Annotated in this window: 91 protein-coding genes and 1 riboswitch (2 of these 92 only partly in view); of the genes, 50 read left to right on the top strand and 41 right to left on the bottom strand. The window is 67.1% G+C overall.

The window, feature by feature from the left end; translation table 11 throughout:
- From ACQ5BL_RS20710 to ACQ5BL_RS20695, 4 genes are all read right to left on the bottom strand, one after another.
- A protein-coding gene (locus ACQ5BL_RS20710; protein ID WP_243806905.1) for a TonB-dependent receptor crosses the window boundary here: on the bottom strand, nucleotides 1–716 show its start. 1,894 nt of this gene lie to the left of the window's left edge; the window shows 716 of its 2,610 coding nt (coding positions 1–716); it begins with the start codon at nucleotides 714–716; its stop codon lies beyond the left edge, outside the window.
- Nucleotides 717–837: 121 nt separating this feature from the next.
- Nucleotides 838–1,779, bottom strand: a complete 942-nt coding sequence (locus ACQ5BL_RS20705) for a FecR family protein (protein ID WP_243806904.1) — start codon at nucleotides 1,777–1,779, stop codon at nucleotides 838–840.
- Nucleotides 1,776–2,297: an RNA polymerase sigma factor gene (locus tag ACQ5BL_RS20700; RefSeq protein ID WP_243806903.1), complete on the bottom strand. Its 522-nt coding sequence runs from the start codon at nucleotides 2,295–2,297 to the stop codon at nucleotides 1,776–1,778. The genes ACQ5BL_RS20705 and ACQ5BL_RS20700 overlap by 4 nt, the downstream gene beginning before the upstream one ends.
- A 182-nt stretch (nucleotides 2,298–2,479) precedes the next feature.
- Nucleotides 2,480–3,844, bottom strand: coding sequence for an MFS transporter (locus ACQ5BL_RS20695; protein ID WP_243806902.1), 1,365 nt, complete (start codon nucleotides 3,842–3,844; stop codon nucleotides 2,480–2,482).
- 322 nt (nucleotides 3,845–4,166) lie between these two features.
- Here ACQ5BL_RS20695 and ACQ5BL_RS20690 point away from each other — a divergent pair, with 322 nt between their 5' ends.
- Complete coding sequence (locus ACQ5BL_RS20690; protein ID WP_207885598.1) at nucleotides 4,167–5,045, top strand: LysR substrate-binding domain-containing protein; 879 nt, start codon at nucleotides 4,167–4,169, stop codon at nucleotides 5,043–5,045.
- Between the two features lie 75 nt (nucleotides 5,046–5,120).
- Here ACQ5BL_RS20690 and ACQ5BL_RS20685 read toward each other — a convergent pair whose 3' ends face one another.
- Entirely contained in the window at nucleotides 5,121–5,981 is an 861-nt protein-coding gene (locus ACQ5BL_RS20685) for a LysR substrate-binding domain-containing protein (protein WP_243806901.1), read from the bottom strand.
- A gap of 148 nt (nucleotides 5,982–6,129) precedes the next feature.
- Here ACQ5BL_RS20685 and ACQ5BL_RS20680 point away from each other — a divergent pair, with 148 nt between their 5' ends.
- Nucleotides 6,130–7,245 (top strand): 2-aminoethylphosphonate--pyruvate transaminase, encoded by a 1,116-nt coding sequence (locus ACQ5BL_RS20680; protein WP_243806900.1) that lies wholly within the window; start codon nucleotides 6,130–6,132, stop codon nucleotides 7,243–7,245.
- Nucleotides 7,246–7,275: 30 nt separating this feature from the next.
- A complete protein-coding gene (gene phnX, locus ACQ5BL_RS20675) occupies nucleotides 7,276–8,103 on the top strand; it encodes a phosphonoacetaldehyde hydrolase (RefSeq protein ID WP_243806899.1) in 828 nt (275 codons plus the stop codon).
- 596 nt (nucleotides 8,104–8,699) lie between these two features.
- On the opposite strand, the gene ACQ5BL_RS20670 is transcribed toward phnX, so the two are convergent.
- Nucleotides 8,700–9,302 (bottom strand): helix-turn-helix domain-containing protein, encoded by a 603-nt coding sequence (locus ACQ5BL_RS20670; protein ID WP_207885594.1) that lies wholly within the window; start codon nucleotides 9,300–9,302, stop codon nucleotides 8,700–8,702.
- A 52-nt stretch (nucleotides 9,303–9,354) separates the two neighbouring features.
- On the opposite strand from ACQ5BL_RS20670, the gene rhtA reads away from it, so the two are divergent.
- Entirely contained in the window at nucleotides 9,355–10,233 is an 879-nt protein-coding gene (gene rhtA, locus ACQ5BL_RS20665) for a threonine/homoserine exporter RhtA (RefSeq protein ID WP_430293229.1), read from the top strand.
- A gap of 81 nt (nucleotides 10,234–10,314) precedes the next feature.
- Here the strand turns inward: rhtA and ACQ5BL_RS20660 are convergent, their stop codons facing one another.
- A complete protein-coding gene (locus ACQ5BL_RS20660) occupies nucleotides 10,315–11,718 on the bottom strand; it encodes an MATE family efflux transporter (protein ID WP_243806898.1) in 1,404 nt (467 codons plus the stop codon).
- 146 nt (nucleotides 11,719–11,864) lie between these two features.
- On the opposite strand from ACQ5BL_RS20660, the gene pdxB reads away from it, so the two are divergent.
- Nucleotides 11,865–13,013, top strand: a complete 1,149-nt coding sequence (pdxB, locus tag ACQ5BL_RS20655) for a 4-phosphoerythronate dehydrogenase PdxB (protein ID WP_243806897.1) — start codon at nucleotides 11,865–11,867, stop codon at nucleotides 13,011–13,013.
- A gap of 22 nt (nucleotides 13,014–13,035) precedes the next feature.
- Here pdxB and ACQ5BL_RS20650 read toward each other — a convergent pair whose 3' ends face one another.
- A complete protein-coding gene (locus ACQ5BL_RS20650) occupies nucleotides 13,036–13,209 on the bottom strand; it encodes a PA1571 family protein (protein WP_243806896.1) in 174 nt (57 codons plus the stop codon).
- A 238-nt stretch (nucleotides 13,210–13,447) separates the two neighbouring features.
- Here ACQ5BL_RS20650 and ACQ5BL_RS20645 point away from each other — a divergent pair, with 238 nt between their 5' ends.
- The 14 genes from ACQ5BL_RS20645 to ACQ5BL_RS20580 all read left to right on the top strand — a co-directional run bounded on the left by ACQ5BL_RS20645 (nucleotide 13,448) and on the right by ACQ5BL_RS20580 (nucleotide 29,737).
- Nucleotides 13,448–14,575: an ATP-NAD kinase family protein gene (locus tag ACQ5BL_RS20645; RefSeq protein WP_243806895.1), complete on the top strand. Its 1,128-nt coding sequence runs from the start codon at nucleotides 13,448–13,450 to the stop codon at nucleotides 14,573–14,575.
- A 171-nt stretch (nucleotides 14,576–14,746) separates the two neighbouring features.
- Nucleotides 14,747–15,877, top strand: coding sequence for a saccharopine dehydrogenase family protein (locus ACQ5BL_RS20640; RefSeq protein ID WP_243806894.1), 1,131 nt, complete (start codon nucleotides 14,747–14,749; stop codon nucleotides 15,875–15,877).
- A gap of 188 nt (nucleotides 15,878–16,065) precedes the next feature.
- On the top strand, nucleotides 16,066–16,623 hold the full coding sequence (gene msuE, locus ACQ5BL_RS20635; protein WP_243806893.1) for an FMN reductase: 558 nt from the start codon (nucleotides 16,066–16,068) through the stop codon (nucleotides 16,621–16,623).
- 10 nt (nucleotides 16,624–16,633) lie between these two features.
- The gene (ssuD, locus tag ACQ5BL_RS20630) at nucleotides 16,634–17,779 is read left to right on the top strand and encodes an FMNH2-dependent alkanesulfonate monooxygenase (protein ID WP_243806892.1); all 1,146 of its coding nucleotides are present in this window, start codon (nucleotides 16,634–16,636) and stop codon (nucleotides 17,777–17,779) included.
- 72 nt (nucleotides 17,780–17,851) lie between these two features.
- Entirely contained in the window at nucleotides 17,852–19,036 is a 1,185-nt protein-coding gene (locus ACQ5BL_RS20625; RefSeq protein WP_243806891.1) for an acyl-CoA dehydrogenase family protein, read from the top strand.
- Entirely contained in the window at nucleotides 19,033–20,151 is a 1,119-nt protein-coding gene (locus ACQ5BL_RS20620) for a sigma-54 interaction domain-containing protein (RefSeq protein WP_430293228.1), read from the top strand. The genes ACQ5BL_RS20625 and ACQ5BL_RS20620 overlap by 4 nt, the downstream gene beginning before the upstream one ends.
- A gap of 272 nt (nucleotides 20,152–20,423) precedes the next feature.
- On the top strand, nucleotides 20,424–21,773 hold the full coding sequence (locus ACQ5BL_RS20615; protein ID WP_243806889.1) for an MFS transporter: 1,350 nt from the start codon (nucleotides 20,424–20,426) through the stop codon (nucleotides 21,771–21,773).
- 378 nt (nucleotides 21,774–22,151) lie between these two features.
- Nucleotides 22,152–23,108 carry an AraC family transcriptional regulator gene (locus ACQ5BL_RS20610; RefSeq protein WP_243806888.1) on the top strand — a complete coding sequence of 319 codons (957 nt, stop codon included), beginning with the start codon at nucleotides 22,152–22,154 and terminating at the stop codon, nucleotides 23,106–23,108.
- 747 nt (nucleotides 23,109–23,855) lie between these two features.
- The gene (locus tag ACQ5BL_RS20605; RefSeq protein WP_243806887.1) at nucleotides 23,856–24,299 is read left to right on the top strand and encodes a cupin domain-containing protein; all 444 of its coding nucleotides are present in this window, start codon (nucleotides 23,856–23,858) and stop codon (nucleotides 24,297–24,299) included.
- Nucleotides 24,300–24,451: 152 nt separating this feature from the next.
- Complete coding sequence (benA, locus tag ACQ5BL_RS20600) at nucleotides 24,452–25,819, top strand: benzoate 1,2-dioxygenase large subunit (protein ID WP_243806886.1); 1,368 nt, start codon at nucleotides 24,452–24,454, stop codon at nucleotides 25,817–25,819.
- A complete protein-coding gene (gene benB, locus ACQ5BL_RS20595) occupies nucleotides 25,819–26,304 on the top strand; it encodes a benzoate 1,2-dioxygenase small subunit (RefSeq protein WP_243434634.1) in 486 nt (161 codons plus the stop codon). The genes benA and benB overlap by 1 nt, the downstream gene beginning before the upstream one ends.
- A gap of 154 nt (nucleotides 26,305–26,458) precedes the next feature.
- Nucleotides 26,459–27,469 (top strand): benzoate 1,2-dioxygenase electron transfer component BenC, encoded by a 1,011-nt coding sequence (gene benC / locus ACQ5BL_RS20590; RefSeq protein WP_243806885.1) that lies wholly within the window; start codon nucleotides 26,459–26,461, stop codon nucleotides 27,467–27,469.
- Nucleotides 27,470–27,622: 153 nt separating this feature from the next.
- Nucleotides 27,623–28,951, top strand: coding sequence for an MFS transporter (locus ACQ5BL_RS20585; RefSeq protein WP_243806884.1), 1,329 nt, complete (start codon nucleotides 27,623–27,625; stop codon nucleotides 28,949–28,951).
- Between the two features lie 12 nt (nucleotides 28,952–28,963).
- Complete coding sequence (locus ACQ5BL_RS20580; protein ID WP_243806883.1) at nucleotides 28,964–29,737, top strand: 1,6-dihydroxycyclohexa-2,4-diene-1-carboxylate dehydrogenase; 774 nt, start codon at nucleotides 28,964–28,966, stop codon at nucleotides 29,735–29,737.
- 18 nt (nucleotides 29,738–29,755) lie between these two features.
- Here the strand turns inward: ACQ5BL_RS20580 and ACQ5BL_RS20575 are convergent, their stop codons facing one another.
- Nucleotides 29,756–30,628, bottom strand: a complete 873-nt coding sequence (locus ACQ5BL_RS20575; protein WP_243806882.1) for a LysR family transcriptional regulator — start codon at nucleotides 30,626–30,628, stop codon at nucleotides 29,756–29,758.
- Nucleotides 30,629–30,768: 140 nt separating this feature from the next.
- Between ACQ5BL_RS20575 and ACQ5BL_RS20570 the strand changes: the two genes are divergently transcribed.
- From ACQ5BL_RS20570 to pcaC, 9 genes are all read left to right on the top strand, one after another.
- Nucleotides 30,769–31,890, top strand: a complete 1,122-nt coding sequence (locus ACQ5BL_RS20570; protein WP_243806881.1) for a muconate cycloisomerase family protein — start codon at nucleotides 30,769–30,771, stop codon at nucleotides 31,888–31,890.
- A gap of 41 nt (nucleotides 31,891–31,931) precedes the next feature.
- Nucleotides 31,932–32,222, top strand: a complete 291-nt coding sequence (catC, locus tag ACQ5BL_RS20565; RefSeq protein ID WP_017519458.1) for a muconolactone Delta-isomerase — start codon at nucleotides 31,932–31,934, stop codon at nucleotides 32,220–32,222.
- 47 nt (nucleotides 32,223–32,269) lie between these two features.
- Nucleotides 32,270–33,202, top strand: a complete 933-nt coding sequence (gene catA, locus ACQ5BL_RS20560) for a catechol 1,2-dioxygenase (protein WP_243806880.1) — start codon at nucleotides 32,270–32,272, stop codon at nucleotides 33,200–33,202.
- A gap of 361 nt (nucleotides 33,203–33,563) precedes the next feature.
- Nucleotides 33,564–34,412, top strand: a complete 849-nt coding sequence (locus tag ACQ5BL_RS20555; RefSeq protein WP_243806879.1) for a CoA transferase subunit A — start codon at nucleotides 33,564–33,566, stop codon at nucleotides 34,410–34,412.
- Nucleotides 34,412–35,194 carry a CoA-transferase subunit beta gene (locus tag ACQ5BL_RS20550; RefSeq protein WP_243806878.1) on the top strand — a complete coding sequence of 261 codons (783 nt, stop codon included), beginning with the start codon at nucleotides 34,412–34,414 and terminating at the stop codon, nucleotides 35,192–35,194. The genes ACQ5BL_RS20555 and ACQ5BL_RS20550 overlap by 1 nt, the downstream gene beginning before the upstream one ends.
- Nucleotides 35,191–36,396: a 3-oxoadipyl-CoA thiolase gene (gene pcaF, locus ACQ5BL_RS20545; protein ID WP_243806870.1), complete on the top strand. Its 1,206-nt coding sequence runs from the start codon at nucleotides 35,191–35,193 to the stop codon at nucleotides 36,394–36,396. Before ACQ5BL_RS20550 ends, pcaF begins: the two co-directional genes overlap by 4 nt.
- A gap of 133 nt (nucleotides 36,397–36,529) precedes the next feature.
- Nucleotides 36,530–37,885, top strand: a complete 1,356-nt coding sequence (locus ACQ5BL_RS20540; protein ID WP_347881015.1) for a 3-carboxy-cis,cis-muconate cycloisomerase — start codon at nucleotides 36,530–36,532, stop codon at nucleotides 37,883–37,885.
- A 9-nt stretch (nucleotides 37,886–37,894) separates the two neighbouring features.
- Nucleotides 37,895–38,683 carry a 3-oxoadipate enol-lactonase gene (gene pcaD, locus ACQ5BL_RS20535; protein WP_243806868.1) on the top strand — a complete coding sequence of 263 codons (789 nt, stop codon included), beginning with the start codon at nucleotides 37,895–37,897 and terminating at the stop codon, nucleotides 38,681–38,683.
- Between the two features lie 80 nt (nucleotides 38,684–38,763).
- A complete protein-coding gene (gene pcaC, locus ACQ5BL_RS20530; protein ID WP_243806866.1) occupies nucleotides 38,764–39,162 on the top strand; it encodes a 4-carboxymuconolactone decarboxylase in 399 nt (132 codons plus the stop codon).
- Between the two features lie 369 nt (nucleotides 39,163–39,531).
- Here the strand turns inward: pcaC and ACQ5BL_RS20525 are convergent, their stop codons facing one another.
- From ACQ5BL_RS20525 to ACQ5BL_RS20475, 11 genes are all read right to left on the bottom strand, one after another.
- Nucleotides 39,532–41,487, bottom strand: a complete 1,956-nt coding sequence (locus ACQ5BL_RS20525) for an acetoacetate--CoA ligase (RefSeq protein WP_243806853.1) — start codon at nucleotides 41,485–41,487, stop codon at nucleotides 39,532–39,534.
- Between the two features lie 77 nt (nucleotides 41,488–41,564).
- The gene (locus ACQ5BL_RS20520) at nucleotides 41,565–42,335 is read right to left on the bottom strand and encodes a 3-hydroxybutyrate dehydrogenase (protein ID WP_207885566.1); all 771 of its coding nucleotides are present in this window, start codon (nucleotides 42,333–42,335) and stop codon (nucleotides 41,565–41,567) included.
- Nucleotides 42,336–42,393: 58 nt separating this feature from the next.
- Nucleotides 42,394–43,785, bottom strand: coding sequence for a GntP family permease (locus ACQ5BL_RS20515; protein WP_243806846.1), 1,392 nt, complete (start codon nucleotides 43,783–43,785; stop codon nucleotides 42,394–42,396).
- Nucleotides 43,786–43,862: 77 nt separating this feature from the next.
- Nucleotides 43,863–45,128: an OprD family porin gene (locus tag ACQ5BL_RS20510; RefSeq protein WP_243806844.1), complete on the bottom strand. Its 1,266-nt coding sequence runs from the start codon at nucleotides 45,126–45,128 to the stop codon at nucleotides 43,863–43,865.
- A gap of 321 nt (nucleotides 45,129–45,449) precedes the next feature.
- Entirely contained in the window at nucleotides 45,450–46,874 is a 1,425-nt protein-coding gene (locus ACQ5BL_RS20505) for a sigma-54 interaction domain-containing protein (protein WP_243806842.1), read from the bottom strand.
- Nucleotides 46,875–47,181: 307 nt separating this feature from the next.
- Nucleotides 47,182–48,084, bottom strand: a complete 903-nt coding sequence (locus ACQ5BL_RS20500; protein ID WP_243806833.1) for a hydroxymethylglutaryl-CoA lyase — start codon at nucleotides 48,082–48,084, stop codon at nucleotides 47,182–47,184.
- 258 nt (nucleotides 48,085–48,342) lie between these two features.
- Nucleotides 48,343–50,304 (bottom strand): acetyl/propionyl/methylcrotonyl-CoA carboxylase subunit alpha, encoded by a 1,962-nt coding sequence (locus ACQ5BL_RS20495; protein ID WP_243806832.1) that lies wholly within the window; start codon nucleotides 50,302–50,304, stop codon nucleotides 48,343–48,345.
- Nucleotides 50,304–51,101, bottom strand: coding sequence for a gamma-carboxygeranoyl-CoA hydratase (locus ACQ5BL_RS20490; protein ID WP_243806830.1), 798 nt, complete (start codon nucleotides 51,099–51,101; stop codon nucleotides 50,304–50,306). Before ACQ5BL_RS20490 ends, ACQ5BL_RS20495 begins: the two co-directional genes overlap by 1 nt.
- Before the next feature lie 10 nt (nucleotides 51,102–51,111).
- Nucleotides 51,112–52,719, bottom strand: coding sequence for a carboxyl transferase domain-containing protein (locus tag ACQ5BL_RS20485; RefSeq protein WP_243806828.1), 1,608 nt, complete (start codon nucleotides 52,717–52,719; stop codon nucleotides 51,112–51,114).
- A 114-nt stretch (nucleotides 52,720–52,833) separates the two neighbouring features.
- Complete coding sequence (locus ACQ5BL_RS20480; RefSeq protein ID WP_243806826.1) at nucleotides 52,834–53,997, bottom strand: isovaleryl-CoA dehydrogenase; 1,164 nt, start codon at nucleotides 53,995–53,997, stop codon at nucleotides 52,834–52,836.
- Nucleotides 53,998–54,219: 222 nt separating this feature from the next.
- Entirely contained in the window at nucleotides 54,220–54,624 is a 405-nt protein-coding gene (locus tag ACQ5BL_RS20475) for a MerR family transcriptional regulator (protein WP_207885557.1), read from the bottom strand.
- A gap of 240 nt (nucleotides 54,625–54,864) precedes the next feature.
- On the opposite strand from ACQ5BL_RS20475, the gene ACQ5BL_RS20470 reads away from it, so the two are divergent.
- The 5 genes from ACQ5BL_RS20470 (at nucleotide 54,865) to ACQ5BL_RS20450 (ending at nucleotide 61,212) form a co-directional block, all read left to right on the top strand.
- Entirely contained in the window at nucleotides 54,865–56,763 is a 1,899-nt protein-coding gene (locus ACQ5BL_RS20470) for a sigma-54-dependent Fis family transcriptional regulator (protein WP_243806824.1), read from the top strand.
- Nucleotides 56,763–58,490, top strand: a complete 1,728-nt coding sequence (locus ACQ5BL_RS20465; RefSeq protein ID WP_243806822.1) for an ABC transporter ATP-binding protein — start codon at nucleotides 56,763–56,765, stop codon at nucleotides 58,488–58,490. Before ACQ5BL_RS20470 ends, ACQ5BL_RS20465 begins: the two co-directional genes overlap by 1 nt.
- Complete coding sequence (qhpE, locus tag ACQ5BL_RS20460; protein ID WP_243806820.1) at nucleotides 58,480–59,151, top strand: subtilisin-like serine protease QhpE; 672 nt, start codon at nucleotides 58,480–58,482, stop codon at nucleotides 59,149–59,151. Before ACQ5BL_RS20465 ends, qhpE begins: the two co-directional genes overlap by 11 nt.
- Before the next feature lie 116 nt (nucleotides 59,152–59,267).
- Nucleotides 59,268–60,584, top strand: a complete 1,317-nt coding sequence (qhpG, locus tag ACQ5BL_RS20455; protein ID WP_243806817.1) for a flavin-dependent monooxygenase QhpG — start codon at nucleotides 59,268–59,270, stop codon at nucleotides 60,582–60,584.
- Nucleotides 60,585–60,681: 97 nt separating this feature from the next.
- Nucleotides 60,682–61,212, top strand: coding sequence for a DUF3828 domain-containing protein (locus ACQ5BL_RS20450; protein ID WP_243806810.1), 531 nt, complete (start codon nucleotides 60,682–60,684; stop codon nucleotides 61,210–61,212).
- Nucleotides 61,213–61,525: 313 nt separating this feature from the next.
- Here the strand turns inward: ACQ5BL_RS20450 and ACQ5BL_RS20445 are convergent, their stop codons facing one another.
- Nucleotides 61,526–62,233 (bottom strand): glutathione binding-like protein, encoded by a 708-nt coding sequence (locus ACQ5BL_RS20445; protein WP_243806808.1) that lies wholly within the window; start codon nucleotides 62,231–62,233, stop codon nucleotides 61,526–61,528.
- A gap of 96 nt (nucleotides 62,234–62,329) precedes the next feature.
- Complete coding sequence (locus tag ACQ5BL_RS20440; RefSeq protein ID WP_243806806.1) at nucleotides 62,330–63,715, bottom strand: NAD-dependent succinate-semialdehyde dehydrogenase; 1,386 nt, start codon at nucleotides 63,713–63,715, stop codon at nucleotides 62,330–62,332.
- Nucleotides 63,716–63,857: 142 nt separating this feature from the next.
- Here ACQ5BL_RS20440 and ptrR point away from each other — a divergent pair, with 142 nt between their 5' ends.
- Together ptrR and ACQ5BL_RS20430 are read left to right on the top strand one after the other, a co-directional pair.
- Nucleotides 63,858–64,736 carry a putrescine utilization regulator PtrR gene (gene ptrR / locus ACQ5BL_RS20435; protein WP_243806804.1) on the top strand — a complete coding sequence of 293 codons (879 nt, stop codon included), beginning with the start codon at nucleotides 63,858–63,860 and terminating at the stop codon, nucleotides 64,734–64,736.
- 194 nt (nucleotides 64,737–64,930) lie between these two features.
- Nucleotides 64,931–65,848, top strand: coding sequence for a hypothetical protein (locus ACQ5BL_RS20430; protein WP_243806795.1), 918 nt, complete (start codon nucleotides 64,931–64,933; stop codon nucleotides 65,846–65,848).
- Between the two features lie 160 nt (nucleotides 65,849–66,008).
- Here ACQ5BL_RS20430 and ACQ5BL_RS20425 read toward each other — a convergent pair whose 3' ends face one another.
- The 3 genes from ACQ5BL_RS20425 to ACQ5BL_RS20415 all read right to left on the bottom strand — a co-directional run bounded on the left by ACQ5BL_RS20425 (nucleotide 66,009) and on the right by ACQ5BL_RS20415 (nucleotide 68,995).
- Nucleotides 66,009–67,550: a nucleobase:cation symporter-2 family protein gene (locus ACQ5BL_RS20425; RefSeq protein ID WP_207885547.1), complete on the bottom strand. Its 1,542-nt coding sequence runs from the start codon at nucleotides 67,548–67,550 to the stop codon at nucleotides 66,009–66,011.
- 714 nt (nucleotides 67,551–68,264) lie between these two features.
- Entirely contained in the window at nucleotides 68,265–68,717 is a 453-nt protein-coding gene (locus ACQ5BL_RS20420; RefSeq protein WP_243806793.1) for a hypothetical protein, read from the bottom strand.
- Nucleotides 68,714–68,995: a hypothetical protein gene (locus ACQ5BL_RS20415; protein WP_243806792.1), complete on the bottom strand. Its 282-nt coding sequence runs from the start codon at nucleotides 68,993–68,995 to the stop codon at nucleotides 68,714–68,716. The genes ACQ5BL_RS20420 and ACQ5BL_RS20415 overlap by 4 nt, the downstream gene beginning before the upstream one ends.
- 607 nt (nucleotides 68,996–69,602) lie before the next feature.
- Here ACQ5BL_RS20415 and ACQ5BL_RS20410 point away from each other — a divergent pair.
- The 3 genes from ACQ5BL_RS20410 to ACQ5BL_RS20400 all read left to right on the top strand — a co-directional run bounded on the left by ACQ5BL_RS20410 (nucleotide 69,603) and on the right by ACQ5BL_RS20400 (nucleotide 73,356).
- Nucleotides 69,603–70,292, top strand: a complete 690-nt coding sequence (locus ACQ5BL_RS20410; protein ID WP_243806781.1) for a B3/B4 domain-containing protein — start codon at nucleotides 69,603–69,605, stop codon at nucleotides 70,290–70,292.
- Between the two features lie 493 nt (nucleotides 70,293–70,785).
- Complete coding sequence (locus tag ACQ5BL_RS20405; RefSeq protein WP_243806778.1) at nucleotides 70,786–71,289, top strand: outer membrane beta-barrel protein; 504 nt, start codon at nucleotides 70,786–70,788, stop codon at nucleotides 71,287–71,289.
- A 372-nt stretch (nucleotides 71,290–71,661) separates the two neighbouring features.
- Entirely contained in the window at nucleotides 71,662–73,356 is a 1,695-nt protein-coding gene (locus ACQ5BL_RS20400; RefSeq protein WP_243806776.1) for an amidase, read from the top strand.
- A gap of 629 nt (nucleotides 73,357–73,985) precedes the next feature.
- On the opposite strand, the gene ACQ5BL_RS20395 is transcribed toward ACQ5BL_RS20400, so the two are convergent.
- From ACQ5BL_RS20395 to ACQ5BL_RS20380, 4 genes are all read right to left on the bottom strand, one after another.
- Nucleotides 73,986–74,984 carry a GlxA family transcriptional regulator gene (locus ACQ5BL_RS20395; RefSeq protein ID WP_207885542.1) on the bottom strand — a complete coding sequence of 333 codons (999 nt, stop codon included), beginning with the start codon at nucleotides 74,982–74,984 and terminating at the stop codon, nucleotides 73,986–73,988.
- A 79-nt stretch (nucleotides 74,985–75,063) separates the two neighbouring features.
- The gene (gene gabP, locus ACQ5BL_RS20390) at nucleotides 75,064–76,491 is read right to left on the bottom strand and encodes a GABA permease (RefSeq protein ID WP_243806774.1); all 1,428 of its coding nucleotides are present in this window, start codon (nucleotides 76,489–76,491) and stop codon (nucleotides 75,064–75,066) included.
- Between the two features lie 405 nt (nucleotides 76,492–76,896).
- Nucleotides 76,897–78,390, bottom strand: coding sequence for an aldehyde dehydrogenase family protein (locus tag ACQ5BL_RS20385; RefSeq protein ID WP_243806772.1), 1,494 nt, complete (start codon nucleotides 78,388–78,390; stop codon nucleotides 76,897–76,899).
- A 441-nt stretch (nucleotides 78,391–78,831) separates the two neighbouring features.
- Entirely contained in the window at nucleotides 78,832–80,508 is a 1,677-nt protein-coding gene (locus tag ACQ5BL_RS20380) for an MFS transporter (protein WP_243806771.1), read from the bottom strand.
- Between the two features lie 489 nt (nucleotides 80,509–80,997).
- On the opposite strand from ACQ5BL_RS20380, the gene ccsA reads away from it, so the two are divergent.
- The 5 genes from ccsA (at nucleotide 80,998) to peaD (ending at nucleotide 87,930) form a co-directional block, all read left to right on the top strand.
- Nucleotides 80,998–83,172: a cytochrome c biogenesis protein CcsA gene (ccsA, locus tag ACQ5BL_RS20375; protein WP_243806769.1), complete on the top strand. Its 2,175-nt coding sequence runs from the start codon at nucleotides 80,998–81,000 to the stop codon at nucleotides 83,170–83,172.
- A 206-nt stretch (nucleotides 83,173–83,378) separates the two neighbouring features.
- Nucleotides 83,379–84,947, top strand: coding sequence for a quinohemoprotein amine dehydrogenase subunit alpha (peaA, locus tag ACQ5BL_RS20370; RefSeq protein WP_430293227.1), 1,569 nt, complete (start codon nucleotides 83,379–83,381; stop codon nucleotides 84,945–84,947).
- A gap of 76 nt (nucleotides 84,948–85,023) precedes the next feature.
- Nucleotides 85,024–86,454, top strand: a complete 1,431-nt coding sequence (peaB, locus tag ACQ5BL_RS20365; RefSeq protein ID WP_243806765.1) for a quinohemoprotein amine dehydrogenase maturation protein — start codon at nucleotides 85,024–85,026, stop codon at nucleotides 86,452–86,454.
- A 1-nt stretch (nucleotide 86,455) separates the two neighbouring features.
- Complete coding sequence (gene qhpC / locus ACQ5BL_RS20360) at nucleotides 86,456–86,779, top strand: quinohemoprotein amine dehydrogenase subunit gamma (RefSeq protein WP_152223974.1); 324 nt, start codon at nucleotides 86,456–86,458, stop codon at nucleotides 86,777–86,779.
- A 29-nt stretch (nucleotides 86,780–86,808) separates the two neighbouring features.
- On the top strand, nucleotides 86,809–87,930 hold the full coding sequence (peaD, locus tag ACQ5BL_RS20355) for a quinohemoprotein amine dehydrogenase subunit beta (RefSeq protein ID WP_243806763.1): 1,122 nt from the start codon (nucleotides 86,809–86,811) through the stop codon (nucleotides 87,928–87,930).
- 67 nt (nucleotides 87,931–87,997) lie between these two features.
- Here peaD and ACQ5BL_RS20350 read toward each other — a convergent pair whose 3' ends face one another.
- A complete protein-coding gene (locus ACQ5BL_RS20350) occupies nucleotides 87,998–88,150 on the bottom strand; it encodes a PSPA7_2676 family Cys-rich small protein (protein ID WP_279381565.1) in 153 nt (50 codons plus the stop codon).
- Nucleotides 88,151–88,523: 373 nt separating this feature from the next.
- Here ACQ5BL_RS20350 and ACQ5BL_RS20345 point away from each other — a divergent pair, with 373 nt between their 5' ends.
- The 4 genes from ACQ5BL_RS20345 to ACQ5BL_RS20330 are packed head-to-tail and all read left to right on the top strand — an operon-like array spanning nucleotide 88,524 to nucleotide 94,411.
- Complete coding sequence (locus tag ACQ5BL_RS20345) at nucleotides 88,524–89,918, top strand: diguanylate cyclase domain-containing protein (RefSeq protein ID WP_243806761.1); 1,395 nt, start codon at nucleotides 88,524–88,526, stop codon at nucleotides 89,916–89,918.
- A 3-nt stretch (nucleotides 89,919–89,921) separates the two neighbouring features.
- Entirely contained in the window at nucleotides 89,922–91,250 is a 1,329-nt protein-coding gene (locus ACQ5BL_RS20340; RefSeq protein ID WP_243806751.1) for a glycosyltransferase family 2 protein, read from the top strand.
- 4 nt (nucleotides 91,251–91,254) lie between these two features.
- Complete coding sequence (locus ACQ5BL_RS20335) at nucleotides 91,255–93,360, top strand: TolC family protein (RefSeq protein ID WP_243806749.1); 2,106 nt, start codon at nucleotides 91,255–91,257, stop codon at nucleotides 93,358–93,360.
- A 7-nt stretch (nucleotides 93,361–93,367) separates the two neighbouring features.
- Nucleotides 93,368–94,411, top strand: coding sequence for an HlyD family secretion protein (locus tag ACQ5BL_RS20330; RefSeq protein ID WP_207885531.1), 1,044 nt, complete (start codon nucleotides 93,368–93,370; stop codon nucleotides 94,409–94,411).
- Nucleotides 94,412–94,499: 88 nt separating this feature from the next.
- Here the strand turns inward: ACQ5BL_RS20330 and atzF are convergent, their stop codons facing one another.
- The 7 genes from atzF to ACQ5BL_RS20295 all read right to left on the bottom strand — a co-directional run bounded on the left by atzF (nucleotide 94,500) and on the right by ACQ5BL_RS20295 (nucleotide 104,887).
- Nucleotides 94,500–96,308: an allophanate hydrolase gene (gene atzF / locus ACQ5BL_RS20325; protein ID WP_243806748.1), complete on the bottom strand. Its 1,809-nt coding sequence runs from the start codon at nucleotides 96,306–96,308 to the stop codon at nucleotides 94,500–94,502.
- Between the two features lie 227 nt (nucleotides 96,309–96,535).
- A complete protein-coding gene (locus ACQ5BL_RS20320) occupies nucleotides 96,536–100,342 on the bottom strand; it encodes a 5-oxoprolinase/urea amidolyase family protein (protein WP_243806746.1) in 3,807 nt (1,268 codons plus the stop codon).
- A gap of 268 nt (nucleotides 100,343–100,610) precedes the next feature.
- Entirely contained in the window at nucleotides 100,611–101,246 is a 636-nt protein-coding gene (locus ACQ5BL_RS20315) for an urea amidolyase associated protein UAAP2 (protein ID WP_243806745.1), read from the bottom strand.
- 11 nt (nucleotides 101,247–101,257) lie between these two features.
- Nucleotides 101,258–101,977, bottom strand: a complete 720-nt coding sequence (locus tag ACQ5BL_RS20310; protein ID WP_243806743.1) for an urea amidolyase associated protein UAAP1 — start codon at nucleotides 101,975–101,977, stop codon at nucleotides 101,258–101,260.
- 10 nt (nucleotides 101,978–101,987) lie between these two features.
- Nucleotides 101,988–102,791 (bottom strand): ABC transporter ATP-binding protein, encoded by an 804-nt coding sequence (locus ACQ5BL_RS20305; RefSeq protein ID WP_243806742.1) that lies wholly within the window; start codon nucleotides 102,789–102,791, stop codon nucleotides 101,988–101,990.
- Nucleotides 102,788–103,603, bottom strand: coding sequence for an ABC transporter permease (locus ACQ5BL_RS20300; protein ID WP_243806740.1), 816 nt, complete (start codon nucleotides 103,601–103,603; stop codon nucleotides 102,788–102,790). Before ACQ5BL_RS20300 ends, ACQ5BL_RS20305 begins: the two co-directional genes overlap by 4 nt.
- A gap of 219 nt (nucleotides 103,604–103,822) precedes the next feature.
- The gene (locus ACQ5BL_RS20295; RefSeq protein ID WP_243806738.1) at nucleotides 103,823–104,887 is read right to left on the bottom strand and encodes a putative urea ABC transporter substrate-binding protein; all 1,065 of its coding nucleotides are present in this window, start codon (nucleotides 104,885–104,887) and stop codon (nucleotides 103,823–103,825) included.
- 60 nt (nucleotides 104,888–104,947) lie between these two features.
- A riboswitch (guanidine-I (ykkC/yxkD leader) is annotated at nucleotides 104,948–105,046 on the bottom strand.
- A gap of 395 nt (nucleotides 105,047–105,441) precedes the next feature.
- Here ACQ5BL_RS20295 and ACQ5BL_RS20290 point away from each other — a divergent pair.
- The gene (locus ACQ5BL_RS20290) at nucleotides 105,442–106,248 is read left to right on the top strand and encodes an SDR family NAD(P)-dependent oxidoreductase (RefSeq protein ID WP_243806736.1); all 807 of its coding nucleotides are present in this window, start codon (nucleotides 105,442–105,444) and stop codon (nucleotides 106,246–106,248) included.
- 453 nt (nucleotides 106,249–106,701) lie between these two features.
- On the opposite strand, the gene ACQ5BL_RS20285 is transcribed toward ACQ5BL_RS20290, so the two are convergent.
- The 4 genes from ACQ5BL_RS20285 to pbpG form a co-directional block, all read right to left on the bottom strand.
- Nucleotides 106,702–107,268 (bottom strand): TetR/AcrR family transcriptional regulator, encoded by a 567-nt coding sequence (locus ACQ5BL_RS20285; RefSeq protein WP_243808983.1) that lies wholly within the window; start codon nucleotides 107,266–107,268, stop codon nucleotides 106,702–106,704.
- Between the two features lie 238 nt (nucleotides 107,269–107,506).
- On the bottom strand, nucleotides 107,507–108,640 hold the full coding sequence (locus tag ACQ5BL_RS20280; protein WP_243808984.1) for a thiolase family protein: 1,134 nt from the start codon (nucleotides 108,638–108,640) through the stop codon (nucleotides 107,507–107,509).
- A 27-nt stretch (nucleotides 108,641–108,667) separates the two neighbouring features.
- Nucleotides 108,668–109,207 (bottom strand): PaaI family thioesterase, encoded by a 540-nt coding sequence (locus ACQ5BL_RS20275; protein ID WP_207885519.1) that lies wholly within the window; start codon nucleotides 109,205–109,207, stop codon nucleotides 108,668–108,670.
- Nucleotides 109,208–109,379: 172 nt separating this feature from the next.
- On the bottom strand, nucleotides 109,380–110,312 hold the full coding sequence (pbpG, locus tag ACQ5BL_RS20270) for a D-alanyl-D-alanine endopeptidase (RefSeq protein ID WP_243808985.1): 933 nt from the start codon (nucleotides 110,310–110,312) through the stop codon (nucleotides 109,380–109,382).
- A 523-nt stretch (nucleotides 110,313–110,835) separates the two neighbouring features.
- Between pbpG and ACQ5BL_RS20265 the strand changes: the two genes are divergently transcribed.
- Together ACQ5BL_RS20265 and ACQ5BL_RS20260 are read left to right on the top strand one after the other, a co-directional pair.
- Entirely contained in the window at nucleotides 110,836–112,515 is a 1,680-nt protein-coding gene (locus ACQ5BL_RS20265) for an AMP-binding protein (protein ID WP_430293226.1), read from the top strand.
- A 39-nt stretch (nucleotides 112,516–112,554) separates the two neighbouring features.
- On the top strand, nucleotides 112,555–113,420 hold the 5' portion of the coding sequence (locus ACQ5BL_RS20260) for an AraC family transcriptional regulator (protein WP_243808987.1). Its footprint extends 151 nt past the window's final position; the window shows 866 of its 1,017 coding nt (coding positions 1–866); its start codon is at nucleotides 112,555–112,557; its stop codon lies beyond the right edge, outside the window.

Raw genomic sequence — 113,420 nt, 5'->3', positions numbered from 1 at the left:
CGCAGCACCTCCACACTTTTCACGATTTCCGGGTCGACGTAGTTGCGCTCGGTCTGGGCGTAGGGGCCGTTGAAGAAGCTGTTGGGCACCTCGACGCCGTCGACCTGCGTCAGGATGCGGTCGCCGTCGATGCCGCGGATGTTGTAGCCGGTGGTGCCGGCGCGGCTGCCGGTGCCGCCGACGGAGACGCCGGGCATGTCGCGCACCAGTTCCTTGATGGTGTTGACGTTGTTGCGGTCCAGCGCGTTGCGGTCCACCACGTCCACTGTGCTCGGCACCAGGGTCACGCTCTGCGCCTGGCGGGTGGCGGTGATGGTGAGCGGCTGCATTTCCGCGATCTTCGACAGGTTGCGCTCCAGCACCACGTTGCGCGGGCCGAGGGTGCGGGCGCCGAGGCCGGTGCCGGCGAGCAGGCCCTTCAGCGCCTGGTCGGCCGGCAGTCGGCCATTGATGCCGGGCGACTCGATGCCCTCGGCCAGTTCGCCGGCAACGCCGACCTGCCAGCCGGTTATCGCGCTGAAGGCGTTCAGCGCCTGGACCAGCGGCTGGCGGGGGATGTCGAAGCGGTAGCCGGCCTGGGCCTGGCTGGCCGACGCATCTGCCGCGCGGGCGGCAGTGGCCGACAGGCTGGCCAGTCCGATGGACAGGGCCAGCAGCGAGATGCCGGCCGGGGCGGACAGGCGGCGCAAGGGGGCACGCGAAGAAGCAAGGGTCATCGAAGGGCTCTCTTAATCAGTCGTTGCTCGCACATGTAAATGCGAATCTATTGCATTAACTTCTGACTAAACGAATGAGCCGGTGCGATCGCGTAAAAATACTTTCCGTTCAGGAGGGCGGTCAGTTGAGAACCAGCAGCTTCGGGTATTCGTGCAGCTGCGCGGAGGCGATCCGCGCCAGCGAGCGCGCCACGCCCAGCGGGTCGTCCAGGCGCCAGTTGCCGGTGACGCTGACGTTGTCCAGGCGCTCGTTGGTGTTCACGATCCAGCCGGGGTAGTAACGCCGCAGCTCGGCCAGCACCTGGCTGAGCGGGCAGTTCTCGAACACCAGGCGGCCCTTGACCCAGGCCAGTTGCGCCTGATCCTCGACGCTGTGCTGGCGCTCGCCAAAGCCCTGCGGGCCGACGCGGATGCTGTCGCCGGCGGTGAGGCTGATGCGGGCATTGTCCAGCGGCGTGCGCAGGTCCACTTCGCCGCGCTGCACGCTGACTTCCGCCTCGTTCCCCAGGTATTTCACGGCGAAGGCGGTGCCGCGCACCGTCACCTGCACTGGCCCGGCTTCCACCTCGAAGGGGCGGCTGCGGTCATGGGCGACGTCGAAGTACGCCTCTCCGCGGTACAGGCGGGCGATGCGTTGTTGTTCGTCGATATGGCTGGAGAGGGCGGTGTCGGTATTGAGCAGGATCCGCGAGCCATCCGCCAGGTCGAGGTTCTGCCGTTCGCCCACGGCGGTCAGGTGGTCGGCGCGCAGGCGCAGCAGCAGGTCGTCCTGCCATGCGGCTCCAACCGCCAGGACCAGCATCGCGGCGGTCGCCAGCGGTTTCCAGCGTGACCGTCGACGGGCAGGCGCTGCGACTCGCTGCTCCAGGCGTGCCGCCGCAGTGGTCAGCAGCGGCGACTGCCAGGCATCGCGCGCCCGGCGGTAGGCCCGCGCGTTGCCTTCGCTGGCGGCGAGCCAGGCGTCGAAGCGCCGGCGCGTCGCGGCGTCCATGTCGTCTTCGAGCATCAGCCAGTCCAGGGCTTCGGCCATCTGCGGGTCGACAGGCGTGGGGGAGTCCGTCATACCGTCGCCTCCAGGCGGCTGACCAGGCCGATGCAGATCGCCATGATCAGCTTCAGCTCCTTCTGCACCGTGCTGGGCGAGACGCCGAGCTGCTCGGCGATCTCCGCGTAGCCGCAGCCATGCAGGCGGCTGAGGATGAAGATGCGCTGCTGGCGCTCGCTGAGCTGGCCGAGGGTTGCGCCCAGGCGTTCCAGCAGCTGCTCCGCGTGCAACTGGTCCTCGGCGCTGGAGCCGGGCGCCGGCACGGCTTGCAGCACATCGGCGGGAATGTCTTCGAGCAGGGTGCGCGACTGCATGCGCAGGTGGCGCAGGTGGTCCAGTGCCAGGTTGCGGCCGGTCTGGAAGAGGAAGGGTTCGAGGTGGTCGATGCGGCGCTCCAGCAGGGTGTGGGCGACGCGCAGGTAGGTTTCCTGTACCAGGTCTTCGGCGATGCTCGGGTTGTTCACCATCCGCACCAGCGTGCGCAGCAGGGGCAGGCGCTGGGCCAGGAAGACCGCGTCGAGGTTGGAAGTGCTCACAGGGGCGTCCAGCAGGAATAATATGTAAATGATAATAATTATTATTTGCTGGTGGCGAGTGCCGCAAGACCCATCCGGTTCCGGTGCCATGCGGCGGGTTCGGGAAAAAGAGGACGAGGCACGCGTTACGCGGCCTCGCCCGTCCCCTCAGCCGGCTTGTGAGGGGGAAGCAGAGGAATTTCTCAGGAACGCACGGGGCGCGGGGTCAGTTGCGGCTCCGGGTGCGTTTCGTTCTGGCGGACATTTTCCGGGCGGCTGTTCCAGTGCGGGATCAGCACGCCGGCGGCGACCAGCGCGGCGACGGTGAAGCCGATGAACACGGTGTAGGTATCGAAGTAGCCCGGCAGCAGGCCACCGAGGATCGCACCCACCGAGCCGCAGCCGTTGACGAAGCCCGCCGCGGTGCCGGCCGCTTCGCCGGTGCCGAAGTCCACGGCGGCGGCGCCGCTGATCATCGAGTCCGGTCCGTACAGGGTCAGGCCCATCATGAACAGCAGGCCGAGCACCATCAGGCTGCTGCCGGTCTGCATCGACGGGACGAACAGCGCCAGGCAGACGGTGAGGCCGATCAGGCTGAGCACGCAGGCCGGCATGCGGCGGGCGCCGAACAGGCGGTCCGAGGCGTAGCCGATCAGGATCGGGCCGAGCAGCCCGGCGACCTCGAAGGCCGACGGCAGGATCGCCGCGCCGACCTTGCCCAGCGCCGGCATGCGTTCGTAGACGATCACCGGGCCCCACAGCAGGATGGCGTAACGCGCCGGCTTGAGCAGGAAGTAGGCCAGGCCCAGGGTCAGCACCGTGCGGTTGCGCAGCACCTTGCCGAGGATGCGCAGCGAGCTGCTGTTCTGCCCCTCCGGCTTGAAACCGGCGTAGCGAACCGCCTCGGGTTGCTGCACATCCGGCTCCACCGGCGGCAGGCCGACGTCCTGGGGACGGTTGCGCTGCAGCAGCAGGAACAGCAGCGCCACGCCACCGACCACCACGGCGCTGGAATAGAAGGCGGCGTGCCAGGTGCCGAATACCTCATAGGCCCACCAGCCGGCGAACGGCGAGGCGACCAGCCCGCCGAAGGCGTAGCAGGTGCTCCACAGGCCGAGTACGCGGCCGCGTTCATGGGTGGCGAAGAAGCTGCCGACGTTCTTGCACAGCCCGGACCAGCCGGTGGACTGCGCCAGACCCTGTACCACCATGCAGGTGGCGAAGATCGGGAAAGTCGCGTAGCTGCCCATCACCAGGGCGGCTGCCGCGGAGATCAGCAGGCCGCCGAGCACCACCACCCGTGGGCCGAAGCGGTCGGCGAAGACGCCCCAGGTGAACTGGCCCACCGCATAGGCGGCGAGGTAGATGGCGTCGAGGTTGGCCATCGCGATCTTGTCGAGATGGAAAGAGGGGTCTTCGGCGATGCCGAGCTTGGCCACCGAAAAAGCCTTGCGGGTGAAGTAGAAGGCCGCGTAGGCCAGCCAGGTGATGGCGAAGATCTGCCAGCGCCAGCGTTTCATCGATGCGAGCGGCGAACGCGGCGAAGCGGTGCCTTGGGGGTTGAGCATGGTCTGACCTCGTTGTTGTTGTGCTGTGCCGGCAGTCAGTGGGGTAACGCCTGTCTTGTTCTTGTTTTGTAAGCACGTCGCACCGTCTTCGCGGTGCGGGTCAGAAGCGCTGAGGCTATCCGGGTACCGTCGCGGGTAGCGGCGGTGGAGGGATGGAAACAATTTCGAATAAATAACTGAAATCGATTTATCAGATTTCAAAAATAAGCTGGGCTTGTATGACCAGGGGCCATGACGGTAGTGTTCCGCGCCAGTGACCCCTCGGTCGCATTGCGTTCGATGCTCTTGATGGTGGTCAGATCCCCGCGCCAGAGGCTTGCCTATGTCCGTTTCCCACGCCCAGCTCAAGGCGTTCCACGCCGTCGCCGTACACGGCAGTTTCACCCGCGCGGCCGAGCGCCTGTTCCTGACCCAGCCGGCGGTTTCCGACCAGGTGCGCAAACTGGAAGAGCGCTACGGCGTGCTGCTGTTCCACCGCAACAAGCGCTCGGTGCGCCTGACCGAGCTGGGCGAGCGCCTGCTGGCGGTGACCCAGCGGCTGTTCGTCATCGAGGCCGAGGCGCAGGAGCTGCTGCAGGAGTCCAGCGCCTTGCAGACCGGCAGCCTTACCCTGGCGGTGGACGCGCCGGTGCACGTGCTGCCGCAGATCGCGCGCTTCTGCCAGCGCCATCCGGGCATCCGGGTGAAACTGGAAACCGGCAACACCGATGAGTCGCTGCAGCGGCTGTTCGACTACCACGCCGATCTCGCCCTGCTGGGGCGGGAGGTGCAGGATGATCGCCTGCTGACCTTCACCCTGCGCAGCGACCCCATCGTCGCCTTCGTCGGGCTCGGTCACCCCTGGGCCGGGCGCGAGTCCATCGAGCTGGCCGACCTCGACGACATGCCGCTGGTGCTACGCGAACAGGGCTCGGTCACCCGACAGATGCTGGAGGAGGAGATGGCCCGCGCCGGCCTGCGCATTCGCCCGGCCATTGAGGTTGAGGGTCGCGAGGCGTCGCTGGAGGCGGTGGCGGTGGGGATCGGCGTGGGCGTGGTGTCCGCCGCCGAGCTGGGCGCGGATGCTCGCGTGCATGCGCTGCCGATCCTCGATTGCCAGTGGCGGATGAGCGAGACCCTGGTGTGCCTGCGCGAGCAGAGCACGCGACGGATCGTGGCGACCTTTCTCGATCTGGTGAAGGAAGAGTTGCCGGCGGACTAGGGGGCGTTGTAGGAGCGGGCCATGCCCGCGATCGCGCGCATGGCGCGCTCCTACAGTCGGCCCGGGCTTTGGTCATCAACCCTCCGCCAACTCCAGAAACGCACTCACCACCCGCAACCCCCGGCGCCGTTCCAGGCAGCCGATGGCATGCCGGTTCAGCAGCCCGTCGCCGCCGAGCGGGATCGCCTTCACCCGTGGGTCCGGGCTGATTTCCAGCGACGACACGATGCCGATTCCCAGTTCCGCCGCCACCGCCTCGGTCACCGCCTCGCGGCTGTCCAGCTCCAGCAGCACGCGGGGTTCGACCATCTGGGCCGAGCAGGCCGCGTCGAAGGTACGGCGGGTGATGGAGTCGGGTTCGCGCAGCACCATGATCTGCTGGTCCAGCTCGGCCAGCGGCAGCTCGCCGTCGTGCTCGCTCCAGGCATGGCTGGCCGGGACCAGGGCGCAGATGCGCGACTGCACCAGCTCGCGCAGGAATAATCCCTGGCGCGGCTCGATTTCGGTCAGCACGGCGATATCGACGTGTTCGTCGAGCAGCGCGGCGAGGGTTTCCTGTGCATTGCCCAGGCGCAGGTTGACGGTGATGCCGGGGTAGCGCGCGCGCAACCGGGCGAGCATCGGCATCACCAGGTGCGGCCCATCGGCGGCCACTTCGATACGCCCGGTCACCAGCTCGCGGCTGGCGTCGAGCATGGCCTCGGCTTCCTCTTCCAGGGCGAACAGGGTGCGGCTGATGGCCGACAGGCGCATACCGTCTTCGGTCAGCTCCACGCCCCGTGCGGTGCGGCGGAACAGGTTGACCTGGTAGTGCTCCTCCAGGGCTTTGACGTGCCCGGTGACGGCGGGCTGGCTGATGAACAGGCGCTCGGCGGCGCGGGTGAAGCTGCGTTCGCGGGCGACGGCGTCGAAGGCTCTGAGCTGGAAGAGGTTCATGAGGTATATGTCCGGCTTATGCGGTGCATCGTGATAAACAATTTGAACGATATCAGGCCGCCCGGCAAGTTATGCCCAGGCCACGGCAATGACGCCGGGCCCAACCGAATTCCGCCCTGACGACGTTCCCACGAAAGAGGAATCGAGCATGAGCACTGCCGAGCGAGCCCCCATCCTGCTGACTCCCGGTCCGCTGACCACGTCCCCCCGCACCCGTCGCGCCATGATGGTCGACTGGGGCTCCTGGGACAGCGACTTCAACGCCCTGACCGCCGATGTCTGCAAGCGCCTGCTGGCGATCATCCACGGCGAGGCGACCCACACCTGCGTGCCCCTGCAGGGCAGCGGCACCTTCTCCGTGGAAGCCGCCGTCGGCACCCTGGTACCGCGCGACGGCAAGGTGCTGGTGCTGATCAACGGCGCCTATGGCAAGCGCCTGGCGAAGATCTGCCAGGTGATCGGCCGCGAGTTCAGCACCTTCGAAACCGAGGAAGACGTGCCGACCACCGCCGCCGACGTCGACCGCCTGCTCAGCGCGGACCCGGCCGTCACCCACGTCGCGCTGATCCATTGCGAGACCAGCACCGGCATCCTCAACCCGCTGCAGGACATCGCCAAGGTCATCGAGTCCCACGGCAAGCGCCTGATCATCGACGCCATGAGCTCCTTCGGCGCGCTGGATATCGACGCCCGCAACGTCCCCTTCGACGCGCTGATCGCCGCCTCCGGCAAGTGCCTGGAAGGTGTGCCGGGCATGGGCTTCGTCTTCGCCCGTACCTCCGCACTCAACGCCAGCGCCGGCAACTGCCATTCGCTGTCCATGGACCTGCAGGACCAGCAGGCCTACATGGCCAAGACCGGCCAGTGGCGCTTCACCCCGCCGACCCACGTGGTCGCCGCGCTGCACGAAGCGCTGAGCCAGTACGAGGAAGAGGGCGGTCTCGCGGCGCGTCATCAGCGTTACGCAAACAACTGCCAGACTCTGCTGGCGGAGATGGGCAAGCTCGGCTTCCGCAGCTTCCTCCCGGCGGAAATCCAGGCGCCGATCATCGTCACCTTCCACGCCCCGCGTGACCCGCGCTACAGCTTCACCGAGTTCTACGGCCGGGTGCGCGAGAAGGGCTACATCCTCTATCCGGGCAAGCTGACCCAGGTGGAAACCTTCCGCGTGGGCTGCATCGGCCAGGTCGATGGCAGTGGCATGCGTGCAGCGGTCGCGGCCATCGCCGAGACCCTGAAAGAGATGGAAGTCTTCGAAATCTGACCCCGGCCGATTGCCACAGGATTGAATCTGATGAACTACGAACAACCCAAGCAACTGCAAGCCGTCATCCTCGATTGGGCCGGCACCGTGGTCGATTTCGGCTCCTTCGCGCCGACCCAGATATTCGTCGAGGCCTTCGCCGAATTCGGCGTCCAGGTCAGCCTGGAAGAAGCCCGCGGGCCGATGGGCATGGGCAAGTGGGACCACATCCGCACCCTCTGCGACATCCCGGCTATCGCCGAGCGCTACAAGGCCAAGTTCGGCCGCGTCCCGACCGACGATGATGTCACCGCCATCTATGAGCGCTTCATGCCGCTGCAGATCGAGAAGATCGCCGAGCATTCGGCACTGATTCCCGGTGCTCTCGATGCCATCGCTGCGGTACGCAAGCAGGGGCTGAAGGTCGGTTCCTGCTCGGGCTACCCGGCTGTCGTCATGGAGAAGGTCGTCGCCCTGGCGAAGACCAACGGCTACGTCGCCGACCATGTGGTCGCCACCGACGAAGTGCCCAACGGCCGTCCGCACCCGGCCCAGGCGCTGGCCAACGTGATCGCCCTCGGCATCAACGACGTGGCGGCCTGCGTGAAGGTCGACGATACCTGGCCGGGCATCCTCGAGGGTCGCAGCGCCGGCATGTGGACCGTGGCGCTGACCTGCTCGGGCAATGCCCTGGGGCTGACTTATGAGCAGTACAAAGCGCTGCCGGAGGAGAAGCTTGCGCAGGAGCGTCGCCGTATCGGCCAGATATTCGAGGGTTCGCGGCCGCACTACCTGATCGACACCATTGCCGATCTGCCGGGGGTGATCGTCGATATCAATGCCCGACTGGCGCGGGGGGAGATGCCGCAGGGCAGCTGATGCCTGGTGTGAATGACGAAGGCCCGCATTGAACGCGGGCCTTTTTCATGGGTGTATATGCGCCGCTGCGGAGTGCGCGGGGACTTCCTGTTTCGCCCCCTCGGGCGAGTCCCTTTTGGCAAACGACCCAAAAGGAACCAAAAGGTCTTGCCCCATCATCCGGCCCCGGCTTCGCCGGGGGTGATTCGCTTCGCTCACCCTTCGGGCCAGCCTGCGGCTGTTACTGCGCTGCGCTCCGTTTCCCTCGCTCCATCGAAGTTTCAGGGGCCCGCGTCGACGGGCCATCCCTGGCCCGACGACGCTCTCGCGGCATCCATGCCGCTCAACCCCTGAAACTTCGATTCCACTCGGCCTCCTGAAGGGGCGTTCGGAGTGCGCGGAGGTTTTTCTGGAAGCCATCAAGAGCCAAAGCCAGAGCAAAGGGCGTGGTGGGATTTCGTAGGAGCGGACCTTGTCCGCGAAATCCACCGCGAATGACTCGGTGCCCTGTGTGAACACTGACGTCATGCGCCTGCGTAGGAGCGGACTCCGTCCGCGATGTCCCGGCATAGATGCGGTCGCGGGCATCGGGCGCTCTTAAAGCGGCGGCGAAACGCTCAGTTCACCACGTTCCGCACAAACCGCAACAGCACATCCCCATGGTTCTGGTAGGAAAACGGCTGGTTGCTCTTGAACACATGGAACCCGCCGGCTTCGACCTCCACCGTTTCTTCGGCGAGCACGATAGTCAGCCGCCCCTCGATCACATAGGCCATGTCGTACCAGCCCTCTGCATCCGGTTCGGCGTTGTAGGTGTCGCCGGGAGCGAGCGTCCAGTGCCAGAGCTCGGCCTGGCGCGAAGCGGGGGTGCTGGCGAGGAGGGTGCCGCGGCTGTCGGGCTGCTGGCCGCCCCAGGCCACTGCATCGACGCGGGACAGGCCGCCGGTGGATGGCGGTCGCACCAGGTCGGCGAAGGTGACCTTCAGGGCGGCGGCGATGCGGTCCAGGGTGGCGAGGCTGACGTTGGTGTCGCCGCTCTCGATGCCGACCAGCATCCGCCGGCTGACGCCGGAAGCCTTGGCCAGCGCGTCCTGGCTCAAGCCGGCGCCACGGCGATGCGCCTTCACGTTGTCGGCGACGTGCACCAGCACGCTGGGTCGTTCGGAATTATTGGGCAATATATTGCTCATTCTGGCCTTTTTGCGCATTATGTTGCGCATAACAGTCAATCAAGAATTCCCAACCGTTGCAACGCCTGTTCAGGTCCGCATCATGCCTCGTTCCCGCTTTATCTCCACTGTCCTGCCCGTTCTGCTGCTGATCGTTTCCATGGCGTCGATCCAGTCCGGCGCCTCCCTGGCCAAGAGCCTGTTCCCGGTGGTCGGCGCCGCAGGCGTGACGGCCATGCGCCTGGTGTTCGCCGCGATCATGCTGCTGGCCATCCTGCGGCCGTGGCGTACCTCGCTCAAGGGCAAGGCGCTGACGCCGCTGATTGCCTACGGCGTGACCCTGGGCGGCATGAACCTGATGTTCTATATGGCCCTGCAGACCGTGCCGCTGGGGATCGCAGTGGCGCTGGAGTTCACCGGCCCGCTGGCGGTGGCGCTGTACTTCTCGCGCAAGCCGATCGACTTCCTGTGGATCGCCATGGCGGTATTCGGCCTCTGGCTGCTGCTGCCGGTGGGTGACCTGGGCCAGGGCGTGGACCCCAAGGGTGCTGCGCTGGCGCTGGCGGCGGGTGTCTGCTGGGGCATGTACATCATCTTCGGCCAGCGCGCGGGCAACGACCTCGGCGCCCAGGGCGCGGCGCTGGGCGTGACCATCGCGGCGATCTGCGTGGCCCCCATCGGCTTCGCCCAGGCCGGCACCGCGCTCCTGAATACCAGCATCCTGCCGGCGCTGCTGGGTGTTGCGGTGCTGTCCAGCGCGCTGCCCTACACCCTGGAAATGATCGCCCTGACGCGCCTGCCGGCACGCACCTTCGGCACCCTGATGAGCATCGAACCGGCGTTCGGCGCGATCTCCGGGCTGGTGTTCCTCGGCGAGCAGCTCACCTCGCTGCAGTGGCTGGCCATCGCCGCGATCATCTTCGCCTCGGTGGGCACCACGCTGAGCAGCCGACCGGAGCAGCCGGCGCTGGTCACGGACTGAATCCTGCAATACCCAACGAAAAAACCGCCCGAGGGCGGTTTTTTGTTGTTGCAGGAATCGCCGGGACCTGGGCGGGCTGGGTCAGGCAGCCGTGCGCATCTCGTTCAGCACGATCTGCCGCCTGGCACTGCGCGCCAGGCGGATGCACAGCATCACCGCCGCGCAGGTCAGGCCGACGATCAGGCCTTCCCACAGGCCGCGCGGCCCGGTGGGTTCCTGCAGCCAGTGGGCCAGGCCCAGGCTGTAGCCCACCGGCAGGCCGATGCCCCAGTAGGCGAACAGGGTCATGATCATGGTCGCGCGGGTGTCCTGGTAGCCGCGCAGGGCGCCAGCAGCGGTGACCTGCACGGCGTCGGAGAACTGGAACAGCGCGGAGAACACCAGCAGCGAGGCGGCCAGCGCCAGTACTTCCGGGTCCTGGGTGTAGAGCGCGGCAATGTGTTCGCGCATCAGCAGCATGCCGCTGGCGGAAATGAACGCGTAGGCGAGCGCCGCGCCTATGCCGACGCCGGCGACGAAGCGCGCATCGCGCGGTGTGCCGGCGCCCAGCGCCTGGCCCACGCGTACCGTGACGGCCATGGCCAGCGAGTAGGGGATCATGAACACCAGCGCGCTGAAGTTCAGCGCCACCTGGTGGCCCGCCACCACCTTCTCGCCCAGCTCGCCGATCAGCAGGGCGATCACCGAGAAGATGCTCGACTCGGCGAAGATCGCGATGCCAATCGGCAGGCCCACCCCCACCAGACCACCGATCACCTCGGGCTTGGGCAACTCCCAGTGGGCGAACAGCTGGCTCGGCTTGTAGACCTTCGCCCAGTTCACCCAGAACAGCATGCCCAGCAGCATGAACCACATCACCGAGGCGGTGGCCCAGCCGCAGCCGGGGCCGCCGAGCGCCGGGAAGCCGAGGTGACCGTAGATCAGCACGTAATTCACCGGGATGTTCAGCATCAGCCCGCAGATGCCCAGCACCATGCTCGGCCGGGTGCGCCCCAGGCCGTCGCTGTAGCAGCGCAGCACGTGGTACAGCGCCACCGCCGGCAGGCCGCAGGCGATGCCGCGCAGGTAGAAGCGGCTGGGTTCGATCAGCGCTTCCTCGACCTTCATCGCCCGCAGCACCGGCTCGGAGAGGAACCACAGGACCGCCGCCGCCAGCGGGCCGACCAGCAGCGCCAGCCATAGCGCCTGGCGCACCAGCGGGCCGGTGCCGGGCTGGTCGCCAGCGCCGTAGCGCTGGGCCACCTTGGCGGTGGTGGCGAGCAGGGTGCCGGTCATCAGCAGGAAGATCGGAATCCAGATCGAGTTGCCCAGCGCCACCGCCGCGAGGTCACGCGGCCCCACGCTGCCGGCCATCACCGCATCGACGAAGCCCATGGCGGTGGTCGCCACCTGGGCGATCATGATCGGCGTGGCGAGGCTGAGCAGTTCCTTGAACTCGACGAGGACGCGCCGTCCACGGGAGACGGGCTGGGCGATGCTGGTCACGGCGATCCTTTTCTGGCAGCAGGAAGCGGAGGGAAGCCGGCCAGTTTACGACTTGTCAGTCTGGTCAGGAAAGCATTGGTGCAAGTTGCGGGACCGCGCGCGGGCGCGCTGGTAAAGTAGCCGGTGCCGATTTCTGGAGTCAGTCCATGCGTATCCTTGCCGATGAAAACATTCCCCTGGTCGAAGCCTTCTTCGGCGGTCACGGTGAAATCCGTCGCCTGCCCGGACGCGGCATCGACCGCGCCGCCCTGGGCGATGCCGAGGTGCTGCTGGTGCGTTCGGTGACCGACGTCAGCCGCGAACTGCTCGAAGGCAGCCAGGTGAAGTTCGTCGGCACCTGCACCATCGGCACCGATCACCTGGACCTCGACTACTTCGCCGAGGCCGGCATCGCCTGGTCCAGCGCGCCGGGCTGCAACGCCCGTGGCGTGGTGGACTGGGTGCTGGGCAGCCTGCTGGCGCTGGCCGAAGTGCACGGCGCCAGGCTTTCCGAGCGTCGCTATGGCGTGATCGGTGCCGGCCAGGTCGGCGGTCGCCTGGTGGATGTGCTGCGTGGGCTGGGGTGGGACGTGCGCGTCTGCGACCCGCCGCGTGCCGCCGCCGAGGGCGGTGACTTCCGCAGCCTGGACGAAGTGCTGCGCGAGTGCGACGTGATCAGCCTGCACACGCCGCTGACCCGCGATGGCGAGTACCCGACGCGCCACCTGATCGACGCACAGCGCCTCAAGGCGCTGCGCCTTGGCACCTGGCTGCTCAACGCCAGCCGTGGCGGCGTGGTGGACAACACGGCGCTGCGCATCCACCTGGAATCCGGCGCGGATATCGACGTGGCGCTGGACGTCTGGGAAGGCGAGCCGGAAGTGAACGTGCAACTGGCCCAGCGCTGCCGCATCGCCACCCCGCACATCGCCGGCTACAGCCTGGACGGCAAGCTGCGCGGCACGGCGCAGATCTACGACGCCTTCTGCGCCTGGCTCGGACGCGCGCCGGAGGTGAGCCTGGACGATCTGCTGCCGGCGCAATGGCTGGCCGAACTGAGCCTGAAGGAAGAGTGCGACCCGGACTGGGCGCTGGCCATGCTGTGCCGCGCGGTGTACGACCCGCGCAGCGATGACGCGGCGTTCCGGCGCAGCCTGGTGGGAGATACGGCAACGCGGCGCAAGGCGTTTGATGCCCTGCGCAAGCACTACCCGCCGCGGCGGGAAATCACCGGGCTGTGGGTGGACATCCAGGGCGAGGCGCCGCGCCTGGAAAGCCTGCTGACGGCGCTGGGCGCCAATCGGGTCGGGGAATAATAGGGCAGGGGCGCCCGCGCACTCATCGGCGCGGCGGCTCGCTGCTCTTGTCCAGCTCGCGGCAGGCGCGCTGGATCATGTCTTCGGTGATCGGAATCTCGCGGCCCTGGGCGTCGATGATAGAGCCGCCCACCGGCTGCTGCGGATCACGGGGGGCCGGGCGGGGGGCGGGGGGCTGATGATGTTGCAAGCTCATGGCCAATCTCCTCTACAACGGTTGAATGCAGTCTAGGCAGATCACATGAAACCTCGGTGACAAAGGCCGTCGCGGACGGCGGCGGAGAATCGTCACCAACAGCGGCAGACGACTGTGCGCTCGCAGGATTGGCAGGTTGCGTGCCAACCACGAGGCCCCGGTCTACTGCATGTCGTTATAGTGAAGGTCGACCCGGCGTTGCACCGGCCGTTCGATCTGGAATCCCTTCGAGGTGAGTATGGACGGCTTTCGCGTAGGCCTGATCATCAATCCGCTGGCCGGTATCGGCGGACCGACCGCGCTCAAGGGCAGCGACGGCGTTGCCGAACTGGCCCTGGCGCGCGGCGCGCAGCCCCGCGCGGCGGAGCGCACGCGGGTGGCCCTGGAGCAACTGCTGCCGGTGCGCGAGCGCCTGGAGTTCCTCACCTTTCCCGGGCCGATGGGCGCCGATCTGCTGGCGGACATGGGCTTTTCCCATCGGCTGGTCGGTGCCTTGGAGCGGGGGCAGAGCAGCGCGGCGGATACCCGTCATGCAGTGCAGGCCCTGCAGGATGCCGGCGTTGCGCTGATCCTTTTCGCCGGCGGCGACGGCACCGCGCGCGATGTTGCCGAAGTGGCGCGCGAGGGCCAGCCGGTGCTGGGGATTCCCGCCGGGGTGAAGATCCACTCCGGGGTCTACGCCATCAGCCCGCGCGCCGCCGGTGCGCTGGCGTTGCGGCTGGTCGAGGGCGGGCTGGTGCGCCTGACCCACGGCGAGGTGCGCGACCTCGACGAAGCCGCCCTGCGTGACGGCCGTGTGGCCGCGCGCTGGTACGCCGAATTGACCGTGCCCGAGGAAGGGCACTTCATGCAGCACGTCAAACAGGCCGGCATGGAGACCGAGGAGCTGGTGCTGGCCGACCTCGCCGCCTGGCTGGAGGACAGCTGGGAGGAGGGCGTGCGCTACGTCTTCGGGCCGGGCTCGACCCTGCACGGGCTGGCCGCCGACCTGCACCTGGAGACCACGCTGCTGGGCGTGGACGTGATCGAGAACGGCGAGGTGATTGCCCGCGACGTCACCGAATCGCAACTGTTCGAACTGGTGGACGGGCATCCTGCCTTCCTGCTGGTCACCGCCATCGGCGGCCAGGGCCACATCCTCGGCCGGGGCAACCAGCAGATCAGCCCGCGCGTGCTGCGTGCCATCGGCATCGAGCGCCTGCGGGTGATCGCCACCAAGCGCAAGCTCGGCACCCTCGAAGGCCGGCCGCTGCTGGTGGACAGCGGCGACGCGGCGCTCGATTCCAGCTTCCCGGCGGCGGTGCGGGTGTGGGCCGGTTACAAGGAAGAGCTGCTCTATCCGCTGGGCTGGGGGCCCGAGGCCTGAGAGCACTTTCGCGCCAGCCACCGGTACGCTGGTGAAGCCTCACTTCCTTGATCTAGACTCCAGCGCCTCGCCGAGGCGGGCAGGGTGCAGGGCAATGATTGACCGAGGCGGCCTGGTGCAAGCTGGGATGAGGGAGGCCGGCATGACGCCGGCGGATGCAAGGGAGTATCGATGTCCGTGTCTGTTGTTGAATCGTCGTTTCGCGTCCTGGTACTGGGCGGCTACGGCAATTTCGGAAGCCTGATCGTTCGCCGCCTGAGCGGGATCGACGGGATTCGCGTGCTGGTCGGCGGGCGCGACCAGAAGCGCGCCAGTGCCCTGGCGCGCGAAGTCGGCGGGGAGGCGGTGTGCCTGGACATGAACCAGCCGACGCTCGCCGGTCGCCTCAATGAACTCAAGGTCAATCTGGTCATTTCCACCGCCGGCCCGTTCCAGGGCCAGGATTACCGTGTCGCCCGTGCCGCCATCGGTGCGCGGGCGCATTACATCGACCTGGCCGACGCGCGCGGCTTCGTCTGCGGTATCGGCGAACTCGACCGCGCCGCTCGCAGCGCCGGCGTGCTGGTGTGCAGTGGCGCCAGCTCGGTGCCGGCGCTGGCCGCCGCCGTCATCGACGAGTTGCGCCCGCGCTTCCAGCGCCTGGACAGCATTCACCATGGCATCAGCTCGTCGGCGAAGATTCCCGGCCAGGCCACGGTGTCGGCGGTGCTGGGCTACTGCGGCAAGCCGCTACGCCAGTGGCGCCAGGGCCGCTGGCAGAACGTGCATGGCTGGCAGGGCCTGAGTCGCCATCGCTTCCCCAGGCCGTTGGGGCGCCGCTGGCTGGCGCATTGCGATGTGCCGGACCTGGAGCTTTTCCCGCAGCGCTACCCCGGCGTGCAGGAGGTGCGCTTCTCCGCCGGGCTGGGCCTGAGCCTTACCCAGTTCGGTACCTGGGGCCTGTCCTGGCTGGTGCGCGCGCGAGTGCTGAGGAATGCCGCCGCGTTGAGCAACAGCCTGCACCGGCTGGCGGTGGCGATGCAGCCACTGGGCGACGGGCGCAGCGGCATGTTCGTCAAGCTGCAGGGCGTGGGTGGCGACGGCAGGCCCCTGGCGCTGTGCTGGGAAATGCTGGGGCAGCAGGACCACGGCCCGAACATCCCCTGCATGGCGGCGGTGGCGCTGGCGCGCAAGCTGGCTGCCGGGCAGTTGCGCCAGCGCGGCGCGATGCCCTGCGTCGGGTTGCTGAGCACCGACGAGTACGTGGCCGAACTGGAGGGCCTGAGCATCTCCCATGGCCTGCGTGAGCTGGGCGCTCATTGAGGCGCAAGTGTTGCTCAGGCAGCAGTCGATCAGCAGCACTGTTGCCTGGATGACATGAGGGCCCGGCGAAACCTCGCCGAACTGCCCTGAAATCGCACATTTTCCTGTTGATACGGCCCCTTGCAGGGGTTGGTACGGCCCTTGCTCAAGGCCTCTGTATCTAGCGCAACAGTCAACAGGGAAAACCCATGACCAGCCCCATCAAAGTGGTCGCCGTCTCCGGCGGCACCTATCGTCCCTCGCGCACCCTGGTGCTCACCAATGCCGTGCTCGACGCCCTCGGCGAGCAGCTTCCGGTGCAAGCCCAAGTGATCGAGCTGGCCGACATCGCCCGCCCGCTGGGCGCCGCGCTGTCGCGCCAGGAACTCTCCGCCGAGCTGGAACAGACCCTGCGCGAGATCGAAACCGCCGACCTGCTGGTGGTGGCCTCGCCGGTCTACCGCGGCTCCTATCCGGGCCTGCTCAAGCACCTGTTCGACCTGGTGGACATGAACGCCCTGATCGACACCCCGGTGCTGCTCGCCGCCACCGGCGGCAGCGAGCGCCACGCGCTGGTCCTCGACCACCAGCTGCGCCCGTTGTTCAGCTTCTTCCAGGCCATCACGCTGCCCATTGGCGTGTATGCCAGCGAAGGAGACTTCGCCAACTACCAGATCACCAGCGACACCCTGCGCGCCCGCATCCAGCTGGCCGCCGAGCGCGCCGCGCCGCTGTTCGCCCGCCCGCAACTGCGCAAGACCGCCTGAGGAGCCATCGATGAACGTATTCTGGTTCCTGCCCACCCACGGCGACGGCCACTTCCTCGGCACCAGCGAGGGCGCACGCCCGGTGTCGCTGCCGTATCTGAAACAGATCGCCCAGGCCGCCGATTCCCTCGGCTACTACGGCGTGCTGATCCCCACCGGCCGCTCCTGCGAGGATTCCTGGGTGGTCGCCTCGGCTCTGGCGCCGCTCACCGAACGCCTGCGCTACCTGGTGGCGATCCGTCCGGGGATCATCTCGCCGACCGTTTCCGCGCGCATGGCCGCGACCCTGGACCGCCTGTCCGGCGGCCGGCTGCTGATCAACGTGGTCACCGGCGGCGACCCGGATGAAAACCGTGGCGACGGCATCCACCTCAGCCACGCTGAGCGCTACGAAGTCACCGACGAATTCCTGCGCATCTGGCGCCGCGTGCTGCAGGGCGAATCCGTGGACTTCGCCGGCAAGCACCTGCAGGTGGAGAACGCCAAGGCGCTCTATCCGCCGATCCAGAAGCCGTACCCGCCGCTGTACTTCGGCGGCTCCTCCGCCGAGGCCCATGACCTGGCCGCCGAGCAGGTGGACGTCTACCTGACCTGGGGCGAGCCGCCGCAGGCCGTCGCGCAGAAGATTGCCGACGTGCGCGAGAGGGCGGCCAAACAAGGCCGCAGCGTGAAGTTCGGCATCCGTCTGCACGTGATCGTCCGCGAGACCGCCGAGGAAGCCTGGAAGGCCGCCGACAAGCTGATCGCCAACATCTCCGACGAGACCATCGCCAACGCGCAGAAATCCTTCGCCCGCTTCGACTCCGAAGGTCAGCGGCGCATGGCCGCGCTGCACGGCGGGCGCCGTGACCAGCTGGAGATCTACCCCAACCTCTGGGCCGGCGTCGGCCTGGTGCGCGGCGGCGCCGGCACCGCGCTGGTGGGCGACCCGCAGCAGGTCGCCGAGCGCATCAAGGAGTACGCCGACCTCGGCATCGACAGCTTCATCTTCTCCGGCTACCCGCATTTGGAAGAAGCCTATCGCTTCGCCGAACTGGTCTTCCCGCTGCTGCCCGAGCCCTATGCGAGCCTGGCCGGGCGCGGCGTGACCAACCTCACCGGGCCGTTCGGCGAAATGATCGCCAACGATGTACTGCCGGCGCGGGCTGCGAGCTGAGGCGCTGTTCATTGGGCCCCCGCGAACGCGGGGGACCCAGAAAGCGATTAACCCATTCAGAAGGAAGCGAGCGTGAACGCCAAGACGCGTCTCGACGCACAGACACCCGGGCAGATCGCCCAGCGCCTGGCCGCCGGTTTCGCCGAAACCGCCGCCGAGCGCGATATCCGTGGCGGCACGCCGAAGGCCGAGCGTGACGCGCTGCGCCAGAGCGGCCTGCTGTCGCTGATCATCCCCAGCGAATACGGCGGCCTGGGCGCCGACTGGAGCACCACGCTGGACATCGTCCGCCAGTTCGCAGTGGTCGACAGCTCCATCGCCCACGTGTTCGGCTTCCAGCACCTGATGCTGGCCACCGTGCGGCTGTTCTCCCGCCCCGAGCAGTGGCAGCCGTGGTTCGAGCTGACGGCGCGCAGCCAATGGTTCTGGGGCAATGCGCTGAACCCGCTGGACACCCGCACGGTGTCGCGCACCTTCTCCGGCTGGCGCGAGTTCTCCGGGCGCAAGAGCTTCTGTTCCGGCGCGCTGGATTCGGAAATGCTCATCGCCTCGGCACTGGACGGCGAGGGCGGCAAGCTGCTGATCGCCGCCATCCCCACGGCGCGCAGCGGCATCAGCCTGGCCCACGACTGGGACAACATGGGCCAGCGCCAGACCGACAGCGGCAGCGCCACCTTCGAGCGCGTGCGGGTGGAGGAGAGCGAGCTGCTGCTCGATCCGGGCCCGCTGAGCACGCCGTTCGCCTGCCTGCGTCCGCTGATCGCCCAGCTGATCTTCACCCACGTGTTCCTCGGCATCGCCGAAGGCGCCTTCGAAGAGGCCCGGCAGTACACGCTCAAGGAAGCCCGCCCGTGGTTCCGTTCCAGCGCCGCGACGGTGGGTGAAGACCCCTACGTGCTCGCGCACTACGGCGAGTTCTGGGTCGGCCTGGAAAGCACCCGCCTGCTGGTGCGTCGTGCCGCGCAATTGCTGGACGAAGCCTGGAGCAAGGGCACGGCGCTGGATGGCGAGGAGCGCGGCCGGCTGGCCGTGGCCATCGCCACTGCCAAGGTCGCGGCCACCCGCAACGGCCTGGAGATCTGCAACCGCCTGTTCGAGGTCACCGGCGCGCGCTCCACCCATGCAGCGCTGCGCATCGACCGCTACTGGCGCAACCTGCGCACCCAGACCCTGCATGACCCGGTGGACTACAAGGTCCGCGAGCTGGGTGACTGGGCGCTGAACCAGCAACTGCCGCAACCGACCTTCTACTCATGAACGCGACCACACCCGAGGGTCTGCTGACCCTGCCCAAGTCCCCCGCGCTGGCCACCTCCATCCGCGCCACCGCCCAGGTCTTCGAGGACCCCAAATCCCAGGCGCTGCTCGATCACCTGCAGCAGGTCGCGCCCAGCGAGGCCAGCGTGCTGATCATCGGCGAGACCGGCACCGGCAAGGAGCTGGTGGCGCGGCACATCCATAACCTCAGCGCGCGGCGCGGCGGGCCGTTCGTGGCGGAGAACTGCGGGGCCTTCTCCGAATCCCTGGTGGAGGCCGAGCTGTTCGGCCACGAGAAGGGCGCCTTCACCGGCGCGCTGGCGGCCAAGGCCGGCTGGTTCGAGGAGGCCGACGGCGGCACGCTGTTCCTCGACGAGATCGGCGACCTGCCGATGCCGATCCAGGTCAAATTGCTGCGCGTGCTGCAGGAGCGCGAAGTGGTGCGCCTGGGCTCGCGCAAGAGCATCCCGATCAACGTGCGGGTGCTGGCGGCGACCAACGTGCAGCTGGAGAAGGCGATCAACGCCGGGCATTTCCGCGAGGACCTGTATTACCGGCTCAACGTGGTCAGCCTGGAGCTGGCGCCGCTGCGCGAGCGGCCCGGCGACATCCTGCCGCTGATCCGCCACTTCATCGCCGAGTACAGCCGGCGCCTGGGCTACGGCCCGAGCCAGCTCAGCGCGGAGGCGGCGCAGAAACTGCGCAGTTACTCCTGGCCGGGGAATATCCGCGAGCTGGAAAACGTCATCCACCACACCCTGCTGATCTGCCGCGACGGCGTGGTGCGCGCGGAAGACCTGCACCTGTCCAACCTGCGCATCGAGCGCAGCGAAGAGCCGCGCCTGGAATCCCTCGGCGCCGAGCAACTGTTGCAGCAGGCCTTCCAGCGGCTGTTCGAGGAGCAGGGCGGCAACCTGCACGCTCGGGTCGAGGATGCGCTGCTGCGGGCGGCCTACCGCTTCTGCCACTGCAACCAGGTACACACGGCGAACCTGCTGGGGCTGACCCGCAACGTCACCCGCACCCGGTTGATCGATATCGGCGAGCTGGTGGTGAACAAGCGGCGCGGCGCTTCCGAAGTCGATCCGGACCGGGTGGTGCGCCTGTCGATCTGAACGCCAGCCCCTGCACTGGCCCCATCGAAGCTGTTCGCTGATCGAACGCATAGGCGGTTATCGAATTGAACCGCCCGGTGACTCTCCGTACTGTTGCCCCAACCCCGCCCAGCCAGGCGGGGTAATAACAACAATGAGCGTCAGCCAGGGCCTTCAGTGCCTGCCATGTTGCCGGTCCGTGCGTCCTCCGGCTTGCGCCTCATTCCTGTCCGTCCAAGGCAGTCTCGGTGACTCGGCACTGCTGCGACGAACCCTTCGCAGGAAGACTTCGCATGACCAGCTCCGCCCACGTGCCCGCTGCCGGCACCCTCGACGTCCAGACCTTCATCAACGCCCAGCCGCTGTCGCTGTACCAGTGCCGCATCGTGCTGCTGTGCTTCCTCATCGTCTTCCTCGACGGCCTCGACACCGCCGCCATGGGCTTCATCGCCCCGGCGCTGACCCAGGACTGGGGCATCGACCGCGCCAGCCTTGGCCCGGTGATGAGCGCCGCGCTGATCGGCATGGTGTTCGGCGCCCTGGGTTCCGGCCCGCTGGCCGACCGCTTCGGGCGCAAGGGCGTGCTGGTGGTCGCGGTGTTCCTGTTCGGCCTGTTCAGCCTGATCTCGGCGTTCAGCGCCAACCTCGACCAGTTGCTGGTCCTGCGCCTGCTGACTGGCATCGGCCTGGGCGCGGCCATGCCCAATGCCACCACGCTGCTCTCCGAGTACACCCCCGAACGCCTCAAGTCGCTGCTGGTGACCAGCATGTTCTGCGGCTTCAACCTCGGCATGGCCTCGGGCGGTTTCGTTTCCGCCAAGCTGATCCCGGCCTACGGCTGGCACAGCCTGCTGCTCCTCGGCGGCGTGCTGCCGCTGGTGCTGGCGGTGGTGCTGCTGGTGTGGCTGCCGGAGTCGGCGCGTTTCCTGGTGGTGCGCAACCGCGGGGCGGATAGGGTGAAGCGCGTGCTGGCGCCCATCGCGCCGGCCGAGGTGGTCGCCGCGCGTGATTTCAGCGTGCCCGAGCAGAAGACGGTGCAGAGCCGCAACGTGTTCAAGGTGATCTTCTCCGGTACCTACAGCGCGGGAACCCTGCTGCTGTGGCTGACCTACTTCATGGGCCTGGTGATCGTCTACCTGCTCACCAGCTGGCTGCCGACCCTGATGCGCGACGCCGGCGCGAGCATGGAACAGGCCGCCTTCATCGGTGCGCTGTTCCAGCTTGGCGGGGTGCTCAGTTCGGTGGCGGTGGGCTGGGCCATGGACCGCTTCAATCCGCACAAGGTGATCGGCATCTTCTACTGCCTGGCCGGTGTGTTCGCCTACTGCGTGGGGCAGAGCCTGGGCACCGTCACCCTGCTGGCGACCCTGGTACTGGCCGCCGGCATGTGCGTGAACGGCGCGCAGTCGGCGATGCCGTCGCTGGCGGCGCGCTTCTACCCGACCCAGGGGCGCGCCACCGGAGTGTCCTGGATGCTCGGCATCGGCCGCTTCGGCGCCATCCTCGGTGCCTGGATCGGCGCGACCCTGCTGGGCCTGGGCTGGAACTTCGAACAGGTGCTGACCGCCCTGATCGTCCCGGCGGCCATCGCGACCGCCGCCATAGTGATCAAGGGAATGGTCAGCCACGCCGACGCCACCTGAGAAGCTGTCTACGATCTGCTGCGCGTCGGCATAACTGCGTTAAAAACAGGCTCGGAAGCCGCTTGCGGCTAACGCACTTCAGTGCGGCCCCGCAGGGGCGAGCGAAGCGAGTACTGCTCATTTACAGCTCGTAAACTCCGCGTCCTCGCCTGTTTGATTCGCTGGCGCTCACCCTTCGGGCCAGCCTTCGGCTGTTACTCCCGTTGGTCGTTGCGCCTTGTTCTGCTCTAGCTCGCGAGATCGTAAACAGCTTCTGAGGGCGCGCAGGGCAGAGTGTTGCCATTCATCTCTGCCCCGTCCGCTCTTGGCGCCACTCGCATAGACTGGAGCGACCGCGGCGCAGATCGCGGCCGCCGACAACAACCCTGAGTGCCTGGTATGCCAAGCCTGCTGAGCGAACGTAGCCGAGTGTTCGAACGCGCCGACCCCTACGCGGTGTCCGGCTACGTCAACCAGCACGTGGGCACCCATGATCTGCGCCTGCCAGCCCACGGCCATCCGCAGGCCAGCCTCAATCACCGGCGCTTCGCCAGCCTCGACCTGTGCCGCATCAGCTACGGTGGCGCCGTGCGCGTCACCTCGCCCGCGCTGGAAAGCATCTTCCACCTGCAGATACTCCTGAGCGGCCACTGCCTGTGGCGCGGCCAGCGCCAGGAGCACTACCTGGCGCCGGGCGAGCTGCTGCTGATCAACCCGGACGACCCGGTCGACCTGACCTACTCGGACGACTGCGAGAAATTCATCCTGAAGGTTCCGGTGACCCTGCTCGAAGCCATCTGCGCCGAGCAGCGCTGGAGTCATCCGCGCGCCGGCGTGCGCTTCACCGAGAACCGCTACCAGCTCGGGGAGCTGGAAGGCTTCGTCAACCTGCTGTCGATGGTCTGCCAGGAGTCCGAGGCCAGCGAGCGCCTGGCGCGGGTGGACGAGCACTACCAGCAGATCGTCGCCAGCAAGCTGCTGACCCTGCTCAAGACCAACGTCAGCCGCGAGCCCATCGCCGGCGCCAGCGTTTCCTTCGAGCGCCTGGAGGCATACATCGAGGGGCACCTGCGCGAGGACATCGATGTCGAGGCCCTGGCCCACCAGGCGTCCATGAGCCTGCGTTCGCTGTACGCGCTGTTCGAGCGCCAGGCGGGCACCACGCCGCGCCAGTACATCCGTCGCCTCAAGCTGGAGCGCATTCGTGCCTGCCTGAGCGATCCGGCGTGCCCGGTGCGCAGTGTTACCGAGCTGGCGCTGGATTATGGCTTTCTGCATCTGGGGCGGTTCTCGGAGAGCTATCGGCAGCAGTTCGGGGAGTTGCCGTCGGAGACGCTCAGGCGCCGGGGTTTATAGCTGTAGGAGCGGGCCATGCCCGCGATCGTGCGCATGGCGCGCTCCTACAGGCTGACTCCGACGTTTTCTTTTACGTAGGAGACGGACTCGGTCTGCGATGCTCTTGCTTCGGGTTGGGTGTTTCAGCGCCGCTTCGGCGTGTGCTGAGAGATTTTGTTTCGCCCCCTCGGGCGAGTTCCTTTTGTCAAACGACACAAAAGGAACCAAAAGGTCTTGCCCCATCATCCGGGTCCCGCTTCGCGGGACTCCCCTCGCTCCATCGAAGTTTCAGGGGCCCGCGTCGACGGGCCATCCCTGGCCCGACAACGCTCTCGCGGCATCCATGCCGCTCAACCCCTGAAACTCCGATTCCACTCGGCCTCCTGAAGGGGCGCTCGGAGTGCGCGGATGTTTCACTGGAAATCTTCAGAGCAAAACCCAAAGCCGGAGATATGGGCTCTTCGTAGGAGCGAGCTTGCTCGCGAACCGCACGGCACGGTATTCCCCCGAAGGAGAGACGGGGGCGCCTAGCCCTTGTCCGCGAAATCCATCGCGGCGGAACAGGGTGCTCAAGGTGACCTCATTGTTGTGCGCGCGGACGTCCCTGGCGCCGGCCCTGCCGGCGCATCGCGGATAGATCCGCTCCTACGAAAGCCCCATGTTCCGGACGGCCCTGCCGTTCTTCCGATTCCCCGCCCGGCCCGCGCCGATGAACTCTACTGAAAAGAGGCGTGCGCACGTTGCGTCGCCCCAGGGGAGGCCACTTCCATGAGTTCCAACCCGTTCATCCTCTCGCCGGGCGAGCGCAGCCCGGCCCTCAACGTCGTCGGCATCCGCATCAACGTCCTGGTGTCCGATATCGATTCGGCGGCGCAACGGATCACCTATCAGGAGGGCGGGGAGGGCGCCGGTCCGCCGCTGCATACCCATGACTGGGACGAGTCCTTCTACGTGCTCAAGGGCGAAGTCGTCTTTACCGTCGCCGGGCGTACCGCCGCCTGCCAGGCCGGCACGCTGATCCATATTCCTGCCGGCACTCTCCACGGCTTCAACTTCGGCCCCGGTGGCGGCGAGATGATCGAAGTCACCGGCGCCGGCAGCCAGGCCATCGAGATGTTCCGCGCCCTGGACCGCGAAGTGCCGCCCGGCCCCGTGGACGTCCCGAAAACCGTGCAGGTCGCCGGCGAATACGGCGTCGTCTTCCACCTCTGAGCCCCTTGCTGGCGGCTCGCAAAAGGGTCGCCAGCCCACCTGCCGTTCGCGCCTGCAGAATCTGGATAGCACTCTGCACAAAGCGGATATTGCCCCCGCCAACCCAGCCATAACCTGAGCCTGCCTGAACAAAAACAACGGAGGCCCCGGCCATGTCCCTGGGTATCGACTACTTGCGTTCGCTGCTCGAAGAAGACCCCGAGAAGGGTGTCTACCGCTGCCGGCGGGAGATGTTCACCGACCCGCGCCTGTTCGACCTGGAGATGAAGCACATCTTCGAAGGCAACTGGGTCTACCTCGCCCATGAAAGCCAGATTCCGGAGAAGAACGACTTCCTGACCACGATGATCGGTCGCCAGTCGGTCTTCATCGCGCGCAACAAGGACGGCGTGCTCAACGCTTTCCTCAATGCCTGCAGCCACAAGGGCGCCATGCTCTGCCGGCACAAGTCCGGCAACCGTTCCAGCTACACCTGCCCGTTCCACGGCTGGACCTTCAACAACTCCGGCAAGCTGCTCAAGGTCAAGGACCCGGCCGAGGCCGGGTACCCGGAAGGCTTCAACTGCGAAGGCTCCCACGACCTGACGAAGGTCGCGCGCTTCGAGTCCTACCGAGGCTTCCTCTTCGGCAGCCTGAAGGCTGAGGTCAAGCCGCTGCTGGAGCACCTGGGCGAGTCGGCGAAGATCATCGACATGATCGTCGACCAGTCCCCCGAAGGCCTGGAAGTGCTGCGCGGATCAAGCAGCTACATCTACGAAGGCAATTGGAAGCTCACCGCCGAGAACGGCGCCGACGGCTATCACGTCAGCTCCGTGCACTGGAACTACGCCGCCACCCAGAGCCAGCGCCAGCAGCGCGAGGCCGGCGAGGCAGTGAAGACCATGAGTGCGGGCGGCTGGGCCAAGCAGGGCGGCGGTTTCTACTCCTTCGACCACGGCCACCTGCTGCTCTGGACCCGCTGGGCCAACCCCGAGGCTCGCCCGGCCTTCGAGCGCCGCGACGAGCTGGCCCGCGACCATGGCCAGGCCCGCGCCGACTGGATGATCGAGAACTCGCGCAACCTCTGCCTGTACCCCAACGTCTACCTGATGGACCAGTTCAGCTCGCAGATCCGCATCGCCCGGCCCATCGACGTCAATCGCACCGAGATCACCATCTACTGCATCGCCCCCAAGGGCGAGAGCAGCGAGGCGCGCGCCCAGCGCATCCGCCAGTACGAGGATTTCTTCAACGTCAGCGGCATGGCTACCCCGGACGACCTGGAGGAGTTCCGCTCCTGCCAGCAGGCCTACCAGGGCAGCGCCGGCGGCTGGAACGACCTGTCGCGCGGGGCGCAGCACTGGATCGAAGGCGCCGACGACGCGGCGCGGGAGATCGGCCTGGCGCCGGCGCTCTCCGGCCTGCGCACCGAGGACGAGGGCCTGTTCGTGCTGCAGCACCAGTTCTGGCAGCAGACCATGATCGACGCGCTGGCCGCCGAGCAGGCCAACCGAATCGCCGTGACAGAGGAGGGTGTGTGATGAGCCGCTACGAGACCGTCCGCGACTTCCTCTACCGCGAAGCCCGCTACCTCGACGACAAGGACTGGGACGCCTGGCTGGAACTGTACGCCGCCGACGCCACCTTCTGGATGCCCGCCTGGGACGACCGCGACCAGCTCACCGAAGACCCGCAGCGGGAAATCTCGCTGATCTGGTACGGCAACCGTGGCGGCCTGGAAGACCGCGTGTTCCGTATCAAGACCGAACGCTCCAGCGCGACCCTGCCGGACACCCGCACCTCGCACAACCTGAGCAACATCGAGGTGCTCGGCGAGGCCGACGGGCAATGCCAGGTGCGCTTCAACTGGCACACCCTGAGCTTCCGCTACAAGACCGTCGACAGCTACTTCGGCACCAGCTTCTACACCCTCGATGTACGTGGCGAGCAGCCGCTGGTGAAGGCGAAGAAGGTCGTGTTGAAGAACGACTACGTCAGGCAAGTCATCGACATCTACCACATCTGAAAAACACGGCGTGAAGCTGCTGCGCTTGCCCGTGCTGCGTTGGAGAACGGTCCGTAATGCTCATTCACTGGAGTGAACTGCGCTTCCGAACCGTCCTCCGCCTTGCCCGGCCTGCGCTCGCGACGCTTCAAGCCGCGTTTTTGAGGCGAATGACATGAACAAGATCGCACTCAACTTCGAAGACGGCGTTACCCGCTTCATCGACGCCAGCCCCAGCGAGACCGTGGCCGACGCGGCCTACCGCCAGGGCATCAACATACCGCTGGATTGCCGCGACGGCGCCTGCGGCACCTGCAAGTGCTTCGCCGAAGCCGGCCGCTACGACCTGGGCCAGGACTACATCGACGACGCCTTGACCGAGGACGAAGCGCAGCAGGGCTACGTGCTCACCTGCCAGATGCGCGCGCAGAGCGATTGCGTGGTGCGCGTGCCGGCTTCCTCGCAAGTCTGCAAGACCGCCCAGGCCAGCTTCGAGGCCAGCATCAGCGCGGTGCGCCAGCTCTCCGAAAGCACTATCGCGCTGTCGATCAAGGGCGAGTCGCTGAGCAGGCTGGCCTTCCTGCCGGGGCAATACGTCAACCTGCAGGTGCCGGGCAGCGAACAGACCCGCGCCTACTCCTTCAGCTCGTTGCAGAAGGACGGCGAAGTCAGCTTCCTGATCCGCAACGTGCCGGGCGGGCTGATGAGCAGCTTCCTCACCGGCCTGGCCAAAGCCGGTGACGCCATGACCCTGGCCGGCCCGCTGGGCAGCTTCTACCTGCGCGAGATCAGGCGGCCGCTGTTGCTGCTGGCCGGCGGCACGGGCCTGGCGCCCTTCACCGCGATGCTGGAACAGATCGCCGAGCGCGGCAGCGAGCATCCGCTGCACCTGATCTACGGCGTCACCCACGACTTCGACCTGGTGGAGATGGACCGCTTGGAAGCCTTCGCCGCGCGCATCCCCCATTTCACCTGGAGCGCCTGCGTGGCCAGCCCGGAGAGCCGCTACCCGCGCAAGGGCTACGTCACCCAGCACATCACGCCTGCGCACCTGAACGACGGCGAAGTGGACATCTACCTCTGCGGCCCGCCACCGATGGTCGAGGCGGTCAGCCAGTACATCCGCGAACAGGGCATCACGCCGGCGAATTTCTATTACGAAAAGTTTGCCGCCAGCGCCGCCTGAGCCCGGAATGCGCCTGTATACCCAGCGGGTATGCAGGCATGCCGACAAAGTATTTTCCCTCGGTGCCACCGCGCCCTAGCCTCCGGGCTGGGCCCCTGGCAGGGCCTGCATAAAAACAATCAGCGAGGCAGTGCCCTCGCAGCGGAGACCCACATGAGCCAGACGTGCAACATACCTGACGTGATAGATCACGCCGCCTTGAGTTCCTTCCAGTGGCGCGTGTTCGCCCTGTGTTTCCTGGTCGCCATCTTCGATGGCTTCGATACTCAGGCTATTGCCTACACCGGCCCTGCGATCATCGAGACCCTCCAGCTTTCTACCGGCGGCCTGGCGCCGATCCTTAGCGCCGGCATCGTCGGCATGGCCCTAGGCGCCATGGCGCTGGGGCTGTTCGGCGATCGCTTTGGCCGCCGTCCCACGGTGATGGGCGCGGTCGCACTGTTTGCCCTTGCCACCTTGGCCACGGCCTTCGCCACCAGCGCCGAGCAGATCCTGGTACTGCGCTTTCTCGCCGGTCTCGGCATGGGCGGCGCCACGCCCGTGCTGCTGGCGCTGGCCTCCGAATACGGTCCGGCGCGCCTGCGTGGGGCCATCGTCACCGGCATCCTGCTGGGCCTGCCGGCGGGTGCAATGCTGGGCGGGTTGCTCGCCGCCCAGGTCATGCCGCTGATCGGCTGGCAGGGCATCTTCCTTGCCGGCGGGCTGCTGCCGTTGGTGCTGCTGGTGGGGCTGTACTTTGCGCTACCGGAGTCGCTGCAATTCCTCGCCACCCGCTCGGGCGAGACGGCGCAGGTACGCCGCATTCTCGCGCGGATCAGTTCGCGGGTGCTCGCTGATGACGTGCGCTTCAGCGTGCCCGAAGCCGCGACCCGCACCAGCGTACGGGCGCTGTTCGGGCCAGGTCTGGCGCGCAATACCCTCGCCGTGTGGCTGACCTACCTGTTCAACTGGGTGGCCTGGTTCATGTTCCTCTCCTGGCTGCCCACCGTGCTGAAAACCGCCGGTCTGCCGGTGGAGCAGGCGCCGCTGGGGACCGTCACGGTCAATGCGGTGTTCATCCTCTGCGCCATCCCGCTGTCGATCCTGCTGCCGCGCCTGAACACCCGCAACGTGCTGCTCGGCCTGTTCGCCCTCGGCGTGCTGGTCAGCCTCGGCCTGTCCCTGAGCGGCGACAACTGGGTGCTGGTGTTCCTGCTGGTCGGCGCCGCGGGCCTGGGTATCGGCGGGCAGCAGATCGCCCTCAACTACCTGGTGGTTTCCGCCTACCCGACCAGCCTGCGCGCCACCGCCACCGGCTGGGCCATTGGCCTGGGCCGGGTGGGCGCCATCATCGGTTCTGCTCTGGGCGGAACCTTCCTCGAATGGGGCGGCGTCGCCGGTTTCTACCTGGCGCTGGCCGTCCCCCTGCTGCTGGCGCTGGTCGCCGTGGCCCTCATCCGCGGCAGCGAGAAGCCTTCGGGCGGGCTCGTGGCCGCGCACTGACAGGAGAACGTCATGTCCCGTTTCGACAACAAGATCGCCCTCGTCACCGGCGCCGCCCAGGGTATCGGCCGGCGTGTCGCCGAACGCTTGGTGGACGAGGGTGCCAGGGTCATCGCCGTGGACCGCTCCGAGATCGTCCACGAACTGCAGGATGCCCTCGGCCAGCACGGCGAGGTGCTTACCCTGACCGCCGACCTGGAGCGTTTCGCCGACTGCCAGGGCGTGGTCGACCAGGCGCTCGCGCGTTTCGGCCGCCTCGACATCCTCATCAACAACGTCGGCGGCACCATCTGGGCCAAGCCCTTCGAGCACTACGCCGAAGAGGAGATCGAGGCCGAGGTGCGCCGCTCATTGTTCCCCACCCTCTGGTGCTGCCGCGCCGCACTGGTGCCGATGCTGGAGCAGGGCGCGGGCGCCATCGTCAACGTGTCTTCCATCGCCACCCGTGGCGTTAACCGCGTGCCCTACGGCGCGGCGAAGGGCGGGGTGAATGCGCTGACCGCCTGCCTGGCCTTCGAGACCGCCGAGCGCGGCGTGCGGGTCAACGCTACCGCGCCCGGCGGAACCGAGGCGCCGCCCCGGCGCATTCCGCGCAACGCCGCGCAGCAGAGCGAACAGGAAAAGCGCTGGTACCAGCAGATCGTCGACCAGACCGTCGACAGCAGCCTGATGAAGCGCTACGGGACCATCGACGAGCAGGTCGGCGCGATCCTCTTCCTCGCCTCCGACGAGGCTAGCTACATCACCGGCGTGACCCTGCCGGTGGGTGGCGGCGACCTGGGTTGAGGCGCCGCGATGATGTGCTCACGGCAACTGCGCGCCGATCAGTCGCAGGCAGTGTTGCAGCGGCGCGCTGACGTCGCCGCGGCGCTGGCTGAGGATGATCGGCGAGACTGCCTCGGCGTCGGTCAGCGTGGCATAGCCGATGTCGGCGCGGTGCTGTTGCTGCACCGACGCCGGCACCAGCGCCACGCCCAGGCCGGCGGCGACCAGGCCGATGGCGGTCTGCAGCTCGTTGGTCCATTGCGTCACGCGCACGCTCAGGCCGTGATTGGCGAACAGCGCCAGCACATGGTCGGCGTAGCTGGGGCGCGGGTTGGCGGGGTAGAGCACGAAGTCCTCGCCGGCCAGTTGCGCCAGGCTCAGCGGCGCGCCAAGCAGGCGATGCCCGGCCGGCAGCACGGCAACCATTGGCTCCTCGCGCAATACCTGCTGGGTAATGGCCGGATCGTCGATGCGGATGCGCCCGAAACCGATGTCGATGCGCCCGCTCTTCAGCGCCTCGACCTGCTGCACCGTAGTCATTTCCTGCAGCCCCAGCTCCAGCCCGGCGTCGCCGCGCAGCTCGCGGATCAGCTCGGGCAAGCCGTCGTACAGCGTCGAGGGTGCGAAGCCGATGCCGAACCACTGGCGCTCGCCGCGGCCGATGCGCCGGGTGCTTTCGCAGATGCTTTCCAGCTGCGCCAGCAGGGTGCCCGTCTGCTCGTGAAAATAGCGCCCGGCGTCGGTCAGGCGCAGCGGGCGACCACGCTCCAGCAGGGGCACGCCGAGCAACTCCTCAAGCTGCTGGATCTGCCGGCTCAGTGGTGGCTGGGCGATGTGCAGACGCTCGGCGGCGCGGGTGAAGTTGAGGGTGCCGGCCACTTCGCGGAAATAGCGCAGGTGTCGCAGCTCCATGATACCTCCAGGGTATGCAACAAGACGGCATCGATATTGGACTGCTCTGTAGGCCAGACGCAATCCTTCGTCATCCGTGAAAAGACCTGTCGGGTATCGAAAGAAACCCGCTCCATGAACCACAGACCGGAACGCCGTCCATGAGTAGCCCCGTCATCGAACGCATCGAGTCGATCATCGTCGACCTGCCGACCATCCGCCCGCACAAGCTGGCCATGCACACCATGCAGCAGCAGACGCTGGTGATCATCCGCCTGCGCTGCTCCGACGGCGTCGAGGGCATCGGCGAAGCCACCACCATCGGCGGCCTGGCCTACGGCAATGAAAGTCCGGAAAGCATCAAGGCCAATATCGACGCGCACTTCGCGCCGCTGCTCAAGGGCCAGGACGCCAGCAACATCAACGCCTGCATGCAGCGCCTGGACAAGTCGATCAAGGGCAACACCTTCGCCCGCTCCGGCATCGAGAGCGCGCTGCTGGACGCCCAGGGCAAGCGCCTCGGCCTGCCGGTCAGCGAACTGCTCGGTGGCCGCGTGCGCGACAGCCTGGAAGTGGCCTGGACCCTCGCCTCCGGCGACACCGCCCGCGACATCGCCGAAGCCGAGCAGATGCTGGACATCCGCCGCCACCGCATCTTCAAGCTGAAGATCGGCGCCAACCCGCTGGAGCAGGACCTCAAGCATGTGGTGGCGATCAAGCAGGCCCTGGGCGAACGCGCCAGCGTGCGCGTGGACGTCAACCAGGGCTGGGATGAGTCCCAGGCCATCCGCGGCTGCCAGGTGCTCGGCGAGAACGGCATCGACCTCATCGAACAACCTATCTCGCGCATCAACCGCAGCGGCCAGGTGCGCCTGAATCAGCGCAGCCCGGCGCCGATCATGGCCGACGAATCCATCGAGAGCGTGGCTGATGCCTTCAGTCTCGCCGCCGATGGGGCCGCCAGCATCTTCGCCCTGAAGATTGCCAAGAACGGTGGCCCGCGCGCCGTGCTGCGCACCGCGCAGATCGCCGAAGCCGCCGGCATCGCGCTGTACGGCGGGACCATGCTCGAAGGCGCGGTCGGCACCCTGGCCTCGGCCCACGCCTTTGCCACTTTGGAGAAGCTGACCTGGGCCACCGAGCTGTTCGGCCCGCTGCTGCTCACCGAGGAAATCGTCACCGAGGCGCCGGTTTACCGCGACTTCCAGCTGCACGTTCCGCGCACCCCCGGCCTGGGCCTGACGCTTGATGAAGAGCGCCTGGCGCGCTTCCGCCGCCACTGATTGGCAACCCTTTCCGACTGCCCGATAGAGGAGAAGACCCGATGCTGTTCCACGTGAAGATGACCGTGAAATTGCCCGTCGACATGGACCCGGCCAAGGCCGCCCAGCTCAAGGCCGACGAGAAGGAACTGGCCCAGCGCCTGCAGCGCGAGGGCAAGTGGCGCCACCTGTGGCGCATCGCCGGGCACTACGCCAACTACAGCGTGTTCGACCTCGCCAGCGTCGAGGAGCTGCACGACACCCTGATGCAGTTGCCGCTGTTTCCCTACATGGACATCGAGGTCGACGGGCTCTGCCGCCATCCGTCCTCGATCCATTCCGACGACCGCTGAATTTCGTTCTGTACGACTCAACAAGAACAAGACTTGAGGATCGCACCATGACCGTGAAGATTTCCCAGACTGCCGACATCCAGAAGTTCTTCGAAGAAGCCAGCGGCGCCCTGAACGATGCGGGTAATCCGCGCGTGAAGCAGTTGATCCTGCGCATTCTGCAGGACACCGCCAGACTGATCGAAGACATGAACGTCACCCCCGACGAGTTCTGGAAGGCGGTGGATTACCTCAACCGCCTCGGCGCCCGCCAGGAAGCCGGCCTGGTCGTCGCCGGCCTGGGCATCGAGCACTACCTCGACCTGCTGCTGGATGCCCAGGACGCGGCGGTCGGTATCGGCGGCGGCACCCCGCGCACCATCGAAGGTCCCCTGTACGTAGCCGGCGCACCGCTGTCCCAAGGCGAAGCGCGGATGGATGACGGTCAGGATGCGGGCACCGTGATGTTCCTCTCCGGTCGCGTGTTCGACCCGCAGGGCAGGCCGCTGGTCGGCGCCGTGGTCGACCTCTGGCACGCCAACACCCAGGGCACCTACTCGTATTTCGACAGCACCCAGTCCGAGTTCAACCTGCGTCGGCGCATCGTCACCGACGCGGAAGGCCGCTACAAGGCGCGCAGCATCGTCCCCAGCGGCTACGGCTGCCCGCCGGATGGCCCGACCCAGGAACTGTTGAACCAGCTCGGCCGCCACGGCCAGCGCCCGGCGCACATCCACTTCTTCATCTCCGCGCCGGGGCATCGCCACCTGACCACGCAGATCAACCTCGCCGGTGACCAATACCTGTGGGACGACTTCGCCTACGCCACCCGCGACGGGCTGATCGGCGAGGTGCGTTTCGTCGAGGATGCGGCCGCCGCCAAGGCGCGCGGAGTGGAAGGGCGCTTTGCCGAGATCGAGTTCGACTTCCAGCTGCAGCAGGCGGTTTCCGCCGACGCCGAAGACCGCAGCAGCCGTCCGCGTGCGTTGCAGGAAGCCTGATTCCCGCGCGGTGCTGACCCTGTAGGAGCGAGCTTGCTCGCGAACAGCGTTACCCGGCCGCTCCGGCGCTGGGCGGGTTCGCGAGCAAGCTCGCTCCTACAAGAGATCCGCCCGCCGATAGCGCCGCACCCATCAGATACACCCGTAGGAGCGGACTCCGTCCGCGATGCTCTTGTGCTCGGGGCTATCGCGGAATGAGTCCGCTCCTACGTTTCCGGGCTACCGCCGAGGGCTGGAATGTCCGTTAGCCCCCTAAGAGAAGTGTTCGATATTCGCACCAATAGTCGATTATCGCATTGTTCGCCCATCCCCCCGACGGTACTGTTTTCCCATCGGCACCCCCTACACAACGAGACCGACCATGGCTGAACTCCTGACTCTCCGCGAAGCGGTCGAGCGCTTCGTCAACGACGGTGACACCGTCGCGCTCGAAGGCTTCACCCACCTGATCCCGACCGCTGCCTCCCATGAGCTGATCCGCCAGGGCAAGAAAGACCTGCACCTGGTGCGCATGACCCCCGATCTGGTCTACGACCTGCTGATCGGCGCCGGCTGCGTGCGCAAGCTGACCTTCTCCTGGGGCGGCAACCCCGGCGTCGGTTCGCTGCATCGCCTGCGTGACGCGGTGGAGAAGGGCTGGCCGCGCGAGCTGGAGATCGACGAGCACAGCCATGCCGACCTCGCCAACTCCTACGTCGCCGGCGCCTCCGGCCTGCCGTTCGCCGTGCTGCGCGCCTATGCCGGTTCCGACCTGCCGAAGGTCAACCCGAACATCAAGTTCATCAACTGCCCGTTCACCGGCGAGCAACTGGCCGCCGTGCCGTCGGTGCGCCCGGACGTCACCGTGATCCACGCGCAGAAGGCCGACCGCAAGGGCAACGTGCTGCTGTGGGGCATCCTCGGCGTGCAGAAGGAAGCCGCCCTGGCCGCCAAGCGCTGCATCGTCACCGTGGAAGAAATCGTCGACGACCTCAACGCGCCGATGAACGCCTGCGTGCTGCCGACCTGGGCGCTGTCCGCCGTCTGCCTGGTGCCCGGCGGTTCGCACCCGTCCTATGCCCACGGCTACTCCGAGCGCGACAACCGCTTCTACCAGGCCTGGGACCCGATCGCCCGCGACCGCGACACCTTCAACGCCTGGATCGATACCTATATCCGCGGCACCAAGGATTTTGCAGAGTTCCGTTCCAAACTCGCGGAGGCCAAGTAATGAGCGCCTACAGCACCAATGAAATGATGACCGTGGCCGCCGCCCGCCGCCTGAAGAACGGCGCCGTCTGCTTCGTCGGCATCGGCCTGCCGTCCAAGGCTGCCAACCTCGCGCGCCTGACCGCCTCCCCGGACGTGGTCCTGATCTACGAATCCGGCCCCATCGGCGCCAAGCCCAGCGTGCTGCCGCTGTCCATCGGCGACGGCGAGCTGGCCGAAACCGCCGACACCGTGGTGCCCACCGGCGAGATCTTCCGCTACTGGCTGCAGGGCGGGCGCATCGACGTCGGCTTCCTCGGCGCGGCCCAGGTCGACCGCTTCGGCAACATCAACACCACCGTTATCGGCGATTACAGCAAGCCGAAAGTGCGCCTGCCCGGCGCCGGCGGCGCGCCGGAGATCGCCGGTTCCGCCAAGGAAGTGCTGATCATCCTCAAGCAGTCCCACCGCACCTTCGTCGACAAGCTGGCCTTCATCACCTCGGTCGGCTTCGGCGAAGGCGGCGACCACCGCCAGCAGCTCGGCCTGCCCGGCAAGGGCCCGGTGGCGATCATCACCGACCTCTGCATCATGGAGCCGGAAGCCGGCAGCAACGAATTCATCGTCACTTCGCTGCACCCGGGCGTGACCCGCGAGCAGGTGGTCGAGAACACCGGCTGGGCGATCCGCTTCGCCGAGCAGGTGGGCGAAACCGTCGCGCCGACCGACGTGGAGCTGGAAGCCCTGCGTGCCCTCGAAGCCCGCACCGCTGCCGCCCACGGCCAGCTGGGAGGTGAGGAATGAGCCGCGAGGTCTTCATCTGCGATGCCGTGCGCACCCCCATCGGCCGCTTCGGCGGTTCGCTCTCCGGCGTGCGCGCCGACGACCTCGCCGCCGTGCCGGTGAAGGCGCTGGTGGATCGCAACCCGCAGGTCGACTGGGCCGCGCTGGACGAGGTGTACCTCGGCTGCGCCAACCAGGCCGGCGAGGACAACCGCAACGTCGCACGCATGGCGCTGCTGCTGGCCGGCCTGCCGGACAGCGTGCCGGGCGTGACCCTCAACCGCCTCTGCGCCTCGGGCCTGGACGCGGTGGGCACCGCCTTCCGCGCCATCGCCAGCGGCGAGGCCGAACTGGTCATCGCCGGCGGCGTGGAATCCATGTCCCGCGCGCCCTACGTGATGGGCAAGGCCGACAGCGCCTTCGGCCGCGGCCAGAAGATCGAGGACACCACCATCGGCTGGCGCTTCATCAACCCGCTGATGAAGGCGCATTACGGCGTGGATGCCATGCCGCAGACCGCCGACAACGTGGCTGACGATTACAAGGTCAATCGCGCCGACCAGGACGCCTTCTCCCTGCGCAGCCAGCAGCGTGCCGGCGTCGCCCAGGCCAGCGGCTACTTCGCCGAGGAAATCGTCCCGGTGGTGATCAAGGGCCGCAAGGGCGACACGGTCGTCGATACCGACGAACACCCGCGCCCGGACACCACCCTGGAAGCGCTGGCCAAACTCAAGCCGGTCAACGGCGAAGGCAAGACCGTCACTGCCGGCAATGCCTCCGGTGTGAACGACGGCGCCGTGGCACTGATCCTCGCCAGCGCCGAAGCGGTGAAGAAACACGGCCTGACGCCGCGTGCGAAGGTGCTCGGCATGGCCAGCGCCGGCGTCGCCCCGCGGGTAATGGGCATCGGCCCGGTGCCGGCGGTGCGCAAGCTGCTGGAGCGGCTGAACCTGTCGGTGGACCAGTTCGACGTCATCGAGCTGAACGAAGCCTTCGCCGCCCAGGGCCTGGCGGTGACCCGTGAACTCGGCATCGCCGATGACGACGCGCGGGTGAACCCCAACGGCGGCGCCATCGCCCTCGGCCACCCGCTGGGCGCCAGCGGCGCTCGTCTGGTGCTGACCGCTGTGCACCAGTTGCAGAAGTCCGGCGGCAAGCTCGGCCTGTGCACCATGTGCGTGGGTGTGGGGCAGGGCGTGGCGCTGGTGGTCGAGCGCGTATAGCTCTTGTAGGAGCGAGCTTGCTCGCGAACCTGAGCCCCGCAGCGGGGTTTGTTCGCGAGCAAGCTCGCTCCTACAGAAAGCAACTCTCCGGTCATACTGTCCGACTACGCCTGCCCGATCTCCGGAGCCACCCGTGAGCACCAACCTTCTGTTCGACGCCTACTTCACCCAGCCCGCCATGCGCGCGATCTTCAGCGACCACGGCCGGGTGCAGGGCATGCTCGACTTCGAGGCCGCATTGGCCCGCGCCGAAGCCCGTGTCGGCGTCATCCCGACGAGCGCAGTGGCGCCCATCGCCGCCGCCTGCCGTGCCGAACTCTATGACTTCGAGGCGCTGGCCCAGGCCATCTGCAGCGCCGGCAATTCCGCGATCCCGCTGGTGAAGGCGCTGGGCAAGCGCATCGCCGCCGAGGACGCCGAAGCCGAGCGCTACGTGCATCTGGGCGCCACCAGCCAGGACGCCATGGACTCCGGTCTGGTCCTGCAACTGCGTGCCGCCATCGAGCTGCTGGAAAACGATCTCGCCCAACTGGCCGACGCGCTGGCTGTTCAGGCACAAGCCCACGCCGGCACGCCCATGGTCGGCCGTACCTGGCTGCAACACGCCACGCCGGTCACCCTCGGCATGAAGATCGCCGGCTGGCTGGGCGCGATCACCCGCCATCGCCAGCGCCTCAACGAACTCAAGCCGCGCCTGCTGTGCCTGCAATTCGGCGGCGCGTCCGGCAGCCTCGCCGCCCTGGGCGAGCAGGGCTTTGCCGTGGCCGAAGCGCTGGCCGAGGAACTCGATCTGCAATTGCCCGAGCAACCCTGGCACACCCAGCGCGACCGCCTGGTGGAATTTGCCAGCCTGCTCGGCCTGATTGCCGGCAGCCTCGGCAAGCTGGGCCGCGACCTCAGCCTGCTGATGCAGACCGAGGCCGGCGAAGTCTTCGAGCCTTCCGCGCCGGGCAAGGGTGGGTCCTCCACCATGCCGCACAAGCGCAACCCGGTGGGCGCCGCCGTGCTGATCGGCGCGGCCACCCGCGCGCCCGGCCTGGTCTCGACCTTGCTCGCCGCCATGCCCCAGGAGCACGAGCGCAGCCTCGGCCTGTGGCACGCCGAATGGGAAAGCCTGCCGGAGCTGTGCTGCCTCGTTTCCGGCGCGCTGCAACAGGCGCTGAGCCTGGTGCCGGGCCTGGAGGTGGATGCCGAGCGGATGCGGGCGAACCTCGACCTGACCCGTGGCCTGGTGCTCGCCGAAGCCGTGAGCATTGCGCTGGCCCAGCGTATCGGCCGCGACGCTGCGCACCACCTGGTGGAGCAATGCTGCAAGCAGGCGGTGAAGGAGGGCGCGCACCTGCGCGCGGTGCTCGGCGCCAATGCCGAGGTCGCCGCTCAACTGAATGCCGAAGAACTGGATCGCCTGCTCGATCCCGCCCATTACCTGGGCCAGGCGCGCCGCTGGGTCGAGCGCGCGCTGGCCGAACATATTCACGTTTCGCGATAGGAGCCTTGCATGCCTGCCGTACGTCTCGCCGATGGCGACCTGAACTATCAACTGGAAGGGCCGGCCGGCGCGCCGGTGCTGGTGCTGTCCAACTCCCTGGGCACCGACCTGCACATGTGGGACGCGCAGATCCCGGCCGTCACCGAGCACTTCCGCGTGCTGCGTTATGACACTCGCGGCCACGGCGCTTCGCTGGTCACTCCCGGCCCCTACAGCATCGAGCAGAACGGCCGCGACGTGCTGGCCCTGCTGGACGCGCTGGACATTCCGCGCGCGCATTTCTGCGGCCTGTCCATGGGCGGCCTGATCGGCCAGTGGCTGGGCATCCATGCGCCGGAGCGCATCGAGCGCCTGGTGCTGTGCAACACCGCCGCCAAGATCGGCACCCCGGAAGTCTGGAACCCGCGCATCGAGACCGTGCTCAGCGGCGGCGCCGAGGCCATGCGCAACCTGCGCGATGCGTCGATCTCGCGCTGGTTCACCGCCGACTTCGCCGAGGCGGAGCCGGGCAAGGTCGAGCCCATCGTCGGCATGCTGGCGCAGACCTCACCCGAAGGTTACGCGGCCAACTGCGCGGCTGTACGCGATGCGGATTTCCGTGGCGAGATCGGTGCGATCAGCGCACCGACTCTGGTGGTCTGTGGCGCCGCCGATCCGGTGACTACGACTGAAGATGGCCGCTTCCTGCAGGCGCGCATTCCCGGCGCCGAGCTGGTGGAGTTCCGCGCCGCGCACCTGTCCAACGTGCAGGCCGCCGATGCCTTCAGCCAGCGCGTGCTGGACTTCCTGCGCGCCTGATTGCTTTTCCGTGTAGGAGCGGGCCATGCCCGCGATTCGCGCGCATGGCGCGCTCCTACAGGCTCACTTCGGAGTTAGAGATGGACGAAAAAGAACGCTACGAAGCCGGCATGCAGGTGCGTCGTGCGGTGCTGGGCGATGCCCACGTCGACCGCAGCCTGCAGAACCGCACGGCCTTCAACGAGGAATTCCAGGAAATGATCACCCGCCACGCCTGGGGTGACATCTGGACCCGCCCGGGCCTGCCGCGCCACACCCGCAGCCTGATCACCATCGCCATGCTGATCGGTATGAACCGCGAGGGTGAGCTCAAGCTGCACCTGCGCGCCGCGCGCAACAACGGCGTGAGCCGCGAGGAGATCAAGGAAGTGCTGCTGCAGAGCGCGATCTACTGCGGCATTCCCGCCGCCAATGCGACGTTCCACCTCGCCGAGGAGGTGTGGAACGAGCTGGGCACCGAGTCGCTGGGCGACGCCTGATCAGCGCCGCCCGGACCACGCATCCGGGCGGTGTCTGATGGGCTGAGGCACGGTCCGCTCTGGTAGGGCAGGGTTCGCGAGCAATAACGATGGCGTCCCCCTCGCTCCTACAGACATACGCCGCGGCGCTCTTCGTAGGAGCGAGCTTGCTCGCGAACCAGAGCCTGCATGGCGTTGCGGCCTGAAAACGATCGCGGACGGAGTCCGCTCCTACGAGAGCAAGAGCCCCTAACCCTCTCCCGCACGCGGGAGAGGGGACCGTTCGGTGCAGTGAGCGGCCATGGTGTCAGTCGGCACAATCTGCCCCCTCTCCCTCTGGGAGAGGGTTGGGGTGAGGGGACCGCGTCGGCACCGCGTCACCTGAGAACCTCAGCTCTCCAGCTCCTTCCGATCCCTGAACAGCTCCAGCGCCTGGGGGTTGGCCAGCGCATCGGTGTTCTTCACCGGTCGCCCGTGCACCACGTTGCGTACCGCCAGTTCGACGATCTTGCCGCTCAGGGTGCGCGGGATGTCCGCTACTTCGAGGATTTTTGCCGGCACATGGCGCGGGGTGGTGTTGGCGCGGATGGTCTGGCGGATGCGTTCCTGCAATGCCTTATCCAACGCCACGCCCTCGCGCAGGCGCACGAACAGCACCACGCGCACGTCGCCTTGCCATTCCTGGCCGATGGCGATGGACTCCAGCACTTGCTCGATCTTCTCCACCTGGCGGTAGATTTCTGCGGTGCCGATGCGCACGCCGCCGGGGTTGAGCACGGCATCGGAGCGGCCGTGGATCACCAGGCCGCCGTGCTCGGTCTCCTCGGCGTAGTCGCCGTGGGCCCAGACACCGGGGAAGGTGGCGAAGTAGGCGTCGAGGAATTTCTCGTTGTTCTCGTCGTTCCAGAAGCCCACTGGTATCGACGGGAAGTGCCGCACGCAGACCAGCTCGCCTTTCTCGCCGTGCACCGGTTTGCCGGCCTCGTCCCAGACTTCCACCGCCATGCCCAGGCCCTTGCACTGCAACTCGCCACGCCACACCGGCGCAGTCGGGTTGCCCAGGGCGAAGCAGGAGACGATGTCGGTGCCGCCGGAGATCGACGACAGGCAGAGGTCGGGTTTCACGTCGCGGTAGACGTAGTCGAAGCTCTCGTGGAGCAGCGGCGAGCCGGTGGTGAGCAGGGTCTTCAGGCGTTCCAGCGAATGGGTCTGGCGTGGCCGTACGTTGGCCTTTTCCAGCGCGGAGACGTACTTGGCGCTGGTACCGAAGACGCTGATGCCCTCGGCGTCGATCAGGTCGATCAGCCGCTCCGGGCCGGGGTGGAAGGGCGAGCCGTCGTAGAGCACCAGGCTGGCGCCCTGGGCAAGGCCCGAGACCAGCCAGTTCCACATCATCCAGCCGCAGGTGGTGTAGTAGAACAGCGTGTCGTTCGCTCCCAGGTCCGCGTGCAGGCCATGTTCCTTCAGGTGTTGCAGCAGCACGCCGCCGGTGCCGTGGACGATGCACTTGGGCACGCCGGTGGTGCCGGAGGAATAGAGGATGTACAGCGGGTGGTCGAAGGGCACCGGGGTGAACACCGGTTCGCCGCCGGGTTGGTAGAAGTCCTGCCAGAGATCCACCCGGGCCAGGGTCAGGTAATCGGCCGGCCGCGCCTCCGGGTGGGCGTAGGGCACGATCAGCAACTGTTCCAGGCTGTGCAGCTGGGAAAGGATTTCGTTGAGCTTGGCCGTCAGGTCCAGGGTCTTGCCGGCGTAGCGGTAGCCGGCGCAGGCGATCAGCACCTTGGGTTCGATCTGGCCGAAACGGTCGATCACGCCGTGGGTGCCGAAGTCCGGCGAGCAGCTCGACCAGGTGGCGCCCAGGCTGGTGGTGGCGAGCATGCCGACCACGGTCTGCCAGGTGTTGGGCATGAAGGCCGCGACGCGGTCGCCGACACCCACCCCGGCCTCGCGCAGGGCGCGCTGCAGGCCGGCGACATGGGCGGCCAGGTCGGCGTGGCTGAGCACCTCGCGCTGTTCGTCCTCGCTGATGGCGATCAGCGCCGGCTTGTGGTCGCGGCGGCGCAGCAGGTGTTCGGCGAAGTTCAGGGTGGCGCCGGGGAACCAGTGCGCATCGGGCATCTCCGGGCCCTCTTCGAGCACCGCCGTGGGCGCTTCGTGGAACTGCACGCCGAAGGTGTCGACGATGGCCAGCCAGAAGGCCTCGCGCTCGGCGACGCTCCAGGCGTGCAGGGCGGCGTAGTCGGGCAGGTCGAGCCCGTGCTCCTGCGCCACCTTGCGGCGGAAGGCGTCCATCCGGGTGGCGGCGACGCGTTCGGGGGAGGGTGTCCAGAGCAGTGGGTTCATTGACGACGACTCCAGCAAGGATCGGTGGGCGCCGTCCGTCGGACGACGCCAGGCAACTTGACCGGAGGCCTTCGCGGTCATTGGGCGACCCAGCCGCCATCCATGTTCCAGGCGGCGCCACGGACCTGAGCGGCAGCCTCACTGCACAAGAATAGCGCCAGCTCGCCGAGCTGGTCGGCGGTGACGAATTCCAGCGACGGCTGTTTTTCCGCCAGCAGGTCGTGGCGCGCCTGCTCGGGGCTGGCTCCGGCCGCGATGCGCGCATCGATCTGCTGCTGGACGAGCGGCGTCAGCACCCAGCCGGGGCAGATGGCGTTGCAGGTGATGGCGCTGGTGGCGGTTTCCAGGGCGGTGGTCTTGGTCAGGCCGATCACCCCGTGCTTGGCCGCCACGTAGGCGCTCTTGCCGGCGGAGGCGACCAGGCCGTGGGTGGAAGCGATGTTGAGGATGCGTCCCCAACCGCGCTGGCGCATGCCCGGCAGCGCCAGGCGGGTGGTGTGGAACACCGAGGAGAGGTTGATGGCGATGATCGCGTTCCAGCGCTCCACGGGGAACTCTTCCAGAGCCGCGACGTGCTGGATGCCGGCGTTGTTGACCAGGATGTCGAGGCCGCCGAACTCGCGCTCGACGTAGGCGATCATCTCGGCGATCTGCTCGGGTTGTGCCATATCGGCCCCATGGTGGCCGATGCGCGTGCCGTGCACCGACAGCTCGCGCACCGCCGCATCGATATCGCCGAAGCCGTTGACCACCACGTTGGCGCCCGCCTGAGCGAGGCGCGCGGCGATGCCCAGGCCGATGCCGCTGGTGGAGCCGGTGACCAGTGCGGTCCTGCCTTTGAGAGTCATGCAAATCTCCTCTGGAACGGGGCGGTCGCCGCGCGGCGACCGCTTGAAGACAACCGGCTTATACAATCCCGGTGGCATAGAAAGTGCCGATCACCACGAACACCGCGAGGGTCTTGATCAGGGTGATGGCGAAGATGTCCTTGTAGGCCTCGCGGTGGGTCAGGCCGGTGACCGCGAGCAGGGTGATCACCGCGCCGTTGTGGGGCAGGGTGTCCATGCCGCCGGAGGCCATGGCCGCGACCCGGTGCAGCACTTCCAGCGGGATGTTGGCGGCGTGGGCGGCGGCGATGAACTGCTCGGACATGGCCGCCAGGGCGATGCTCATGCCGCCAGACGCCGAACCGGTGATGCCGGCCAGGCTGGTGACGGTGATGGCCTCGTTGACCAGCGGATCGGGGATCTTCTTCAGCGCGTCGGCCAGCACCAGGAAGCCCGGCAGGGAGGCGATCACCGCGCCGAAGCCGTATTCCGAGGCGGTATTCATGGCCGCCAGCAGCGCGCCGGACACGGCGGTCTTGCTGCCTTCGGCGATCCTGCTGCGGATCACCGCAAAGCTCGTCACCAGCACCAGCAGGATGCCCAGCAGCAGCGCCGCCTGTACCGCCCAGATGCCGGTCAGCTTGGCCACGTCGCTGGCCACCGGCGCGGCCATGCCGGCCAGTTGCAGGCTGTGGGTCTTGCCGTAGACCTGGGGAATCCAGTGGGTGAACAGCAGGTTGGCGACGCCCACCAGCACCAGCGGCGAGAGCGCCAGCAGCGGGTGGGGCAGCTTGATGTCGTCGGCGGTTTCCGGCTCGTTGCGCAGCTCGGTGCCATAGCCCTCGCCTGCAGCGCGCGCCTTGCCGGCCTGGCGGCGGAGGAACAGCATGCCCACGGTGAACACGAACAGGCTGCCGATCAGCCCCAGCCAGGGCGCGGCCCAGCCGGTGGTGTTGAAGAAGGCGGTGGGGATGATGTTCTGGATCTGCGGGGTGCCGGGCAGGGCGTCCATGGTGAAGCTGAACGCGCCCAGGGCGATGGTCGCCGGGATCAGCCGCTTGGGAATGTTGCTCTGGCGGAACATCTCGGCGGCGAAGGGGTAGACCGCGAACACCACCACGAACAGCGACACGCCACCGTAGGTGAGCAGGGCGCAGACCAGCACGATCACCAGCATCGCCTGGCTCGTGCCGAGCAGGCGGATGGCGGCGGCGACGATGGAGCGCGAGAAGCCCGACAGCTCGATCAGCTTGCCGAACACCGCGCCGAGCAGGAACACCGGGAAGTAGAGTTTGACGAAGCCGACCATCTTCTCCATGAACACCCCAGTGAAGGCCGGGGCGACGGCGGACGGATCGGTCAGCAGCACCGCCAGCAGCGCGGCGATGGGGGCGAAGAGGATCACGCTGTAGCCGCGGTAGGCGGCGAGCATCAGCAGGGCGAGGGCCGCGAGGGCAATGACCACGCTCATCGAAGTATCTCCAGTTTCAGCGCGGCCAGGGCCGCGCGTCGTTCTTGTTGTAGTGGGGCCGCGTGACGATCAGGCGGTTACCAGAGCGGCAGCACGTAGCTGACGATCAGGCGGTTCTCGTCCAGGTCGTTGCCGAAGTGGCTGGTACGTACGGTCGCATTGCGCCATTTCACCCCGACGTTCTTCAGTGGGCCGCTCTGCACCACATAGCCGATGTCGGTATCGCGCTCCCACTCCTCGCCTTCGGGGCGGTTCGCGCCCAGGTCGATGCTGTCGCCGGACAGGTAGCGCGTCATGAAGGTCAGGCCGGGCACGCCGAGGGCGGCGAAGTCGTAGTCGTAGCGGGCTTGCCAGGACTTCTCGTCGCGGTTGGCGAAGTCGCCGATCTGCACGAAGTTGACCAGGAAGGCGTCGGTGCCGCCGATATAGGCGAAACCGGTGTCGCCGCTCATGGACTGGTAGCCGGCGCCGAAGCCGTGGCCGCCCAGGGTGTAGGTGAGCATGGCGCCGAAGGCGCGGTTGTCGACGTTGCTGTGGCCGTCGTCGTCGGAGCGGGCGTAGCGCAGGTCGGTCTTCAGCGATTGGCCGGCGGCGACGGGCAGCACGTGCACCAGGTTGACGATGTGCTGGTCGTAGAGCCCGTCGAGCTTGGCGTAGCTGTAGCCGGTAGTGAGTTGCGGCGTCCACTTGTAGCTCAGGCCGGCGAAGTCGAACTGGTCGCTGGTATCGGTGGCGACGATGCCGCGCGCGTTGCCGGTGGTGACGGTCATGTCTTCGCGGTTGGACGAGTCGCGCTGGCTCACCTGGCGCAGGCGGCCGCCGTCGAAGGTCAGGCCGGCGAACTCGGCGGAATTCAGGTGCGCGCCTTCGAAGGTCTGCGGCAGCAGGCGTGAATCGTTGGCCAGCACGGTGGGCAGCTTGGGCAGCAGGGTGCCGACCTTCAGTACGCTCTTGGAGGCGCGCAGCTTGGCGGTCAGGCCCAGTTCGCTGTAGTCGTCGGGCGCGCCGTTGACCTTCTGCCTGTCGCGCGGGAGCAGGCCGGAGCCGGCGCGGTCGGGGCTCGAATCGAGCTTCACGCCGAGCAGGCCGAGGGCATCGACACCCACGCCGATGGTGCCTTCGGTGTAGCCGGACTCGTAGCGCAGCAGGAAGCCCTGGGCCCATTCGTCCTGCTTGGACTGCGGGGCGTTGTCCTGGCGGAAATCGCGATTGAAGTAGAAGTTGCGCAGTTCGACGCTGGCCTTGCTGTCGGCGAGAAATTCGGCGAAGGCCTGGGGCGAAAGGGCAAGGGTGGAACCGAGGGCGGTCAGAACGGCGGCATGATTGAGCGTGGAACGGCTCATCGGTGATCTCCTGACGCGGCGCCGTGTGCGAAGCGGGACTGGCCGTGATGTCCGCTGGGGTGTGTTCGCGTTCGGGCAGCGTTGATTGTTGTTATGTCGGCTGTGCGGCGGGTGGCCGCGAAAGGCGACATAGCGAGTACCGTGCCAGGATTGTAACTATTTGATTTTTAAGTCTTATTTTGAGAATGGTGATTGCCGGGGAATGGCGTTTGTCTCCAAATGGAGACGGATCTTGGGAAGACGCTGCCAGAAGGTTGCAAATCCAGTGGGTAATAGCTTTGTCTCTATTTGGAGATTTATCTCTTTTTTGAGACAGGCGGGTCAGGTTTGCAGACCCAGGGCCGCCATCTTCTTGTACAGCGTCGAGCGCCCCAGGCCGAGGCGCCGAGCAGCCACGTCGACGTTGCCGCCGTGCTCGGCCAGGGTATTGGCGATCAGCTCGCGCTCGAAGGCATCGCGCGCGGCATAGAAATCCTGTCCTTCGGCCAGCCTGGCTGACGGCACTGCCGTGCCCGCCGGCAGCGGTTGCAGCTCGCCCAGCGCCGAACGCAGGGCGGCGGCGTCGATCTGCGGGCGGTCGCCCAGCAGCACGGTGCGCTCCAGCAGGTTGCGCAGCTCGCGCACGTTGCCCGGCCAGGCGTGCCGGGCGAGCAGCGCGAGGCCACCGGCATCCAGCTCATAGAGGGTCTGACGGTCGTCGCGCAGGCCGTCGAGGATGGCTTCGCACAGCGCCGGCAGGTCTTCCAGGCGCTCGCGCAGCGGCGGGATCTCGATGGGCAGGACGTTGATGCGGTAGAACAGGTCGGCGCGGAAACGCCCTTCGCGCACGGCGGCGTCGAGGTCGATGGAGGTGGCGGCGATCAGGCGGATGTCGCTACGCAGCACCTCGTTGGAGCCCACCGGTTCGAATTCCTTCTCCTGCAGCACGCGCAACAGCTTGCTCTGCAGGGTCAGCGGCATGTCGCCGATCTCGTCGAGGAACAGCGTGCCGCCCTGGGCGATCTGCAGCTTGCCGGCGCGGCCCTTGCGGTCCGCGCCGGTGAAGGCGCCCGGCGCGGTGCCGAAGAATTCGGCTTCCAGCAGGGTTTCGGGGATGGCGGCGGCGTTGATGCTGACGAAGGGCTTGTCCGCGCGGGGGGATGACGCGTGGATGGCATGGGCGAGCAGCTCCTTGCCGGTGCCGGTCTCGCCCAGCAGCAGGATCGGCGCCTCGCTGGCGGCGCCGCGGCGGGCACGGCGCTTCACTTCCAGGCTGGCCGGGCTGGTGCCGATGAAGTGCCCGAAGCTGTACTTGGCCTGGCGCGCCTGCAGCAGCGAGCGGGTCGATGCCAGTTCGGCCTGCATGCGCTGGTAGCGGGTGAGCAGCGGCGAGAGCGCGCGCAGCTCGTCGAACAGGGCGAAGCCGATGCCGCCGATGACAACGCCTGCGTCGTCGCGGATCGGCACGCGCATGACCACCAGCGGGTCCTTGGCCATGTCGAGGATGTCCAGCAGCATCGGCCGGCCGCTGCTGACCACCTCGCGCATCAGGCTGCCGGGGATCACCTGTTCCACCGGGCGGCCGATGGCCTGCTCGGCGTTGTCCAGGCCGAAGCGCTGGGCGTAGCGCTGGTTGATCCAGACGATACGCGCCTCGCGGTCGACGATCACCGTGCCTTCGCTGAACTGCTCGAAGATCTCGAACAGCGAGCGGATCGCCAGTTGGCGAACGCTGGGGTAGTCCTTGAGGCTGTCGGTAGCGGTCATAAGCGGGCCGTGCGCGAGGAGGGCAGAGGGCGCACTGTACCGGGATGTGAGAACGGGGTCAGTAGCGGTGAGTGGGTGGGGATCACGTAGGAGCGGACTCCGTCCGCGATAGGTCCGCATCGCGCTGGAGGCCATCGCGGACGGAGTCCGCTCCTACGCAAGGGTGGGCTCCGCCGATGTCCTGGCGGCGGATAAAGCGTTCCGCTTTATGCGCCCTGCGGTCTGCGTCGAGTGTCGTGGCTCCCTGTAGGAGCGGGCCATGCCCGCGATCGCGCGCATGGCGCGCTCCTACAGGTCGAATCCGCTGTCAGCGCTTGGACAGCTGCGCCTTGGCCACGCGCGAGCCATTGGGCTTGTCGAGTACGGCACAGATGCGCTGGCCGGCGTCGATCAATTTGTCCAGGTCGATACCGGTGTGGATGCCCAGGCCGTTGAGCAGGTAGAGCACGTCCTCGGTGGCGACGTTGCCGGTGGCGCCCTTGGCGTAGGGGCAGCCGCCCAGGCCGGCGACCGAGCTGTCGAACACGGCGATGCCTTCCAGAAGGCTGGCGTAGATGTTCGCCGTGGCCTGCCCGTAGGTGTCGTGGAAGTGCCCGGCCAGTTGCGCGCGTGGCACGCGTTGGCCGACCACTTCGAACATGCGGCGGGTGGCGCCGGCGGTGCCGACGCCGATGGTGTCGCCCAGGGACACTTCATAGCAGCCCATGGCATGCAGCTCTTCGGCGACGGCGGCGACCTGCGCCACGTCCACCTCGCCCTGGTAGGGGCAGCCGAGTACGCAGGAGACGTAGCCGCGCACGCGCACGCCGTGCTGGCGGGCCGCTTCCATCACCGGGACGAAGCGCTCCAGGCTCTCCTTGATCGAGCAGTTGATGTTCTTCTGCGAGAAGGCCTCGGAGGCGGCGGCGAACACCGCGACTTCCTTGACCTGCGATTCCAGCGCGGCTTCGAAGCCCTTCAGGTTCGGCGCCAAGGCGGCGTAGGTGACGCCGGCCTTCTGCTGGATGCCGGCGAAGACTTCCGCCGAGCCGGCCATCTGCGGCACCCACTTGGGCGAGACGAAGCTGCCGACTTCGATGTAGCTCAGGCCGGCGGCGGTCAGGTCGTCCACCAGGCGCACCTTGTCGGCGACGGCGATGGGCTGTTTCTCGTTCTGCAGGCCGTCGCGCGGGCCGACTTCGACCAGGCGGACGGATTGGGGCAGGGTCATGGAATGTCCTCGTTGGATTCGTGCGAAGGGCAGCTTTGGCTCTTCGTAGGACCGAGGGGGACGCCTAGTCCTTGCTCGCGAACGCATGGCACCCTGAGTGACCGGAGTGATGCGGGTTCGCGAGCAAGCTCGCTCCTACAAAAAGCGGCATCGGTATCAGGCGGCAGTCATGTAGGGCGCATAAAGCGGAACGCTTTATCCGCCGTTACTGCGCGGCGGATAACGCTGGCGTGTTATGCGCCCTATAAAGTGCCGCCGTCAGGCCGGCGCCTCTTCCAGCTCCACCAGCGCCGTACCTTCCGACACCAGCTCGCCTTCGCTGCAATACAGCGATTTCACCACGCCAGCGTGCGGCGCGCGAATGCTGTGTTCCATCTTCATGGCTTCGAGCACCACCAGGGCGGCGCCGGCTTCGACGCTCTGGCCGGGTTCGACCAGGATGCGCACGATGCTGCCGTTCATCGGTGCGCCCAGCCCGCCATGGTGGGCGTGGGCCGCTTCGGCTTCGGCAATCGGGTCGAAACGCTGCACGCCGACCAGCTCGCCGTTCCATTCCAGGTAGAGGCTGTCGCCCCGGCGGATGACCTGGTGACGACGACGGATATCGCCGTCCTTCACATCCAGCCACTGACCGTCGAGCTTGGCGATACGCTGGCCGTCGGCATGACGCAGGCGTACCACCTGCGATTCGCCCTTGGCCAGCAGGTGCAGGTCGGTTTCCCCCGGCAGGCCGCTGCGCCAGCCGCTCTGGGCGGACCAGGGCGAGTGGGCGTCGTCGCCACGCACGCGGGCGGCTTCGCTCTGCACCCAGGCCTCGGCGGCGAGCTGCCAGAAACGCTCGGGCAGGGCCGTGGGAGCGGGCAGCAGGGCATCCTGATAGCGGCCGATGAAGCCGGTATCCAGTTCGCCCGCGGCGAAGGCCGGGTGGGTCAGCACGCGGCGCAGGAACGCGAGGTTGGTCTTGAAGCCGCCGACGGCGGTTTCGCCGAGCATCGACAGCAGGCGCTGGCGGGCTTCCTCGCGGTTCTCGCCCCAGGCGATCAGCTTGGCCAGCATCGGGTCGTAGAACGGCGAGATGTCGTCGCCCTCGCGGATGCCGCTGTCCACCCGGCGGCCGGGGCCGGCGGCGGGTTCGCGGTACAGCGCGAGGTGGCCGCTGGCGGGCAGGAAGCCGCCTTCGGGGTCTTCGGCATAGAGGCGCACTTCGATGGCGTGGCCGATCAGCGGCACCTGTTCCTGGGTGATCGGCAGCGGCTCGCCACGGGCGACGCGAATCTGCCAGGCCACCAGGTCGAGGCCGGTGATGGCTTCGGTGACCGGGTGCTCCACCTGCAGGCGGGTGTTCATTTCCATGAAGAAGAACTGGCCGCTGCCTTCGTCGTAGAGGAATTCCACGGTGCCGGCGCCGACGTAGCCGATGGCCTGGGCGGCGCGCACGGCGGCTTCGCCCATGCCCTGGCGCAGTTCGAGGGAGAGCCCCGGAGCCGGCGCTTCCTCCACCACTTTCTGGTGGCGGCGCTGGATCGAGCAGTCGCGCTCGTTGAGGTACAGGCAGTTGCCGTGCTTATCGGCGAATACCTGGATTTCCACGTGGCGCGGCTTGGTCAGGTATTTCTCCACCAGCATGCGCGAATCGCCGAAACCGGACTGCGCTTCACGCTGGGCGGATTCCAGCGCCTCGGCCAGTTCGGCCTCGCGCTCCACCACCTTCATGCCCTTGCCGCCACCGCCGGCGGCGGCTTTCAGCAGCACCGGGTAGCCGATGCGCTGCGCCTCGCGCTGGAAGGTCGCGTAGTCCTGGGCCTCGCCGTGGTAGCCGGGCACCAGCGGCACGCCGGCGGTTTCCATCAGCGCCTTGGCGGCGGACTTGCTGCCCATGGCGTCGATGGCGCTGGCCGGCGGGCCGAGGAACACCAGCCCGGCCTCTTCGCAGGCGCGGGCGAAGCCGGCGTTCTCCGAGAGGAAGCCATAGCCGGGGTGGATGGCCTGCGCGCCGGCGGCTTTCGCGGCGGCCAGTACGGCATCCGCGCGCAGGTAGCTTTCAGCCGGCTTTGCGCCGCCCAGGTCGATGGCGATGTCCGCCTCCTCGACGTGGCGGGCGTTGCGGTCGGTGGCGCTGTGCACGGCCACGGTGGTCAGGCCCAGGGCCTTGGCGGTGCGCATCACGCGGCAGGCGATCTCGCCGCGGTTGGCTACCAGCAGGATATCGATCTTGCTCATCAGACTTGCTCCTGCCAGGCCGGTTTGCGTTTTTCCAGGAAGGCGCGCAGGCCTTCCTGCCCCTCGGGGCTGATGCGGATGCGGGCGATGGCGGCTTCGGTATAGCGGCGGCGCTCAGGCGTGAGTTCGCCGGCGCCGATTTCGTGGAACAGCGCCTTGCAGGCGGCCAGGGCCGCCGGGCTGTTGTTCATCAGGTTGGCGATCCAGGCGTCGGCTTTCTCGTCCAGCTCGGCGGCCGGGTAGTGCTCGTCCACCAGGCCCAGCTCGCGGGCGCGGAGGCCGCTGAAGCGCTCGGCGGTCATGGCGTAGCGGGTGGCGGCGCGCTGGCCGATGGCCTTGGTGACGAACGGGCCGATGGTGGCCGGGATCAGGCCGATGCGCACTTCGGACAGGCAGAACTGCGCGTCCTCGGCGGCCAGGGCCATGTCGCAGCAGGCCACCAGCCCGACGCCGCCGCCGAAGGCCGCGCCCTGCACGATGGCAAGGGTCGGCTTCTTCAGCTGGTGCAGGTTGTAGAGCAGTTCGGCGAGCTGCTGGGCGTCGTTCAGGTTGCCCTGGTAGTCGAGCTGCACGGATTCCTGCATCCAGGAAAGGTCCGCGCCGCCGCAGAAGTGCTTGCCGCGCCCACGCAGCACCAGCAGGCGCACACGCTCGTCGCCGGCGACGATGTCGAGTGCCTGGATCAGTTCGGCAATGGTCCGGGCGTTGAAGGCGTTGTTCTTGTCCGGGCGGTTCAGCCAGAGGCTGGCGACGCCGCGCGGGTCGATGTCGAGTTCTATGTTCTGGAAGTCGGTCATGGCGGCGGCCTTACATGCGGAAGACGCCGAAGCGCGTGGCTTCGATGGGCGCGTTGAGCGAGGCGGAGAGGGCGAGGCCGAGCACGTCGCGGGTCTGCGCCGGGTCGATCACGCCGTCGTCCCACAGGCGCGCGCTGGAATAGTAGGGGTGACCCTGACGCTCGTACTGTTCGAGGATCGGCGCCTTGATCTTCGCCTCGTCCTCGGCGGACAGCGCGTGGCCGGCGCGTTCGGCCTGCTCGCGCTTGACCTGGGCCAGCACGCCGGCGGCCTGTTCGCCACCCATCACGCCGATCCGCGCGTTGGGCCACATCCACAGGAAACGCGGGTCGTAGGCGCGGCCGCACATGCCGTAGTTACCGGCGCCGAAGCTGCCGCCGATGATCACGGTGAACTTCGGCACCTGGGCGCAGGCCACGGCGGTGACCAGCTTGGCGCCGTGCTTGGCGATGCCGCCGGCCTCGTACTTCTGGCCGACCATGAAGCCGGTGATGTTCTGCAGGAACACCAGCGGGATGCCGCGCTGGCAGGCCAGTTCGATGAAGTGCGCGCCTTTCTGCGCGGCCTCGGCGAAGAGGATGCCGTTGTTGGCGAGGATCGCCACCGGGTAACCGTGCAGGTGGGCGAAGCCGCACACCAGGGTGGTGCCGAACAGCGCCTTGAACTCGTCGAATTCGCTGCCGTCGACCAGGCGGGCGATGATCTCGCGCACGTCGAAGGGCTGCTTGCTGTCCACCGGGATCACCCCGTACAGCTCCTCGGCGGCGTACAGCGGCGCGCGCGGAGCGAGGGTGTTGAGCTTGCCCTGCTTGGTCCAGTTGAGGTTGGCGATGCAGCGGCGGGCGATGGCCAGCGCGTGCTCGTCATCCTCGGCGTAGTGGTCGGCCACGCCGGAGGTCTTGCAGTGCACGTCGGCGCCGCCCAGGTCCTCGGCGCTCACCACCTCGCCGGTGGCGGCCTTCACCAGCGGCGGGCCGGCGAGGAAGATGGTGGCCTGGTTGCGCACCATGATGGTCTCGTCGCTCATCGCCGGCACGTAGGCGCCGCCGGCGGTGCAGGAGCCCATCACCACGGCGATCTGCGGGATGCCCTGGGCGCTCATGTTGGCCTGGTTGAAGAAGATGCGGCCGAAGTGCTCGCGGTCGGGGAAGACCTCGTCCTGGCGCGGCAGGTTGGCGCCGCCCGAGTCCACCAGGTAGATGCAGGGCAGGCGGTTCTGCTGGGCGATGGTCTGGGCGCGCAGGTGTTTCTTCACGGTCAGCGGGTAGTAGCTGCCGCCTTTCACCGTGGCGTCGTTGCCGACGATCATGCATTCCACGCCTTCCACGCGGCCGATACCGGCGACCACGCCGGCGGCGGCGACGTCTTCGCCGTACACCTCATGGGCGGCGAGGGCGGAGACTTCGAGGAAGGGCGAGCCGGCGTCGAGCAGGCGGTTGATGCGCTCGCGCACCAGCAGCTTGCCGCGCGCGGTGTGCTTGGCCTGGGCGGCGGCGCCGCCGCCTTCATGGACGCGGCCGAGCAGGGCGCGCAGGTCCTGGACGTTCTCCAGCATGGTCGCGGCGTTGGCGGCGTATTCCGGGGAACGGGTGTTGAGTTGGGTGCCGAGGATGGTCATAGGGTCTCCACGAGCGAGTATCTTTTGTAGGAGCGAGCTTGCTCGCGAACAACCTCCGCTGCGGGGGCTGGTTCGCGAGCAAGCTCGCTCCTACAGAGGCGGAAGCGGGTGGGTTCAGCGGGTCTCGTTGAACAGCTCGCGGCCGATCAGCATGCGGCGGATTTCGCTGGTGCCGGCGCCGATCTCGTAGAGCTTGGCGTCGCGCAGCAGGCGGCCGGTGGGGAACTCGTTGATGTAGCCGTTGCCGCCGAGGATCTGGATGGCGTCCAGGGCCATCTGGGTGGCGCGCTCGGCGGTGTAGAGGATCACCCCGGCGGCGTCCTTGCGGGTGGTCTCGCCACGGTCGCAGGCCTGGGCCACGGCATACAGGTAGGCGCGGCTGGCGTTGAGCTGGGTGTACATGTCGGCGACCTTGCCCTGGATCAGCTGGAACTCGCCGATGCTCTGGCCGAACTGCTTGCGGTCGTGGATGTAGGGGACGATCACGTCCATGCAGGCCTGCATGATGCCGATGGGGCCGCCGGCGAGCACCACGCGCTCGTAGTCCAGGCCGCTCATCAGCACCTTCACGCCGCCGTTGACCGCGCCCAGCACGTTCTCTTCCGGCACTTCCACGTCATCGAAGAACAGCTCGCAGGTGTTGGAGCCGCGCATGCCCAGCTTGTCGAACTTGTTGCCGCGGCTGAAGCCCTTCCAGTCGCGCTCGACGATGAACGCGGTGATGCCGTGGGCGCCTTTCTCCGGCTCGGTCTTGGCGTAGATCACGTAGGTGTTGGCGTCCGGGCCGTTGGTGATCCAGGTCTTGCTGCCGTTGAGCACGAAGCGGTCGCCGCGCTTCTCGGCGCGCAGCTTCATCGACACCACGTCGGAGCCGGCGTTGGGCTCGCTCATGGCCAGGGCGCCGATGTGCTCGCCGCTGATCAGCTTGGGCAGGTACTTGGCCTTCTGCTCGGCGTTGCCGTTGCGCTTGATCTGGTTGACGCACAGGTTGGAGTGCGCGCCATAGGACAGGCCGACCGAGGCCGAGCCACGGCTGATTTCCTCGATGGCGATGACATGGGCCAGGTAGCCCATGTTGGCGCCGCCGTACTCCTCGCTGACGGTGATGCCGAGCAGGCCCATGTCACCGAACTTCTTCCACATGTCCATGGGGAACAGGTTGTCGGCGTCGATCTGTGCGGCGCGCGGGGCGAGTTCGCTGGCGACGAAGCCCTGCACCTGCTCGCGCAGCATGTCGATGGTTTCGCCGAGACCGAAGTTGAGGGAGGGGTAGCTCATGGGGTCACCTGTACTTGTATTTGTAATCGGATGAGGGATCGGACCTGCTGCGCGTCGGTCAGGCTGCGTTGAAAGCCGCCTCGAACTGCTCATTAACAAGCGTTAACTCCGCGTTCTCGGCGTCTTGATTCGCTGGCGCTCTCCCTTCGGGCCAGCCTGCGGCTGTTACTCCCGTTGGTCGTTCGCCTTGCCTGCCTCTAGCTCGCAAGGTCCGGGCTTGTCTTAGTTCGTGGCCGGCTGCTTCCGGGGTTTGTCGGTCTCGGCCATGGCCGCCAGGCAGCGCTCCTCGGCCGTGTCCAGTTCCAGTTTCATCTGCTCGATGTCCAGCAGCTGCTGTTCCAGCTGCGCACGGCGGGCGGTGATCTTGCCGAGGAAGGTCTGCAGCTGCTTCTGGTTGCCGCTGCTGGGGTCGTAGAGGTCGATCAGCTCCTTGCACTCGGCCAGCGAGAAGCCGATGCGCTTGCCGCGCAGGATCAGCTTCAGGGCGACCAGATCCTTCGGGCTGTAGACGCGCTCCTGGCCACGGCGCTCGGGGCTGAGCATGCCTTGCTCCTCATAGAAGCGGATGGCGCGGGTGGTGACGTCCAGTTCGCGGGCCAGCTCGGAGATGGTGTAGGTCGTGGACATGGGAATGCTCTTGCTCGGATGTTTACCTTTACGTTAACGTAAACCTGCCTTGAGTCACTGTCAACACACTCGAAGGCGGCGTAGGAAGAAGGGTAGGCGCAGGAATTGTCCCCGGTAGTGAAGACTATTCTTCCTGGCAGGGTCTTCCCCTTTACTGACGCTGCCGGGGGGTGTACACAGCCCTGACCAGCCTGCTAGTTCCGTACTTGAGCTTGGCGACGGAACCTACCGGAGCGATGCATGACCACAAGAACAATAAGCAGCGACCTGCTGCGCGAAGCCCACCTGGCCCGGGAACGCCTGCAACAGGAGGGCGAAGTCCCCAGTGGCGTGCTGCGCGAGGAAATCGACGCTTCCTGGCGGCGCAGCCTCGACCACGGCCTGGACTGCGCCAGCGGCACCGAGCAGGGCCTCGATACCCGCATCAAGCCGGACGTCCTGCTGGCCGGCAACCGCCTGCTGCTCGACGCGGCGACTCCCGAACTCGACTACCTGCAGCAGCGCCAGGGCCACGACGGCGTGATCATCCTGGCCAACGCCGACGCCACCATCCTGTCCGTCGAAGGCGCCCGCGATCACATGCAGAGCAGGGGCCTGGCCGATATCGTCCAGGGTGCCTGCTGGAGCGAAGCCGCCCGTGGCACCAACGCCCTGGGTACCGCGCTGGTGGAAAAGCGCGCCACGCAGATCGACTGCGGCGAACACTTCCTCGACCGCCTGAGCCGTTTCTCCTGCACCTCGGTGCCCATCGAGGGGCCGCAGGGCAATTTCCTCGGTGTGCTCGACATGACCCGCGAAGGCCCGCTCTCCGGCCCGCGGGAAAGTCTTTCGCTGCTCAGCCTCGCGGTGTTCCAGATCGAGGCGCGGCTGTTCGCCGTCAGCCATCCGGGGCAGGTGGTGATCGCCTTCCATTACCGCCGCCAGTACCTGGACTCCGCCTGGCAGGGCCTGCTGGCGCTGGGGCTGGACGGCAAGGTGCTGGCCGTCAGCGGTCAGGCCTGCCAGTTGCTCGGCGCTACCCGCGAAAGCCTGGTGGGCCGGCGCAGCGAAGACTTCCTCGGCCTGCGCGGCGACCAGCTGCTCGGCCGGCTCTACCAGGGCGGCGTGGGCAGCCTGCAGACGCCCAAGGGCGAGCTGTTCTACAAGACGCTGCAGGCGCCGCTGCGCAGCCACGCGGTGCCGGTCAGCAACCGCGCGCCGCGCCAGGCCGCCGGCCCCGACCTTGAAGCCCTGGCCGGTAGCCACCCGCGCTACGCCCGTGCCCTGCGCATGGCGCGCCAGGGGCTGGTCAACGAACTCCCGGTGCTGCTGCTGGGTGAAACCGGCAGCGGCAAGGAAGTGGTCGCCCGTGCCCTGCACCAGGCCAGCGCGCGCAGCGACAAACCCTTCGTCGCGGTGAACTGCGCGGCGATTCCCGAGGGCCTGATCGAATCGGAACTGTTCGGCTACCGCGACGGCGCCTTCACCGGCTCGCGGCGCGGCGGCATGGTCGGCCGACTGCAACAGGCCCATGGCGGCACGCTGTTCCTCGACGAAATCGGCGACATGCCGCTGGCCCTGCAGGCGCGCCTGCTGCGCGTGCTGCAGGAGCGCAAGGTGGCGCCGCTGGGAGCGGGCGAGGAGCAGGACATCGACGTCGCGCTGATCTGCGCCACCCACCGCGACCTCAAGCGCCTGGTGGAAGAGAAGCAGTTCCGCGAAGACCTCTACTACCGCGTCAACGGCATCAGCGTGAAGCTGCCGGCGCTGCGCGAGCGTGACGACCTCGCCGAGCTGGCCGCCAGCCTGCTGGCGCGCATGGGCGCGCCCAAGGTGAAGCTCTCCGCCGAGCTGCTCGGCCTGCTGCGCGAGTACCACTGGCCGGGCAACATCCGCCAGCTGGAGATGGTCCTGCGCACTGCGCTGGCCATGCGCGAGGAGGGCGAGGATGTGCTCGGGCTGGACCATCTGCCGGACAGCACCCTGGATGAACTCAGCGCCGGCGAGCGCCCGCAGAGCGGCAGCATTCGCGAGAACGAACTGGAGCTGATCCGCCAGGCGCTGGAACGCCACCAGGGCAACGTCTCCGCCGCCGCCGACGCGCTGGGTATCAGCCGCGCCACGCTGTACCGCAAGCTCAAGCAACTCAAGGTGGGATGATGTTCTTCACCCGCCTGATCGAGAGCGACGATCCGCAGGCGCTCAAGGCCTCGCTGCACTGGCTGTACGGCTTCGTGCGCCCGCACCGGCTGGCGATTGCCGGCCTGCTCGGGCTGTCGTTCTGCGCGTCCTTGCTGGTGCTGGCGCAACCCTGGCTGACCAAGACGCTGATCGACGACGGCCTGCTGGCGAAGGACTTCCCGGTACTGGTGATGGTGGCCGGGGCGATGATCGTCGTCGGGCTGGTCGGCACGGCGTTGTCCGGCCTGAACCGCTACCTGCACACACGCCTGTCCGGGCGCATCCTGTTCGCCCTGCGTGACGCCCTGTATCGCCATCTGCAGACTCTCTCGCCGAGCTTCTTCGGTCGCCGTCGCATCGGCGACCTGATGTCCCGGCTCGACGGCGACGTCGCCGAGATCCAGCGCTTCGCCGTGGACTCGCTGTTCTCCGCGGTCTCCAGCGTGATCGGTCTGGTCGGCGCGCTGGTGCTGCTGCTCACCCTGTCCTGGAAGCTCTCGCTGCTGGTGGCGCTGCTGATCCCGCTGGACGTGCTCTGGCTGCGCTGGATGCGGCGCAAGGTGGAGCGCGAGGCGCGCGGCCTGCGCGAGCGCTCGGCGGACCTTTCGTCGTTCTTCGTCGAGACGTTGCCGGCGATGAAGTTCATCCAGTCCGCCGGCCAGCAATCCCGCGAATCCGGGCGCCTGGAAGGGCTGGGGCAGGGCTACCTCGGCCAATTGCTGCGCTTGCAACTTACCGAGTTCTTCACCCAGGCCGTGCCCGGCACGCTGATGTCGCTGTCCCGCGCCTGCGCCTTCCTGGTTGGCGGCTACTGGGTGGTGCAGGGCACTTGGCAGTTGGGTTCGCTGATCGCCTTTTCCACCTACCTCGGCATGGCCATCGGGCCGGTGCAGAGCCTGCTCGGCCTCTATGTCGCGCTGCAGCGCATGACCGTCAGCCTCGGCCGGGTCATGGAGCTGCGTGGCGAGGAAGCCACCATCGTTTCCCCGGCTTCGCCACGACCGATGCCGCACAACGGCGAGCTGCGCCTGGAGAATCTGCACTACGCCTGGCCGGGCCGCGCGCAGCCGGTCCTGCAGAATGTGCAGGCGGTGATTCCCGCCGGCCTCAAGGTCGCGCTGAGCGGCCCGTCCGGCGTCGGCAAGACTACCCTGATCGACCTGCTGCAACGCTTCTACGACCCCGACCAGGGCCGCATCCTGCTCGATGGCGTGGACCTGCGCGAACTGGACCTGCACGCCCTGCGTCGGCGTGTGGCGGTGGTCAGCCAGGACATCGTGCTGTTCCGTGGCAGCCTCGCCGACAACCTCGCTTACAGCGCGCCCGAGTCGACGCGCGAAGCCATCGAGAAAGCCGCCCGCGCCGCGCAGCTCGACGGCCTGGTCGCCAGCTTGCCGGAGGGGTTCGACAGCCCATTGGGCGAGCGTGGCCAGCAGCTGTCCGGCGGGCAGAAACAACGCATCGCCATCGCCCGCGCGCTACTGCAGGATCCGCTGGTCCTGGTGCTCGACGAAGCCACCTCGCAGGTCGACGAAAGCACCGAGCGCGAGGTGATCGCCGCCATCGACCAACTTTTCGCCGGCCGCACGCGGCTGCTGATCAGCCACCGCGCCTCCACCCTGGCCGCTGCCGATCTGCATCTGGAATTGCAGGATGGGCAGATGCGGGTGCGCGAGGCTCAACCGGTACAGCGACATGAAGCCTGAACTGCGCATCGGCGTGATCGACAGTGGCCATTCCGAAAAGCAGGCGCGTTTCGTGCGCGGCGGGCAACGCTTCTGCCTTACCCATGACGGATTGGACCGACTGCCACTGACGACTGATCTGCTGGGGCATGGCAGCGCGGTGTGCGAGGCGATCCTTTCCCGCGCTCCGGAGGCGCGCTTGTGCGTGGCCCAGGTGTTCGACGAGCGCGGCGTGACCAGCCCGTTGCAGATCGCAGCGGCGCTGAACTGGCTGGCCGGGCAGGGCGTGCGCTTGATCAATCTGAGCCTGGGGGTGCGCCAGGACCGGCCGATCCTGCACGACGCCGTGGCTGATCTGGTGGCGGCGGGCGTGCTGATCTGCGCGTCGAGCCCGGCCCAGGGCGATCCGGTGTTTCCCGCCAGCTATCCGGGGGTGATCCGGGTGACGGGGGATGCCCGTTGCCGTGACGGGGAATGGTCCTGGCTCGACAGCTCGCAGGCGGATTTCGGCGCGGCGTTGTCGCTGGCCGGGCGCTCGGGTGCGAGCCTGGGCTGTGCGGCGTTCTGTGGGCACCTGGCATCGATGCTGGCCGAGAGCCCGGAATTGTCGAACCTGGAGCTGATCGAGCTGATGCGTGAGCGGGCGCCTTATCACGGCGTCGAGCGGAAGTTTGAAGAATGAGTGGCCGTCCGCGGCGTGGCAGCCTCCCGTGACTACCCCTGTGCGCAGGGCTTTCCCTGAATTCCGAAGAGTCCCCTCTCCCTCTGGGAGAGGGTTAGGGTGAGGGCCGACCAGCCATGACCGAAACTCCCATCCTGATCCTCGGCGCCGGCCCCGCCGGAGCGGCGGTCGCCCTTGGCCTGAGGCGCCTGGGCCACGCGGTCATCGTCATCAGCGAATGGCGCCGCTTCGCCGCCGTGGAAGGAGTCTCCCAGCGTGTGCTGGAGGGCCTGCGCGGTGCCGGCCTGAACCATGCCCTGAGCTGCGCCGCACCGCCGTCGCAACGTCGCGTGCACTGGAACGGCGTGGAAAGCGCCCGGAACATCGAATGCATCCTCGACCGTCCGCGCTTCGATGCGGGGCTGCGTGAGGACCTGAAATCGGCCGGTGTGGAACTGATCGAAGCCCAGGTGCTGGCCGTCGACGCGGACGGCACCGGTTGGCGCGTGAGGCTCGAAGGCGGCCGGGAGGTGCAGGGTGCTTTCCTCGTGGAAGCCCGTGGCCGTCAGGCGCCGTTGAACCAGAAGGGGATGAAGGCGCGACGCGGCCCGGAAACCCTGAGCCTGCTCAACCGCTGGCAGGGCGAGCCCGGTCCGCTGGCCAGCGCGGTGGAAAGCCTGCCCGATGGCTGGGCCTGGATGGCGCGGCTGGCCGATGGGCGCTGCTATTGGCAGCTGACCCTGGATGTCGCCAGCAGCCAGTTGCCGCCGCGCGATCAACTGCTCGATTACTGCCGTGGGCGCCGCGCTGCTTCGGCCCTGGTGCGCGAGTTCTTCGCTGGCGCCGAGGAGCGCGAGCTGGACCTGCACGCCCGCAGCAGCACGGCGATCCTCTGCCTGGAAGCCTGCGGCGACAACTGGATTCGCGTGGGCGATGCGGCGATGGCGGTGGACCCGCTGTCCGGCAATGGCATCTTCCAGTCGCTGTCCTCAGCGTTGCAGGCGCCGGTGGTGATCAACACCCTGCTGCGTGCGCCGGAGCGCGCGGCCTTGGCCCGGCGTTTCCATCAGCAGCGGGTCGAGCAGCTGTTCCTGCGCTTCGCCCGTGTCGGACGCGACTTCTACGCCAGTGAAGAACAGTGGATCGACCAGCCCTTCTGGCGAGCCCGCCGGGCCTGGCCGGATGAGCAGCCGAGCCATCTGCCGAGCGATTTCGCCAGCCTGCGCATCGAGCGTGCGCCGGTGCTGCGCGGGGAGTTCGTCGACGAGGCCGAAGTGGTGGTCAGCGCCGACCAGCCGCTGGGCATCTGGCACCTCGATGGGCTGGAGCTGGCGCCCTGGTTGCGCCGCCTGCGTGCGGAGCCCGAAGCGAAGGTGCTGGCGGACCTGCCGCCGGAACGCCGCCGGGCGTTCCAGGGCTGGCTGCTGGCGCAGGGATATCGTCCGGGGTCGTAGGAGCGGGCCACGCCCGCGATCGCGCGCATGGCGCGCTCCTACAATGGAATGTCCTCGGTTCACCCGCATCACGAATTGCCGATCCACGGAGAACCCCATGGCCCTGCTGCGACATACGTTTGCGCTCTTGCTGATCCTGCTGACGATGACCGATGCATCGATGGCCGCTACCGCGCCTTCCGCGGCCGACAGCGCCAGTGCCGAGCAGTTTCTGCGCCGGGTCTATGCCAGCTACGCCAACGATGGGCCTGGTGTGCCGAGCGACAAGCTGCAGGAGTCGGATGTCTATGACGCCTCCCTGATCGCCCTCATGGAAGCGGATCAGGACGCCGCCGACGGCGAGGTCGGCTTCCTCGATGGCGACCCCCTGTGTGATTGCCAGGACTGGGGCGACATCCGGATACAGTCGCTGGCCCTCACCGCTCTGGAGGGGGATCGGCTGAAGGCCAGCCTGGCGCTCAAGGACGCATCGACCGGCGAGGGCCGCAAGCTCGACCTGCTTCTGCATCGCACCGCTCAGGGCTGGCGGGTCGAGGATTGCATCAGCGGGCAGGGCAGCCTGGCCGAGAACCTGCGGCGCAGTACGCGCAAACTGCTGCAGGAGAAGAAGGACGCGGCGCCGACCTGATCGGCGTACCACCGTGTAGGAGCGGGCCATGCCCGGGATTCGCGCGCATGGCGCGCTCCTACAAGGTGGAATTTCGCACGAGTCTTTTGTGTAGGAGCGGATCTTATCCGCGAAATCCCGGCGAAGCCGGGACAAACATTGCCGCCAGTGAGTTCGAGGTTGGGCGGTTCGCGAGCAAGCTCGCTCCTACAGGTATGCCAGGGAGCGTAGGAGCGGACTCCGTCCGCGATGGGCTAAGTGCCGGGACTGATCGCGGACGGAGTCCGCTCCTACAAAAGCTGCGCGTCCACGTCAGTGCCATCACGGCGCAGGCTCAGTCGTCCTTGCCCAGGCTCGCCGCCGTCTGCCCGAACAGGATCTTCTTGCCTTCCTCGGTCACCGAGGGGCGCGACTGGAAGGGTTTGCCCTGCTCGTAGGCGCGCACGGTGGCCGGGCGCGCGGCGATGCTTTCGAACCAGCGCTTGAGGTGCGGGAAGTCGTCGAGGTTCTGCTGCTGGCGCTGCCACGGCACGACCCACGGATAGCTGGCCATGTCGGCGATGCTGTACTGCTCGCCGCCGAGGAAGGGCACCTTCTTCAGGCGCCGGTCCAGCACGCCGTAGAGGCGGTTGGTCTCGTTGACGTAGCGCTGCATGGCGTAGGGCAGCTTCTCCGGCGCGTACTGCACGAAATGGTGGTTCTGCCCGGCCATCGGGCCGAGGCCGCCGACCTGCCAGAACAGCCATTCCAGCACCGTCTTGCGCCCGCGCACGTCGCTGGGCAGGAATTGCCCGGTCTTCTCCGCGAGATAGACGAGGATGGCGCCGGATTCGAACACCGTGATCGGTTCGCCGCCGTCGGCAGGTGCGGTGTCGATGATCGCCGGCATGCGGTTGTTCGGCGAAAAGGCGAGGAATTCGGGCTTGAACTGGTCGCCGGCGCTGATATCGACCGGGTGGATTCGATAGTCGAGGCCGGTTTCTTCCAGGAACAGGGTGATCTTGTGGCCGTTGGGAGTGGGCCAGTAGTACAGCTCGATCATGGAACCTCCTAGAGTGGAACGCCCCGACAGGGTGTCGGGGCGTACAACGCCCGCGCCGAGGAGAACGGCGTAGGGCGAGGGGCTGAGGATAAGCCTTTACTTGCGGTCGATCCAAACGGTCTGCGGGTTGAGGAACTCGCGCAGGCCGAAGTGCGACAGCTCGCGACCGAAGCCGCTCTTCTTCACGCCGCCGATCGGTACACGGGGATCGGAGGCGGAGAAGCCATTGATGAACACGCCACCGCTGACCAGGCGACGGGCCATCTGCTGGGCCTTGGTCTTGTCGGCGGTCCAGATGGCGCCGGAGAGGCCGAACTCGCTGTCGTTGGCCAGTTCCAGGGCGTGCTCGGCGTCGCGGGCGACGATCAGCGAGGCCACCGGGCCGAAGATTTCCTTCTTGAACGCGGTATTGCCCGGCTTCACGTCGGCCAGCACGGTCGGCGCGTAGTAGTTGCCTTCGCCGTCGAGCTTGTGGCCGCCCAGCAGCAGGGTGGCGCCGTCGGCGATGGCCTGCTGTACCTGGCCGTCCAGCTCGTCACGCAGGTCGAAGCGGGCCATGGGGCCGACGAAGGTGTCGTCCGCCAGCGGGTCGCCGATCTTCAGCGCCTTCACGGCGGCCAGCAGCTTCTCGGTGAAGGCCGGGGCGATGGATTCTTCGAGGATCATGCGCTTGGCGGCGATGCACACCTGGCCGCAGTTGCCGAAGCGGCTGGCGACGGCGGCCTTGACGGCGGCGTCGAGGTCGGCGTCGGCCAGCACGATGAAGGCGTCGGAACCACCCAGCTCCAGCACGCATTTCTTCAGCGCGGCACCGGCCTGGGAGGCGATGGCGGCGCCCGCGCCCACGCTGCCGGTCACGGCGATGGAGGCGATGCGGTCATCGGCGATGGCCTTGGAAACCAGCGGCGGCTCGACGTTCAGCACTTCGAACACGCCTTCGGGCAGGCCGGCCTGCAGCCAGGCGTCGCGCAGCTGATAGGCGCAGCCCATGACGTTCGGCGCGTGCTTGAGCACGTAGGTGTTGCCGCCCAGGATGATGCTCACCGCGCCACGCATGACCTGCCAGGTGGGGAAGTTCCACGGCATCACGGCCAGCACCGGGCCCAGCGGCAGGTAGGAGATGTACGCGCCGTCGATCGGGGTCTTCTCGTCTTCCAGCATGGCCGGGCCGTTTTCGGCGTACCAGTCGCACAGGTTGGCGCACTTGTTGATCTCGCCACGGGCCTGGGTGACCGGCATGCCCATTTCCTGGGCTTCCATGCGGGCCATCGGCTCGACGTTGGCGCGCAGGACTTCGGCCATCTTGCGCAGCACGGCGACGCGCTCGGCGATGCTGGTTTCGCGCCACTGGCGGAAGGCGGCGTCGGTGCGGGCCAGCGAGGCTTCCAGCTGGGCGGCGTCTTCGAAGGTGTAGCGGGCCAGTTCCTGGCCGGTGGCGGGGCTGCGGGAGATGGCAGCGGGGATGGCGGCGATCTGGTTCATGGTGAGTCCTGCTTGTTCTGTGAGGCCGCAAGGCCGGTCGTTCGTCCGGGCACGCTGGCGCCGGGATGGAGCAGAAATTAAGATGCGGACTCATTCATGTAAAATGAATAATCAAGAAAGACTCTTTCTCTCGGAGAGAATCATGGACCTCACCCAGCTGGAAATCGTCCGCGCCGTCGCCCAGGAAGGCAGCATCACCGCCGCCGCGGCCCGTCTGCACCGCGTGCCGTCGAACCTGACCACGCGGATCAAGCAGCTGGAAGCGGAGCTGGGCGCCGAGCTGTTCATCCGCGAGAAGCTGCGCCTCCGTCTGTCGCCTACCGGGCGCAGCTTCCTGGATTACGTCGAACGTATCCTCGACCTGGTGGAGGAGGCCCGGCAGGTAGTGGTCGGCGCCGAACCCCACGGCAGCTTTTCCCTGGGCTCCATGGAAAGCACGGCGGCGGTGCGCATCCCCGAGATGCTGGCGCGTTACCACCAGCAGTGCCCGAAGGTGCAACTGGACCTGTCCACCGGCCCCTCCGGCGAGATGATCGACGGCGTGCTCTCCGGGCGCTTCATCGCCGCCTTCGCCGACGGCCCGGCCAACCACCCGCAGCTCGACGGCCAGCCGGTGTACCGCGAGGAACTGGTGCTGATGAGCGCCAGGCACCACGCGCCGGTGTCTGACGCGCGGGATGTGGCGGGGGAGACGGTGTTCGCCTTCCGCGACACCTGCTCCTACCGCAAGCGCCTGGAGGCCTGGTTCGCCGAGCACCGGGTAGTGCCGGGCAAGATCGTCGAGATGGAGTCCTACCACGGCATGCTCGCCTGCATCGCGGCGGGAGGCGGCGTCGCCATCATCCCGCGGGCGATGTTCGACAGCCTCGCCGGCGGCCGCAACGTGGCGATCCACCGGCTGGCGCCGCACCATGCCGACGCCACCACCTGGCTGTTCTGGCGGCGCGGTACCGATACGCCGGCGCTGCGCGCGTTTATCGGACTACTGGACGACGTGCGGCCCGAAGCTGAAGTGGCCTGACGACGGGGCCTTCCGGGCGCTGTTTCAGCGGCGCTACGTTTCGCGGCGGATACAGTCGCGAAATACTCGCAATTGCCTCTTGCACAGCCACCGTGCTGCGCTAACGTGTGTTTCTCTGTCCGTCGTGCGAAGGCGGCAAACGCTCTTCGCGGCAGGGCGCTTTCCTCCCGTTGAGCCACTGCCCGGAGCGCATGATGGACACACGCAGCAAGAGCCGCCGTGCCAACTCGTTTCAGATCAGTGTCATGGGCGCGGGGCTGGTCTGCCTTGCGCTTCTGCTCGCCGGCCTGCTGGTCGCGCTATGGCCGCATTACTATCCGAAATTCCCGCCGCCCGGTGTGCTCGGCGACCCCGACGTGCAGTGCCTGGCCGGCTGGTGTCCGGGGCCGGATGCGCGACTGCTGGTGATGGTCATGGCCGCAGGCGGGCTGGGCAGCATCGTGCATGTCGCCAAGTCCTTCAGTGACTTCGTCGGCAACGAACGCTTCATGACCAGCTGGATCTGGTGGTACGTGCTCAAGCCGTTCATCGGCATGATCGTCGCCATGCTGCTGTACCTGTTCATCCGCGGCGGCTTTCTCACCGTCAGCGCCACCGGCGACGAGACCAACGTCAACCTGCACGGGCTGATGGGCATGGCCGTTCTGGCCGGCATGTTCGCCAAGCAGGCCACCGACAAGCTCGGCGAGGTCTTCGATACCCTGTTCCGCACCCGCCGCGCGGCGAGCGACGCCAAACGCAAGGACGTGCTGGAAAATCCGGTCGCCTACATCATCGAGGCGCAGCCGCCGATTGCCGGCCCGCACGCGACCTACATCTGTCTGCGCGGGGTGGGGTTCGCCCGTGGGGTGCGCGTGCAGGTGAATGGCACCGGCCGCGAGACGACGCTGGCCGACAGCACCCGGCTGGCCTTCCAGCTGCTGCCCGGGGACGTCGCGCAAGCGGGCGTCCTGAATGTGCAGGTAGTCAATCCGCCTCCCGGCGGCGGGCCTTCGGCGCCGCTCATGCTGGCGGTAGACGGATCGGCAGCGGCGGTTGACGACGCCACCGTGGTGCCCCTGAGGGCGCCGGCACCCATCGAGGAGGAAATGGCGATCTACGATCACCGGTAGGGTCTGCCTGGGACGGGTGGCTGTACGGTAGGAGCGAGCTCGCTCGCGAATTGGAATTTCCGGCAGCACCAGCATCAGGCGGTTCGCGAGCAAGCTCGCTCCTACAAGAGCCAAAGAAAAAGCCCCGCTGATGCGGGGCTTTTTCGTTCATGTCGCCAGGTCAGACGTGGCTGTTCTCCGCCTCGCGCACCTGCCGCTTATGACCGGGAGCGTGGTGGTCATCGTGGTCATCGTTGACCAGCGGGACTTCCTTGCCATCGCAGTCGTACAGCTTGCCGTTCTGGAAGTAGTCACCTTCGTTCAGCGCGGCGATGTCGCGGTAGCGCAGGGTGCGCTCCTCGGCGGCGACGAACACCGACTGCTGGTCCGAGTTACCGGTCTTGAAGTGGTTGAACAGCAGGTTCAGGCCGATGGCCATGATGGCCGCGGAGCTGATGCCGGAGTGGAAGATCGTGGCGAACCAGCTCGGGAAGTGCTCGTAGAAGCTCGGAGCCGCGATCGGGATCATGCCGAAGCCGATGGAGGTGGCGACGATGATCAGGTTCATGTTGTTGCGGTAGTCCACGGTCGCCAGGGTGCGGATACCACTGGCCGCCACGGTGCCGAACAGCACGATGCCGGCGCCGCCGAGGACGGAGGTGGGCACGGCGGCGATCACGCGGCCCATCACCGGCAGCAGGCCGAGGGTGACCAGGATCAGGCCGCCGGTGGCCACCACGTAGCGGCTCTTCACGCCGGTCACGGCGACCAGGCCGACGTTCTGGGCGAAGGCGCTCTGGGTGAAGGAACCGAAGATCGGCGCGATGATGCTCGACGCCATGTCGGCGCGCAGGCCGTTGCCCAGGCGCTTGGAGTCGACCTTGGTGCCGATGATCTCACCGACCGCGAGGATGTCCGCCGAGGTTTCCACCAGGGTCACCATGATCACGATCAGCATCGAGATGATGGCGGAGATGTGGAAGGTCGGCATGCCGAAGTGGAACAGCGACGGCATCGCCACCATCGAGCCTTCGGCCACGCGGGAGAAGTCGGTCATGCCCAGTGCGGCGGCGATCAGAGTGCCGATGATCATCGCCAGCAGGATCGACAGGCGCGAGATGGTGGAACTGCCCAGCTTGCTCAGCAGCAGGACGATCACCAGGGTCATGGCCGCCAGGCCGATGTTGGCCATGCTGCCGAATTCCGGCGCCTTGGGATTGCCGCCCATGGCCCAGCGCGCCGCGACCGGCATCAGCGTCAGGCCGATGGTGGTGATCACGATACCGGTGACCAGGGGTGGGAAGAACTTGGTGATGCGCGAGAACACCGGTGTGATCAGGAAGCCGATGAACGACGCCGCCATCACCGCACCGAGCACAGCGGGCATGCCACCGCCCTCGTAGCCACCGCCGAGGATGGCGATCATGGTGGCCACACCGGCGAAGGACACGCCTTGCACCAGCGGCAACTGACAGCCGAAGAAGGGGATACCGAGGGTTTGCAGCAGGGTGGCCAGGCCACCGGCGAAGAGCGAGGCGGCGATCAGCATGCCGATCTCGCTGGGTGAGAGCCCGGCCGCCTGGCCGAGGATCAGGGGCACGGCGACGATGCCGCCGTACATGGTCAGAACGTGTTGCAGGCCGTACGCCAGATTGGCGCCGATACCGAGGTTCTCGTCTTCCGGGCGTGCTCCGACGGACGCTACAGCTGAACGATCATTCATGACTGAGGACTCGCTTGTTTTTGTTGTGGAGCCACTGTAGACAAAATCCATGGGAAATATCTACTGGTTTGTATACATGTTTTTGTCCGGTGGTCCGAAAACTGACCGATCGGTTACACGATGGGGAATTGCGAGAGGCTCTGGAACGGGAATTCTGGACGGTCGATGGTATCGTTGATGCTGTACACGATATGGATATTATTTTGTATCCAATGGTCGGGACGGATAGCGTGATCTGGCGTACAGGCTGCTGTTTCCGGGCGCTGGCGAGGGCCTGCGCAGTACGTGCGTCGTTCGCTTTCCATCACGGGGAAGCGAAGAAGTGGGTGTCTGCAGGAGTGGCCATGCCCGCGATCCGCAGACAAGGTCCGCGCTGATGGCCGTGCCGGTTCTGTCCCAGGCCTACGGGTTGCTCTTGTAGGAGTGGGCCATGCCCGCGATCGCGCGCATGGCGCGCTCCTACGGTGGGAATCGGCGTGGCCGGGACCGTAGGAGCAACTGTCGTCTTCTGGACAGTCTGTGCCAACACGCCCCCTCACCCCAGCCCTCTCCCAAAGGGAGAGGGGGCAGATTGTGCCGGCTGACGTCATGGTTTCATCCTGCATCGGACGGTCCCCTCTCCCGCTTGCGGGAGAGGGTTAGGGTGAGGGGCTCTTGATCTCGTAGGAGCGGACTCTGCCCGCGATAATCCGGGCGCCAGCAACCTCGCGTGAATCAGAGGGAGTTATTCGCCCGCGCACCGGCCGGCCGTGTTGCACAGGCCTCATGCAATAGCTGGAACATGCGCATCAGGAAGCCGCATTCGAAACTTTCCCGCTCGTGTCCATCCTTGAGCTGCTTGCGCCCATGCAACAGCGAGTTCCAGGGCGAAACTTCCCCGTCCACGGCGAAACTTCGCTCGGCCATCAGCATGCCCCGCCGCAGCGCGTCTACGTGTGCTTGCTGCTGCGGACCGATGGGCAGGGCGCGGCAATAGGGCGTTGCGGCCACCGAGGCAGGGGTCACCTGCTGCCGCAGGCGCGCCTGCCAGAAGGCCTGCTCAATATGCCCGCGCACTTCCTCCAGCAGGGCCGTGCGGGTGCTTGCCGGCTGGCTCTGAGCGATGCGAGCGAGGCCCACCAGCGCCGCTTCGTAGTGGCGGTACGCGAGTTCGTCGGCGTAGGTCATGGGGCGGTCCTCCGGATCGTTCCTGCATGCCGGTCCAGCGCCAGCTCGTAGAGCTGCCGCGCCTCGCTCACCAGCGGTGCCAGTGCCGAGGCCAGCCGGGCGGTGGCGTGGATCAGGCCACGGTCGGTGTCGTCCTCCATCAGTCGCAGTACGTCCTCGACGGCAGTCAGCCGCCGCAGCGCGGTTTCGCGCAGGTGGTCGGACGATGCCGATGCGTTGACGAACAGCACGTCGTCATAGGGCTGGGTGGTCAGCGGAACGGGGTGGAAGTCAGGCATGGCGCACCTCCGGGAGGGAGGCGGCGGAAAAGCGAAGGGAAGGGTGGTGCGCGGGGGTGAAAGGGGGATAGTGCATTTCCATTGCTCCTTGGACAATTCAGGAGCCGCAACCCTTTCGTTGCTACGCGAAATGGGAGGCGGGCCGCACGGAGGTAGCAAACCGGTGTCCAAGGAACCCGGCCCAGACCGAAGTCCGGCTCCGGCGGCCCGCCATAGATACGCGAAGCCCTTGGAATGGAACTCCAATGCTTCACGGCTACGACGCTACCGCGCCTTGAACAAGTTGCTCGGGTTGCTACGCCCGACCGCAGCGGAACTGCGGCGAGGGGAGACTATCGACGGCGCTCGTAGGCCCACAAGGGTAAAGGAACGTCGGAGATTTCGTATACATCACCTGGAAGTCTTTCTGCATCGGTGCACGAAAATGACGTCAGGAAAACGCTTCAGTCTCATTAGCGGTTTTGATTTTTCCTGCGTCTCATAAGCAGAACTAATCCTTCATTCGGAGCTTTCATGGCGGCTGTGGGAGGGCGAGTGTTAGAAATGCTCGGGCAGGGCGCGCCACCCGGCGCTGGCCTGCAAGCCACTCCTCACACAGGACCCCGCCATGCAACCGGTCACTCCCATCATCGACTCCGCCATCACCGATATCGCACCGGGCTTTCGCGCCCTGAGCATCACGGTGGAGGCCGCTCCGATCACCCATCCGGAAGTGGCCGACGTAGCGCTGCAGCGCGCCTGCCAGGAACTGGCGGCGGACGCGCCGGCCTGGGCGGAGGCGCACCTGGAGGCCTGGGGCGAGGTGTTTCGCCGTTTCGGTGCCAAGCCCCAGCGCACACCTTGCTCGGCACTGGCCCTGCGCAAGCGCGTGCTGCGCGACGGCAGCCTGCCGAGCATCGACCCGGTGGTGGACCTGTACAACGCCGTGAGCCTGCGCTTCGCCATCCCGGTCGGTGGCGAGAACCTGGCGGCCTACGCCGGCACGCCGAGGCTGGTCGTCGCCGACGGCAGCGAAATGTTCGACACGATGAAGGAGGGAGTACCGGCCCACGAATCGCCCGAGGCCGGCGAGGTGATCTGGCGCGACGAGCTGGGCGTCACCTGCCGCCGCTGGAACTGGCGCCAGGGTGTGCGCACCCGCCTGGACGCCGAGGCGCAGTGGATGTGGTTCATCCTCGAAAGCCTGCCGGAAATGCCGCTGGAGGCGCTGCGGGAGGCGGGGGATCAACTGATCGACGGGTTGCAGCGGATGATGCCCGGCATGAAAGCGGAGTTGAGATGGGTGGGCGCAGCGTGATCGACTGACTGATTGCGTTCGCTTATATCCGCTCAATGCAAGGCATATTATTGGCGAATAAGTTCGAAATATTGCCTGCGCTATTTCAATCTTCAGTCGGCAACAATGCTGCGACTCAATTCCGCGGCGGTTGAAGTTTGCCCGCATTCATTGAGCGAAAGTTTCGCTCAATGAATGCGCAATGACTGTTCCGCTTTGTTCGTCGTTGGCGTCGGAGCCTTGAAGGCCGGCGCTTCTCCGGGTTCGAAAGGCCATTTCCCGACTATCGAGAACCTACGATAGCCAGCCTGATACCTCGTTGGATTTAATTGCCCCCGCCTTGTGTTCCGGATAGAGAGGGTGATTCAAACGGGTTCGATGTTCTTCCGCTTATTCATTCGTTCCGCCATCTGGCGCTAAGTGCGCGGTTTCCATTCGGGGAACGGCGCCTGTCCGAATCCAATTCATTTCAAGTTTGTACGGTGGCAGTGGTTGTCATCGGAAAGGAGTTTTCATGCGTGTCGCAAAAGTGATTTCCACCCTGTTCCTGCTGTCGGCCCCGGTGCTGGCGTTTGCCGATGACAGAGGCCTGTACGTGGGTGGCGGTGTCACGCAGGGCGAGATCGACGAGTCGCGCTTCGACGACAAGGACAACAGCTACAAATTCTATGCGGGCTATCGCCTGAACAATTACCTGGCTTTCGAAGGCGCGGTGGTCGATTTCGGCGAGATGAGCGACGGCGACAAGAAGTTCGAGGGCCAGTCGGTACAGGCCAACGTGCGCTTTGGCGTCCCGGTTGGCGAGCGCATTCGCCTGTTCGGTACCGCCGGTGTGCACGGCTGGCGCTCCGATGACGATGACGTGACCGGCAACTCCGAGGACCTGGACGCCCTCTACGGCTACGGGGCGGAGATGGATGTGCTGGGCGGTCTGGGCGTGCGCCTGGAGCAGGAGTTCCTGAAGGTCGGCGACGTCGACCTCGACCAGACCACCCTGTCGGCCTACTTCCGCTTCTGATCCTCCCCCCAACAGCGCTCGGCTTGGCGATGCGCTGATCTCTATTCCATCGGGCGACCCCCAGGCGCCCATTCGCCCGCCGATTCCCCAGTCGGCGGGCGTTTTTTTTAATTTACGCGTGTTGTGTATTCTGATCGGACGTGCCAGTGTGTGCGCCCTGGCGGCCTTATTCGCCTTACTTGCCATACTTCAGCTCCCGGTCTGCCCTCCGGGTGACTGATGGACGCCGCCGGCCGACGGTACACTCACTCCCGTCGCGTAACAGAAGTACAAGAGAATAGAGATGAACACGCATTTTCTGACTTGCGACGTCTGGGTCCTTCGCGACGCAGACCTGCCCCTTCCCACCACCCTTCAGCCGACGGTGAAAGCATGATCGAGGTAACCGAAGTTTCCATTGCGCAGCTGCGTGAAGCCCTGGAGTCGGGCCGCACCACCGCGGTCGAACTGGTCAAGGCCTACCTCGCGCGCATCGACGCCTACGACGGCCCGACCAAGCTCAACGCCGTGGTCGTGCGCAACCCCGACGCCCTGAAGGAAGCCGAAGCCTCCGATGCCCGTCGCGCCCGTGGCGAGACCCTCGGCCCGCTGGACGGCATCCCCTACACCGCCAAGGACAGCTACCTGGTCAAGGGCCTGACCGCCGCCTCCGGCAGCCCGGCCTTCAAGGACCTGATCGCCTACCGCGATGCCTTCACCATCGAGCGCCTGCGCGCCGCTGGCGCCATCTGCCTGGGCAAGACCAACATGCCGCCCATGGCCAACGGCGGTATGCAGCGCGGCGTTTATGGCCGTGCGGAAAGCCCGTACAACCGCAAGTTCCTCACCGCGCCCTTCGCCTCCGGCTCCTCCAACGGCGCCGGCACCGCGACCGCCGCGAGCTTCTCGGCCTTCGGCCTGGCGGAAGAAACCTGGTCCAGCGGTCGTGGCCCGGCCTCGAACAACGGCCTGTGCGCCTACACCCCGTCCCGTGGCGTGATCTCGGTACGCGGCAACTGGCCGCTGACCCCGACCATGGATGTGGTCGTGCCCTACGCGCGCACCATGGCCGACCTGCTGGAAGTACTCGACGTGGTGGTTGCCGAAGACGCCGACAAGCGCGGCGACCTGTGGCGCCTGCAGCCCTGGGTGCCGATCCCCGCCGTCTCCGAAGTGCGCCCGGCCTCCTACCTGGACCTCGCCGCGGGCCCTGAAGCCCTGAAAGGCAAGCGCCTGGGCGTGCCGCGCATGTACATCAACAAGGACGAACTGGCCGGCACCAGCGAGAAGCCCGGCATCGGCGGTCCGACCGGCCAGCGTATCAACACCCGCGCCTCGGTCATCGACCTCTGGGAACAGGCCCGCAAGGCCCTGGAAGCCGCCGGCGCCGAAGTCATCGAAGTGGACTTCCCGCTGGTCTCCAACTGCGAGGGCGACCGTCCCGGCGCGCCGACCGTGTTCAACCGCGGCATCGTCTCGCCGGAATTCCTTCACGATGAGCTGTGGGAACTCTCCGGCTGGGCCTTCGACGATTTCCTCCGTGCCAATGGCGATCCCAAGCTGAACAAGCTGGCCGACGCCGACGGTCCGAAGATCTTCCCGCACGACCCCGGCACCCTGCCGAACCGTGAAGACGACCTGGTTGCGGGCATGGACGAGTACGTCAACATGGCCAAGCGCGGCCTGAAGACCTGGGACCAGATCGAGACCCTGCCCGACGGCCTGCGCGGCCTGGAAAAGACCCGCAAGCTGGATCTGGAAGACTGGATGGACGGCCTGAAGCTGGACGCCGTGCTGTTCCCGACCGTGGCCGACGTGGGCCCGGCGGACGCCGACGTGAATCCGGAATCGGCCGACATCGCCTGGAGCAACGGCATCTGGGTGGCCAACGGCAACCTGGCGATCCGTCACCTGGGCGTGCCGACCGTCACCGTGCCCATGGGCGTGATGGCCGACATCGGCATGCCGGTGGGCCTGACCTTCGCCGGTCGCGCCTATGACGACTCCGCGCTGCTGCGTTTCGCCGCGGCCTTCGAGGCTACCGGCTCCCGGCGCATGGTGCCGCCGAGCACGCCGCCGCTGGCCTGATCGGTTCGTTGCTTCACGCAAGAGAGAAAACCGCGCTCCCAGGGGCGCGGTTTTTTTATGGGGTCGGAAAGCGTTGGCAGCGCGTTTTCGATGGCCCGGTGCATTGATGGGCAATGGTTCGCGAGCAAGGACTGGGCGTCCCCTCGGTCCTGCAGGGTGTGCCGCGCCAGCTCTTCGTAGGAGCGAGCTTGCTCGCGAACCGACCCTGCGCCGGCCTTGCCGGCGGATCGCGGCCGGAGTCCGCTCATGGGGCGCCGGCGTGATCCCGTAGGAGCGGGCCATGCCCGCGATCGCGCGCATGGCGCGCTCCTACAGGGTGTTCCTTCTGGTGGACCGGAGCACCGATTCGCTTTCGTAGGAGCGGACCTTGTCCGCGAAGAGGCGGCCTTGCAGAAGAGCATCGCGGAGAAGCTCCGCTCCTACGAGATCAAGAGCCCCTCACCCTAACCCTCTCCCGCAAGCGGGAGAGGGGACTGTTCGGTGCAGGAGGAAATCTTGGTCTCAGCCGGCACGATCTGCCCCCTCTCCCTGAGGGAGAGGGTTGGGGTGAGGGGGAAGCACAGGCACGGATTTAGTCCGGGACAAGACAGTTGCTCCTACGAGAGCCCATCCTCCCGTGTCTCTCTCGCTCACTTGGCCGATTTCACATTCCCGTAGCGCACTTCCTTGGACGGCGAGTAGCCGTAGAACGAGGTGTAGCACTTGCTGAAATGGCTGGGCGAGACGAAGCCGCAGGCCAGGGCCACCTCGTACATCGGCAGGTTGGAATGCTGCAGCAGGCGCCGGCTCTCGGTGATGCGCAGCTCCAGGTAATAGCGCACCGGCGTGGTCCCCAGTTGCTCCTGGAACAGCCGCTCGATCTGCCGCTTGGATCGCCCCACGTACTGCGAGAGCTGGTCCTGGCTGAGCGGTTCCTCGATGTTCGCGCTCATCAGGTTGATCGCCTCGCGCAGCGGCTCGCTGAGCTTTTCGTGCAGGGCAGGGCGGGTGCGGCGGAAGCGCGATTCCTCGAAGGCGAGGATGTCGACGATGGCATCCACCAGCTCGCGGCCGTGGCGCGCGTTGATCCACTCCAGCACCAGGTTGAAGGCGCCGGTGGGGCTGGCGGCGGTGAGGCGGTCGCGGTCGAGCTGGTAGCTTTCGCTGGTGACTTCGCTGTGCCGGGCGATCTCCGCCAGGGCCGCGCGGTGTTCGGGGTGGATGGCGCTGCGGTAGCCGTCCAGCAGCCCGGCCTGGCCGAGGAACCAGGCGCCATTCCACAGCCCGGCCAGGGTGACGCCCTTGTCGGCGGCGATCTGCAGCAGGCGGGTCAGTTCCGGCGTTGCCCGCAGCGGTGTGCGCAGACCGCCGCAGACCACCAGCAGGTCCAGCTCGGCGAGTTGCGCGGAGGTCAGCATCGCGCCGGGACAGATCACCAGGCCGAGGTCGCTGGTGACCGATTCGCCGTCGAGGCTGAAGGTCTGGGTGGCGAAGGTTTCGGCGCGGATCAGGTTGGCGGTGACCAGGGTATCCAGCGCCTGGGTGAAGGCCGGCAGGGAAAAGTGTTCGAGCAATAGAAAGCCCACCCGCGCCTGGCGGGTGGGCTCCTTCTGTTGCTCGCCGATGAAGCGCAGGTTACGTCCCTGCATGGCACCACTGAATTGTCGCCGTTCGACCAATCGCCACCTCGTTCGTCAGATGCCGTCGCTGCGACGCGTCATGCCCGTATCAGTTGCCCGCGCCGGTCGCGGCGCGCTGGCCGAGTGCCGGTTGCGGCTCGCCGTGGCCCGCCGTGCGCCGGCTGGTCTGGCTGAGCAGAATGATCACCACGGTCAACGCCAGAGTAGAACCGACTTCCACGCGGTGCGAGGGCATGATGAACATCACCGTGAGGATCAGGCTGATCAGGCCGATCACCAGCCAGGTCAGCCAGGGGAACAGCCACATGCGGAATACTGGCAGTTGGCCGCGGCGACGAAGGATGCCGCGCATGCGCAGCTGCGACACGGCGATGGCCAGGTAGACGAGCAGGGCGATGGAGCCGGAGCTGGCGAGCAGGAAGTCGAACAGGCGGCCCGGGGCGAAGAAGTTCAGCAGGGTGGTGCCCATGCCGATCAGGGTGCTGGCGATCACCGCCGCGCGCGGCACGCCGGCCGCCGAGGTGCGCTGGATGAAGGCCGGCGCGTCGTTGCGGCGGCTCAGCGAGTAGATCATCCGCGAGGCGATGTAGACCGAGGAGTTCAGGCAGCTGGCGACCGCGACCAGCACCACCAGGTCCATCATCAGCTTGGCGTGGGGGATGTTCATCAGTTCCAGGGCGCGCTGGTAGGAGCCCAGTTCGACCAGGCGCGGGTCGTCCCACGGCACCACGGAGATGATCACCAGGATCGACAGCAGGTAGAACACGCTGATGCGCCAGATCACCGAGCGGGTGGCCTTGGCGATGTTGCGGCTGGGGTCGCTGGATTCGGCGGCGGCGATGGTCACCGCCTCGGTGCCGATGAAGCTGAACAGGGTGGTGATCAGTGCACTGAAGATGGCCGTCCAGCCGTTGGGCATGAAGCCGCCGTGTTCGCCCATGATCCTCTGCAGGCCGCTGACCTCGTGGCCGGGCAGCAGGCCGAGCAGGGCCGCCGCGCCCAGGCCGATGAACAGGATGATGGCGGCGACCTTGAGCATGGCGAACCAGAATTCGAACTCGCCGTACTTGGCGACGCTGAACAGGTTGGTGAGGGTCAGCAGCATCGTCATCGACAGGGCGAATACCCAGGTCTCGACCTGCGGGAACCAGGTGTTGAGGATCACCCCGGCGGCGATGGCTTCGATGGGGATGACCAGCACCCAGAACCACCAGTACAGCCAGCCGATGGTGAAGCCGGCCCAACGGCCGATGGCCTGGTCGGCGTAAGCGGAGAAGGAACCGGTGTCGGGGCTGGCCACGGCCATTTCGCCCAGCATGCGCATCACCAGTACCACAAGCAGCCCGGAGAGGGCGTAGGCCACTATGGCGGCGGGTCCGGCGGCGGCAATCGCGTGACCGGAGCCCACGAACAACCCTGCGCCGATGATTCCCGCGATGGAGAGCATGGTTACGTGGCGGGGCTTGAAGCCCTGCACCAGATCGCCATTGGCGCCTTTCACACTGGGTGCACTCATCTGTCGGCCTTCTTTTTGAAATTGTTCTTATGGAGGGCGCGTGGCCACGGGCCCCAACGGTTTCCACCAAGCCACGATCCCGTTCCTCGCGGGTCGATGGGGGGCTTGGGAGTGTCGTGCAGGAACGCCAGCATCACGCGGGGCTCAAGCTATGCCAGATGGGCGTCCTGTCAGTTGTTCAGGATCGCCACGGGCATGGCCAAAAACGACATTGTGCGTCGACGGATACTGGCGATGGGCCGCTCTGCGCCGCGGATTCTGCACCGGACGACGGCTTTGGGGAATGTCGCTAATGCAGGGCACCCGGCCCTGCGGGCGGCCAAAAAAATCCCCCGGCCACTGTGGCAACCGGGGGATGCGAGGGACCGGCGCAAGGGATCGCCGGTCGAGGTAGGCAGCAGGGTGTTACAGGCGGATCAGCACCGATTTCAGTTCGGTGTAGTGCTCGATGGCGGCGGCGCCCATTTCGCGGCCCAGGCCGGACATCTTGTAGCCGCCGAAGGGCAGCGCCGGGTCCAGCGCGCTGTGGCAGTTGACCCACACCGAGCCGGACTTGATGCGCGGCACCATGCGGTGCACCGCCGACAGGTCGTTGGACCAGATGCTCGCGCCCAGGCCGTAGGGGCTGTCGTTGGCCAGGCGCAGGGCGTCGTCGATGTCGTCGAAGGGCATGGCGACCAGCACCGGGCCGAAGATTTCCTCCTGCACCAGTGGGTTCTTCTGATCGACGTCGACGATCACCGTGGGTTTAACGAAGTAGCCGGGGCCGAACTGCTCGCCGCCGCAGGCGATGGTGGCGCCCTTGTCGCGACCCAGTTCGATGTAGTCGAACACGCGCTTCTGCTGCTTGGCGGAGATCAGCGGACCCATGTCGATGCTCGGGTCCAGGCCGTTGCCCAGCTTCATGCCGTTGGCGATGCCGGCGATGTCGGCCACCACGTTGTCGAAGTGCTTGCGCTGCACGTAGAGGCGCGAACCGGCGCAGCAGACCTGGCCCTGGTTGAAGAAGATCGCCTGGGCGGCGCCGGCTGCGGCGGTGGTCAGGTCGGCGTCGGCCATGACGATGGTCGGCGACTTGCCGCCCAGCTCCAGGGTCACGCGGGTCATGTTGTCCATGGCCGCCTTGCCGATCTCCTTGCCGACCGGGGTCGAGCCGGTGAAGGTCAGCTTGTCCACCAGCGGGTGGTGGGAGAGGGCGGCGCCGGCGGTGATGCCGGTGCCGGTGACGACATTGAACACGCCGGCCGGGTAGCCGGCTTCGAGCACCAGTTCGGCGAGTTTCAAGGCGGACAGCGGGGTTTCGTCGGCGGGCTTGAGCACCACGGTGCAGCCGGTGGCCAGCGCCGGGCCGAGCTTCCAGCAGGCCAGCAGCAGCGGGAAGTTCCAGGCGACGATGGCGCCCACCACGCCGACGGCCTCGCGGCGGATGTAGCCGTGGAAGTCGCCCTCGGGCATCAGCGGCATGGATACGTCCACGGTGGTGCCTTCGATCTTGGTGGCGTAGCCGGCCATGTAGCGCAGGAAGTCGATGGCCAGTTGTACATCCATCACGCGGGCGACGGCGGCGCTCTTGCCGTTGTTCAGGCATTCCAGTTCGGCCAGCAGATCGGCGTCGCGCTCCATCAGGTCGGCGAGCTTCCACAGCAGGTTCTGCCGTTCGCGCGGACGGGTGCGGCTCCAGGCCGAGTCATCGAAGGCCTGGCGCGCGGCGCGCACGGCGCGGTCGACATCGGCGGCGGTGCCGGCCGGGACCTGGCAGAGCACTTCGCCGGTGGCAGGGTTGCGCAGGTCCATCAGGGCGCCGTCGCTGGCGGAGGTCCAGTCGGCACCGATCAGCATTTTCGGCGCGCGCTGCAGGAAGGCACGGGATTCGGGCTTGATGGGCAGGGAAGCGAGCATTGCAGTTGCCTCTTGTTGGTCTGTTCGTTCTGCTCGGATCGGGAGCAGGTTGGGAGCGGACATCGCAACGGCTGTGCCAATGCTTGAGCTTCTGTTCAACTGTTTGAAATTAAAGGAGTTTATGGATTTAGATGGTCATCGTGGAGCGAGCGGTTGTCGCACATTGCGACATTGGCTGAGACGGCAGGCAGGCCGGACGCTGGGCCTCCAGCGACCGAATCCCGCACCTGAGGGAACTGTAGGAGCGCGCCGTGCGCGCGATCGCGGGCATGGCCCGCTCCTACAGGGGAAGACCCCGGCACCGTACCCGCTTTCGTAGGAGCGGACCTTGTCCGCGAATGGTCAACCTCGCAGAAGAGCATCGCGGAGAAGCTCCGCTCCTACGAGAGCCGATCCTCCCTGCGGGCGTACAACCGCGAACGGTTGCACGCCCGCAGGGACTCAGCCGTGGTGAATCTCCCGGTCCTTGGTTTCCGGGAGGAAGAAGGTGCCGAGGATCGCCGTCATCACCGCGATGACGATCGGGTACCAGAGGCCGTAGTAGATGTCCCCGGTGGCCGCCACCATGGCGAAGGCCACGGTCGGCAGGAAGCCGCCGAACCAGCCATTGCCGATGTGGTAGGGCAGCGACATCGAGGTGTAGCGGATGCGCGCCGGGAAGAGTTCCACCAGCCAGGCGGCGATCGGCCCGTAGACCATGGTCACGTAGATCACCAGCACGGTCAGGAGCAGCAGCATGGCCAGGTGGTTGATCTTTGCCGGGTCGGCCTTCTCGGGGTAGCCGGCGTCCTTCAGGGCGCTGCCCATCTGCGCGGTGAGGGCGTCGGACTGTGCCTTGAAGTCCGCTGCCGCCATGCCGCTGCCTTCGAAGCTGGCGATGACCTTGTCGCCGATGTGCACCTGGGCCACGGCGCCGGCCTCGGCCTTGACGTTCTCGTAGGGGATGGCCTTCTTCGCCAGCAGGCTCTTGGCCAGGTCGCAGGAGCTGACGAATTTCGCCTTGCCCACCGGGTCGAACTGGAACGAGCACTGCGCCGGGTCGGCGACCACGGTGACCGGGTTCCGCTCCTGGGCGGCGAACACCTCGGGGTTACCGAACTGGGTCAGCCCGTGGAAGATCGGGAAGTAGGTCACTGCGGCGAGGATGCAGCCGGCCATGATGATCGGCTTGCGGCCGATCTTGTCCGAGAGGCTGCCGAAGAACACGAAGAACGGCGTGCCCAGCAGCAGGGAGCCGGCGATCAGGAAGTTGGCGGTCTGCGCGTCGATCTTGAGGATCTGCAGGAGGAAGAACAGCGCGTAGAACTGCCCGGTGTACCAGACCACGGCCTGCCCGGCGGTACCGCCGAGCAGCGACATGATCACCACCTTGAGGTTGTCCCAGCGGCCGAAGGATTCGGTCAGCGGCGCCTTGGACGCCTTGCCTTCTTCCTTGATGCGCTTGAACACCGGAGACTCGGAGAGTTGCAGGCGGATGTACACCGAGACGATCAGCAGCAGGATCGACAGCAGGAACGGCACGCGCCAGCCCCAGGACTCGAACGCCTCGGTACCCAGCGCGGTGCGGCAGGCCATGATCACCAGCAGCGAGAGGAACAGGCCGAGGGTGGCGGTGGTCTGGATCCACGAGGTGAAGAAGCCGCGCTTGCCTTGTGGCGCGTGCTCCGCCACGTAGGTCGCCGCACCGCCGTACTCGCCGCCCAGGGCGAGGCCCTGGAGCATGCGCAGGGTGATCAGGATGATCGGCGCCGCCACGCCGATGGTGGCGTAGGCCGGCAGCAGGCCGACCACGGCGGTGGAGAGACCCATGATCACGATGGTGATGAGGAAGGTGTGCTTGCGGCCGATCATGTCGCCCAGGCGGCCGAACACGATGGCGCCGAAGGGACGCACCGCGAAGCCGGCGGCGAAGGCCAGCAGGGCGAAGATGAAGGCGGTGGTCTCGTTAACCCCGGCGAAGAAGTGTTTGGCGATGATCGCCGCCAGTGAACCGTACAGGTAGAAGTCGTACCACTCGAATACGGTGCCGAGGGAGGAAGCGAAGATGACCTTGCGCTCCTCCTTGGTGATGCCGCTGTGGGGGGCGTTGCCCGCGGCCGGGCTGTATGTCTGCGCCATGTTCTTCTCCGTCTTGTTCTTGTGAAAGGCCGGAGTCCCTTCATACCGCTGCCGTACTCTGGCCCTGGGGCTGATGCCATCGTCATACGGATTGCGCGAAGCGTGAAAACAGGCGGCCTTGCCGGGGCAAGGTCATGAATAAGGATAACCGGCATGACTCGGGTATCCAGTCATATGACCGGCAAACCCACGGCTGGCGCGGATGAGGACGTTATTTCCGACGCACGGACTCGGATAAGGCCGCTGCCGCGGTATTTCCGGGCCCCCCGTTGCGGCGTGCGCGCCCGGGGCATTCGACCATCGTCTAAAACTGTCCGGGATGTCTCAGGCTGATACAGCCGTCGCGAATTGCCACGGCCTCGCGTCCTTCTGCGTGGGGCAATGGATTGTTTCCCAAGGGTTTTCGCCTCTGGCACGCAATGTGAGAGGGCAGGAGTCCGTACGCCTGCCAGGTCAGGCGCCGTCAGAAGGGAGGCTTGCTTGAAGAGGATGTCGTCATTGCTTGCAGGGCTGTGCGCCGCGCTGGCGGCTTGCGCATTGCTCTGGCTGTCGCCGTCGCTGGGGAACGCAATGCTCTGGGCGGTCGCCGCGCTGATCGCCCTGGGGGCGCTGCGACCGGGCTTGCGCCTGCCCGGCTGGCCGCTGGCGCTGGGGGTGTTGTGCGGAGCCTGCCTGGCTTTGGCGCTGCATCTGATGGCCGACCACTTCCAGCTGCGCTACGCGTGGCTGTACAGCAGCGCGGCGCTGCCGGCGTACCTGAAGTTCTCCAACCTCTGGGGCGGCGACGAAGGCACGGTGCTGCTGCTGGCGACCTTCTGCATGGTCGCCGCCCTCAGTGGCCGCACGCTGGACGGCTGGGCCGGACGCGGGATGGCGCTGATCGCCGCCTGGTACACGGCCACCGCCGCCTGGCTCGGACCCTTCAGCGCAACGCCCGGCGAATGGCTGGCGCATCAGCCCAGCCAGGGCATGAACGCACACTTGCAGACCTTCTGGATGTCCTTCCACGCGCCGCTGATCCTGTGTGCCTACGCCTGGGCGCTGGCGCCGGCAGGCGCCGCGCTCGGCGCGCTGGGGCAGGGCAGTGGCGCCTATGTCTGGATCATGCCGCGCTACAGCCGGCGCGCCTGGCTGGTGCTCACCGCCGGCATCGGCGCGGGCATGGCCTGGGCGATGGAGGATTTCACCTTCGGCCAGCTCTGGCACTGGGACCCGGTACAGACCTCGGCTTTCGTCATCTGGGCACTGCTCGGCGCGGTGCTGCATGGCGCCCGCCGCTGGCGCGCGGACGGCGCCAACCGCCGCCTGCTGCCCGTGCTTAGCCTGCTGGCGGCGGCCATGGCCTGCGTGGCGATGGCGGTGACCCGCAGCACGGTGCTGGCCAGCTCGCACCGCTATATCGGCACCACGTCGTGGCTCAGCCACCTGGCGCTGGCGCTGATCCTGTTGCTGCTGGCGGCGTTCTACCTGCTTGCCGGCCGGCGCGCGCAAACGGAGGCAGGGCGCCAGCGCGGCGCGTCGGACTGGACGCTGGACGTGGCCATCTACCTGTTCGCCGGCAGCGGACTGCTGGCCCTTGGTGCACTGGTACAGGCGCATCTGTACGAGTGGCTGGGGCTGGAGCGGCCGAGCGAGCTCAAGCCCTTCTTCGAAACCCTGACCGCCTGGGCCACCACCGAGGAAATGGCCAGCCTGCGTCGTGCCTTCGACCAGTGGGACGTCAACGGCTACGGCCTGGCCCATTGGCTGCTGCCGTTGCTGGGCGTGCTCGGGCTGATCGGCGGCTACAGCTTCCTGCGTCGCGGCGTGCGGCCCCGGTTGGCGCTGCTGGCGACCGGGGCGATGGCCGGGGTGATGCTCTGGATCGGTTGGCGCGGCGGCTGGCTGAGTCGCGGTTACAACGGCGAGGGCATGCTCTCGCAAAGCGTGGTGGCGGTGCTGCCCTGGCTGGATGCTGCGTTGCTGGGCGGCGCCTTCCTGATGGGCTGCTGCCTGCTCTGGGGTGCGCTGAGCCTGTGGCGCAGCCGGCGCCTGGGCAACCTGCGCTACAGCGGTGGGGTGGCCCTGGTGCATGGCGGCGCGGTGATCGCCCTGGTCGGCGGATTGGCGGCAACGGCGCTCAATTCCTACCAGCAGGTCAGCATTGCGCCGGGCACCTCGTTCGAGCAATGGCATCCGGTGATCGGCGGCATGCAGTTGCGCGTCTCGCCCGACTCCAATCGCCCGGATTTCTCCGGCTACCACGCGTTGGCGAAGGTGGAGCTGCGCGATGGCGAACGCACGCTCGCCGGCCATGCGCTGTTCCAGGACAGCCGTGGCAATCCGCCGGCCTACCAGGGCCCGGTCCGCCAGCTCTGCGAGATTCTCGACTACCACTACGCGCGCTTCGCCTCGGACCGGGGCTACGTGCTGCACCCCTTCATCGTGCGCGGCTGGAGCGGCGACCTGCAGGTCTGGGTGCCGGCCTCGGCGCGCTTGCTGAAGCAGCCGGACGACGATATCGAAAGCGTGGTGGTGATCCGTCGCTACCCGTTTCTCTCGCTGGTCTGGGTCGGCCTGCTGACGATGCTGTTCGGCGCCCTGTTGCTGCCGGCGGGCGGCGCTTTGAAAAAGCGCGGCCATACTGCTTCAGACGGCGTCGCAGGGGCCGTGTCTCAGAGTTAGACAGCAATCGCGAAATTAGACGCATCGAACCTCGGCCGGAATGCCGACGGCTCCGCCAAAACCCGACGCAAGCCTGATGCGGCGGGCCCCGCAAAGGAATGGCACACAAACTGCTAAATCGCTACCAAGCGTTCGACGCAATCGCGCTTAGCCCATCGGTGGGCACGAATAACCAACAAGAATACCGAGGAGGCCTGACCTTGAAGATGACACGACTTCGGCACTGTCTGGGTGCCGGAACCCTGGCCGCTCTGGCCCTAGCGCTGCACCAGCCGGCGAATGCCGCCGATGGCCAGGCGATCATCAACGCCAAGTGCCAGGCGTGCCACACGCCCGAAGGCAACAACTCCCTGAGCCGCATCAGCCACCAGCGCAAGACCCCCGAGGGTTGGCTGATGAGCATCGGGCGCATGCAGGTGATGTACGGCCTGAAGATCACTGACGACGAGCGCCGTTCGGTGGTCAAGTTCCTCGCCGACAAGCAGGGCCTGGCGCCGAGCGAGACCGACGGCGTGCGCTACGCCCTGGAACGCCGGCTGAACACCGTCGAGAAATTCGATACCAACTTCGAGCAGATGTGTGCCCGTTGCCACTCGGGTGCGCGCTTCGCCCTGCAACGCCGCCCGGCGGCGGAGTGGGAGAAGCTGGTGAACTTCCACCTGGGCCGCTGGCCGTCGCTGGAGTACCAGGCGCTGTCCCGCGATCGCGACTGGTTCGACCTGGCGAAGAAGGACATGGTCCCGGAGCTGGCCAAGCGCTACCCGCTGGACAGCAAGGCCTGGAGCGACTGGAAGCAGCATCGTCCGAAGGCCGAGTCGCTGGCGGGTGAGTGGAGCTTCGCCGGGCACATGCCGGGCCGGGGCGATGTCGCCGGCACCATGAGCGTGGCCAAGAGCGGCGACGATGCCTTCAAGGTCAGCGTGAAGGGCCAGTACGCCGACGGCGAGGCCTTCAATGGCGAAGGCAGCGCGGTGCTGTACAACGGCTACGAGTGGCGCGGCAACGTCACCGTGGGCGACCTGAGCATGCGCCAGGTGTTCGCCGCCCTCGACGGCCAGATGCAGGGCCGCATGTTCGACAAGGCCCACGACGAGCGCGGCCTGGACTTCGTCGCGGCGAAGAGCGGCACCAGCCATGTGCTGGGCGTGCAGCCGGCGTACATCAAGGCGGGCGCGGAGACCGAGGTCACCGTGGTTGGTACTGGCCTGAAGGGCAAGCCGTCGTTCGGCAAGGGCGTGGACGTGGTCTCGGTGGTATCGCAGAGCCCTGAGCGCGTGACCGTCAAGGTCAAGGCCGACGATGCGGCGACGGTCGGCGAGCACGATGTCGCGGTCGGCACCGCCAAGGGCGGCAGCCTGGCCGTGTACAAGGACATCGCCGAAGTGAAGGTGGTGCCGGAGTTCTCCGTCGCCCGTATCGGTGGCAACGGCGGCTCCACACCCAAGGTCCAGGGCAGCTTCGATGCCGAGGCCTGGGGCAAGGGCGCCGACGGCAAGCCGTTCCGCATCGGCGTGTTCCCCGCGCAGTGGTCGGTGGAGCCGTTCGATGACCGCGCCAAGGAAGACCAGGACGTGAAGTTCGCCGGAGAGATGGATGCCGACACCGGCATCTTCACCCCGGGCGACGCCGGCCCGAACCCGGCGCGCAAGATGATGACCAACAACGCCGGCAACCTGAAGGTGATTGCCGCGGTGGACGACGCGGGCCAGTCGCACAAGGGCGAAGGGCACATGATCGTGACCGTGCAGCGTTGGAACAACCCGCCGATCCCGTAACCGTCGGAATCGGATGAACTGAACGCGTGAGTCCCGCCTGCGGGCGGGCACATTCTGAGAGTTCCGGGAGGTCGCCATGGGCGCCATCTTGAATCTGGTCGAACGCAACCTGCACGAAGTGCGGGTGGACGCCGACCGCCTGTTGTTCCACATCCCCAGCTCCTCGCTGTTCGCCAGCGACGAGCTGACCGGTGGGATCATCGACGCGCTGCGCGGGCATGCCTGCTCGCCGGACGAGCTGACCCAACGCCTGGGCGGGCGTTTCGCCGCCGAGGAAATCGACGAAACCCTGCGCGAGCTGATCGCGCTGGAGCTGGTCAGCGATGGCTCGCCGCTGACCCCTGAAATCGGCATCAAGAAGGTTGATCGCACCGCGCTCAACACCGTGGTGCTGAACGTCAACACCGGCTGCAACCTGAGCTGCACCTACTGCTACAAGGAAGACCTGGACAAGCCCTCCGCCGGCAAGAAGATGGGCGCGGAGACCGCCGAGGCGTCGGTGGAAATGCTGATCAAGGAGTCGCCGGACGAGCAGCGCTACACCGTGGTGTTCTTCGGTGGCGAGCCGCTGTCCAACCGCCCGCTGATCGAGCACATGGTCGCCTACTGCGAGCGCCGCTTCGGCGAGCTGGGCAAGACGGTGGACTTCGTCATGACCACCAACGCCACGCTGCTGACCGAGGAGATCATCGACTGGCTCAACGCCCATCGCTTCGGTCTTTCCATCAGCATCGACGGGCCGAAGACGGTGCACGACCGCAACCGCATCACCGTGGGCGGGCAGGGCACCTATGACGTGGTGCGGCGCAAGGCCGACATGCTGCTTTCGCGCTACACCTCGCGGCCGGTCGGCGCGCGGGTGACCCTGACCACCGGCGTCACCGACGTCGAGACCATCTGGGACCACCTGTTCAACGAGATGGGCTTTGCCGAGGTCGGTTTCGCGCCGGTCACCTCCGGCGACATCAGCAGCTTCAACCTCACCGGGGAGGAGCTGAAGGATGTCTTCGCCAACATGAAGGCCCTCGGCCGGCGTTACCTGGAGGAGGCACTGGAAGGGCGCAACATCGGCTTCTCCAACCTGCACCAGCTGATCACCGACATCCACGAAGGGCAGAAAAAGGCCCTGCCGTGCGGCGCCGGTCTGAAGATGCTGGCGGTGGACCACAAGGGCGAGCTGAACCTCTGCCACCGCTTCACCGGTTCATCCTTGCCGACCTTCGGCAACGTGCACGAAGGGGTGAAGCAGGCCGAGCTGAACGACTTCCTGTCGCAGCGCCTGGACCGCACCGACACCGGTTGCGCCAGTTGCCGTATCCGCAACCTCTGCTCCGGCGGCTGCTACCACGAGAGCTATGCCCGCTACGGCGATCCGGCGCATCCCACCTACCACTACTGCGAACTGATGAGGGACTGGGTCGACTTCGGCATCGAGGTCTACAGCCGGATCATGGCTGCCAACCCCGGCTTCATCGACCGCCACATCACTCCGCGGAAGGCGCACTGACATGAAACATCTGAAAGCCATCAACAACAAAGCCCAGAAGCTTGAACAGGCCGCCGCCGAAGATCGTATCGAAGACGTGGTGGCGATGAACTCCGTGGCCGGTTGCGCCTCGACCACCGACCCGGGCTGGGAGATCGATGTGTTCGGCGGTGTGTCCTCGCTCTGCCAGCCGATGGAAGCGGACCTCTACGGCTGCTCCGACCCCTGCTGGTGGCCGGCCCAGGTGCCGGACATGATGAGTACCTACCCCGACTGGAACAAGGATGCGCAGGCCTCGGCCGAGAACTGGCGCAACCTCGGCACCGTATTCCCGGACGACAAATGAGCGGACAGAAGAACAAGAGGAAAACCTGCATGTCCAGAAAAGCATTCGCCGCCGCGCTCGGCGGCCTCTCGTTGGCCTGCGCGCTGCAAGCGGTCGCCGCTGACGAGGGCAAGGCGCTGGAAAGTGGCCACGAGTACCTGATCAGCACCAACTATCCGAACAACCTGCACGTCATCGACATGCAGACCGACAAGCTGTTCAAGACCTGCACCATCCCCGGCGCCTATGGCCCGGGCATGACCCAGCTGTCGCCGGACCGCAAGGTGGTCTACATCCTGAGCAACCACTACGCGGACATCTACGGCATCCAGCTCAGCGACTGCCAGCCGGTGTTCCACGCCACCATCGCGCAGAAGCCGGGCGAGAACGCGCGGGCGATGTTCTCCATGACCGTCAGCCATGACGGCAAGGAGATCTACGCCATCGCCAACCCGACCAAGATCCTCGCCGAGCACTACGAGGTGCAGCAGCCGCGCCTGCAGATATATTCGGTGGCCGATGGCATGAACGCCAAGCCGGTGCGCACCTTCCCGGCGCCGCGCCAGCTGACCATCATGCAGACGGGCGACGACGGCACCCTCTACGTGGCGGGCCCGGACATCTACAAGGTGGACGTGAAGACCGGCAAGTTCGACGTGGCCATCCCCAGCCGCAACTGGAAGCGCCCCAACTACGCGCCGCCAGATGTGCTCTACGTGTGGAACCAGCAGACCTACCCGCGTGACTTCTCGCTGTTCTACACCACCGCGAAGTTCAAGGACGCCAAGCAGGACCCGGCCACCGCCGACTTCCTCTACGGCTTCTTCAACATCGACCTGGCCACCGGCAAGACCGAGACCGTCGACTTCGGCCCGGTCACCGAGGTGTACTTCAGCGGCATGCGCTCGCCGACCGACCGCAACATCATCTACGGCGTGCTCAACCGCCTGGCGAAGTACGACATCAAGGAGCAGAAGCTGGTCAAGGCCGCCAACCTGGATCACTCCTACTACTGCCTGACCGTCAACAAGGCCGGCAACAAGCTGTACCTGACCGGTACCTTCAACGACGTGGCGATCTTCGACGCCAACAGCCTGGAGCGCCTCGGCGATCTGAAGCTGCCCGGCGGCGACATGGCGATCACCACCAGCCAGGCTTTCGTGGCCAACTGATAGCTCCCCAGCGACACCCCGATGCCCGGAGCACCTGCGTGCTCCGGGCATTTCTTTCGGGTGGGTTTCAGATTTCCGGCTCCGGGCTCGGGCTTCTGGGGGCCAGGTAACGCTGCGCGCCGCAGCGCGCACAGCGCTGGCACAGCATCGACAGGTGACCGACATCGGTCAGACTTCCTTCATCCCACAGGCATCCCAGGAAAAAGCAGCGCAATCGCATGTGTCCTCCTCCGGATCGCTCCGGTTCATAGACAGGCAGAAGGTGCAGGTGACGCTCCTGGCTTGTTCTTGTGCGGAGACGGGTAGCAGCCTCGCGCTGGCCGTCTAGAATGGACAATCTAAAGTGCTGGATGGTCTCTGGCAGCCGCCGCTCGTGAACTCTCGCCTGTGCTGGATACAGCGCAAGAGGCTGCGGAAGGCGCGTCGTATCAGGTGACAGCGCGCTAGAGTCAGTGTTGTATGACGGTAAATTACCGCCAATAATCTGGCGAAAAATACCGTTTTACAATTGCTGCGACAAATTAACGCCGCGCCCCTGATGTGTTTTTGCTATGATTGACTGCCAGGTTAAGGACAACTCGCAGAGATTTTTCATGAATACCGCGTCACCCCTGGCCGCAGTTGTTGGCACCCCTTCTTCCCGCTACAGCGGCGCTGAGCTGGATCATTTCGCCGATCTGGCCAGCCTGCAGTCGGCATCGACCTACGATGTTCTGCTCCTCGACATGCCTGGCGCCCAGGCCGGACAGATGCTCCGCAGCCTGCGCCAGGATCCGCGCTATCGCTTCGCGCTGATCTATTGCTGCCAGGATCTTGACCCCTGGTGCGTTGCGCTGAGCGATGGTGCGCCGCCCGCCGACACTGGCGCCATCACGCCGCTCTGGCGCCTGTGGCGCGAGCGTTTCAGCCTGTTCAACCAGGGACAGGCGCCCGCGCGCTTCGAGGAGCGCGTGCTGGCCTGGCTCTGGCTGCGCTCGCGCGGCGACGTGCACGCGGTGCGCGATACCTCCGTACCCCAGCATTACCGCTACCCGATCCTCGAAGCCCTGAGCGACAGCGAGGAGGTCAATCCCTTCTCCTGGCTGCAGCTGATGGGCCAGCAGGGCTGGCTGGAGGAAGGCGAACTGCTGGACCGCCTGCGCCTGTGCACCAGTTGTGGTTCGGGCCGCCTGAACTACGTGGACGTGTGCCCGGAATGCCACGCCCTGGATATCGGCCGCCAGCCGTCGCTGCATTGCTTCACCTGCGGTCACGTCGGCCCTCAGGAGCACTTCCTCAAGGACGGCTTGCTGATGTGCCCGAACTGCCTGACCCGTCTGCGCCACATCGGCAGCGACTACGACCGCCCGCTGGAGAACTACCGCTGCCGCAGCTGCCAGGCGTTCTTCGTCGACGCCGCCGTGGACGCGCGCTGCCTGGATTGCGGGCAGCACCATGAGCCGGACAAGTTGCGGGTGCGCGAGGTGCGTCATTTCCGCATTGCCGAAGCCGGGCGCCTGCGCTGCCGCGAGGGCTTCGCCGCCACCTCGGCGAACATGGAGCGATTCGGCAGCCTCAGCCTGTTGCCGCGCCAGGCCTTCCTGGAGCTGCTCACCTGGCAGTTGCAACTGACCGCGCGCCACCGCAACCCGCCGTTCTCGCTGCTCGGACTGCGCTTCGTCAACCTGCTGGAAACCCTCGCGGAACTGGGCGAGATGCGTGGCCACGCCCTGGTGGACGGATTGGTGGAGCGCCTGCAGGAAGCCGTGCGCGAGACCGACCGCTGCTCGCGCATGAGCGAAGAAGTGCTCTGGGTGCTCATGCCTCAAACCGACGCCGCCGGCCTGGAAGTGGTGCGCCAGCGCCTGGCCAAGGGGGCCGAGCGCCTGACCCTGGAGAGAGCGACGCGCATCGAGGTGCGCCTGGCGGGCTTCACCGCGCCGGACGACCAGCTGGAGCAGGAAGACGCTGCCTTGCTGCTGGCCCGACTGGGGGGACAACTGGGCTGAAGCATGGAAGCGTTCATCGAACAATGGTTGTTGCTGCTCGGGGAGTTCGCCCGTAGCGACGGGTTCTTCCAGGCCGCCTTCATGTTGCTGCCGGCCTTCCTGTTGCTGGAAGTGCCGCTCAACCTGATGGTATTGATCGGCGTGCTGCGCTGGTTCATGCGCAAGCCGTTCGAGCTGCCCAAGGACAACGGCTTCCGCCCGCGGGTGTCGTGCATCATCACCTGCTACAGCGAAGGACTCGACGTCCAGAAGACCCTGCTGAGCCTGTGCGAGCAGACCTATCCGGGCTACATCGAGATGATCCCGGTGGTCGACGGCGCGGCGGTCAACAAGCCGACCATGCAGGCGGTGCGGGACTTCCGCGTCGACCCGACGCTGCACCCGCGGCGCCTGCTGCGGCCGATCGCCAAGTGGCAGCGCGGCGGCCGGGTGTCGTCGCTCAACGCGGGCCTGGCGCACTGCACGGGCGAGGTGATCATGGCGCTAGACGGCGACACTTCGTTCGACAACGACATGGTCAGCCGCATGGTCCGCCATTTCGCCGACCCGGATGTGCCGGCGGTGGCGGGCAGCCTGCGGGTGCGCAATGCCTGGGCGTCGCTGACCACGGCCATGCAGGCGCTGGAGTACCAGCTGTCGATCCACATGGCCAAGATCGGCCTGAGCGAATGGAACCTGGTGAACAACGTGTCCGGTGCCTTCGGCGCGTTCCGCCGCAGCTTCCTCGACAAGATCGGCGGCTGGGACACCCACACGGCCGAAGACCTGGACATCACCCTGCGGATCAAGAACTACTTCGGCCGCCGGCCCCTGCGCATCCCGTTCGAGCCCGGCGCCATCGGCCATACCGACGCGCCGGTGAAGTTCCTGCAGTTCCTCCAGCAGCGGCTGCGCTGGGATGGCGACCTGTACTTCCTGTACATCCGCAAGCATCGCCACAGCTTCAACCCGCGCCTGCTGGGCTGGCCGAACTTCCTGATGACGCTGGTCACCGGCTTCTTCTTCCAGCTGGTGCTGCCGTTCATCATCTTCGGCTACTGCGTGATAGGCCCCCTGGTCGTGCCCTTGCCGCGCTTCCTGGCGCTGGCGTCGCTGATCTACCTGGTCTACCTGGGCATGACCCTGCTCCTGTACCTGGCCATGCTGGTGCTGGTTTCCGAGCGTCCGCGCCAGGACCTGAAACTGTTCCCGGTGGTCTTCGTCTTCCCCCTGTTCATGCTGGTCATGCGCCTGTGGAGCGCCGTGGCCATGCTCAACGAGGCACTGCGCCGCGGCCATGAAGAAACCAGCATGGCGCCCTGGTGGGTGCTGCGTAAGGCAAAGAGGTTCTGATTTGATGATGCGATCCCTGCTACTGGGTTCCCTGCTGCTGGCTGCCGGCCTGTCCCGGGCCGACGTGCTGCCGTTGTCGCGGGTGCTCGACAGCGCCGACGACAGTGCCGTGCTGCAAGCCAATGCCGCCGACCTGCGGGCCCTGGACGCGCTCAAGGAGCAGCGTGAGGCCGAGGCGGGCTGGCAGTGGTACGGCGCGGGCAGCGCCGGGCACTACCGCGAGCTGGTGACCGAAGACGTGATCGACACCTACTACGGCCGCAGCCTCGCGCTGGGCCTGCGCCACCCCTTGCTGGGCAGCCTGCGGCGGCAGATGCAGGCGGTATCCGCGGTCGAGCTCGACCAGCAGCGGCAGCGCTCCCGCCGCCTGCTGCAGAAGGCCGAGCAGCGGCTGGCGCTGCGCAGCGCCTATGCCGACTGGTGGCGCGCGGAAGAGGAAAACCGCTGGTGCCAGGCCCTGCTGCCCGACGCGGCGAGCGCCCGCGAGCGCCTGGCCCTGCGTCAGCGCCAGGGCTGGCTGTTGCCGTCCCAGGCGCAACTGCTCGACGGCCGCTGGCAGTCCCTGCAGCGCCGTTGTGCCTCCAGCTCGCGGATGATGGATGATACCCGCGCCAGCCTGGCCGAACTCTCCGGTCTGGATATCACCCCCAGTCAGCAGGCCCAGGCGGAAGCGCTGGCGGAACAGGTGCAGCCCCTGACCAGCTGGCGCCAGGCACTGGAAGGCCATCCACGCCTGCAGGAGCGCAAGGATGAACTGCGCCAGGCCGAGCAGAACCGCAAGTCGCCCTGGTACGACAGCATCGATTCCAGCTTCAGCGTCGGGCAGAGCTTCGAGGACCGCAGCGGAGCCACCAGTACCGGTAATGGGCTGGTCGCCAGCCTCAACTTCTCCACGCCCTTCGACCTGATGTCCTACGGCCAGGCCCGTGGGCGGGAAGGGGAGGCACGCCATCAGGCCGCCCTGGCCCGGTTGGGCGCCGAGCGCCAGCAGTTGCTGCAAGCCCTGGGCAAGGCCCTGCAGGACCAGCGGCGGGCGGTGGAGGACCTGGAGCGCGAGCGCGAGCAACTGGCCGTCTCGTCGGTGGCCCTGCGCGAGCAGCGCCTGCGTGCGGATCGTTCGGCCGAAGGCTCGCTGGCCGAGGTGCAGGCGGTGGAGCTGGAGCGCTACGACAACGGCATGCGCCTGATTGCCGCGTGGCATGCCGCCTGGTTGCGCGAAGCCGCCCTGCGCATGTTCGTCGACGATGACCAGGCCCTGAGCCCGCTGCTCGGCGTGCAGACGCTCGGCTGGCAGCCGCCGGCAGGCGCCCAGGCGAAGACCGGAGGCAACGCCCCGAGCAAGGCTAACCCGTCGCGGGACGCGGCCTGGAACCAGGGCGTGTACCTGTGGAAGAGCCAGGCCCTGTTGCAGCCCGATACCCGCCGTGCCGAGCTGAAGGCGCTGCGCGGCGCCGGTATGCAGCGCCTGTATGTCGGGCTCGACGCGCGTCAGGTGGCGGATATCCCGGCCCTGCGCAAGCAGCTCGACGGCACCCTTGCCGATGCCCGTGCCCAGGGCATGCAGGTCGTCCTGCTGCTGGGCGACCCGGCGTGGCTGTCGGCCGATGGGCGCAAGGACCTGCTGGCGCTGCTCGGCCAGCTTCGCGATGTGCGATTCGACGCCGTGCACCTGGACCTGGAGGTCGAGCAGCTCGGCTGGCCGGTACCCGACAGCCGTCTGCAGGACTGGCTGGATACCACGGGCGCCGTCGCTCAGCTCAATTACTGGCCGCTGGAACTGTCCAGCCACCCGCGCTGGTTCGCCGAGTCCCATGGTGGCCCGTGCGTGCCCTGTGCCTTGCCCGGACGCGGCGTGAAACAGGTCAGCCTGATGATCTACACCCGTAACCCCGAACGCAGCGCGGACCTTGCGGCGTCCATCGCCCGGCGTTGGCCGGCGCTGCGATTCCGGCTGGCGCAGAGCGTCGAGCCGCAACTGTCGGCCGAGGAGTCCTGGGCCGGGGCGTCGGGCGTCCAGCTGCAGCAGCAGGTGGAGCGCTGGCGCACGCGCCTGCAGGCGGCCGGAGTCTCCGGCATCGATTGGCAAGATTGGTCCCATTACCCGCATTGAGCATCCCATGAAGATTCGATTCTCCAGCCCCAAGGAACAACAGCCCACCCAGGACCAGGGCCTCAAGGTGCTTTACGCGCCGGGCAAACGCATGGCGTTCAAGCTGCGCTGGTATCTGATCCTGTTCGTGGTGACCAGCCCGCTGCTGTTCCTGGTGGGGCGCGAAATGCTCGGCCTCTGGCTGATCGAGGCCCCCGCGCAGCTGCACCTGCCGTCCAGCGAATTGCGCGCACGGGAGGCGGGGCAGGTGGCGAAGATACTGGTTCGCCCCGGCGACAAGGTGCAGGCCGGCCAGTTGCTGATGCAGATGGACAACCCCGAATGGCGCTCGCGCCTGGCCCTGCTGGCCGACCCTGCCAAGGCGACACCTGCGGCACCGGGGCGTCGGACCCTCAGCGAACGCGAGCGCGAGCCGCTGGTACGCCTGCTCAATAGCGCTGACAGCCGCCTGCAGCAACTGCGCGGCCTGCTCGCCGCCGGCGCGGCGACCCGGGGCGAAGTGCAACAGGCCCAGGACGAGCGTGACCGCCGCCAGCGCGACCTGGTGGAGTTCGACCGGCGCGAGTCGCAGCCGGGGGACGACACCCTGGATCGCCAGCGCCGGCTGGAAAGTGACTGGCTGCAGGCGCGCCTGCAAGGGCTGGAGCTCAAGGCCAGCGACTCCGGGGTCATCAGCGAAGTCATGGTGGGCGAGGGCGAGAACGTCGGTCCCGGCACTTTGCTGATGCGCCTGCAGCGCCTGGGCGACGCCGAAATCTGGATCTACCTCGATCCGCGCTTCGCCGAATACGCGTCGCCCGGCCAGCCGTTCCGCGTGCGCCTGCCTGACGGCAAATGGCTGCAGGCGGAGGTGGTGCGCATGGTGGAGGATGCGGCCCCGGTGCCGGTGGAACTGCGCGAGGCCTTCAGCGCCCCCAACCGCAACCTGCGCCTGCTGGCACGGGTCAAGGGCGATGAGTGGCCGGCCTTCTGGCGCGTCGACCGCCTGGGCCTGAAGGCACGCTTCCCGCACCGCTGGAGCTGGCTCAACCGCTGGGCGGTCCAGGAGTAAACCGGCCGGGGCTACCCCCTCCGGCGTTGCATGCCGGCCCGCAACGGGTCGGCAGTGCGAGCCTGTGGCGACGTCGCGAAAGCGAACCTCAGCCGCGATTTGTCAGCCACGCTCGCCAGCCGCCGAAGCGGCTGATGTCTTCGGCGCCGTCCAGGCCCCAGGCGTCGCAGATGAAGCCGGTCTCCCAACTGCCATCCTCCAGTTGCACCTTGCCCAGTCCCAGCGGCGCCGGGATGCCGGTGAGGAAGGAACCCAGCTCGGCGCTGGGCAGCTCCCAGACTTCCACCTCGATCGCCACGCCGCCTTCGGCCACGCGCAGCATGCCGGGGCGCAGCGGCGGGCCGCCGGCCAGGGCGTAGAGCTTGTAGGCCGGCGCGCTGCGGGTGGCGCGCAGCAGGCGGGCGCCGCGCTGGCGCAGTTGCCCGTTCAGCGCCAGGCCGTCGAGGTGCGCGCCGCACACCACCAGGCGCGCGCGGTCGTTGCGCGCAGGGGTGGCGGAGGAGGAGGGCGCGACGGCGTTGCCGCCGGCGAGCGGCAGGTTGTGCAGGCGCTGCAGGGCGTCGGCCATGCCGAGCAGGTACTGGTCGGTGAAGGCGCGGCCGAACAGGGTCACGCCCCAGGGCAGGCCGTTGTCCATGATCGCGCTGGGCACGGCCACGGCGGCGTAGTCCAGCAGGTTCATGAAGTTGGTGTAGTAGCCCAGCTCGGAATTGCGCTTCACCGGCTCGGCGTGCAGCTCGTCCAGCGTCACCGGGCGGCCGATGGTGGGGGTCAGCACGCAGTCGAGGTCGGCGAGGATCGCGTCGCACTGCGCCTTGAGTTCCTGCAGCCGGTACTGCGCGCGGAATGTCTCCACGGCGGTGGAGGCGGGCGCTTTCGCCAGCACATCGCGGATCACCGGCAGCACGGCTTTAGGATCGTGCTCGATCAGCTCTCCGGCCACGCTGTAGCGCTCGGCCACCCAGGGGCCTTCGTAGAGCAGACGCGCGGCTTCGAGGAAGGGCGCGAAGTCGATTTCCCGCGCCTCGCCGCCCAGCGCTCTGAGCTGGTCGATTGCGTCGGTGAACAGCACCGGGCCTTCATGGCAGCCGAAGAACTCCAGCTGCCCGGCGCGGGGCACGCCGAAACGGAAGGGCCTGGGCGCACCGAAGGCGCTGGCGTCGTTCCAGGCGGGGTTGGCGCGGCTGTAGCCGTCCTGCGGGTCGAGGCGGGCGGTGAGGGCGAGCAGCTCGCTGGCCTCGGCGGCGCTGGCGGTGAAGTAGGTGATGCAGTCCAGGGTGCGGCAGGCCGGCACCAGGCCGGTATTGGACAGCAGGCCCTTGCTCGGCTTGAGCCCCAGCAGGCCGTTGAGCGCCGCCGGCACGCGGCCGGAGCCGGCGGTGTCGGTGCCCAGGGCGAAGCTCGCCACGCCCAGCGCCACGGCCAGCGAGGAACCGGCGCTGGAGCCGCCCGACGGGTACTCCGGCAGCACGCTGTTGCGGCATTCGCCGTAGGGCGAGCGGGTGCCGTTGAGGCCGGTGGCGAACTGGTCGAGGTTGGTCTTGCCCAGCGGGATGGCGCCCAGGTCGATCAGCTGTTGCACCAGCGTCGCGGATGTCTCCGGCGTGTAGGCGTAGGCCGGGCAGGCGGCGGTGGTGGGGATGCCGGCGAGGTCGATGTTGTCCTTGATGGCGAAGGGGATGCCGAAGAGCGGGAGTTTATCCGGCGACTGGTCGTCCAGCGCGGCGAAGTAAGGCTCCAGTTCTTCCGGGCTCAGCAGGTGGATGAACAGGCGGTAGTCGGGGTTCAGCGCGGCGGCCTTGTTGCGCAGAGCGGCGATCAGCTGGCGCGGCGTGGTGCGGCCTTCGCGGTAGGCGGCGCGCAGGGTGGCGGGGCGGAGGTCGAAGGTGGTGGGCATGGTTGGGGTTCCTTGGGGCCTGTCAGTTATTCGCTCGGCTTGCCCTCACCCCGGCCCTCTCCCGGAGGGAGAGGGGGAAGAGCAGTCCGGCGTGATGTCGAGTTCAATCCACAGGCTGGGCCGTGGATTCAGGGTGAATCGAATGCTCCCGCCCGCTCCGAACGTCCCCCTCTCCCGCACGCGGGAGAGGGCTGGGGTGAGGGGCTCTGTGCTCTGGGCAGACCTGTTCAGGCTTCTTCCATCACCACCACCCGTTGCCCTGCACGCACCGGCGAGCCGGGCTGCACGCGGACCTCGCGCACCACGCCGTCGCGCGGGGCGGTGAGGGGGATTTCCATCTTCATGGACTCGAGGATCACCAGAATGTCGCCGGCCTTCACGCTGGCGCCGGCCTCCACCTGCACCTGCCAGAGGTTGCCGGCGATGTGGCTCTCGACGGCGTGCTGGCCGGCACCGAGCGGGGCGTCCTCGCCGCTGTCGACGGCGGCTTCGTCGCTCTCGAAGTGCGCCTGGCCGGAGGCGATCCAGCGTTCGCGCTCGGCATCGAAGGCCGCGCGCTGGTGGCTGCGGAAAGCGGCGATGCTCTCGGCTTCCTCTGCGAGGAACTGCTGGTAGTCGGCCAGGCGCAGCTCGCTGTGCTCGATGCGCAGGGGGTAGCGGCCCAGCGGGAAGTCGCGGCGGATGCGCAGCAGTTCCTCGGCGGACACCGGATAGAACCGCACCTGGTCGAAGAAGCGCAGCAGCCAGGGCTTGCCGTCGAACGCCGCGACCTCGCGGTAGCGGTTCCACATCTGCAGGGTGCGGCCGACGAACTGGTAGCCGCCGGGGCCTTCCATGCCGTAGACGCACATGTAGGCGCCGCCGATGCCCACGGAGTTTTCCGCGGTCCAGGTGCGTGCCGGGTTGTACTTGGTGGTCACCAGGCGGTGGCGCGGGTCCAGCGGCGTGGCCACCGGCGCGCCGAGGTAGACGTCACCCAGGCCCATCACCAGGTAGCTGGCCTCGAACACGGTGCGGTACACCGCCTCCAGGTCCGGCAGCTCGTTGATGCGGCGGATGAACTCCAGGTTGCTCGGGCACCAGGGCGCGTCCTTGCGCACGGTGGTCATGTACTTCTCGATGGCCAACTGGCAGGCCGGGTCGTCCCAGGACAGCGGCAGGTGCACGACGCGCGACGGCACCTTGAGATCCTGCGCGGCGCAGACGGCGTCCCACAGCCCGGCGACGGTTTCCAGCAGGCTTTGCAGCGGCAGGGTTTCCGGCTGGTAGTGCACCTGCAGCGAGCGGATGCCGGGGGTGAGGTCGACCACGCCGGCCAGCGCCTTCGCTTCCAGCGCCTGCATCAGCGCGTGGGCGCGGAAGCGCAGGACCAGGTCCAGCTCGGGCTGGCCGATTTCCAGCAGCAGATGGGTGTCGCCGGAGAGGCGGGCGACCAGGCGGGTGTCGTCCTGGCCGAGGTCGAGGACGATGGGGGAGGTGAGACTGGCGCTCGGGCTGCCCTCACCCCCCGCCCTCTCCCGCAAGCGGGAGAGGGAGCTGTCCGCGTGGCCGGGTAGCACGGTATTTGCCGGCAACTCCGCACTGCCCCCTCTCCCTTTGGGAGAGGGTTGGGGTGAGGGGAAACCGGCAGCGTCGCGGTTCGCCTGACCTGTAGGAGCGAGCTTGCTCGCGAACGGAGTTCCACTTGGCAATCCGGTGACATGCGGTTCGCGAGCAAGGGCTAAGGCGCCCCCCTCGGTCCTACGAAAAGCCGCAAGGGTGCGGGCGGTGGAGATGTCGACGGGCAGGAACCGCACCTTGTCCCCGGCCTTGAGCTGGCCGAGCTGCCAGAGATCGGCCTCGATCACCGTCACCGGGCAGACGAAGCCGCCCAGGCTCGGGCCGTCCGGGCCGAGGATCACCGGCATGTCGCCGGTGAAGTCCACCGCGCCGATGGCGTAGGGGTTGTCGTGGATGTTCGACGGGTGCAGGCCGGCCTCGCCGCCGCTCTCGCGCACCCACTCCGGCTTCGGGCCGATCAGGCGCACGCCGGTGCGGCTGGAGTTGAAATGCACTTCCCAGTCGGTGGCGAAGAAGGTCTCGATGTAGGCCGGGGTGAAGTATTCCGGCGCGCCGTGGGGGCCGTAGATCACGCGGATTTTCCGCACGGCCGGCAGCTCGGTGCGCAGCTCCGGCGGCAGGCTGGCGCCGTGACGCTCGTCTGCCAGTTCCGCCAGGTGCAGCACATCGCCGGCACGCAGGGCACGGCCGCCGTGGCCGCCGAACTGGCCGAGGGTGAAGGTGCTCTTGCTGCCCAGGTAGTCCGGCACCTGCAGGCCACCGCGCAGGCACAGGTAGCTGCGCGCGCCGGCGCCGCCGACGGTGCCGAGGCTGAGGGTGGAACCGGCAGGGATGAACAGCGAGGTGTCCATCGGCTGCTCGACGCCGTCCAGGCTGATCGGCAGCGCCGCGCCGGTGACGGCCACCACCGCGTCGGTGTTGAAGCGCAGGGTCGGGCCGCTCATGGTGATTTCCAGCGCGGCGGCGCCTTCGGGGTTGCCCAGCAGGACGTTGCCCAGGCGCAGCGCGCGGTCGTCCATCGGCCCGGATGGCGGCACGCCCACCGCCCAGTAGCCGAGGCGGCCAGGGTGATCCTGCACGCTGGTCTGGGTGCCGGCGCTGAGCACTTCGAAGGTTTGCGCGCGATAGCGCAGGCCTTCCAGGCAGCGGGTCCAGGGCGAGCCGCTGGCGAAGGGCGCGTCGGCGAGGATCTGCCGCAGGTAGTCGCGGTTGCATTCCACGCCGTAGAGCTGGCTGTCAGCGAGCGCGCGGTCGAGGCCGGCGCTGGCCTGTTCTCGGGTTGGCGCCCAGGCGATGAGCTTGGCGATCATCGGGTCGAAGTAAGGCGGAATCTCACAGCCGGCCTCGACCCAGGTGTCGATGCGCAGCGCCTTGCCGTCCGCCTTCGGGAACTGCACGGCGGTGAGCAGGCCGGGGCAGGGCTGGAAGTCGCGGCCCGGGTCCTCCGCGTAGAGGCGCGCCTGGATAGCGTGGCCGCTGGGTTTCAGCGTTGCTGCCAGTTCGGCCAGGGGCGGCAGGTCGCCGGCGGCCAGTTCGATCATCCAGCGCACCAGGTCGACGCCCCAGACCTGTTCGGTGACGCCATGCTCCACCTGCAGGCGGGTGTTCACTTCGAGGAAGTAGAAGCGCTGCGCCTCGCTGTCGTAGACGAATTCCACGGTCCCGGCGCTGCGGTAGCTGACCGCTTTCGCCAGTTGGATCGCCGCCGCGCACAGGGCTTCGGCCATGCCGGCGGGCAGGTTGGGCGCCGGGGTTTCTTCCAGAACTTTCTGGTTGCGCCGCTGCACCGAGCAGTCGCGCACGCCGAGGGCGATGACCTCGCCCCGGCCGTCGCCGAACACCTGCACCTCCAGGTGGCGGGCGCGCTGGATGTACTTCTCGATGAACACGCCGGAGTCGCTGAAGTTGTTCTGCCCCAGGCGCTTCACCGCATCGAAGGCGTCGCGCAGCTCGTCCGCCGAGCGGCACACGCGCATGCCGATGCCGCCGCCGCCGGCCGTGCTTTTGAGCATCACCGGGTAGCCGACCTGTTCGCCGGCGCGCAGGGCGGCGTCGATGTCTTCCAGCAGGTCGGTGCCTTCGAGCATCGGCACGCCCTGTTCGCGGGCCAGCGCGCGGGCGGTGTGCTTGAGGCCGAACAGGCGCAGCTGCTCCGGCGTCGGGCCGACGAAGGCGATGCTGGCGGCTTCGCAGGCTTCGGCGAAGGCGGCGTTCTCGGAGAGGAAGCCGTAGCCGGGGTGGATCGCTTTCGCGCCGCTGTCGCGGGCGGCCTGGAGAATCTTCTCGACCACCAGGTAAGTGCTGGAAGCAGGACCCTCACCGAGGCTGATGGCCTGGTCGGCTTGCTGGAGGTGCAGGCTGGCGGCGTCGGCTTCGGAGTAGACGGCCACGCCCTCTACGTGCAGCTCACGCAGGGTGCGCAGGATGCGGCAGGCGATGGCGCCGCGGTTGGCGATCAGGAGCTTGTCGAACATGAGGAAGTCCCCATGGGGTGGCGGGCCGTCCCGCCGTCATTCGGTGTGCGCCACGGTCGTCCGTGGCGTGACGTGCTCTTCGTAGGAGCGAGCTTGCTCGCGAACCCGGCCTAGCTCCGGTGCTAGGACGAGATCTGTTCGCGAGCAAGCTCGCTCCTACAAGGGGAGCCGCTGAGCGTCGGACTGCACTGGGCACTTCGGCTCTGGCTGAGGAGGAAGAGCCAGCGCCGCAACGCTTGCAGCTTTCCGCTTGCCGCTTGTGGCTGCTTCACTCCCATACCAGCAACTCCGCCGGCGTCGGGTTCCAGCCGTTGCAGGGGTTGTTGAGCTGCGGGCAGTTGGAGATCAGGACGATGACGTCCATGTGCGCCAGCAGCTCGACGTACTTGCCGGCGCCGGAGATGCCGTCCTCGAAGGTCAGCCCGCCTTCGGCGGTGACCGGCACGTTCATGAAGAAGTTGATGTTGTGGCTGATGTCGGCCTTGGTCAGGCGGCCGTCGTGCAGGCTGGCGCGCAGGAAGTTGTCGCGGCAGCTATGCATGTAGCGCTTGTCCAGGGCGTAGCGCACGGTGTTGCTCTCCTGGGCGCAGGCGCCGCCAAGGGTGTCGTGGCGGCCGCAGGTGTCGGCGGTGATGGTCAGCATCGGTTTGCCGAGGTTGGACCAGAGCACGCTGCCGGCGCTGAGGTAGACCTGCCCCTGCTTGCGCAGGGTGCGCTGCACGTCGTAGCGCTCGCGCGGGTTGGCGGCGCTGAAGAACAGCGTGTCCACCGCCTGGTTGCCTTCCAGGTCGAGGATGCGCAGGGTCTGCCCGGCCTTCAGCTCTGTGAGGCTGGGTTCGCCGGCCGGGATCAGGGTGCGCGAGACGGCGGCTTCGGGGTGTTTGTCGCTGGGGACGATGGGCATGCTCGCGCTCCTTACAGGTACTGGCGTTCGGTGTTATGGAAGCCGCGGCCGTTCTCCGCGCGCGAGGTGCGGCAGAGCACGCTGATGCCGTCCGACGCGACCTGCTGCCAGGTCAGGCCGATGGGCTTGGGCGCGTACTTCGGGTTCGGGTCCAGCGGGTGTTGCAGGGCGGTGAGCACGACGAGGGTGTCCATCGGCGCGTAGAGCTCGACATGGTCGCCGGCTTTCGAGTTGCCCTGGGCGAAGCGGAAGCAGCCGTCGGCGTCGACGTCCACGCGGCTGAACAGGTTCAGGCACATCAGCAGGTCCTGCAGGCGCATGTCCCACTTGCCCATTTCCACCAGCAGGTTGTCCGCGCCGTTGCGGTGGAAGCCGTTGCGCAGTTCCTGGTAGCGGCCCGCGCCGTACTTCTCCTGCACTTCGGCGGCGTTCAGCACGCCGCCGAAGCTGTCGTGCCAGCCGCAGCTGTCGGCGGTGATGGCGGCCAGTACGCGGCCCATGTCCGAGTAGAGGCAGTGGCCGGCGGTGAGCTTGGCGGTGTGCTGGCACTTGAGGCTGTCGGGCAGGTTCAGCCGCTCGCTTTTCTCGGCGGCGTTGAACAGCAGCAGGCTGACGTTGCCGCCGCCTTCGATGTCGGTCAGGCGCAGCAGCTGGCCGCGCTTGAGGACGAAGGAGGTGTGGCCGCCGCCGGGGACGGTTTCTTCGTAAAGGGTGGTGCGCAGTTCGTTCATGTCGGGTTCCTCAGTAGGCCGGCGTGAGCAGCGGCGCGGCCGTTTCCAGGCGCTTGGCGAGCGGTTCGGGCAGGGCCGCGCGGGCGGCCTTGCGGTCGGCGTTGAGCGGGATGTCGTAGGTGATGCGGGCGCCATAGGCGCTGGGCGCCTGCGGGTCGTGGCGGACCTTGTCGAAGACCAGCAGGCGGGTGCCCAGGCTGAAGCCCTCGGCGAGGTCGTGGGTGACCATGAACACGGTGAGCCGGGTTTCCTGCCACAGCTCCAGCAGCAGGGCGTGCATGTCCTTGCGGATGCCCGGGTCCAGCGCGCCGAAGGGTTCGTCGAGCAGCAGCACGCGCGGCTTCATCACCAGCGCCTGGGCAATCGCAAGGCGTTGCTGCATGCCGCCGGAGAGGGCGCTCGGGTACTGCTGCAGTGCATGGTCGAGGCCGACGCGCTGCAGCAGTTCGGCAGCCTGTTCGCGAGCCTCGCGCTTGGCGCTGCCGAACAGCCGGCCGAGCAGCGGCGAGCGCGGCAGTTCCAGGCCGAGGGCGACGTTGTCGAGCACGGACAGGTGCGGGAACACCGAGTAGCGCTGGAACACCACGCCACGGCTCGGATCGGGCTCGCCCACCAGCGGCCGGCCTTCGAGCAGCAGTTCGCCACGGCTGGGTCGTTCCTGGCCGAGCAGCAGGCGCAGGAAGGTGGACTTGCCGCAGCCGGAGGCGCCGACCAGGGTGCAGAATTCGCCTTCGTTCACCTCGAGATTCAGGCGCTCCAGCACGATATTGCCGTCGTATTCCTGCCAGACGTTACGGACGGAGATAAAGCTCATGCCTTGCCTCCTTCGTACCAGGGGAAGGCACGCCGGGTGAGGGCGCGCAGGGCCCAGTCCATCAGCCAGGCCAGCGCGGTGATCCACACCACGTAGGGCAGGATCACGTCCATGGCGAGATAGCGGCGCACCAGGAAGATGCGGTAGCCCAGGCCGTCGGTGGAGGCGATGGCCTCGGCGGCGATGAGGAACAGCCAGGCCGAGCCGAGCATCAGGCGCAGGGAGATCAGCAGGCGCGGCATCAGTTGCGGCAGCACCACGCGCAGGATCAGCGTCCAGGTGCTGGCGCCCAGGGTCTGCGCCTTGATCAGCAGCTCGCGGGGGATTTCCCGGGCGCGCTGTTCGATGTCGCGGGCAATGCAGGGGGCGACGCCGATGACGATGAGCACCACCTTGGACAGCTCGCCGAGACCGAAGACGATGAACAGCACCGGCAGGATCGCCAGCGGCGGGATCATCGACAGTACGGTGAGCAAGGGCGAGAGCGGCGCGCCGAACAGCGGCACGCTGCCGGCGGCGATGCCCAGCACCAGGCCGAGCAGGGCGGCGATGGACAGGCCCACGCCCAGGCGCTGGAGGCTGGCGCCGGTGTCCTGCCAGAACAGCACTTCGCCGGTGCGCTTGTCTTCGCTGAAGGCCAGGCGGTTCACCGCGTCGGCCATCTGCGCGGCGCTGGGCAGCAGCTTGTCGTTGGGGTTCTCCGCCAGCCGCGCCGTGGAGCCTGCGAAGTAGGCGAACAGCAGCAGGGCGAAGGGCAGCAGCACCAGGAACAGGCGGCCGCCACGGTCGGGAGTTCGGTTGATCAGGCGCATGTTTCGTACCTGTCTGTCGGTGGAGGGGCTTTCTGTAGGAGCGAGCTTGCTCGCGAACGGAGTTCCGCTTGGAACCCCAGGTGTCATGCGGTTCGCGAGCAAGCTCGCTCCTACAAGATTCGTAGGGCGCATAACGCGGAACGCGTTATCCGCCGTGGCGTTCGGACGGCGGATAACCGCAAGCGGTTATTCGCCCTACGAGTGGGAACGGTGCGGAGTTCAGAGCTTCCCGTCCGCCGCCATCTGCACGTAGGTCGGGTTGAAGCGCAGCTTGAGGTTCTGCGTATCGCCAGTGGCGATGCCCTTGGCGAAGCTCATGCCGACGGCTTCGGCGCTTTTCGCACCCTCGCCGAGCAGGCCATGGGCGAAGGAGAAGGCCGCGACCTTGTCCATGGTCGCCGGCAGTTTCGGGCTGGTTGCGAAGGCCAGCGCCTCTTGCGGGGTGGCAAAGAGCTTGGTGGTGGCGAGCTGGCTCTGGTAGCCGGCGAGGTCGGTGCCCGAGGCCTTGGCCATGTGCTCCAGCGCAGCGCGGCTTTCGGCGCTGTCGCCCTGCATCAGCGCCACGGTTTCGAACCAGGCGCCGGTGAGGGCTTTGCCCAGGGCAGGGTTGTCTTTGAGTACCGCGCTGTTGACCACCATCATGTCCATGATCTCGCCGGGGATCTGGCTGGAGTTGAACACCTCGGTGGTGCCCGGCTTGGCGCGGGCCTCGGAGAGCATCGGGTTCCAGGTGGTCACCGCCTGCACCTCGTCGGTGTTGAAGGCGGCGGCGATGTCGGCGTCGGAGGTGTTCACCGTCTTCACGTCCTTCTCGGTCAGGCGGGCGTTTTCCAGCGCGCGGGCGAGCAGGTAATGGGAGACCGAGAGCTCCACCAGGTTGACGTTCATGCCCTTGAGGTCGGCCAGGGTCTTGCCTTCGCCCTTGAGGACGATGCCGTCGTTGCCGTTGGAGAAGTCGCTGACGATCAGCGCGGTGGAGTCCACGCCGCCGGCGGCGGGGATGGTCAGGGCGTCCATGTTGGTCATGGTGCAGCCGTCGAACTGCCCGGCGGTGTACTGGTTGATCGACTCGATGTAGTCGTTGAGCTGGGTGACCTTGATCTCGATGCCGTACTTCTTCGCCCACTTGTCGACGATGCCGTGGCTGGCCGCGTACTCCCAGGGCATCCAGCCGGCGTAGATGGTCCAGCAGAGGTTGAAACTGTTCTTCGCGGCGGCGGAAGCGCCGAGGCTGAAGGCGACGAGACCGGTGGCGAGCAGGGCGGTCAGAAGGGGCTTGCGCATGGACAATCTCCAGGTCGGTTGTCGGGCGGGCAGGAGTCGGGCGGCACTGATGGCGCTCGCATCTCCCGGGCTTTTGTCCCGCCGTGTAACCTCGCTGGAGGTCGATGACTCTCGGACCAGTCACTCGCCGCGCGAGCCGGAACCCTAGTCATCCATTGTCAGATTGTGGTGCCGCTGTCCGGTGGTCCGGATGACTCCTGCACGCATCGCTAAAAGCGAATGCCGTGCCAACTCCGGAGAGCCGCCATTTTTCGCGCCGTTGCAATGAACTCAGGTGGTTCATGGGCCTTTTTTGCACGATCTGCGCTCAAAAATGAGGCGGGACGCTGCTTTCTGGTGCGTGTCTGTTGTGGAGCCCGGTTGTTGCCTCCGGGCGCGGCCTTCGATCTTCTGTGATGCGCAGGCTTCGGATGAGCGGTGTTGACAGATAATATTATGAGCATAATATCTAGCTTCAGATGACGGCTGTAATTCAATTGGGCCGGACATTCCCCATGGCCCACGGGCCCTGACCAGCCTTGCATGCGGGCGCTTCGCCCCACTGGAGAAGAACCATGAATGCCAAATCCGAACTGGGCCGCGCACTGATCACCGGTGCTTCTTCCGGCATCGGTGCCACCTACGCCCAGCGCCTCGCCGCCCAGGGCTACGACCTGCTGCTGGTGGCCCGTGACCAGCAACGCCTGGACGCCCTGGCCGCACGCCTGGGCGAGCAGTACGGCGTCTCGGTGCAGGTACTGAAGGCCGACCTGACCCGCAGGGAAGACCGCGCCCGCGTCGAGGCCCGCCTGGGTGAGGACGAGAGCATCAGCCTGCTGCTGAACAACGCCGGCGTGGCGCTCAACGGCACCCTGCTGGAGACCGACCTGGACCGCCTGGAAAGCATGATCGAACTGAACGTCACCGCCACCGCGCGCCTGGCCGGCGCTGCCGCCAAGGCATTCGCCGGGCGCGGACGCGGCACCATCATCAACGTCGCGTCGGTGCTGGCTCTGGCGCCGGAACTGTTCAACGGCAGCTACAGCGCCACCAAGGCGTTCGTGCTGAACCTGACCCTGTCCATGCAGCAGGAACTGGCGCCGCTGGGCCTGCGCATCCAGGCCGTGCTGCCGGGCGCCACCCGCACCGAAATCTGGGACCGCGCCGGCACCGACATCTCCGCGCTGCCGGCGGAAATGCTGATGGACGTGAACCACATGGTGGATGCCGCACTGGCGGGCCTGGCCCAGGGCGAAGTGGTGACCCTGCCGGCGCTGCCGGATGCCGGCGAGTTCGAAGCCTTCACCGCCGCGCGGCTGAAGATGGCGCCGAACCTGTCGCGCAACGCCCCGGCGGAGCGCTACGGCATTGCGGTCGACTGAATGATTCGTTGAGTGGCGAAAAGCGCTTGCCCCGGCCTGGTGCCGGGGCTTTTTTATGGGCGCTGCGTATTGGCCGGTAATCAACCGTAGGAGCGGACCTTGTCCGCGAAGTCCCGCCGCCACACCGGCGCTGAAGGATGGTGCTCTGGACAGGGGGCGCCATGCCAAGGTGCTTCCCGGACAATGACGGTTCCGCCGCGATGGATTTCGCGGACAAGGTCCGCTCCTACGAGATGTCTCTGCGCTCGGGGCGGCCCTCACCCTAACCCTCTCCCAGGGGGAGAGGGGACCGTTCGGTGCAGGAGGAAATCTCGGTCTCAGCCGGCACGGTCTGCCCCCTCTCCCTGAGGGAGAGGGCTGGGGTGAGGGGGAACGCGCCGGCACAGACTGTCCAGAAGTAGACAGTTGCTCCTACAGATGTCTGCCGCTGCTGCTCCAGCGGCAATCAACGGCTCACTCCGCCGCCCCGATCTCCCGCTTCAGATGCCGGCGTGTGCTCTCCAGGATGCGGTCGGAAAGCTCCGGGTCAGCCACGCTGCGCGACAGCACCAGCGCACCGATCAGGGTGGCGAGCAGGGCAACGCTTTCGTCGTCGGCATGCTCGCTTGGCAGCGCCTTCTCGATGGCATCGATGCGCGCCTGGACGATGGCGTCGGTGGTGGCGCTTGCATGGCCGCGTGCACCCAGTTCGGCCGAGATGGTCGGCAGCGGGCAGCCCTTACCGGGCGTGTTGCGGTGGCCGGGGGAGAGGTACTGGTCGATGAAGCCGGGCAGCGGGTCGGTCTTCGCGAATTGCTGGTCGACGACCGGGCGCAGTTGCTCGGCGGCCTGTTGCAGGGCGATCTCCACCAGTTCGTCCTTTGACTTGAAATGCGCGTAGAAACCGCCGTGGGTCAGGCCCAGTGCCTTCATAAGCGTCTGCAGGCCGGTGGCGTCGACGCCTTCGCTGCGGAATCGCTGCGCCGCCTCGTTGATGATGCGCTCGCGGGTCTGGGCCTTGTGATCTTCGGAATAACGCATGACCGGTCTCCTGCGGATCATGGAATGCTGGCTGTCATTCTAACGCAGGGTGGGCGCGGGTAGGTGATCTGGAGCAGGCATGGCATGCACGGAAAGATGATCGCGGACGGAGTCCGCTCCTACGATCCTCCCGACCGCGTAGGAGCGGACTCCGTCCGCGATGTCGTCGCCCAATACCAGGTCCCCTCGTAGGAGCGGGCCATGCCCGCGATTCGCGCGCATGGCGCGCTCCTACAGGTTAATGGACGGCTTCCAGTAGCGTCGCCACACCCTGCCCACCGCCGATGCACTGGGTCGCCACCGCATAGCGCCCACCGCTTTCCTTCAGCAGCGCCGCTGCCTTGCCGGTGATCCGCGCGCCGGTAGCGCCCAGCGGATGCCCGATGGCCATGGCGCCGCCGTGCAGGTTGACCCGGTCGATATCCAGTTCCAGCCCGCGCAGGCAGGCCAGGGCCTGGCTGGCGAAGGCTTCGTTGATTTCCACGAGGTCGATGTCGGCCATGCGCAGGCCGGCGCGCTCGAGCAGTTTGCGGGTGGCGTAGAGCGGGCCCATGCCCATGATTTCCGGCGGGCAACCGACCACGGAAACCGCCTTGATCCGCGCCAGGATATTCAAGCCGTGTTCACGGGCGAACGCCTCGCTGCACACCAGCACTGCCGCTGCACCGTCGGTGAGTGGCGAGGCGGTGCCGGCGGTGACGCTGCCGCCGAAGGCCGGCTTGAGTTGTGCCAGGGCTTCGAGGCTGGTACCGGGACGGATGCAACCGTCTTCGCCGACCACGCCGTTGGGCGTGTCGATCCGCACGATCTCCGCGGCCAGCCTCCCCTGTTCGCGGGCACGCGCGGCCTTGGCGTGGGAGTCCACCGCCATGGCCTCCTGATCATCGCGGGAGATGCCGAAGCGTTCGGCGACGATCTCGGCGGTCTGCCCCATGGGCATGTAGGCCTGCGGGAACTCCGCCAGCAGGCGCGGGTTGGGCGAGACGTTGAAACCGCCCATGGGCACGCGGGTCATGGATTCCACGCCCGCGCAGATGAACGCATCGCCCGCGCCGAGCTGGATCTGCCCGGCAGCGAAGTGGATGGCAGTCATGGACGAGCCGCAGAAGCGGTTCACCGTGGCGCCGGCCACCGTCTCCGGCAGCCCGGCGAGGAAGCCGGTAATGCGCGCCAGGTTCATGCCCTGCTCGGCCTCGGGATAGGCGCAGCCCATGATCAGGTCCTCGATCAGCCGGGCATCCAGGCCGCTGCGCGCGACCAGGCCCTTCACCGTTTGCGCGGCGAGGTCATCCGGGCGCACGTCGATCAACGCGCCCTTCTTGGCGAAGTGGAAGGGGGAGCGGGCATAACCCGCAATGACGACGGAAGTCATGGTCGATCTCCTGCAACGAATGGCCTGTCAGCGCCCGAGGATCAGGCAGGTGGTGGAACCGGTGGCGTAGAGGCGGCCGTCCACGTCGTAGAGGCGGCCCTCGGCCAGGGCGGTGGAGCGGCCGAGATGGATCAGTGTGCCTTCGGCGCGGATCGGCCCGGTGTCACGGGTCAGCGCGCGGATGTAGCTGATGCGCAGGTCGGTGGTAGTGTAGCCCAGGCCCGGTTCGAGCATGGTGTGCACCGCGCACCCCATGGCCGAATCCAGCAAAGTCGCCGCGTAGCCGCCGTGCACGGTGCCCAGCGGGTTGTAGTGGCGCAGGTCCGGGGTGCCCTGGAAGATGAAGCGGCCCTGGCCCCATTCCAGCGGGACGAAGCCGATCAGCGCATTGATCGGCGGGGCGGGTAGTTCGCCAGCGCCAATACCGTCGAAGAATTCCTGGGGCGTCTTGCCACGCAACTCCTGCAGCGAAACCACGCCGGGCTCGGCCAGGCACTGGCGCCTCTGCGTGGCCGCCGCTTCCCAGGCGGCAATCTTCTGTTCACGGGTGAGTGTCAGTTCGGTCATCGCAAGGCTCCGGCAATCAAATATTACGACCGTCATACTAGCATTGAATGACGATCAGCATATAAGTGACGGAAGCGCCATCCAGCAGGGCTGAAGCGACAGAGCGAGAAGCGGAAGGAGAGGGGAGGCAGGAGAGGGCGACTGGCGGAGCGGACTCCGCCAGTCGAAGGGCTTACTCGGCGGTAGCGGTGACGCTGGCCGCGCGAGCCTGGCTGCGCTGGGCCTTGTACTGCAGGGCGACGGCGGGCACCGGCGAAGCCTTGCCGGTTTCCACCCAGCGGCGGATGCGGCCGGCGTCGGCCACATGGGTGTGCTTGCCGAAGGCGTCCAGCAGCGCCAGCGCGACCGGGCGGCCGTTCATCACGGTGACCATCACCAGGCAGTGGCCGGCGTCATTGGTGAAGCCGGTCTTGGTCAGGCGGATGTCCCACTTGCCGCCGCGCACCAGCGGGTTCGTGTTGAAGAAGCTCAGCGAGTAGCCGGGCTTGCTGAAGCGCGCGTCGCTGGTCGCGGTGGTGCTCATCTGGCGAATCTGCGGGTAGGTGTAGGCGGCCTTGGCCAGGCGGATCAGGTCCTCGGCGTTGGAGGTGTTGTGGATCGACAGGCCGGTGGGTTCCACATAGTGGGTATGGTTCATGCCCAGGGACCTGGCCTTGGCGTTCATCGCCGCGACGAAGGCCTTGGAGCCGCCCGGATAGCTGTGCGCAAGGCTGGCGGCGGCGCGGTTCTCGGAGGACATCAGGGCCAGCAGCAGCATCTTCTCGCGGCTGATCTGGCTGCCCAGGTGCACGCGGGAGAACACGCCCTTCATTTCTGCGGTCTCGGAGATGTCGACGGTGACCATCTCGTTCATCGGCAGCTTGGCGTCCAGCGTCACCATGGCGGTCATCAGCTTGGTCACCGAGGCGATGGGCACGACCAGGTTGGGGTTGCTGGAATAGATGACCTTGTCGGTCTGCAGGTCGACCACCAGCGCGCTGCCGGAGGCCAGGACCAGTTGATTGGGCTGTGTCGCCTTGGCGGGCGAGGCGGCGAGAGAGTTCGATGTACAGACAACAGCGGCGCAGGCAAGAAGCAGGCTCAGTATCGAACGGCGACTAGTCATGAATGTGATTCGCAGGCGTGAGTGGGAAATTCTCTACATCCCTGTAGGTAATTTCGCGGGATTTTAATTCATGCCCCGGTCCAGCGCACCTGGCGGCGTGAGGAAGCTGCTGTATCACTTTGCGACGGCTTGAGACAGCGGATTCGACAATCGGTCAGGTACGCGGGTGGTGCAGTGCCAGCGCAGGGGCGGGCAAGGTTCCAGCTGTTGCGAAATGCAACCGGCCAAGGATAGGCCCCGGTAGTTGAAAAACGTGTCAAACCCTCGCCAGCTATGGGCTTTCCATCTGATGGCACGTTTTGTGACTGGCTATCCTCCCATGTACGGATTGGCTGTACGGCATCGATGACGATGTTCCGGGGTTGCGTTTACCTTTACGTTAACGTAAACATGATCCGCAGCCCGCGACCGGTCAGTCGGACCGGCCGGCGGCCTGCACGCAAGCCCGGCCACAGACGCCGACGTCGCTGCCGCAGTCGAACGTTCGGCGTTGATCCCAGAACAAGCACAACAAGGGAAAGCCATGAACCACCTGAGTTACACCCGCGGCCGCCAGGACAAGCCCCTGCTGGCCATGACCGTCGGCGCTGCCTTCGACGCCACGGTCGAGCGATTCCCGCAGCGCGAGGCCCTGGTCGTCCGCCACCAGAGCCTGCGCTACACCTGGGCCGAACTGGCCGAGGTGGTCGATGGCATTGCCCGCGCCTTCCTCGCCCTGGGCCTGCGCCCCGGCGACCGCCTGGGCATCTGGGCGCCCAACTGCGCGCAGTGGTGCGTGACCCAGTTCGCCAGCGCCAAGGTCGGCGCCGTACTGGTCAACATCAACCCGGCCTACCGCAGCAACGAACTGGAGTACGCGCTCAAGCAGTCCGGCTGCCGCTGGCTGGTGTGCGCCGATGCGTTCAAGACCTCCGACTACCACGGCATGCTCGCCGGCCTGTTGCCGGAGCTGGGGCAGGGCCGTCCGGGCGAGCTCTCCAGCGAGCGCCTGCCGGAGCTGCGCGGGGTGATCAGCCTGTCCGACCAGGCCCCTGCCGGCTTCCTGCGCTGGAGCCAGCTGGCGCCGCTGGGCGCCGCGATTTCCGCCGCCGAGCTCGCCGAGCGCCAGGCGCTGCTGCAGTTCGACGAGCCGATCAACATCCAGTACACCTCCGGCACCACCGGCTTCCCCAAGGGCGCCACGCTCAGCCACTACAACATCCTCAACAACGGCCTGATGGTCGGCGACAGCCTCGGCCTCACCGAGCACGACCGCCTGGTGATCCCGGTGCCGCTGTACCACTGCTTCGGCATGGTGATGGGCAACCTCGGCTGCCTGACCCATGGCTCCACCATGATCTACCCCGCGCCCAGCTTCGAGCCCGAGGCGACCCTGGCGGCGGTGGCGGAAGAGAAGGCCACGGCGCTGTACGGCGTGCCCACCATGTTCATCGCCGAACTGGATCACCCGACCCGCCGCGACTTCGACCTCTCCAGCCTGCGCACCGGGATCATGGCCGGCGCCACCTGCCCGATCGAAGTGATGCGCCGGGTCATCGACGAGATGCACATGGCCGAGGTGCAGATTGCCTACGGCATGACCGAGACCAGCCCGGTATCCCTGCAGACCGGCCCGGAAGACGACCTGGAAACCCGCGTCACCACTGTTGGCCGCACCCAGCCGCACCTGGAAAGCAAGATTATCGACGCCGACGGCCGCATCGTCCCGCGCGGCACCATCGGCGAACTGTGCACCCGCGGCTACAGCGTGATGCTCGGCTACTGGAACAACCCGCAGGCGACTGCCGAAGCCATCAGCCCGGCGCGCTGGATGCTCACCGGCGACCTGGCGGAAATGGACGAGGCGGGCAACGTGCGCATCGTCGGCCGCAGCAAGGACATGATCATTCGCGGCGGCGAGAACATTTACCCGCGCGAGATCGAGGAATTCCTCTACACCCACCACGCCGTGGCCGACGCCCAGGTGATCGGCATCCCCGACGAGAAATACGGCGAGGAGCTGGTCGCCTGGGTCAAGTTCCACCCCGGTCACAGTGTCGAGGAAGACGAGCTGCGCGCCTTCTGCAAGGCCGCCATCGCCCACTTCAAGGTGCCGCGCCACTTCCGCTTCTGCGACGAGTTCCCGATGACGGTGACCGGCAAGATCCAGAAGTTCCGCATGCGCGAGATCAGCATCGAAGAGGTGCGCAGCAAGCGTGGCTGATCGATTGACTCGCCCTCACGCCCATGACCGCGAGGCGGCATGGGCGTAGAGAAGGGCACCATCTCCATCCGCCTGGTGGCCGAGGCGCTGGCCGAGTTTCGTCGTTCCGGAGGGGGCGAGGGTCCGCTGCTGGTCGCCGCCGGCATTCCCGCCGAGCTGTTCGGCAAGCCCTATGCGCGGGTCTCCAGCCAGGCCTACGCGCGGCTCTGGCGGCGCCTGGCGCGTGCGATGGATGACGAGTTCTTCGGTATGAATGCCCGGCGGATGAAATCGGGCAGCTTCAACTTCATGGCCGCCGCGGCGATCCGCGAGCCGACCCTGGAAGCGGCGCTGAATGCCGCGCTGCGTTTCATGGGCCTGATCTTCGATGACTTCACGCCACGGCTGACTCGCCAGGACGGCCTCGCCGCCATCGTCCTCGACGAGCCCGAGGGCCCGGCGCCGCGCGCCTTCTGCTACTTCACCCTGTGGCTGATGCTGCACGGCCTGGCCTGCTGGCTGGTGGGCCGGCGCATCCCGATCCTCGCCGCCGAACTGCGCTGCCCGCAGCCGGACTTCATCGCGGATTACCGGGTGATGTTCAGCGAGAACCTGCTCTTCGCCCGCCGCCAGTCGCGCCTGCTGTTCAACGCCGAGGCACTGGACCTGCCGGTGCGCCGTGACGAGCGCGAGCTGCGGCGTTTCCTCAATGGCGCGCCGGCCAACATCCTGGTGCGCTACCGCGACCCGCAGAGCCTGGCGGCGCGCACCAAGGCCTATCTGCGCAGCCTGAAGTTCGAGCGCTGGCCGGACCTGGATGCGCTGGCCGGGCACTTCTACATGGCGCCCTCGACCCTGCGCCGCAAACTGGCGGCGGAGGGGCAGTCCTACCAGGCGCTCAAGGACCAGTTGCGCCGCGATCTGGC

It is taken from the genome of Pseudomonas sp. B1-22 (genome assembly GCF_050474425.1).
In the GTDB taxonomy this organism is placed as follows: Bacteria; Pseudomonadota; Gammaproteobacteria; order Pseudomonadales; family Pseudomonadaceae; genus Pseudomonas.
Note: the sequence above shows the minus strand (reverse complement) of the source record. Positions and strands in the feature narration are given on the sequence as shown.

What these genes read in the sequence shown, in the direction of transcription:
- catC (WP_017519458.1), top strand. Translation starts at nt 31,932, where the DNA reads ATGCTGTTCCACGTGAAGATGACCGTGAAATTGCCCGTCGACATGGAC.
- pbpG (WP_243808985.1), bottom strand. Translation starts at nt 110,312, where the DNA reads ATGACTAGTCGCCGTTCGATACTGAGCCTGCTTCTTGCCTGCGCCGCT.
- ACQ5BL_RS20615 (WP_243806889.1), top strand. Translation starts at nt 20,424, where the DNA reads ATGACCAGCTCCGCCCACGTGCCCGCTGCCGGCACCCTCGACGTCCAG.
- ACQ5BL_RS20340 (WP_243806751.1), top strand. Translation starts at nt 89,922, where the DNA reads ATGGAAGCGTTCATCGAACAATGGTTGTTGCTGCTCGGGGAGTTCGCC.
- ACQ5BL_RS20295 (WP_243806738.1), bottom strand. Translation starts at nt 104,887, where the DNA reads ATGCGCAAGCCCCTTCTGACCGCCCTGCTCGCCACCGGTCTCGTCGCC.
- ACQ5BL_RS20575 (WP_243806882.1), bottom strand. Translation starts at nt 30,628, where the DNA reads ATGGAGCTGCGACACCTGCGCTATTTCCGCGAAGTGGCCGGCACCCTC.
- peaB (WP_243806765.1), top strand. Translation starts at nt 85,024, where the DNA reads ATGGGCGCCATCTTGAATCTGGTCGAACGCAACCTGCACGAAGTGCGG.
- ACQ5BL_RS20685 (WP_243806901.1), bottom strand. Translation starts at nt 5,981, where the DNA reads ATGAACCTCTTCCAGCTCAGAGCCTTCGACGCCGTCGCCCGCGAACGC.
- ACQ5BL_RS20645 (WP_243806895.1), top strand. Translation starts at nt 13,448, where the DNA reads ATGGACGGCTTTCGCGTAGGCCTGATCATCAATCCGCTGGCCGGTATC.
- ACQ5BL_RS20280 (WP_243808984.1), bottom strand. Translation starts at nt 108,640, where the DNA reads ATGACTTCCGTCGTCATTGCGGGTTATGCCCGCTCCCCCTTCCACTTC.
- ACQ5BL_RS20385 (WP_243806772.1), bottom strand. Translation starts at nt 78,390, where the DNA reads ATGCTCGCTTCCCTGCCCATCAAGCCCGAATCCCGTGCCTTCCTGCAG.
- ACQ5BL_RS20505 (WP_243806842.1), bottom strand. Translation starts at nt 46,874, where the DNA reads ATGACCGCTACCGACAGCCTCAAGGACTACCCCAGCGTTCGCCAACTG.
- ACQ5BL_RS20580 (WP_243806883.1), top strand. Translation starts at nt 28,964, where the DNA reads ATGTCCCGTTTCGACAACAAGATCGCCCTCGTCACCGGCGCCGCCCAG.
- qhpC (WP_152223974.1), top strand. Translation starts at nt 86,456, where the DNA reads ATGAAACATCTGAAAGCCATCAACAACAAAGCCCAGAAGCTTGAACAG.
- ACQ5BL_RS20690 (WP_207885598.1), top strand. Translation starts at nt 4,167, where the DNA reads ATGTCCGTTTCCCACGCCCAGCTCAAGGCGTTCCACGCCGTCGCCGTA.
- ACQ5BL_RS20315 (WP_243806745.1), bottom strand. Translation starts at nt 101,246, where the DNA reads ATGCCCATCGTCCCCAGCGACAAACACCCCGAAGCCGCCGTCTCGCGC.
- ACQ5BL_RS20640 (WP_243806894.1), top strand. Translation starts at nt 14,747, where the DNA reads ATGTCCGTGTCTGTTGTTGAATCGTCGTTTCGCGTCCTGGTACTGGGC.
- ACQ5BL_RS20405 (WP_243806778.1), top strand. Translation starts at nt 70,786, where the DNA reads ATGCGTGTCGCAAAAGTGATTTCCACCCTGTTCCTGCTGTCGGCCCCG.
- ACQ5BL_RS20275 (WP_207885519.1), bottom strand. Translation starts at nt 109,207, where the DNA reads ATGACCGAACTGACACTCACCCGTGAACAGAAGATTGCCGCCTGGGAA.
- ACQ5BL_RS20335 (WP_243806749.1), top strand. Translation starts at nt 91,255, where the DNA reads ATGATGCGATCCCTGCTACTGGGTTCCCTGCTGCTGGCTGCCGGCCTG.
- ACQ5BL_RS20485 (WP_243806828.1), bottom strand. Translation starts at nt 52,719, where the DNA reads ATGACCATCCTCGGCACCCAACTCAACACCCGTTCCCCGGAATACGCC.
- ACQ5BL_RS20320 (WP_243806746.1), bottom strand. Translation starts at nt 100,342, where the DNA reads ATGTTCGACAAGCTCCTGATCGCCAACCGCGGCGCCATCGCCTGCCGC.
- ACQ5BL_RS20310 (WP_243806743.1), bottom strand. Translation starts at nt 101,977, where the DNA reads ATGAACGAACTGCGCACCACCCTTTACGAAGAAACCGTCCCCGGCGGC.
- rhtA (WP_430293229.1), top strand. Translation starts at nt 9,355, where the DNA reads ATGCCTCGTTCCCGCTTTATCTCCACTGTCCTGCCCGTTCTGCTGCTG.
- ACQ5BL_RS20520 (WP_207885566.1), bottom strand. Translation starts at nt 42,335, where the DNA reads ATGACTCTCAAAGGCAGGACCGCACTGGTCACCGGCTCCACCAGCGGC.
- pcaC (WP_243806866.1), top strand. Translation starts at nt 38,764, where the DNA reads ATGGACGAAAAAGAACGCTACGAAGCCGGCATGCAGGTGCGTCGTGCG.
- ACQ5BL_RS20620 (WP_430293228.1), top strand. Translation starts at nt 19,033, where the DNA reads ATGAACGCGACCACACCCGAGGGTCTGCTGACCCTGCCCAAGTCCCCC.
- qhpG (WP_243806817.1), top strand. Translation starts at nt 59,268, where the DNA reads ATGACCGAAACTCCCATCCTGATCCTCGGCGCCGGCCCCGCCGGAGCG.
- ACQ5BL_RS20490 (WP_243806830.1), bottom strand. Translation starts at nt 51,101, where the DNA reads ATGACCGACTTCCAGAACATAGAACTCGACATCGACCCGCGCGGCGTC.
- ACQ5BL_RS20430 (WP_243806795.1), top strand. Translation starts at nt 64,931, where the DNA reads ATGGACACACGCAGCAAGAGCCGCCGTGCCAACTCGTTTCAGATCAGT.
- ACQ5BL_RS20415 (WP_243806792.1), bottom strand. Translation starts at nt 68,995, where the DNA reads ATGCCTGACTTCCACCCCGTTCCGCTGACCACCCAGCCCTATGACGAC.
- ACQ5BL_RS20695 (WP_243806902.1), bottom strand. Translation starts at nt 3,844, where the DNA reads ATGCTCAACCCCCAAGGCACCGCTTCGCCGCGTTCGCCGCTCGCATCG.
- ACQ5BL_RS20555 (WP_243806879.1), top strand. Translation starts at nt 33,564, where the DNA reads ATGGCTGAACTCCTGACTCTCCGCGAAGCGGTCGAGCGCTTCGTCAAC.
- ACQ5BL_RS20670 (WP_207885594.1), bottom strand. Translation starts at nt 9,302, where the DNA reads ATGCGCAACATAATGCGCAAAAAGGCCAGAATGAGCAATATATTGCCC.
- pcaD (WP_243806868.1), top strand. Translation starts at nt 37,895, where the DNA reads ATGCCTGCCGTACGTCTCGCCGATGGCGACCTGAACTATCAACTGGAA.
- ACQ5BL_RS20605 (WP_243806887.1), top strand. Translation starts at nt 23,856, where the DNA reads ATGAGTTCCAACCCGTTCATCCTCTCGCCGGGCGAGCGCAGCCCGGCC.
- pcaF (WP_243806870.1), top strand. Translation starts at nt 35,191, where the DNA reads ATGAGCCGCGAGGTCTTCATCTGCGATGCCGTGCGCACCCCCATCGGC.
- ACQ5BL_RS20410 (WP_243806781.1), top strand. Translation starts at nt 69,603, where the DNA reads ATGCAACCGGTCACTCCCATCATCGACTCCGCCATCACCGATATCGCA.
- benB (WP_243434634.1), top strand. Translation starts at nt 25,819, where the DNA reads ATGAGCCGCTACGAGACCGTCCGCGACTTCCTCTACCGCGAAGCCCGC.
- ACQ5BL_RS20450 (WP_243806810.1), top strand. Translation starts at nt 60,682, where the DNA reads ATGGCCCTGCTGCGACATACGTTTGCGCTCTTGCTGATCCTGCTGACG.
- ccsA (WP_243806769.1), top strand. Translation starts at nt 80,998, where the DNA reads ATGTCGTCATTGCTTGCAGGGCTGTGCGCCGCGCTGGCGGCTTGCGCA.
- ACQ5BL_RS20300 (WP_243806740.1), bottom strand. Translation starts at nt 103,603, where the DNA reads ATGCGCCTGATCAACCGAACTCCCGACCGTGGCGGCCGCCTGTTCCTG.
- ACQ5BL_RS20705 (WP_243806904.1), bottom strand. Translation starts at nt 1,779, where the DNA reads ATGACGGACTCCCCCACGCCTGTCGACCCGCAGATGGCCGAAGCCCTG.
- qhpE (WP_243806820.1), top strand. Translation starts at nt 58,480, where the DNA reads ATGAAGCCTGAACTGCGCATCGGCGTGATCGACAGTGGCCATTCCGAA.
- ACQ5BL_RS20475 (WP_207885557.1), bottom strand. Translation starts at nt 54,624, where the DNA reads ATGTCCACGACCTACACCATCTCCGAGCTGGCCCGCGAACTGGACGTC.
- ACQ5BL_RS20440 (WP_243806806.1), bottom strand. Translation starts at nt 63,715, where the DNA reads ATGAACCAGATCGCCGCCATCCCCGCTGCCATCTCCCGCAGCCCCGCC.
- atzF (WP_243806748.1), bottom strand. Translation starts at nt 96,308, where the DNA reads ATGCCCACCACCTTCGACCTCCGCCCCGCCACCCTGCGCGCCGCCTAC.
- ACQ5BL_RS20305 (WP_243806742.1), bottom strand. Translation starts at nt 102,791, where the DNA reads ATGAGCTTTATCTCCGTCCGTAACGTCTGGCAGGAATACGACGGCAAT.
- ACQ5BL_RS20680 (WP_243806900.1), top strand. Translation starts at nt 6,130, where the DNA reads ATGAGCACTGCCGAGCGAGCCCCCATCCTGCTGACTCCCGGTCCGCTG.
- ACQ5BL_RS20610 (WP_243806888.1), top strand. Translation starts at nt 22,152, where the DNA reads ATGCCAAGCCTGCTGAGCGAACGTAGCCGAGTGTTCGAACGCGCCGAC.
- ACQ5BL_RS20425 (WP_207885547.1), bottom strand. Translation starts at nt 67,550, where the DNA reads ATGAATGATCGTTCAGCTGTAGCGTCCGTCGGAGCACGCCCGGAAGAC.
- ACQ5BL_RS20345 (WP_243806761.1), top strand. Translation starts at nt 88,524, where the DNA reads ATGAATACCGCGTCACCCCTGGCCGCAGTTGTTGGCACCCCTTCTTCC.
- ACQ5BL_RS20285 (WP_243808983.1), bottom strand. Translation starts at nt 107,268, where the DNA reads ATGCGTTATTCCGAAGATCACAAGGCCCAGACCCGCGAGCGCATCATC.
- peaD (WP_243806763.1), top strand. Translation starts at nt 86,809, where the DNA reads ATGTCCAGAAAAGCATTCGCCGCCGCGCTCGGCGGCCTCTCGTTGGCC.
- ACQ5BL_RS20350 (WP_279381565.1), bottom strand. Translation starts at nt 88,150, where the DNA reads ATGCGATTGCGCTGCTTTTTCCTGGGATGCCTGTGGGATGAAGGAAGT.
- ssuD (WP_243806892.1), top strand. Translation starts at nt 16,634, where the DNA reads ATGAACGTATTCTGGTTCCTGCCCACCCACGGCGACGGCCACTTCCTC.
- msuE (WP_243806893.1), top strand. Translation starts at nt 16,066, where the DNA reads ATGACCAGCCCCATCAAAGTGGTCGCCGTCTCCGGCGGCACCTATCGT.
- pdxB (WP_243806897.1), top strand. Translation starts at nt 11,865, where the DNA reads ATGCGTATCCTTGCCGATGAAAACATTCCCCTGGTCGAAGCCTTCTTC.
- phnX (WP_243806899.1), top strand. Translation starts at nt 7,276, where the DNA reads ATGAACTACGAACAACCCAAGCAACTGCAAGCCGTCATCCTCGATTGG.
- ACQ5BL_RS20445 (WP_243806808.1), bottom strand. Translation starts at nt 62,233, where the DNA reads ATGATCGAGCTGTACTACTGGCCCACTCCCAACGGCCACAAGATCACC.
- ACQ5BL_RS20395 (WP_207885542.1), bottom strand. Translation starts at nt 74,984, where the DNA reads ATGCAGGGACGTAACCTGCGCTTCATCGGCGAGCAACAGAAGGAGCCC.
- ACQ5BL_RS20515 (WP_243806846.1), bottom strand. Translation starts at nt 43,785, where the DNA reads ATGAGCGTGGTCATTGCCCTCGCGGCCCTCGCCCTGCTGATGCTCGCC.
- catA (WP_243806880.1), top strand. Translation starts at nt 32,270, where the DNA reads ATGACCGTGAAGATTTCCCAGACTGCCGACATCCAGAAGTTCTTCGAA.
- ACQ5BL_RS20510 (WP_243806844.1), bottom strand. Translation starts at nt 45,128, where the DNA reads ATGAGCCGTTCCACGCTCAATCATGCCGCCGTTCTGACCGCCCTCGGT.
- ACQ5BL_RS20650 (WP_243806896.1), bottom strand. Translation starts at nt 13,209, where the DNA reads ATGAGCTTGCAACATCATCAGCCCCCCGCCCCCCGCCCGGCCCCCCGT.
- ACQ5BL_RS20500 (WP_243806833.1), bottom strand. Translation starts at nt 48,084, where the DNA reads ATGACCCTGCCCCAATCCGTCCGCCTGGTCGAAGTCGGCCCGCGCGAC.
- ACQ5BL_RS20550 (WP_243806878.1), top strand. Translation starts at nt 34,412, where the DNA reads ATGAGCGCCTACAGCACCAATGAAATGATGACCGTGGCCGCCGCCCGC.
- benA (WP_243806886.1), top strand. Translation starts at nt 24,452, where the DNA reads ATGTCCCTGGGTATCGACTACTTGCGTTCGCTGCTCGAAGAAGACCCC.
- ptrR (WP_243806804.1), top strand. Translation starts at nt 63,858, where the DNA reads ATGGACCTCACCCAGCTGGAAATCGTCCGCGCCGTCGCCCAGGAAGGC.
- ACQ5BL_RS20570 (WP_243806881.1), top strand. Translation starts at nt 30,769, where the DNA reads ATGAGTAGCCCCGTCATCGAACGCATCGAGTCGATCATCGTCGACCTG.
- ACQ5BL_RS20470 (WP_243806824.1), top strand. Translation starts at nt 54,865, where the DNA reads ATGACCACAAGAACAATAAGCAGCGACCTGCTGCGCGAAGCCCACCTG.
- ACQ5BL_RS20420 (WP_243806793.1), bottom strand. Translation starts at nt 68,717, where the DNA reads ATGACCTACGCCGACGAACTCGCGTACCGCCACTACGAAGCGGCGCTG.
- ACQ5BL_RS20525 (WP_243806853.1), bottom strand. Translation starts at nt 41,487, where the DNA reads ATGAACCCACTGCTCTGGACACCCTCCCCCGAACGCGTCGCCGCCACC.
- ACQ5BL_RS20495 (WP_243806832.1), bottom strand. Translation starts at nt 50,304, where the DNA reads ATGAGCAAGATCGATATCCTGCTGGTAGCCAACCGCGGCGAGATCGCC.
- ACQ5BL_RS20480 (WP_243806826.1), bottom strand. Translation starts at nt 53,997, where the DNA reads ATGAGCTACCCCTCCCTCAACTTCGGTCTCGGCGAAACCATCGACATG.
- gabP (WP_243806774.1), bottom strand. Translation starts at nt 76,491, where the DNA reads ATGAGTGCACCCAGTGTGAAAGGCGCCAATGGCGATCTGGTGCAGGGC.
- ACQ5BL_RS20400 (WP_243806776.1), top strand. Translation starts at nt 71,662, where the DNA reads ATGATCGAGGTAACCGAAGTTTCCATTGCGCAGCTGCGTGAAGCCCTG.
- peaA (WP_430293227.1), top strand. Translation starts at nt 83,379, where the DNA reads ATGACACGACTTCGGCACTGTCTGGGTGCCGGAACCCTGGCCGCTCTG.
- ACQ5BL_RS20380 (WP_243806771.1), bottom strand. Translation starts at nt 80,508, where the DNA reads ATGGCGCAGACATACAGCCCGGCCGCGGGCAACGCCCCCCACAGCGGC.
- ACQ5BL_RS20585 (WP_243806884.1), top strand. Translation starts at nt 27,623, where the DNA reads ATGAGCCAGACGTGCAACATACCTGACGTGATAGATCACGCCGCCTTG.
- benC (WP_243806885.1), top strand. Translation starts at nt 26,459, where the DNA reads ATGAACAAGATCGCACTCAACTTCGAAGACGGCGTTACCCGCTTCATC.
- ACQ5BL_RS20265 (WP_430293226.1), top strand. Translation starts at nt 110,836, where the DNA reads ATGAACCACCTGAGTTACACCCGCGGCCGCCAGGACAAGCCCCTGCTG.
- ACQ5BL_RS20290 (WP_243806736.1), top strand. Translation starts at nt 105,442, where the DNA reads ATGAATGCCAAATCCGAACTGGGCCGCGCACTGATCACCGGTGCTTCT.
- ACQ5BL_RS20330 (WP_207885531.1), top strand. Translation starts at nt 93,368, where the DNA reads ATGAAGATTCGATTCTCCAGCCCCAAGGAACAACAGCCCACCCAGGAC.
- ACQ5BL_RS20465 (WP_243806822.1), top strand. Translation starts at nt 56,763, where the DNA reads ATGTTCTTCACCCGCCTGATCGAGAGCGACGATCCGCAGGCGCTCAAG.